The following is a 115343-nucleotide window of genomic DNA, read 5'->3' on the forward strand; positions in this document are numbered from 1 at the left end:
ATCCGGGAGCAGCTGGAGGAGCGGGTCCGGGTGCTGCTCCGCTGTGGATACGGGACGGTCAACGATCTCGCCGAGACGGCCGAGGACTACCTCGTGAAGGACGGTGTGCATCCGGTGACCCTGCCGCAGGCGCGGCAGCTGGTGGAGCGGCTGTGGCTGGAGCGGGTCGAGGAGCAGCGGCAGTGGTCGGATGTGACCGACGCGGACCGGCTGGAGAAGGCTTTCGCCGGGCTGGACGGGCGCGGGATCACGGCACGGGAGCATTTCGCCTGCTGCCGGTCGTGCGGGCTCAGCGAGATCCACGCCGCCGGGCAGGAGGATGCGCGCGGTTTCGTCTTCTTCCATCTGCAGTGCACGGAGAGCGCGGCGGCCGGGCACGGTCTGTCGCTGTACTACGGCGGGTTCGACGAGTCGGCACAGACGACCACCGCCGTGGGCCGGGAGGTCGCTGCGGCGCTGGGCGAGGCGGGGCTGACGGTGGAATGGGACGGTTCGCCGGACCAGGCGATCGAGCTGACCAACCTGGACTGGCGCAAGCGGCTCGTCGGTTGAGGCGGGCGGCGGCCCGTGGGCCGAGGCGGATGGCGGCTCATCGGTTACGGCAGCCCGGGGTGAGGAACGTAACGCAAAGCGTCCGTATCGACGAGTGAGAGAGGCCTGCTGCGCCGTCGCGTTCTCTGGTTCAATGGGGGCATGGCCAGCATCCAGTACACCTCGACAGGTCGCAGCGACCTCGAACCGTTCTGGCCGTCCCGTCAGCATCACGACTTCGACCGGGTGTGTTGCCGCGCGTTGAACGCGCGGGCCCTCTAACGCCGCTCACCCGGCCTTCGGTCCGCGCGCAAGCAAGTCCGTCCATCGACGACTCCTTCGCGCGAAAGAGCTGACCCTCATGGCGAACACTCGTACCTTCTCCGCCGCAGTCGCTGCCACCGCGGCGCCTTCGGCGACCGCTGCGGCCACCACCCCCGCCCGCTCCCTCTCCCCCAACCGCCACCGGCTGCGTGCCGTCGCCCCCGACGAGGTCGTCCAGCTGGCCGATGTGGCCGAGTTCCTGCCGCCGGGTGCCACCTGGCTGCCCGCACCCCAGCACACCGTTCCGGCGCTGCCGGGCCGGCCGCCGATGATCGGCTACCTGGTGCTCGTACCGGCCGATCAGCAGCCGGCCGTCACCGCGGCTGCCGCTGCGGCCGCCCAGTACATGGTGCCGTCGCCGGTGGAGGACCCGTCCGCGGGTCCGGTGCGCATCGACCCCGTACAGCGCACCGCTGCGGTGGACGGGAACACGCTCGACCTCACCTTCCTGGAGTTCGAGCTGCTCGCCCATCTGGTCGCGCACCCGCACCGGGTGCACACCCGCGACCAGTTGGTGACCACGGTCTGGGGCTACGGACATGTGGGCGACGGACGCACCGTGGACGTCCATGTCGCCCGGCTGCGCCGCAAGCTGGGCGCCGAGCACCGCCGGTCGATCCAGACGGTGCGGCGCGTCGGCTACAAGTACGCCCCCTGACGACACTGAAGGCGCATGAAAGCGGCCCTGGTCCGGTACGTACGGTGCCAGGGCCGCTTCGTGTGCCGGGTCCGGTCAGCCCCGTAGCCCCGACCCCACCGGGGCCTCGGCCGGCCCCGTCCCCCTGCCCGTCTCCGGCTCTCCGTGCTCCAGGCCCGGCAGTCGGGACAGCCCGCGCGGGGTCCGCCAGTTCCGCTCCCCCAGCAGCGCCATCACGGAGGGCAGCAGGATCATCCGTACGATCGTGGCGTCCAGCAGCACCGCGACGGCGAGGCCGACGCCCATCTGCTGCATGTCCTGCATCGACAGCGTCCCGAAGACCGCGAACACCGCGACCATGATCACGGCCGCACCGGTGACCGCGCCCGCCGTCCGCCGGATGCCCTCGTCGATCGCGGCCCGGGTGTGCAGACCGCGGTCGCGGGCCTCACGGATCCGGGAGACCACGAACACGTGGTAGTCCATGGAGAGTCCGAACAGGACGACCAGGACGAACAGCGGAATCCATGCCTCGATCGCGCCGACCCCCTCCGAGCCGATCAGCGAGGCCCCCCAGCCGTGCTGGAAGACGGCGACCATCACTCCGTACGCGGCGGCCACGGAGAACAGGTTGAGCAGGATCGCGGTCACGGCGATGACGTACGAGCGGAAGCAGAACAGCATCAGCAGGAAGGTCACCGCCGTGATGAAGGCGAAGACGGGGACGATGCCGCGCTTCAGCTGGTCGTTGAAGTCGACGGACCCGGCGATCTCCCCGGTGACGTACACCTGGGCCCCGGTCCCGTCGAACGCGGCGGGCAACCGCTCCTCGCGCAGCTCGGCAAGGCCGGCCTTGCCGTCGGGGAGCGGTACCTCGATCTCGGCGACGTTCTGCGCCTTGTGGACGGCCACCTTGTCGAAGCCGTCGAACGCCTTGCGCAGTGCGGGCGCCTCGATGTTGTCGGCCTTGACCACCACCCGCGCCGGAGCGGGGCCACCGGGGAAGCTCTCGTTGATGTGCCGGTAGGCGACCGACAGCTGCGAGTTGGAGCCGAACTGCTTCTCCAGGCCCAGCTGTTCGGTCTTCATGCCGAGGGCGGGCGCGGCCAGGGCGAGCAGTACGACGACCGAGGCGACCGCGAAGATCTTCGGCCTGGACAGGACGGGCTTCAGCACCGTGCCGGCGATCCCGCCGCTGGTGCGTGCGCGCCGGCTCCCTCGCCGGTTGAGGAAGGGCACGCGTCCCGCGTCGATCCGGTCGCCCAGCCAGGACAGCAGCGCGGGCAGCACCGTCACCGAGCCCAGCATCGCGATGAAGACCACGATGATCGTGGCGAGGGCGAAGCCCTTGAACAGCATCAGTCCGGACAGGAACATGCCGGCCATCGCGACCATGACCGTGAGCCCGGAGACGAGCACGGCCCGGCCGCTGGTCGCCGCCGCGATCCGCAGCGCCGTCTCGGCATCGCGTCCCGCCGCCCGCTCGTCGCGCTCGCGCCGCAGGTAGAAGAGGCAGTAGTCGACGCCGACGGCGAAGCCCATCAGGAACATCACGGAGTACGTGGTCTGGAACAGGTGCAGCTGGTGGCTGGCGAGCGACAGCAGTCCGAAGGCGGCCATGCACGCGGTCAGTGCCAGCCCGACCGGGAGCAGCGCCGCGACGACGGCGCCGAAGGCGACCAGCAGAATGCCCAGGGCCAGGGGCACGGCGGTGAACTCGGCCTTCTTGAAGTCCTCGGAGAGCAGGTCGCCGAGCCACTTCCCGGCGCTGGCCTCGCCGAACTGGTGGATGGTGACGTCGGGGTGGTGCGCGCGGACGGCGGACACGGCGTCGAGCACGGGCTGCACCCTGTCCGGCGCCGTCGCCGCGTCCCCCTTCATGTCAAAGGTGATCAGCGCGTCCTTGCCGTCCTCGGAAGGGATCGGCGCCGCGAGGTTCGCCACCTCGCCGGTCCTCCCGATGGCCGCGGAGACCTCGCGGGCGGCGCCCTGCCAGTCACCGGCCTTCGCGGTGGACACCATGACCAGCTCGCCGGCGGGCTGCCCCAGCCCGGCATCGTCCAGGATCTGCTCGGCCCGCGCCGAATCACCCGCGGCGTTCTCCGAGTCGGTCATCTCGACCAGACCGGATGCGCCGCCGATGCCCGTGGCGAGCACGACGAAGAGCAGCCAGCCGAGAATGGCGGTCTTGCGGTGGTGTGCGCTCCACACACCGATGCGTGCCGCGAGGTTGCGCCTCATGGCGTGTTCGCCCCCAGATGTCAGACAGAATTGGAAGGCAGTCGACGGCGAATGCGTCGCTGATGAATGCTGATGAATCTAGGAGCGGGGCGCCGCCCGCCCCAGCCGTCAGAACCCCCTCTCACGGAGCCGTAGGGCGAGGTCGGCGGGGTGGTGCTGGGTACACCCCTCCCGGGTGGCGAAACGGCTGACGCCCGGGGAGTCCGCCGGGTGAGACTGGCTGCGGACGGGCACTGCCACGAGGGCCCGGTGAGGGGAGACGGACCGAGATGAACGCGATACGGACCCGGGTACGGGGCGCACTGCTGGCCGCGGGGCGCGGACTCGTGCTGTCGATCGTCAGCCTGGCCGGGTCGATCACCCTCTTCGTGTGGGCGGTGCTCTCCATCGCCTTCATCCCGCTGGGCATCGGCCTGGTCACCACCCCCTACGTACTGGAGCTGGTCCGCAAGCACGCCAACCGGCGCCGGCTGCTCGCCGTCACCTGGTCCGACGTCCGCATTCCGGTCCCGTACCGGCCCTTCCCGAAGGATGTGCGCACCGGATTCACCGGACAGGTGGAGCGGACGACACTGATGCTGAAGGATCCGGCGACCTGGCGGGACATCCGGTGGCTGCTGGTCGACATGACGGCCGGCTATGCGGTGTCGATCGTGGCCGGCGCACTGCTGCTCTACCCGGTGGAGGGTTTCGTCCTGGCGGCGGGCCTGTGGCGGGTCTTCACCGACGACCGTTACTGGTACGCGTTCGTGCCGGTCGACAGCCAGGCGACGGGTCTTGCCGCCGCCGCGCTCGGTGTGGTGCTCTTCGCGACCGGCGTGCTGGTCAGCGAACGGCTGCTGCGGCTGCACTTCGTGATCGCCCGCGCGGTGCTGGCCCCCACCCAGGAGCAGGAGCTGGCCCGGCGCATCGACCGGCTGACCGAGACCCGGCACGAGGCCGTGGACACCGCCGCCTCCGAACTGCGGCGTATCGAGCGCGATCTGCACGACGGTGCGCAGGCCCGGCTGGTCGCCATGGGCATGAACCTGGGCACTGTGGAGGCACTCATCGAGAAGGACCCGGCGCGGGCGAAGAAGCTCCTGGCCATGGCCCGCGAGTCCTCCGCCGAGGCCCTCACGGAGCTGCGCGATCTGGTCCGGGGAATCCACCCGCCGGTCCTCGCCGAACGCGGACTCGGGGACGCGGTCAGGGCGTTGGCGCTGCGGCTGCCCTTCGAGTCGGAGGTCCAGGTGGAGCTGAGCGGCCGGGCTGACGCCGCGGTCGAGTCGGCCGCGTACTTCGCGGTGAGCGAGACGCTGACGAACGCCGCCAAGCACTCGGGGGCCGACCGTGTCTGGGTGGACATCCACCACGCGAACGCCATGCTGCGGGTCTCCGTCACGGACAACGGCAGGGGCGGTGCGGCGGTCGGATCCGGCTCGGGCCTGAGCGGAATCGAACGCCGACTCGGTACATTCGACGGCATCATGGCCGTCAGCAGCCCCGCGGGCGGTCCCACCATGGTGACCATGGAGATCCCTTGCGAGTTGTCCTAGCCGAAGATCTCTTCCTGCTGCGCGACGGCCTGGTCCGCCTGTTGGAGGCGTACGACTTCGAGATCGCGGCAGCCGTCGAGACCGGGCCCGAACTGACCCGGGCTCTAGCCGAGTTGGAGCCGGACGTCGCGGTCGTCGACGTCCGGCTTCCGCCGTCCCACACGGACGAGGGCCTGCAGTGCGCGCTGGCGGCCCGGCAGGCCAGGCCGGGGCTGCCGGTGCTCGTGCTCTCGCAGCATGTGGAGCAGCTGTACGCGCGCGAGCTGCTGGCGGACGGCATCGGCGGCATCGGCTATCTGCTCAAGGACCGGGTCTTCGACGCGGACCAGTTCATCGATGCGGTACGCAGGGTCGCCGCGGGCGGCACCGCGATGGACCCGCAGGTGATCTCGCAGTTGCTGTCGCGGCGCTCGCAGGACAAGCCGATGGGCGGGCTGACTCCGCGTGAGCTGGAGGTCATGGAGCTGATGGCGCAGGGCCGTTCGAACGCGGCGGTCGCCTCGCAGATGGTGATCACGGAGCGGGCGGTGGCCAAGCACACCTCGAACATCTTCGGGAAGCTCGGCCTGCCGCCGTCCGACGACGACAACCGCCGCGTTCTTGCGGTGCTCGCCTATCTGGACCGGGGCTAGCCGGCCGACGCGGCGCTCAGGTGCAGCGTCGTCGCCCCCAGATGCGGCGTGGCGCGGGACTCCAGCACCTTCACCCGTACCGCAGTGGCCGTGACCGGCGCGGCCAGGGACAGGATGCGGCGGTGGCCGATCGTCGTGCCCTCGGCAATCTGCTGCCAGGTCCCGCCGATCCGGGCCTCGACGGCGAACTTCTCCACCCGCTGCCCGTGCCGGATGTCCTCACGGACGGCGACCCGGTCGAAGGTGTACGGTGCCGGGCCCTGCTTGCGTACGTCGCTGCCGTAGATCCGGCGTACGTCGGAGCCGAAGGCGGTCAGTGACGCGACGTCGGCGTCGTCGATCCGGCCGTCCTTGTTGGGCGGGACGTTCAGCAGCAGGGAGGCGTTGCGGCCGACGCTCTTCTCGTACAGGTCCATCAACTGGGCCGGAGTCTTGGGCTGTTGGTCCGGGTGGTAGAACCAGCCGGGCCTGATGGAGACGTCCGCTTCGGCCGGGTACCACTGCAGATAGTTGACGGCCGGGTCGAGGATCTTGGCCCGGGAGCCGATGTCGGGGTCGGTCGAGTCGTTGGGGAGGCTGCCGAGCCCCGTCCACGGGTCGGTGATGTGCGGGGTGACGCTCCACTCGGTCTCGCGGGCGATGCCGCTTTCGTTGCCGACCCAGCGCACGCCCTGCGGGCCCTGGAAGACGACGGTGTTCGGCGACAGCGCCTTGACCATGTCGAACCACTGCTTGACGTTGTACTTCTGGGTGATGCCGGAGCCGGACCAGGGGTTGGCGCCGTCCAGCCAGAGTTCCTCGATCGGTCCGTACTGGGTGAAGAGTTCGTAGAGCTGGTTGAGGTAGTACGCGTCGTAGTCGTCGGCCATCACCTTGAAGGTGGGCAGCTTCCCGCGCTTGACGGCGGCGGCACGGTCGTCGCCGGGGACGAGGGTGGGGATGGTGCGTTCGGTGACCGCGCTTTCGTTGCCGAAGCGGCCCTCACCGGCCGGGGCGCGGTCGCCGTCCTCCAGGGCCATGCGCTCGGGCAGGCTGAGCGGCTTGCCCTCGGCCTGCTTCTTGCGGATCGTGTCGACCCACTGCGCATGCCAGGCGTGCGGGAGTTCGGCGCCGTCGGACGGCGAGAGATACAGCCCGACCTTCAGGCCTGCCTTGCGGGCGGCCTTCACATAGGCGGCCACGACATCGGGGCTGCCGGGGCTGAGCGCGACCGAGTGGTCGGTGTAGCGGCTCGGGTAGAGAACGAAGCCGTCGTGGTGCTTGGCGGTGAGCATGACCTGTTCGACACCGGCCGCCTTGTAGGCGCGCATCCACTGGTCGGCGTCGATGGCCTTGGGGGCGAAGAGCTTCTCGTCCTCCGTGCCGGATCCCCACTCACGGCCGGTGAACGTATTCATCCCGAAGTGCGTGAAGGCGGTGACCTCCCGCTGCTGCCAGGCGAGTTGGCCGGGCGTGGGGACGATGTTCGCGGCCTTCTCGATGATCCGGTCCGGGCCGTCGCAGGACTCGACGGTCATCTGCGAGGCGGGCTTCACGGGCCCGGTGCACGCGGCTCCCGGTGGCGCCGACTGCTGGTTCGCGGGCTGCTGCGCAATGGCCTGTACGGGGACGAGCGCGGCGGCCGCCGCCAGTGCGAGCGCACTGAGCACACGGGTACGTCGTGCCATGGTTCCCTCCCATTCCCGACCACCATTGGTCGGATCTCTTGGGTACCGACGTGCGCATGTTGCCGCACAGGAGGGCCCACGGGAAGAGTGCGACAACATACGTCCTATCTCTCGCCCCCAAAGTCCAAGCGCTGTCCACCCCGGCCGCGATCACGGCAGCCGGCGCCGTCGACGACGGGACATTCCAGAAATGGCGGCCTTCGCCTGAGAGCTGGTCATTCCATCCGGTTTACGGATGGAGCTTCCCACGAATTCCTCGACCGACTGAACGGACCGCGCGCCGGGGCCGTATGGAACATCACGCTTCTCCCTCGAAACAGAGGAGTTCAGGATTTCCATGGGACGCACATCGCGCAAGAAACGTTCGACGCCGGCCAACCGGGCGATTGTCGCCTCGGCCGCACTGATTCTGGGCGGGGGCGGTCTGGTCGCGCTCAATGTCCACGCATCGGCGGGAGAGGGATCTTCCGGCTCGCCTCCCGACCGGTCCTGGAATACGGGCCGCCAGATGTCCACCATCGACTGCCCCGACGTGGGAAACGAGCTTCCCGACGTGCCCGATCAGGCACGTGGTGAAGTCGACCGCGAACTCGCGGCGATGGACACCCAGATCACCGACGCCTATCAGCAATTCGCGGACCGCAAGGACGAGATCGCCAGAGATCCGGATCTCGCCGAGAATGCCGTGCTCGGTCCGCTGATGGACAAACGGACGGCAAGCATCGACCGCATCGCCACCGCCATCGAGCGCAACGCGGACCGCCCGGAGGAATTGGACGGGCTGGCCCCGTGCAGCCTGCGCGCCGACGACGGGAACCAGGACAGCCAGAACCAGGACGCATATGGCCAGGACGGCGGAGACCAAGCCGGCCAGGACCAGACAGGTCAGGATCAGACGGGCCAGGATCAGGCAGGTCAGCCCCCGGCCGGCAACGGCCCCGACGACTCCGACTTCGTCGACATCCGGTCCGTCCAACCCCATGCCGACACCCCCCGTCAACGCCGTGGCGCCTCGCGCGGCACGTTCATCACGGAATGCGGACGCAACGAGAACGGCAAATTCAACCCTGACAATGTCATCGTCGCGCCCGGAGTGAGCAATGGCGCTCACCATATGCACGATTACGTCGGCAATCAGGCAAACGACGCCTTTGCGGGCGACGACGACCTGGCCAAGGGCGACACCAGCTGCCGGAACCAGGGCGACAGATCCACGTACTACTGGCCCGTGCTGCGTCTGCAGAACGGGCAGGCCGAGAACGACGCGGACGCGGACGGCGGCGGCAAGGACCAGAACGTCGGGGAGATTCAGACCCCGTCGCAGGTCACACTGAAATTCATCGGCAGTCCCACCGGGAAGGTGACGGCCATGCCGCGCTTTCTTCGGATCATCACCGGTGACGCCAAGGCATTCACCAACGGGGACGCCAACGCCAATGCCTCATGGAGCTGCACCGGATTCGAGGACCGGCAGCTGAAGGACAAATATCCGATCTGCCCCAAAGGCAGCCAGGTGGTCCGTTCCTTCGCATTCCAGAGCTGCTGGGACGGCCGGAACATCGACAGCGCGAACCACCGCACCCATGTCTCCTTCGCGCAGGACGACGGCAGGTGCCCGAACGGCTTCCGGGCCATTCCCCAGCTGGTCCAGCGCATCGTGTACGCCGTTCCGCCGGGCCCCGGCTTCGCCGTCGACTCGTTCCCGGAGCAGCTGCACAAGCCCGTCACCGATCACGGCGACTTCATCAATGTCTTCGACGACAACCTGATGCAGAGGGTGGTCCGCTGCATCAACGGCGGCAGCAAGTGCCGCTGAGGCGGCTCCGGCAGCAGAAACCCGCCCTTCCCGGACCTGCGCGGTCAGCTCCCGTGGTGACCGGAGTGCCCTGTCTCGCTCCCTCCACCGGCATCGCTCCCCGACGAGTGGTGCGGCGAGGCGGTCTCCACCGTCCCCCCGAGCCGGCCGCGCAGCGCCGCGACCACCTGCGGCTCTCCGACGGCCACCCACTTCCGGCCGACCAGGTACGAGCCGCCGTAGTCGTTGGCCTCGTTGATCCACTCACGCTGCCCGCGATCGGTCGCGAAGGTGGCGAGCACATAACGCCCGTCGTCCGTCGAGCAGTTGGCCTGCCGCAGCTCCTCGGCGTCGGTCCCGATGCTCGGCTCGCAGTGTGCTTTCGAGGCCAGCTGCTCCAGGGTGCCCGTCGCGGTCGGTGGAACATCCTCTGCCCCTCCGCACCCGCTGAGCAGGACCATGCCGGCCACGCATACCGCCAGGGCGGCCGACACCCCGGATCCATGCCCGCGTCGCGTCTCCCGCTGCGTCACCATCCGGCCATCGTGCCCCTTCCCACCCGGTTGAGGCGGCCGAACGGCTGGATCGGAACAAACCGCCGTACGCCCCATTGCCCGCCCCCTCTCCCGTCATTAACGTGCGCACCGCACACCTGTTGTCACATGCACGACCATGAACAACACCGAGGAGTGCGGACCATGACGGAACCTTCCCTGCCCTTCAGCTTCTCCCGACTTTCGCGACGTACGCTGCTGGGCACCGCCGGAGCCATCGGCGCCGCCGCCGCAGTCGGCGTCGCCGCAGTCGGCGTCGCCGCACCGGCGCAGGCCACCCCCGTACCGCCCGCTCCTCCCCGCCCGCTCCAGGACCTCACCCCCGCACGCGAGGCACTGCGCCGTCTGCTGCCGGACCACGCGGACCAGTTCCGTATCCGCGCCCTGTCCCGAGACGGCCGCAGCGACGGCGCAGATGCCCCCGACCGCTTCCGCGTCACCGGCACCACCGGCCGGATCGAGATCGCCGCCACCACCCCGGCCGCCGCCCTGACCGGAGCGCACTGGTACCTCAAGTACACCTGCCACAGGGTCATTTCATGGTCCGGCAGCCGCACCGACCTCCCTCACCGGCTGCCCGCACCCCGCGCCCCCGTCGAGCAGACCGCGACCGTCGCGCACCGGTTCGCCTTCAACGACACCCACGACGGCTACACAGCCCCGTACGCCGACTGGCCGCGCTGGGAGCGGATGCTCGACGTCCTCGCCCTGCACGGCTGCAACGAGGTCCTGGTCACCGCCGGACAGGAGGCCGTCTACCACCGGCTGCTCCAGGACTTCGGCTACACCGATACCGAGGCCCGCACCTGGCTGCCCGCCCCCTCCCACCAGCCGTGGTGGCTGCTCCAGAACATGAGCGGATACGGCGGTCCGCTGGGCCCCGAGCTGATCGCCCGGCGCGCCGAGCTGGGCCGGCGCATCGCCGACCGGATGCGGGAGCTGGGCATGGCGCCGGTGTTCCCCGGCTACTTCGGTACGGTCCCGGACGGCTTCGTCGCTCGTAATCCGGGGGCGCGGGTCGTCCCGCAGGGCACCTGGAACGGGCTGCGCCGTCCCGACTGGCTCGACCCGCGCACCCCCGTCTTCGCCGAGGTGGCCGCCGCCTTCTACCGGCATCAGGAGGAGCTGTTCGGTCCGGCGGCCCACTTCAAGATGGATCTGCTGCACGAGGGAGGCACCGCCGGTGACGTCCCCGTGCCGGATGCCGCCCGTGCCGTCGAGTCCACCCTGCATGCCGCGCACCCTGACGCGACCTGGGTGATCCTCGGCTGGCAGGCCAATCCGCGGCCGGCCCTGCTGGAGGCGATCGACACCGACCAGATCCTGATCGTCGACGGCCTCTCCGATCTGGACACGGTCACCGACCGGGAGAAGGACTGGGGCGGAGCTCCGTACGCCTTCGGCACCATCCCGAACTTCGGCGGCCGTACGACGATCGGCGCCAACACCGACCGCTGGACGGACAAGTTCACGTCCTGGCGCGACAAGCCGGGCAGCGCCCTGGCGGGCACGGCGTACATGCCGGAGGCGGCGGAGCGCGATCCGGCCGCGTTCGAGCTGTTCGGCGAGCTGGCCTGGCGGACCGAGAAGATCGACCGGGATGCCTGGTTCCGGGAGTACCCGCAGTTCCGTTACGGCGGCCGCGACCGTTCGGCCGAGGCGGCCTTCGCCGCGCTGGCCGCCACCGCGTACCGGCTGACGAGCACGGACGGCCGCCCCGTCGACTCCCTCTTCTCCCGTCGCCCCGGCATCACCTCGTCGGTCAACTTCGCCTTCGACCCGGCCGGGTTCGACCGGGCGTTCGCGGCGCTCCTCGACGTACGCCCGTCCCTGCGCGATGCGGACACCTACCGCCACGACCTCACCGACCTGGCCCGGCAGGCGCTCGCCAACCGGTCCCGGATTCTTCAGCCACAGCTCCGGGCCGCCTACGCCGACAAGGACGGGGACAGATTCCGTACGCTCGCCGCTCTCTGGCTGAAGCTGATGCGGCTGACGGAGGCGATGTCGGGCTGTCATCGGGCCTTCCTGCTGGGGCCGTGGCTGGAGGATGCCAAACGGCTGGCGACGAGCCCGGCGGAGGCGGTGCGACTGGAGTGGACGGCGCGCACCCTGATCACCACCTGGGCGGACCGGACGGCCGCCGACAACCTCAGCAACTACGCCAACCGCGACTGGCAGGGGCTGATGGGCGAGGTCCATCTCCCGCAGTGGCAGGCGTACTTGGACGAGCTGACCGACGCGCTCGACACCGGCAGGGCCGCGAAGCCGTTCGACTGGTACGTGGGCGAGGAGGAGTGGACCCGGCGGACCACGGGCTTCCCGGTACGCGCGACGGGCGATGCCCACCGCACGGCGCAGCGCGTGTTCGAGGCCCTGTCCACCGCCCCGTACCAGGGCACCGTCACGGTCATTGCCGATCCGGTGGCGTTCACCCCCGGCAGCACCGGCACGGTGACGGCCTCCTTCCGCAATCTGAACGGTCTGCGGTCCACCGGACGGGTCGACTTCGCGCTCACGGGTCTCGACGCCGCCGCGACGGGCGACACCTTCATCGAGGAGGTCGCGGCCGGCGGTTCGGACTCGGTGGGCTGGCGGGTCACGGCCCCGTCCGAGCCGCTGACCGCTCCGCTGCGGCCGATGCCGTACGAGCTGCGCACCGCGTACGGGCCGCGCGGCGAGGACCGGGTGACCGATCTCCAGCGCGGCGCGGTGTACATGGCGGCGCCGCCGGAGCCCGGCTGGCGTACGTACACGAGCAACGCGGCGGTCTTCGGGCAGCTCGGCGAGCGGTACGCGGTCAACGGGGCGGGCCAGGACCTGTGGAAGGGCACCGCCCAGTTCGGCACGGTGTACCGGGAGGGGGCGTGGGCCGACGGGACGAGCGCGACGGTGCGGGTCGACGCGCAGGAGAACACCGGGGGCTGGGCGCGGTCGGGCATCGTGGTGCGCAACAGCCTCGCGACACCGGGCTCCGCCGGGTTCCTGAACCTTGCGGTGACGCCGTCCAACGGTGTGGTGCTGTCGTACGACACGAATGGCGACGGCACGCTGGACACTTACCAACGGATCACCGGGATCAAGGCCCCGGTACTGCTCCGGCTGACCCGGACCGGGAGTACCTGCACCGGTTCCTGCTCCACCGACGGCGGGGCGACCTGGCGGGTGGTGGCCACGGTCTCCGTGCCGGGGGCGGCCGCGGCCGGGGACGTGGGGATCTTCATGAGCGCGACGAACGGCGGGAGCGGGCTGCGCGGCACGGTCGAGTTCAGCGGATGGCAGCTGTCGTGAGGGGGTGCCCCGGTGCATCGCACATGAGCGCACCGGGGTGACCATCGCACGATTCGCTCGTTCTGTTGAACGTGCGCCCACTGCCAGAGGTACCTTCCGCAGCCGCCCCGGCCGATGTGGAGCAGGCCGGGGCCGCGCTCGTCGAGCACTATCCGCGACTGGTCCGGCTCGGCTATCTCGTACTGCCGCCGTCCCTCGGCAGCCATCGCCGTGTTCTGAAGGCGCACGCCCTGGCCCAGCGGTACCTGCTGCCGGGGCGCCGGGGAGGGTGTGCGGCCGAGGGCAGCGTCCCGCCACCGCGCAGGTCCGCCGGTGGGGTGGTGGTGGACCCGTCCTATGCGTACGTCCGAGGGAGGGTGCTGCGTGCGGCGCTGGAGGCGGGCCGTCCACTGCGCCGCGCCCAGGTGGCACCCTTCCTTCCGCTGGTGTGGGGACTGCGACTGTTCCCGCATCCCGGCGGTTCGGATGAACTCGCCCTAGAACAGGCCCTGTCGGCCCTCTCCGCTGCCGCCCGCGCCGCCTACGTGCTGCGCGGGCTGGAGCGGCTGCCCGACGCGGAGGTGCGGCGGGTACTCGCCGCCGCCGGAGTGGCGGACCCGCATGCGGCGCTCGCGGAGGCGCAGGACGTTTCGGCGCCGTACGCGCTGCTCGAATCCGCGGAGTTCGACCCCTGTTCGCTCCAGGCCCGCCCACCGGATCTGCTGCGTCGCCGCCAGCACGCGAAGGCGGCGATGGCGGCCGTGGCGGCGCTGCTGGTGTGCGGGGCACTGCTGGGGCTGCCGGGCAACGGCTGGGCGGGCAACGGCTGGGGGCGCGGCACGCCGCCCGTATCGGCGTACGCCCGTAACGCGGTCGCCGAACAGGCCCTGGATCCGGGTGCGTTGCGCCGGGTGCCGGCGGCGTTCTGGCGGCGCTCGCCCCGTACCGACTTCACCTCCTGGCCCACCCGTGGCGACCGCGCCGGGGACACCCGGCTGCTGCGCCGCGCGCTCACCGTATGGGCGCACCCGGACGGTGCGGTGCGCATGTCGGCGACTCCGAGAACCCCTGTCGGGCCGCCGATGGGTGCGCCGCAGCTGCTGTACGCGGGCGGGGTGGACCGGGCGACGGTGGTGCTGTTCTACGACGGGCTGCGCATCGTGCGGTACGCGGAGCCGCGTGAAGCCGCTCCGGCCGAGGGCGTGGCGCTCGACTTCGCCCGGGTCGACAGCGCGGACATGGCCTCGGCGGGCGCCCTGATCGCGGGCCGTACGCGCGACCGGGTCCGCTACCTCACCGCACCCTGGGTGCGTGCGGTCTCCGTACGGAATCTGCTCGCGCCGGGCAGCGCCCCGCGGCCGCTGCGCCGCACCCCCGACGGCGTGACCGCCGCGCTGACCAGCCCGGCGACGGCCAGGAGTTGCCGTGCCTGGGACGCGATCGAGCTGCGCGACGGCTCGGCGACCCGTCTGATGACGGACCTCGGCGAGCTGACCCCCGCCCGGCTGACGTCGGGCCCGCCGTCCGCACCGCACGACGTCTCCGGGCGGGCGGAGCGGGACAGCTGGGCGCGGACGGCCTGCCTGCTGCCCGCGGTCCGTTCGCACGGCGTACGGTCGGTGAACTCCTGGCAGTACGCCGAGCAGTCGCTGCCCGAGGACAACGGCTCGGCGCGCTGGCTCTGCACCAGGGCGGAGACCTGGCGGGGTCCCGGAAGCCGGGTCCTCGCCCAGTTCCAGGCCCCGTCGGCACCGTCCGTGGCGACAGGCGGCCCGCCCGGGGCGGTCGCGGCCCGTGCCGAGGACTCACCGGCCTGCGGGATGCGCGATCCACGGGTGCTGGCCGGGGTGCTGTGGAAGTCGCACGGTGGCCGCTGGTACGTACTGGCGGCGGGCAGCGAGCAGTTCGCCTCGCTGACCACGTCGGGCGGGGTGGAGGGGCGGTCGGACAGCCGTCTCCTCGCCGTCCCGGCCAGGGCGGGCGACCGGGCACGGCTGAACGGGACGCTGACGGACGGCAGTCGGGTGGGCGCCCTGCGCTGACCTTGCTTCCGTGTCGCCGTGCCGTTTCCCGTAATTTCTTGTCGGGTGGCTGTCTCGACCGGTGTGGTCCGACGTCGGTGTCGGCAGCGGCGCAATCAGCCTGCCGATCCACGTTCCGCCCGGGCACGAGGCTCGTCCGGGCGTCCGGGCAGCAGCGGCAGCTCGGTCGTCATCACCGAGATCTGCACCTTCTCGTTCAGGTCGTCCAGTGCGCATCGGTGCGCGCCGTGATCCCCCACTCGGCCCCTTCATGTTCATGGCGCCCAGCGAGCCGGCCTTCCGGCGCGTGCTCGTGGATCCGGACGCGGAGTCGCTGCCGGACACGCGTGCCCCGGTACCTCGGTGGAGGACTGGCAGGTGGGGCGGGGCGCCGAGGGGCGGGTGGCGACAGTCGCGGGATGGAACGGAGGGCTGGGCGAGGTCCACGGTCTGCCTACAAGGGTTGGTTCCACGATCAACGACATTCCAGCAGATCGGGTGTCTTGGCGAGCGTGGCGCAGTCATCGGCGGTGGTCGGGGGGCGACGGTTGCCGTGACCAATCCGAGCAGGCGCTTCGGCGCCTGCTGCGACAGGAGATCGTTATGCATGTTTCCCGCTTGGCTGCCGCAGTCTGTGTGGCCGCCGTCGTCGCGCTGGGCGGTGCCGGCGTGGCCCAGGCCGCCGCCCCCGGCGCCGCTGCCGGTACCCACTCCGTGCAGGTCCATGACGGCCGGCACGGGGATGGCGACCACCGCGACCACCGCGACCACGGACGCTGGGGCCACGACGAGGGCCGGTACCGCGACCACGGACGCCGGAACCACCACGAGGACCGGTACCGCGACCACGGACACCGGAACCACCACGAGGACCGGTACCGCGACCACGGACACCGGAACCACGACAATGACCGGTACCGGGAGCACCGCTCCCACTGATCCGGTCCGAACCGCTGTATGACCCGGGCCCGTGGCGCCCCCCACCGAGGGGGACTGCCACGGGCCCGACGCGTGCGCCCCGGATCGGCCGGGCCGGGAATCCGACACGGCAGACGGGAACCCGACCACCGATCAGCGGCTGCAGGAATTCGCCGCACGCCCCTGTTCCCCCTGCGTACCCATCAGTACATTGACAACATGTCTAACACGCAGCCAGCGCCGGTCGCGTCGGAGCGGACGCAGCTCAAGGCCCGCAAGGTCTCCTTCGCCTGGGAGAAGACGCCCCTGCACTGGGTACCGGGCGACCCGTTCGCGACGCACACCATCAACGTGCTCCATCTGCTGCTGCCCGCCGGGGAACGCTGGTTCATCCATGTGTACCGACAGGTGCTGCCGTACATCCACGACGAGCAGCTGCGCCAGGACGTCATCGGGTTCATCGGCCAGGAGGCCGTGCACTCCCAGGCCCACGACGACGTCCTGCCCCATCTGAAGCAGCTCGGTCTCGATCCGACGCCGTACACCGCGCAGGTCGACTGGTTCTTCGAGAAGCTCCTCGGCGACCGGACGCTGCCGCCGGGCCGGGCCCGGAAGTGGTGGCTGATGGAGCGGGTGGCGACGATCGCGGCGATCGAGCACTACACCGCGTTCCTCGGCGACTGGGTGCTGAACGCCGACGAGCTGGACCGGCGCGGCGCCGATCCGACGATGCTGGATCTGCTGCGCTGGCACGGTGCGGAGGAGGTCGAGCACCGCTCGGTCGCGTTCGATGTGTTCATGCATGTCGACGGCGGCTACCGGCGGCGGGTACGGACCTGGGCCGCGGCCTTCGCCGCGCTGCTCTTCCTCTGGCAGCGCGGCACGCGTTTCTTCATGGAGAACGACCCGAGCCTGTTGCACGGCAAGGCGTCGTTCAAGGAGTTCTACACCAGCGGCAGGCGCGGCACCCTGCCCGCGACCGGCGATCTGCTGCGCTCCATCCCCCGCTATCTGAGCCACGCCTACCACCCCTCGCAGGAAGGCAGTACGGCCCAGGCGGTCGACTATCTCGCCCACTCGCCCGCGGCCACGGCCGCCGAGGCCCGTACGACGGGAACCAGCTGACCATGCCGCTCCCCCTGCCCCGTCTGCGCACCGTCGTCCTCGTCGCCGGCGCCGCGCTGCTCGCCAAGCGGGCCATGCGCCACCGCATCGAGAACTCCCCGCTCTGGCCGCTGCCGGCCCTGGAGCACCCGGTCTCGGGCCACTCCGACCGTCGCTCCACCACCACCCGCCGCCTGCTGATCACCGAGCGGACCGCCCCCGCCGACGGCGTGGTCCAACTCCGTCTGGAGGGCCCCGGTCTGCCCGCCTGGCAGCCCGGCGCGCACCTCGATCTCCTCCTTCCCTCCGGCCTGGTCCGCCAGTACTCCCTCTGCGGGGACCCGGCCGACCCCGACACGTACACCATCGCGACCCGCCTGGTCGAGGACGGCCGGGGCGGCTCCCGCGAGGTCCACGACCGGCTCCGCGAGGGCGAGGAGGTCGAGGTCCGCGCGCCCCGCAACCGTTTCCCCCTCGCCGAAGCCCCCGCGTACCTCTTCATCGCGGGCGGCATCGGCATCACCCCGATCCTGCCGATGCTGCGGTCCGTCGCCGCCTCGGGCGCCGACTGGCGGCTGCTGTACGGCGGCCGGTCCCGCGCCTCGATGCCGTTCCTGGACGAGATCGAGAAGCTGGGCGCGGAGGGCGGCCGGGTGACGGTCGTCCCCGGGGACGAGGCGGGCCGCCCGGACACGGCCGCGGCCCTGGCGGACACGGCGGAGGGCACAGCCGTCCACTGCTGCGGCCCCGAACCCCTGATGGACGCGGTCACCGCCGCCCTCCCGCCCGGCCGCACCCTGCACCTGGAACGCTTCACCGCAGCGACCACGGCATCGGCCGACTCCGGCCCCTTCGAGGTCGAACTGCACCGCTCCGGCCGCACGGTCCAGGTGGCGGCGGGCCAGTCGGTGCTGGCCGCGGTGCGCGAAGAGCTGCCGTACGTCTCGTACTCCTGCGAACAGGGCTTCTGCGGAACGTGCCAACAGCGCGTCCTGGAGGGCGAGATCGACCATCGCGACGAACTCCTGACGGACTCGGAACGCGGCGACTCGATGCTGATCTGCGTGTCGCGGTGCCGGGGGGAGCGGCTGGTGCTGGATCTCTAGGCGTGGGGTCAGGCTGTCACTCCGCATCCTGGGCGGCCCGGCCCACCACCCCTCTCCCACCGCCCCACTCGGTACCCTGTCCACCATGACGACCGGGGTGCGGCGCAGGATGGGCGTCGAGGAGCGCAGGCAGCAGCTGATCGGTGTCGCGCTGGAGTTGTTCAGTCACCGCTCCCCGGACGAGGTGTCGATCGATGAGATCGCGGCCGCTGCGGGGATCTCGCGACCGTTGGTCTATCACTACTTCCCGGGGAAGCAGAGCCTGTACGAGGCGGCACTGCGGCGGGCGGCCGACGAGTTGGCGGCGCGGTTCGTGGAGCCGCGCGAAGGGCCGCTCGGGGCACGGCTGTTGAGGGTGATGGGGCGGTTCTTCGACTTTGTCGACGAGCACGGACCGGGGTTCTCGGCGCTGATGCGGGGCGGGCCCGCGGTCGGGTCGTCGACGGCGAACGCGATGATCGACGGGGTGCGGCAGGCCGCGTACGAGCAGATCCTGGCCCATCTGGGGGTCGAAGATCCGTCGGCACGGCTGGAGTTGGTCGTGCGGTCGTGGGTGTCGCTGGCCGAGTCGACGGCGCTGATCTGGCTGGACGGACGGCAGATTCCGCGCGAGGAGCTGGAGATGCAACTGGTGCACGACTTCGCGGCGCTGGCCGCGGTGAGTGCCGCGTACAGCACGGAGATGGCGGGCATCGTGTTACGGGTCCTCGCGCAGGAGCCGGCGGACGGGCCGTTCGGGGAGCTGTTGAACCGGCTCTCCGCATTGGCGCCCGCCGTGCCGGCCGTTCCCGTGCAGCGGCTGCCGTAACGGCTCAGCTCTTGCGGTAGGACGGGTCCAGATCGCGGATCTCCGCCTCCCTGAGGACGGTGAGGCCGTCGACGGGCTTGAGGTAGGCGGTCAGCAGCTCCAGTACGGACTCGGTCAGTTGCGCCTTGAGCTCGTCGGTACGGCCGGGCAGCACGGCGATCGAAACGTTCAGGACCGCGTTGCCGGTGGCCGCGTCGCCCGCCACGAATTCCTCGATGCGGTAGAAGCGGGTCTTGCAGGCGGCGCTCTTCGTGGTGATCGTCTCGGCGATCAGCGGGTGCAGGGCGAGTGCGAAGCCGCGGCGGTCGAAGCTGTCGTCGAGCTCGGCGGAGTAGTCGACGGTGATCTGCGGCATCATGCGCTCCTGGGTGCGGGTCCAGCGGGTACGGCCGGTTGTCGGAGCACACACTTGCGCTGATCGGGATGACCGCACAAGAGGATTCCGCTACATGAGCAGTTCGCCCTGGAGCGCGGCCGCGAGGCCCACCTCCGCGTTCTCCGCCCGGCCCCGTTCGAAGGCGCGCTGGTAGGCGGCGTCGCCGACGGCCGCGCGGGCCCGGCGTTCGCAGGCCTCGCGCAGGGGCGCCAGTTCCGGGGTGCCCCGTTGCGGGTGGCCGACCATGCGCCAGTAGACCTGTCCCGTGCCGTACACCCGGGCGGCGCGGGCGCCCGCGCCCTGGGCGGCGATCGCCGCGGCCAGGATGTCCAGGCCGAGCGCGATGCCGAAGCTGTCCCGGAGGCGTTGCTTGCCCGCGAGCATCGAGCGGGCGTGGGCGGCGGAGGCGTCGGCGTCGCCCTGCAGCAGGGCGATCAGGGCGAGTTGGTAGTCGACGTAACTGCGGGTCCAGCACTCGTCCTGGGCCTCGCAGGCCGCGCGCAGGACCATGGCCGCCTCCGCCGCCTCGTCCAGCCGTCCCAGGCTGGTCAGGGCGAAGACGGTGATGAGGTGGCAGCGCAGCCGGTACGCCGATTCGAGCGGGGTGGCGGCGCCGGTGGTGCGCAGTACCCGGTCGACGTGGCGGAGGCTCGCCTCGGGGCGGCCGGTCATCACATGGGTGAGGCCGCACAGATAGGCGGCGGCGAGGATGCCCTCGTCGGCCCCGTCGCGGGCCGCCGCCCTGACGCACTCCCTGCCCAGGCGCCGGGCGGCCGGGTAGTCGCCCTGGAGCATGACGGTGATGCCCAGCACCCACAGGGCGCGGGTGCGGTGGGGGCCCTCGGCCGGTCCGGCGTCCAGGGCGCGCTGGGCGTATTCGCGGGTCTGCGGCAGATGGCCGCAGCAGCACCAGAAGAAGCCGATCCGGCCCGCCAGCTCCTGGGCGGCTTCGGTGTCATGGGCCAGCAGGTGGTCGAGGGCGGCACACAGGTCGGCGTGCGACTCGGCGATGCGGTGGTACCAGATGATCTGGTCGTCGCCGGTCCAGCCCGCGTGGGCATGGCGGGCCAGGCTGAGGAAGCAGGCGGCGTGCCGGTCGGCGGCGGCCCGTTCCTCGCCGAGCTCGGCGAGCCACATCCGGCCGTACTCGCGGATGGTGTCGAGCATGCGGTGCCGTACGCCGTCGCGTCCGACGACGGACTTGGCGACCAGTCCGTTCAGTGCCTCGGTCACACCGTCCGCGGTGAGCGGCCCTTCTGTGCAGACCTCACGGGCCGCGGCCTCGTCGAAATCGCCGCGCAGGACGGTCAGCCGAGCCCAGAGCAGCCGTTCCAGCGGTGTGCACAGCTCGTGGCTCCAGCCGATGGCGGTGCGCAGGGTGCGGTGGCGCGGCAGCCGGAGTGATTCGTCGGTCGGTACGTCGAAGCGGGAGCCGATCCGTACGGCGACCTGCTCGACGGTGTCCCGGCCGAGGGCTCCCGCCGCGAGTTCGATGGCGAGCGGAATGCCTTCGAGGCGGCGGCAGATCTCGGCGGCGGCCTCGGCGTTGCCCGGCGCGTCGAGGGCGAGCCCCGGGGCCGCCGCGGCGGCCCTGTCCCGGAACAGGGTCAGTGCGTCGGCCGCGCCCTCGACGGGCAGCGGTTCCACCTCGACGAGCTGCTCGCCCTTGATGCCCAGGGGCTGCCGGCTGGTGGCGAGCACGGTGAGGCCGGAGGACGTGGTGAGGATTTCGCCGAGCAGATGCGCGCACGCGGAGCGCAGATGCTCGCACGAGTCGAGGACCAGCAGCAGTTCCTTGTCGACGAGCCACTCGCACAGCGCGTCGATGGGCATGCGCAGGGTGTGGTCGGAGAGCCCGACCGCGTCGGAGACGGTCGCGATGAGCAGTCCGTCGTCGTGGAACGGTGAGAGATCGGCCCACCAGGCGCCGTCGCGGTGTCCGGCCGCCGTGTGCCGGGCCGCGCGGACCGCGAGCCTGGTCTTGCCGACACCGCCGCTGCCCGTGAGTGTGGTCAGCCGGTGCTCGGCGAGGCTGTGTTCGAGCCTGACAAGTTCCGCTTTCCGTCCGACAAAGCTCGTTGTCTCCTCGGGAATGTTGCTCGCCATGGTCACCGTCGCTGAAACAGGTGGACCGGCCGGTCCCGGCCCCTGATTCCCGTACTGCACAGGCATGGGAGGACGCCTGGCGTACCGGAAAGGGGCCGGGACCGGCCGGGGGGTAGGAAGGCACGCCCGGGAGCGCGGTGCTGCGGCACTCCCCGGCGGCTGCTGCCTCTCAACGTAGTCCCGTAGGGCTCAGCTCAGGGAAAACACCGCCACCGTGCGCCCCGGGACGGTGAAGCTTCCCGAACTCCTCTCGTACGTCGACTTCTTGACGGTAGAATCCGCGCCCGCAACCTGGACAGGATGCAGGGCGTACTGCTGCCCCGCCAGGCCGGCGATCTTCTGGGTCTCGGTGCCGGGAGTCGCGTTGAGGACGACCACCAGCTTGCCGAGCCTCATGGTGATCACACCCGGTGTCTCATCCCTCCCGGAGAGCGGGAAGGACAGGGCGGACTGGACCTGCTCGGTGGAGGAGAGGTCGAAGTCCTTCTCCGTGGAGCGGATGGTGAGCAGGTCCTGGTACGCGGCGGACGCGCCGTTGATCTGTGCGCAGCCGGGGCTGAGCGCGGCCCCGGTCAGCAGCGGCCTGGCATAGGACCACTTGGACTCGTTGTCGGCGGCCGGGGGCAGTCCGCGGCCGAAGCCGTTGCCGTCGCGGCAGTCCCAGTGCAGGGCGTTGAACCAGTCGCCGCTGTCGTACGAGTTGCGGTCCAGGGACTTGGAGCGCAGCAGATCGGTGCCCGCCTGGGAGAGCGAGGGCCCCTGCGAGAGGGTGGCCGTCGCCATCGCCAGGACCTGCATACGGGCCCGGTCCGCCGCCGATGTGCCCGCCGGGAGCTTGAACGCGAGTGCGTCGTACAGCGACTCGTTGTCGTGGGCGTCCGCGTAGGCGAGGGCGTCACCGGGGGCCGCGGCGTATCCGGCCGGGGCGCCGTTGTAGTCGACGCCGGACCCCTTGACCGTGTTGCCGGAGGAGTCGGTGAAGGTGTAGCCGGCGAGGTTGCCGGTGAGGCCGACCTTGATCAGGTCCTGGTAGTGGAGCAGCCGGGCCTTCTGTTCGGCCTTCGTGCCGTTGGCGGCCGAGCTGTTGGGGTCGGTGTAGAGGCCGGTGGCGAAGCCCTGCACGCCCGGGTCCTCGTCGAAGGGGCTGCCGCCGCGGACGGCGTCGCGGGACCGGTCGGAGAAGGTGGCGATGCCGGTGCCGGCCATGTTCTTCTGAGTGGCCTGGACGAAGCGGGCGTCGTCGGCGATCTCGCCGAAGTTCCAGCCCTCCCCGTACAGGATGATCTTCTTGCCGTCGACGCCGTCCTTGGCCACGGTCAGCGCGTCGAGCGCCTTGCGGACGGCAAGGATGTTGGCCTTGGGATGGTGGCCCATCAGGTCGAAGCGGAAGCCGTCGACCTTGTACTCCTTGGCCCAGGTGACGATCGAGTCCACGACGAGCTTGCCCATCATGGTGTTCTCGGGTGCGGTGTTGGCGCAGCAGGTGGAGGTGGCGACGGTGCCGTCCTCCAACAGCCGCTGGTAGTAGCCGGGCACGATCCGGTCGAGCACGGACTTGTCGTCCTGGCCGGAGGCGACGGTGTGGTTGTAGACGACGTCCATGACGGTACGCAGACCCGCGCCGTTCAGCCCCTGCACCATCTGCCGGAACTCGACGGTGCGCCGGGTGCCGTTCGGGTCGGAGGCGTACGAACCCTCCGGGACGGTGTAGTGCAGCGGGTCGTAGCCCCAGTTGAACCCGTCCTGCGCCGCGGCCGTCGCCACGCAGGCCTGCTGCTCCTCGGAGTCGGGGGCGTACACGGACAGATCGCAGGCCGGCTTCTGCTGGGCGGACTTCTTCTCGGGGATGGTGCCGATGTCGAAGGCGGGCAGCAGATGGACGTAACTGGTGCCGGAATCCGCGAGCTGCCTGAGGTGCTTCATCCCGTCGGAGCCGGTGTCGGTGAAGGCGAGGTATTCGCCGGGGTGCTTCGAGGTGCGGTCCGCGATCGAGAAGTCGCGGATGTGCAGCTCCTGGATCTGTGCGTCACGCAGCGGGACGGCGGCGGGCTTCCTCAGCCCGGACCAGCCCTTCGGCGCGAGGCCCGGGTCGTCGAGGTCGACCACGAGGCTGCGCGCGGAGTCCGTGGTCAGGGCGGTGGAGTAGGGGTCCGTGACCTTGTTGGTGACGATCTTCTGGACGGTGGGTGCCCAGACGTCCACCACATAGCGGTAGGGCTTGCCCGTCCACTTCTTCGTGCCCGTGACGGACCAGACGCCCGTGCGGTCGTCGCGCCGCATCGGGACGCTCCGGCCGTCGAGTTCGAGGGCGACGGTACGGGCTGTGGGCGCCCAGACGGACAGCGTGGGGCGGCCGTGGTCGAAGACCGGGCCGAGCGAGGCGGTGGCCGCGTTCTTCCCGTACAGGTCGTCGAGCACGCCCGCGCTCTGTACGCCGGTGGCGGCGAGCAGCGCACCGTTGGCGGCGCGCTGGGTGGCGATCAGCTGGCCGCGAAGCGCCTCGCGCACCCTGTCCCGGTCGCGGATGTCGACGGTGAACGCCGGATAGTCCTTGAGGTGCGGGTACTTCGCCTTCTGCGCGTCGGTCAGCGCGGACGGTGTGAGCCGCAGCCACTGCCCCTCGTCGGAGAGCGCCCCGTCGACGACGGAGATCCCGCCGTTCCTCGCGTAGACGAGCTGCTGGCTGGTGGCTTCGGTGGCCTTCACCTTCCATACGACGGTGTCGGAGTCGATCCACTGCGCCTCGGCCTCGGTGAGGTCGGGCGTGGGTACGCCGCCGGTCTGCGGCAGCAGATAGCCGGGCGCGCCGCCGAGCATCCAGACCTCGTGCCCGTAGGTGGCGATGTCGAGCGACTGGTCGCTCGGCAGATCCTTCTCGTCACCCTTGTGCAGGATGTAGCTGAGCGAGGTGGCACCGTCGGTGAGCGGCACCTCGAAGGTGACGCCGGAGGCGTCCTTCTTCACCGGCTGGAGCGGCTCGGCCCAGTCGGTGGGGTCCTTGGCACCGGTCCAGGTGTGCAGCCCCCAGCCGTCGTAGTCGCCGTCGGCCCGGTAGTAGTGCAGTACGGCCTTGGTGGTGTCCTGCGGCGGGTAGGCGCCGTCGGGGGCCTCGTCGGCCTGGCCGTCCTTGCCCTGCTCGATCCAGACCTGTCCGGTCCTCGCGAGTTCGACGGTGCGCTGCGGCCCGTCGGCGGTACCGGACTTCTCCACGGTGTACGGGACGGAGGAGGTGCCCTCGGCGAGCTTGATCCAGGCGAAGGCGCCGTAGGCGTCCCGCCCGATGAAGTCGGCCGTCGTGTCGCCGGACTTGACCTGCCAGCCGTCGTAGTCGCCGTCCGCACGCTTGTAGTGGACGACGGCGTAGTCGCGCTCGACCGCGACGGGCTTCTCGGCGGCGGGTGCCTGGCCTGCGGTGGACGAGGCGAGGGCGCTCGCGGTGCGGCCTGTGCGGTCGACGACAACCGCCTTGTAGCGCAAGGGGGTTCCTGCCGGCACCGTGTCGCCCACGGTCTGGGTGACCTTGTACGGGGCGTGGTCGGCGGAGCCGAGGGTGACCCACTTCCCGTTGCCGGTCTGGGCGGCGAAGACGACCCGGTTCAGCTGTCCGCCGTCGGTGTCGGCGGTGATCTCCACGGTGCCGGTGGCTCCGGCGGCGGGCGCCTTCAGGGTGATCGAGGGCTTGGCGGCCGGGGCGGCCAGGGGCTTCTCGGCGCGCAGCACGATGCTGGAGAGGGCCGGCACGGTGACGGTGATCTTCTGGTCGGCACCACTGCGGGTCACACCCGAACCTCCGTACAGCGTACGGAAGTTCATACCGGCGGACGCGGTGGGCAGCTCGACGGTCTTCGGCCCGGTGCCGTTGTTGGTGGCGACGACGTACTCGTTCGACTTCTTGGGGTCCGTACGGGAGAAGGCGTACACGGACCCTTCCGCGTGGCGCTCGCTCTGGACGCCGTTGCGCAGAGCCGGGTTCTTCCTGGTCAGCTCGGAGAGCGCGGCGATGTTCCGGTAGAGCGGGTGCTTCGTGTCGTACGCGTCAGAGGCGTGGGTGCGGTCGGTGCCCAGCTCGTCGTCGTCGAGGTAGTCGGCGGTCTTCGAGGCGAACATGGTCTGGCGGGCGTCCTTGTCGCCGCCCGCGCCGGTGAAGCCCTGCTCGTCGCCGTAGTAGACGACGGGGTTGCCGCGGCTGAGGAACATCAGCTCGTTGGCGAGCCGGGCGCGCTTGACGAGTTCCGCGTCGTCGGCCTTCGGGTTGTCCTGCTCGATGAACGAGCCGATGCGTCCCATGTCGTGGTTGCCGAGGAAGGTGACCTGCTCGTAGGCGTTGGCCTTGTCGGTGGTGTACCGGTAGTCGTCACCGAAGACGGCGGCGAGTTTCGAGGCCGGGGCGCCCTGCGAGGCGTACTGCCTGGCCGCGTCCTGGAACGGGAAGTCGAGCGTCGCGTCGAGCCGCCCCTGGGTGACGTAGGGCGAGGTGATGGCGGTGTCGGCGGAGTAGACCTCGCCGAACATGAAGAAGTCCTTGCGCCCGTGCTTGGCCGCGTAGGCGTCCAGCGCCGTCGCCCACTGGGACCAGAAGTCCAGGTCGACGTGTTTGACGGTGTCGATCCGGAAGCCGTCGATATCGAAGTCCCGGACCCACTTCTCGTAGATCTTCTCCATGCCGGAGACGACCTCGGGCCGCTCGGTCCACAGGTCGTCGAGCCCGGAGAAGTCGCCGTACGTGGTGGACTCGCCGGCATAGGTCGAGTCGCCGCGGTTGTGGTACATCGTCGGGTCGTTGAGCCAGGCCGGGACCTTGCTCCCGGTGTTCTTCGGTGTGTACGGGAACGAGTCCGCGTCCACCTTCGCCAGGCCCTTGCCGTCGTCGAACGGGCGGCCGTCCTTGTCGAGGTACGGGTAGGCGCCCTTCGGCTTGTACCCGTACTGCTTCTCGGCGTAGTCGACGGTGTCCGCGGTGTGGTTGGTGATGACGTCGAAGAAGACCTTCATGCCCTTGCCGTGGGCCTTGTCGATCAGTTTCGACAGGTCGGCGTTGGTGCCGAAGTGCGGGTCGACCTGGGTGAAGTCGGTGATCCAGTAGCCGTGGTAGCCGGCCGATGCGTCCTTGCCGGTGCCCTGGACGGGGCGGTTCTTGAAGATCGGGGCGAGCCAGATGGCGGTGGTGCCGAGACCCTTGATGTAGTCGAGCCGCTCGGTCAGGCCCTTGAGGTCGCCGCCCTGGTAGAAGCCCTTGTCCGTGGGGTCGTAGCCGGTCTCCAGTCGCGAACCGGTGAGCCCGCCGCGGTCGTTGGAGGTGTCGCCGTCGGCGAACCGGTCGGGCATGACGAAGTAGAACTGTTCACGCGTCAGATCGTGGCGGGCGGGCTCGGCGGCCAGCCGGGCGTCCGAGGGCGGGCCCGGGGGCCTCGGCGCGGCGGACGCGGATGCCGCCGGGACGACGGGGAGGAGCGCCGCGCAGAGTGCGGCGACGGCTCCCCGTCTGAGGGTGGAACGGGACACGGGCGGGGTCTCCTTGTGTGCGGGGCGGTTCTCGGGGCGGGCGGGCTTGTTGGGTGGCGGGGCGGGGGCGGACCAGGGCGTCTCCTCGGACGACGCAGAACCGTCCTGCACCGCGGGCAAGCCGTCCTCTTCCTGCGTCGTCCTGCGGGGATCGTCCTGGAACGCCCCGCCCCCGGGCGCCCCTCTCCCGGCGCCGGACGCCCACGTGAAGGCGACGGTGTGCCGGGAGGGGACGTCTCGGGGTGATCCCCGCAGGGTGACGCAGCGATGGGGCGGTTCGCCCGCGGTGTCGGACGAGTCCGCGTCACCCGAGGGGACGCCCCGATGCGTCCCCGGACCGGGGTGATATCAGCTGCGCCAGACGTCGCTCGTCAGCGCCGCCGTGCCGGAGGACGGCACCGTCGCGGTGCGGTTCGCGCCGCTCTCCCAGGTGACGTTGCCGCTCGCGTCCTTGCGGAGGTACTTGTACTCGAACGCCGTACCGGCAGGCATGCTCACATCGAGCTTCCAGACCGGGTACGTGGCCGGGTCGAGCTTCAGCGCGCTGCCGGTGTTCCAGTTGCCGAGGGCGGACTGGTTGCCGGTGACGTAGATGTTCTGGCCGAGCTGTGTGATGGCGTCGACGCCGAACGAGGCGCCCGAGGTGCTGGTGCCCGGGTCCGTGATGCCACCGCCCGCGCAGGTACGGGCGTTCACCTGCAGCGCGACAGCGGTGTTCGCGCCGAGCGTCGCGGTGAACTGGCCTGAGCCGTTGACGGTGACGCCGTTGCCGGACTGGACGTCGCAGTAGTCACCGGCGGGCAGCGACGTCTGGAACGTACGGGTCAGCGAGGAGCCCTCGTGGTTGATCGCGACATACGCCTTGGAGCCGCGGCCGAACGCGATCTGGTCGCCGCCGTTGTCCCACCAGTCGGTGACGGGCTCGCCGCGTGCGGTGTTGCGGAAGCCGACCATGGAGGAGATCTCGCGCCAGGCGTGCTGGCACTTCCAGCCGTCGCTGTAACAGGCGTTCACCGTGCCGCCGTTGGGCGGACCGGCGTCCTTGTCGGACCACTCGTAGCCGGAGTGGACGTCGGGCGAGCCGTACGGCCAGGCCAGCATGAAGACACTGGCGAGGGTGTAGTTGGCACCGTCCTTGTAGTTCAGTGTGTCGCCGCCGCGCTCGGTGTCGTGGTTGTCGACGAAGACCGCGGCCTTCGACGACGGCATGAAGCCCCAGCCCTCGCCGAAGTTCTTCAGGTGGGCGAGGTTCTCGTTGTTGAAGACCTGCTTGAGGCTGCGGGCGTAGCGGAACTCCTGGACGTCCCCCGTGCCGGTGTACTCGTCGGGCGAGACGGCCTCGCCCGCCCCGTAGATCGCCTCCTGCTTCCAGTAGACGCCGGGGTTGCTCAGCCGCGACTTGATGTCGGCGAGGTCGGCGGCGGGCATGTGCTTGGCGGCGTCGATGCGGAAGCCGTCGACGCCGAGGGAGAGCAGGTCGTTCAGGTATGCGGCGATCCTGCCGCGGACGTAGTCCTCACCGGTGTCCAGGTCGGCGAGGCCGACGAGTTCGCAGTTCTGGACGTTGGCCCGGTCCTGGTAGTTGCTGATCTGCGCGGTGCAGTCGTCCATGTCGGCCGCGGAGTACACACCGGGGTAGTTGTACTTGGTGTACGAGGAACCGCCGGTGCCGGTGCCCGATCCCGCCGACATGTGGTTGATGACGGAGTCGGCGACGACCTTGACTCCCGCGCTGTGGCAGGTGCTGACCATGCCGGCGAAGGAGGCGCGGTCGCCGAGCCGTCCGGCGATCTTGTAGCTGACCGGCTGGTACGAGGTCCACCACTGGCCGCCCTGGATGTGTTCCTGGGGCGGCGAGACCTGTACGTAGCCGTAGCCGGCCGGGCCGAGGGAGTCCGTGCAGGCCTTGGCCACGGAGTCGAACTTCCACTCGAAGAGAACGGCGGTGACGTCCTTGTCGCCCGGCGTGGACGCCTGGGCGGTCGTGGTGGGGGCCACGAGGGCGGCGGCGCCTGCTATCAGGGCGAGCGCTGCAGACAGTGGTCTGCGTGCCATGTTTCCTCCTGCTGTGGGGGAAATGCGGGTGACGGTGCAGCCTCACGTGGCAACGCGCCCTGCCCTCAAGGCTCCTGAAGGTTCTTGCTGCAAGAATGCAAACCTTGCCGCGGTGGAGACCGTACGAGCCTGTCCGGCCTCGGTCAACCCTTTGGACACCGCCCGCTTACATCCACGAAACCCAGCAGTTTTCTTTCTGCAAGGTCTTACGCAAAACATTGCAGCGCTGTTAAGTTTCTCCCGACTCCGGTCCGGTCGGCCGGGGGTTCCGGTGACCCCGGACCCCACGCGCCCGGCCGGCCGGGCCGGTCACGGACAAGAGAGGCACCCGGAGTCACCCACTCCCCGCCGGCCCATTCAGGGCCGACTCCCGGTGCCTCTCCTGTACGCCCGGACACCTCCGGTCCGGGCGTCAGACGCCGCGGACCGCGGCGGTGGATCCCCGTACCACCAGCTCGGGCTGGAACACATACTCCGTACGCTGCACGGGGCTGCCGCCGATCTCCTCCAGCAGGGCGCTCACCGCGGCCGCGGCCATCGCCTGTACGGGCTGACGCACCGTCGTCAGCGGCGGATCGGTGAACGCGATCAGCTGCGAGTCGTCGAAGCCCACCACCGACACATCGCGCGGCACGTCGAGCCCGCGCTCCCGGGCCGCACGCACCACGCCCAGCGCCATCAGGTCGCTGCCGCAGACGATGCCCGTGCACCCCTGGTCGAGCAGCGCACCGGCCGCGACCTGGCCGCCCTCGACGCTGAACAGCGTGGAGCAGACGAGGAGTTCGGCCTCGGCGCGGCCCAGGCCCAGCAGGTTCACGGCGGCCTCGACGAAGCCCTCCCGTTTGCGGCGGGCCGGCACGTAGCGCTGCGGTCCGATGGCCAGGCCGACCCTGCGGTGGCCGAGATCGGCGAGGTGTCCGACGGCCATCCGTACGGCGGCGGAGTCGTCGGGCGAGACGGACGGGGCGCTGATCCGTTCGTTGTAGCCGTTGATCAGGACGAACGGCACGCCGCGGTCGGTGAGCGCGGCGTACCGGGCCGGGTCGGCCGACATGTCGGCGTGCAGCCCGGAGAGGAAGACGATCCCGCCGACACCCCGTTCGACGAGCTGCTCGACGAGTTCGTCCTCGGTGGCGCCGCCGGGCAGCTGGGTGCAGAGCACCGGGGTGTATCCGTGCCCGGCCAGTACCTGTTCGACGGACTGCGCGAACGCCGGGAAGATCGGGTTGGTGAGCTCGGGCGTCACCAGTCCGATCAGCCCGGCGCTGCGCCGGCGCAGCCGTACGGGGCGTTCGTAGCCGAGAATGTCCAGCGCGGCGAGCACCCGCTGACGCGTGGTGTCCGCGACGCCCGGTTTCCCGTTGAGTACCCGGCTGACGGTCGCCTCGCTGACCGCTGCCTGGCCGGCGATGTCCGAGAGCCTCGGCGCACCGCCGGTCCCCGGGCCTCTCTTTCGGATCTTGCCGGGCTCGTGGGGGCTGACACGCGCATCTGCGGCGCTGTCGTCAGTTGCCGACGCTCCGCGTGGGCTCCTTCCTCCGCCTTGCAGCTGCACGCGCCGGCCCCCGCTCCCTGATCCGGCCTGATCCGAAAGAGAGGCCCTGGGCAGGGGGACGGTCACACCGTCCACCACACCGTGGTGTCCGCGGGCAGCTCGATCTCGGCGCCGTCGGTGACGACCGGGGTGCTGGACAGCAGGACGGTGCCGCGTACGGGGATGCGTACCGGACGGCCCGTCGTGTTGACGGTGCAGACGAAGCCGGGGCGGGCGAAGATCAGCAGACCCTCGGGGGCCTGGAGCCACTCCACCGCGGTGCCGGCGCCGAGCCCCGGGTGCACCCGGCGGGCGGTGATCGCGGCCCGGTACAGCTCCAGCGTGGAGTGGGCGTCGCCGGTCTGCGCCTCGACACTCAGCGCGCCCCAGCTGTCGGGCTGGGGCAGCCAGCTGCCGCCGTCACCGAAGCCGTACGAGCTGCCGTCGCGGGTCCACGGGATCGGCACCCGGCAGCCGTCGCGGAAGCCGTCCTGGCCCTCCGCGCGGAAGAACGACGGGTCCTGGCGGGCCTCGTCGGGCAGGTCGGTGACGTCGGGCAGGCCGAGCTCCTCGCCCTGGTAGACGTAGGCGGAACCGGGCAGCGCCAGCATCAGCAGGGTGGCGGCACGGGCCCGGCGCAGGCCCAGCTCACGGTCGCCGGCCGTGCGGATCTGGGTGCCGAGGCCGGACGGGTTGGCGAACCGGGTGGTGTGCCGGGTCACGTCGTGGTTGGAGAGCACCCAGGTGGTGGGAGCGCCGACCGGGCGCATCGCGTCGAGCGAGGTGTCGATGACCTTGCGGAGCTCGGCGGCGTCCCAGGCGGTGGAGAGGTACTGGAAGTTGAACGCCTGGTGCATCTCGTCGGGGCGCACATAGTTGGCGGTGCGCTCGACGGTCGGGGTCCAGGCCTCGGCGACGGCGATGCGTTCACCGGGGTACTCGTCGAGGATGGTGCGCCAGGAGCGATAGATCTCGTGGACCCCGTCCTGGTCGAAGAACGGCATGACGTCGTTGCCGAGCAGCTTGAGCTGGTCGTGGGTGCCGAGGTCGGGCAGGCCCTCGGCCTTGACGAGGCCGTGGGCGACGTCGACCCGGAAGCCGTCGACGCCCATGTCGAGCCAGAAGCGCAGGATCGAGCGGAACTCGTCGGCGACGGCCGGGTGTTCCCAGTTGAAGTCGGGCTGCTCGGGCGCGAAGAGGTGGAGGTACCAGTCACCCGGGGTGCCGTCCGGGTCGGTGGTCCGGGTCCAGGCGGGGCCGCCGAAGATGGACTCCCAGTCGTTGGGCGGGAGTTCGCCGTCCGCGCCCTTGCCGGTGCGGAAGTGGTAGCGCTCGCGCAGCGCGGAGTCGGGGCCTTCGGCGAGGGCGCGCTTGAACCACTCGTGCTGGTCGGAGGAGTGGTTGGGCACCAGGTCCACGATGATCCGCAGACCCAGGTCGTGGGCGTCCCGGATCAGCGCGTCGGCGTCCAGCAACGTGCCGAACATCGGGTCGATGGCGCGGTAGTCGGCGACGTCGTAGCCCGCGTCGGCCTGCGGGGACGCGTAGAACGGGCTGAGCCAGACCGCGTCCACACCGAGGTCCTTGAGGTACGGGAGTCTGCCGCGTACGCCTGCGAGATCGCCCATGCCGTCGCCGTTGCCGTCGGCGAAGCTCCGTGGATAGACCTGGTAGATCACCGCGTCCTGCCACCAGCCGGTCTGGTGGGCCGGAGCGGCGCCGGACGTGCCGGTGGAGGGGGCAGCGAGGTGCTGGGTCATGTCGTCCCTGGGGTGTCTGGGTGGGGAGCGTCGCCGGGACCGGGTCGGGATTCCGGCGGCGCCGTGACTTGGTGCGTGCGGGTCGAACGGGGCGTGCTGCGTCAGCCCTTGACGGCTCCGGCGGACATGCCGGTGACCAGATGGCGCTGGGCGAAGAGGAAGACCAGGGCCGCGGGTATCGCGATGAGCACGGACGCGGCGGTCATCGGCCCCCACTGGGCTCCGTACTGGTTGACGAAGAGCTGCAGTCCGCCCGCGAGGGTGAGGTTGTCCTCGCCGACCATGAAGGCGGAGGCGTACGCCACTTCGCCCCACGCGGTGATGAAGGAGTAGAACGCGGTGACGGCGAGGCCGGGCTTGGCGAGCGGCAGGATGAGCCGCCAGAACGTGCCGAACGGGGTGAGGCCGTCGACCTGCCCCGACTCGTCGATCTCGCGCGGGATGGTGTCGAAGAAGCCCTTCATCATCCAGGCACAGAACGGCACCGAGATGGTGAGGTAGGTGATGACGAGGCCGGCGGGCTGATTCAGCAGCCCCATGCCGGCCATGATGTTGTAGATCGGCACGATGAGGACGGCGACCGGGAACATCTGGGTGATCAGCAGCGTCCACATCAGCCCGCGCTTGCCGGGGAAGCGGAAGCGGCTGACGGCGTAGCCGGTGGAGGCGGAGATGATGACGCCGATAAGCGTGGTGAGCCCCGCGACGAGCAGGGAGTTGCCGAACCAGGTGAGGAACTTCGTGTTCTGGATCAGGTTCGTGTAGTTCTCGAACGTGGTCTCTTTGAAGAAGTCCGTGGTGGTCGCGTACGCGGCGGGCTTCAGCGAGGTGAGCAGGACCCACAGCACGGGGAAGACGGCGATCACGGACGCGACGATGAGCGTGAGGTGCAGCGCGACGGAGGCGATCGGCGAACGCGCGCCGCGCAGCCGGACCTTGCGCGCGGAGTGCCGTGCGGAGGTCGCCGGGGCGGTGGTTGCGGGGGCGGTGGTCACCAGTCGTCTCCCTGTGTGCGCAGGACTCGCCGGTAGACGGCGGCGAAGATCATCAGGAGTACGAGGATCAGCACGCCCCAGGTGGAGGACTGCGCGAAGTCGCGCGGGCTGATCTCGAAGGAGAACTTGTACGCCTGGGTGACCAGGATCTGGGTGGCTTCACCGGGTCCGCCACGGGTCAGCAGGTAGATCACCGGGAACATGTTGAAGGTCCAGATGGTGGAGAGCAGGATCACCGTGGTGGAGACCGGCCGCAGTCCGGGCAGCGTGATGTGGCGGAACCGCTGCCAGGCGGTGGCGCCGTCCATCTCCGCGGCCTCGTACTGCTCGCTGGGGATCGACTGCAGTCCGCCGAGCAGGGCGACCATCATGAACGGCACACCGAGCCAGACGTTGACGGCGATGACGGAGAGCTTGGCCCAGGTGGGGTCGTTCAGCCACGGGATGCCGTCGATTCCGCCACCGGAGAGGATCTTGTTGAGCAGCCCGCGGTCCTCGTTGTAGAGGAAGCGCCAGGCGAAGACGGAGACGAAGCCGGGGATGGCCCAGGGCAGGATGAGCGCCATCCGGTACGCGGAGCGTCCGGCGATCCTGCGGTTGAGGATGTTGGCGAGGGCCATGCCGAGGCAGAAGGTGATGGCCACACAGGAGACCGTCCACACCAGGGTCCACCCGAGTGTGCCGAGGAACTGATTGCCGGTGAGGGCGTCGGTGTAGTTGTCCAGGCCCACGAACTTGTACGTGGCGGGCATGTGGTTGACACCGATGGACCGCTCGACGTTGCGCTCATTGGCATCGGTCATCGACAGGTAGATGCCGCGGACCAGTGGATAGCCGATGATCACGCCGATCACGACGACGACCGGGGCGACCATGGTCCAGGCGTACCAGTGGGTCGACAGAGCCCGCCGGAGCCTGCTCGGCGGCGGGGGGGTGCCAGTACCGCGGCTCCGGCCGCGGGCGACGTCGTCGCCCGCGGCCTTCGCCACCGACTGGCTGGTGTGGACAGCCATCAGTCGGCCTGCCTTCCTGTTACTTCCAGCCCTTGAGGAGCTTGCGGTAGGAGTCGCCGGTCGTCTTGACGGCCTTCTCCGGCGTGGTCTGGCCGGTCAGGACCTTGGTGTACTCGGTGACGAGCGGCGCGAAGAGGCTGCCGGTCTCCGGGATCCAGGGGCGCTCGACGGCGGTCTCGACGACGGGCTTGAAGAAGCCGACGATCTCGTTGTCGACGACGTCCTCCTTGGCGTAGGCGGAGGTACGGGTCGGCAGGAGGCTCAGCTCCTTGGTGACCTTGGCCTGGGTGTCCGTGGACGTCATGTAGTCGACGAACGCGTAGGAGGCGTCGAGGTTCTTCGAGCCCGCGTAGACGGCCAGGTTGTGACCGCCCTGCGGGGCGCCCTGCGCGGCGGAGCCGGCCGGGACCGGGGCGATGCCCAGGTTGGCCTTGTCCTTGAACTCCTTGCCGGCGAAGGTGTCGGCGACGGCCCACGGACCGTTGATCATCATGGCGACCTTGCCGTCCTTGAAGGACGCCTGCATGTTCTCCCAGCCGTCCGTGGCATCGGTCTTGGCCGCACCGGAGTCGACGAGGTCCTTGACGACCTTCATCGCCTTGACACCGGCGGGGTTGTCGATCGTGACGGACTTGGTGGAGGCGTCGACCATGTCGCCGCCCTCGCCGTACAGGAAGGAGAGGAACCAGTACGCGTCGTCGCCGCGCAGGTACATACCGGTCTTGCCGGTCTTGTCCTTGATCTTCTCGGAGACGGTCTTCAGCTCGTCGACGGTCGTGGGGACCTCGACGCCGGCCTCCTTGAAGATCTTCTTGTTGTAGAAGATGCCCATGGAGTCGATGACCTGCGGCACCGCGTACGTCTTGCCGTTGTACTTGGTGGACGCGGCGGCCTGCTTCAGGAAGTCGTCCGGCTTCTGCAGCGCGGAGGTGCCGTCGAGCGGCGCCAGGTAGCCGAGGTCCGCGAACTCGGGGGTCCAGGCGACCTCGGAGCGGATGACGTCGGGGGCGGCGGAGCCGGACTGGGCAGCGTTCTTGAACTTGTTCTGCGCGTCGCCGAAGGGCACGTTGACGTACTTGATGTGGACCTTCGGGTGCTGCTTGGTGAAGTCCTCAGCGATCTTCTTGAAGACCTTGTCCTCGCTGCCCGCGGTGGAGGTGTCCCACCACGTCACCGTGCCGGAGAGCTCGCCCGAGCTCTTGCTCGTGCCGTCGGACTCGCTGTCGCTGCCGCAGGCGGTCGCCGCAAGCGCCAGGGCCGCGACCAGGGCGGTGGCCGTTATGCCACGTCGCATCTGAACTCCTTCAACTGCCGTACCGCTCCGTCGCGGCGCCGGGTCGACGTGAACGTAACAAGGATGAAAGAACGCCGAAAGAGTTTGCGGAAGATTTCTGCAAGCTTCGGCGATCGTTACATTCGCGTGTCCGCACGGTTGCCGTCAAGCCTCTTGACGCGAGCCGCCGATCCCTGGCAATGGCAGGCCACAGGCCACGACCCCGTAGTGCGACGATCTGACCGCGGTCCGCAAACCGGGCTCGCAAGACCTTGCAAGATGTTGCCGCGACAGCGCGCCGGACCGGCCCACAGGTACGGTCGTCCGATTCCTGCGGATGGTGGGCAATCCGACATACGCCCGGTACAGTCCACTTCCATGACCGCACGGCTTGCCGATATCGCAACTCAGGCGGGGGTCAGCGAAGCGACGGTCAGCCGTGTACTGAACGGCAAGCCCGGTGTTGCAGCGGCCACCCGTGAATCCGTTCTCGCCGCGCTCGACGTTCTCGGCTACGAACGGCCCGTACGGCTGCGCAGGCGCAGCGCGGGACTGGTCGGTCTGATCACGCCCGAGCTGGAGAATCCCATCTTTCCGGCGCTGGCCCAGGTCATCGGCCAGGCACTGACCCGGCAGGGCTACACCCCGGTGCTGGCGACCCAGACCCCCGGCGGCTCCACCGAGGACGAGTTGACCGAGATGCTGGTCGACCGCGGTGTCTCGGGCATCATCTTCGTCTCCGGGCTGCATGCCGACACCTCGGCCGATATGCAGCGCTACGAGCAACTGCGCGCCCAGGGCGTCCCGTTCGTCCTGGTCAACGGCTTCTCGCCCAAGGTGCAGGCGCCGTTCATCTCGCCGGACGACCGGGCTGCGATGCGGCTCGCGGTGACGCATCTCGTGTCGCTGGGCCACCAGCGGATCGGTCTGGCGGTCGGGCCCAAGCGGTTCGTGCCGGTCCTGCGCAAGATCGAGGGCTTCCGTTCCACCGTGCAGGAGCAGTTGAACCTCGCTCCGGACGAGGTGGAGGAGCTGATCCAGCACTCGCTCTTCACCCTGGAGGGCGGGCAGGCCGCCGCGTCGGCGCTGATGGAGCGGGGTTGCACGGCGGTGGTGTGCGCGAGCGACATGATGGCGCTCGGCGCGATCAGGGCCGCCCGCCGGCTGTCGATGGAAGTACCGCGCGATCTGTCGGTGGTCGGCTACGACGACTCGCCGCTCATAGCGTTCACCGATCCGCCGCTGACCACGATCCGTCAGCCGGTCACGGCGATGGGCCAGGCCGCCGTGCGCACCCTCCTTGAGGAGATCGGCGGCACACCCGCTCCGCACAGCGAGTTCGTCTTCATGCCCGAACTGGTCGTTCGGGGTTCAACGGCCGCAGGTCCCGGGCCCGCTCCGGCCTCCGCCGCCGGAGCCGTTCCAGGATCGCACGCCCGCTCCTAGCACGCAGTCCCAGCAGGCAGATATGCAGCCCGAACCCGGTCCGAGGATCATCGGGCGGGGGGAACATTTCTGGCAGACTCTGTTCCTATGGGTGAATTGAGCGTGACGTCACAGGAAGGCCGGCCGGAGGCCACCCCGTCACCCATCGTGGACGAGGCGGCCCCCGCGGCGAACGCAAGGCAGAACGCCGGGCGGCTGGGCAACGGCCCGGCGAGACTGCGTTCCCTGCGATCCCCTCGCCGGCCGCGCATCCGGTTCGAAATCCTGCTGATCGCAGCCAGTTACTGGGTGTACTCGCTGGTGCGCAACGCCGTCCCCGAGCAGAAGGCCGAAGCCCTGCACAATGCCGACTGGATCTGGTCGGTCGAGACATACCTGGGCATCGCCGTGGAGCAGACGGTCAACCATGCGGTGAATTCCGTGACATGGCTGATCGTGTCGATGAACTACTACTACGCGACGCTGCACTTCATCGTCACCGCATGTGTGCTGGTGTGGCTGTTCCACCGCCACCCCGGCCGTTACGCGGCGGCCCGTCTGGCCCTGTTCGCGACCACTGCCGTGGCGCTGCTCGGTTACTACCTGTATCCACTGGCACCGCCGCGCCTGATGAACGGCGGCCACTTCATCGACACCGTCCTGGTCCATCAGACCTGGGGGTCGATGGCCTCGGGCAACTTCAAGAATATGTCGAACCAGTACGCGGCGATGCCCTCGATGCACATCGGCTGGTCGCTCTGGTGCGGCCTGACCATCTACGCGCTGGCCGCCGCCCCCTGGGCGCGCATCCTGGGCCTGCTCTACCCGACGGTCACCCTGCTCGTGATCGTGTCGACCGCCAACCACTTCTGGCTGGACGCGCTGGGTGGCATGGCGTGTCTGGCCTTCGGATACGCGGTCTCGTACGCCTGGTACGGCTCGCTGCCGCACCACCTCGCGAAGCGGGTGCCGCTGCCACGGGGGAGGTCGCGGCTGGCCGGCCTGTCCACGGGCACACAGCACCCGATAGCGGACGCAGCGGCGCGCAATTCAAGCCCGTCCGGCGTGTGAGGGCACCTTTCGGCCCGTCCGGCGCTTGAAGACGCTTTTCAGTCCGTCCGGCGCTTGAGGACCGGGGTCCGGGGCAGAGCCCCGGTTTCGGGAAGGGGGCGGGTAGGGGAAGGCCCGCCGCAGGCGTCCACCCGCACCCCGCACCGCACCGCCCCCACCCCCGCTCACCCCTTGTGCACCACACGCCCCCCCCACACACCGTGACCCGCACCGGCGCCTCCCCCACCTCGTCCGCCGGGGCCGCCACCGGGTCCACCCCGAGCGCCGTCAGATCGGCCCGGTATCCCACGGCGATCCGCCCCGCAACACGCTGCTCCCCGGCGGCGACCGCCGCGTGCGAGGTGCAGCCCTCCAGCGCCATCAGCCCCGTCAGCGCCTGCTCGGCGGTGACCGGCTCGGTGTCGTACGCCCCGGGCAGCCGCCTCAGCCGGGCCGTGGCCAGCACCTGCCGTACGTCGTAGTGGGCGATCGGCCAGTCCGAGCCCAGCGCCAGATACGCCCCGGCATCGCGCAGGTCCCGGCAGCGCCAGGCCCGGCCGGCCCGCTCGTCACCGAGCCGTTTCGACCACGCGTCGGTGTGGTCGGCACGGGTGTACGCGGTGTGCGTGGGCTGCATCGAGGCGATCACCCCGAGCGAGGCGAACCGGGCGGCCAGGCCCCGCGGCACGGTCTCGATGTGCTCGATGCGGTGGCGGAGCAGGCCGCTCTCCCCCAGCGCCTCCACCGTGTCCAGCACATGCCGCACGGCCGCGTCCCCGATGGCGTGCGTGGCGGTCCCCACCCCGGCGTGGTGCAGATGGTGAACGGCAGCGGTGTACGCCTCCGGGTCCGGCCAGAACGCCTCGGTGCCCTCCCCGTGGCAGTCGGCGTGTTCCAGCCATGCGGTGCCGCCCTCGACCGTGCCGTCCATGAAGAACTTCACGCCGCCGACCCGCCAGAGCCGGCCCGCCTCGCTCTGCACGCGTACCAGCTCGTCCAGGGCCTCCTTGTCGGCGCCGGGCATGCACCAGGGGGCCAGTCGGAGCCGTACCGGCAGATCCGTCTCCTCCTCCACGGCGGCCAGCAGCTCGGGCACGGAACCGTCGCCGAGGTCCATCACATGGGCCCCGGTCAGACCGGTGGCGGCCATGCCGGAGAGGAGTTCCACGAGGCGGGTGCGGCGCTCGGCGTACGAGGGCCTGGGCAGCCGTTCGGCGACCAGATCCATCGCGGCGTGCTCGATCAGATGGCCGGTGGGGCGCCCGTCGGGGTCGCAGACGACGGTGGAGCGCTGGGCGAAGGCGCGGGGGCCGGTGATCCCGGCGCGTTCCAGGGCCGCGCCGCTGACCAGGGCGGAGTGTCCGTCGTAGAGCCGGATGAAGGCGGGGGTGCCGCCGATGGTGTCCTCGATGAGGGCCCGGTCGACGGGCCGGGCGCCGAAGGCGTTGTGGTCCAGGCCTCAGGCGATGACCCAGCCCTCGGTCCGTTCGGCCCCGGCGAGTGCGGCGCGCAGCTGGTCGAGGTCACGGACGGCGGTGAGGTCCGTGCCGGTGGCCATCTCCAGGCCCCAGACGGGGTGGCTGTGCGCGTCGACCAGACCGGGCGTGAGGGTGGCCCCGGCCAGGTCGACCCTCTCCGTGCCCCTCCCTCGCCACTCGCGCAGCTCGGCCTCGTCGCCGACGGCGGTGATCACCCCGTCCTTGACCGCCACGGCGGTGGCTTCGGGCCGGGCCGGGTCGAGGGTGCGGACACGGGCCCCGGTGAGGAGGAGATCGGCTGCGGGCACGGTGGGACTCCTTAGACGGTGGAGGTGGGTGTGGCGAGGCCGGGGACGGTCGCGGCCCCGTTCCCCTCCGGTGGTGACGGCTCGGCCGCGAACCGGGCGTACACCTCGGGCTTGGTGCGCTTCAGCCGACGCGCGAGGCCGAGCCCGATGGCGATTGAGGACCGGGGCCCGCTGAGGCGCGGAGCCCCGAGAAAGGCCCCACACCTCAGCAGGCACCCCCTCACGCCCCGTAGAACCGCTCCTCCACCACCGCCCGCGCCCGCCGCGTCATCCGCCGGTAGTCGTCCAGCATGTCCCCGACATGCCCCGGCTCGTACCCCAAGTACCGCCCCACCGCGGTGAGTTCACGCGGCCCCGACGGAAACGTGTCGCCCGGCCGCCCCCGCACCAGCATCACCGCGTTGCGCACCCGCGTCGCCAGCACCCACGCCTCGTCCAGCGTCTGCGCGTCCTCGCCCGAGATCAGCTCCGCCGCGCACGCCGCGGCCAGCGCCTCGCGGGTACGGGCCGTCCGCAGCCCGGGTTCCGCCCAGCCGTGCTGCATCTGCATCAGCTGAACCGTCCACTCGACATCGCTCAGCCCACCGCGCCCCAACTTGGTGTGGAGCGTCGGGTCCGCGCCGCGCGGCAGCCGTTCGGACTCCATCCGGGCCTTCAGACGGCGGATCTCGCGGACCGCGTCCTCCCCGAGGCCCTCCATCGGGTAGCGCAGCGGATCGATCAACTCGATGAAGTCACGGCCGAGTTCCTCGTCGCCCGCCATCGGCTCGGCGCGCAGCAGCGCCTGGCTCTCCCAGACCAGCGACCAGCGCCGGTAGTAGGCCTTGTACGACCCCAGCGTACGCACCAGCGGCCCGCTCTTGCCCTCCGGCCGCAGATCCGCGTCGATGATCAACGGCGGGTCGGCGGTGGGCAGTTGCAGCAGTCTCCGCATCTCGGAGACCAGCTGGTTCGCGGCCCGGCCCGCCTCCTGCTCGTCGACGCCCTCGCGTGGTGAGTGGACGAACAGCACATCGGCGTCGGAGCCGTATCCGAGCTCGTGCCCGCCGAAGCGGCCCATGCCGATGACCGCGAACCGGGTGGGGAGAGTGTCCCCCCACTGTTCGCGCACGGCGGCGCGCAGGGCGCCCGCGATCGTGACGGCGTTCAGATCGGTGACCGCGTTGCCGACCCGGTCGACGAGGGCCCCGGGGTCCTCCTCGGCGGGGCTCTCCTCCGTACCGTACGAGCCGATGAGGTCCGCGGCCGTGGTCCGGAACAGCTCGCGCCGGCGCACCCCGCGGACCACGGCGACGGCGGATTCGGCACCCTCCGCACGCCCCACCGCGGCCAGTACCTCCTGCTCCAGGTGCTCCCGGCTGCGCGGCTTCAGCCCCTGCGGATCGCCGAGGATCGCCACCGCCTCGGGCGCACGGAGCAGCAGGTCAGGAGCGAGCCGGCCGGCCGAGAGCACCCGGGCGAGGTTCTCCGCGGCCGCGCCCTCGTCCCGCAGCAGCCGCAGGTACCACGGGGTCTTGCCGAGTGCGTCGGACACCTTGCGGAAGCCGAGCAGCCCGGCGTCCGGATCGGCGGAGTCCGCGAACCAGCCGAGCAGCACCGGAAGCAGGGTCCGCTGGATGGCGGCCTTGCGGGACACCCCGGACGACAGCGCCTCCAGGTGCCGGAGCGCGGCGGCCGGGTCGGCGTATCCGAGGGCTTCGAGCCGGTGCTTGGCCGCCTTCGCGCTGAGCCTGGACTCGGCGGGCGCGAGCTGGGCGACGGCGTCGAGCAGCGGCCGGTAGAACAGCTTCTCGTGCAGCCGCCGCACCACGGAGGCGTGCCGCTTCCACGCCTGGTTGAGCTCGGTGATCGGGTCCGTACGCATCCCGAGGGAGCGCCCGAGCCGCCGCAGATCCGGCTCGTCCTGCGGGACCAGATGGGTGCGGCGCAGCCGGTAGAGCTGGATGCGGTGTTCCATGGCGCGCAGGAAGCGGTACGCGTCGTCCAGCTGCGCGGCGTCCACCCGCCCCACGTAGCCGCCCGCGGCGAGCGCCCGCAGGGCCTCCAGGGTGGTGCCGCTGTGCAGGGAGGCGTCGCTGCGGCCGTGCACCAGCTGGAGGAGCTGTACGGCGAATTCGACGTCCCGCAGCCCGCCGGGACCGAGCTTGATCTCGCGGTCGACGCGGTCGGCGGGGATGTTGTCGACGACGCGGCGGCGCATCTTCTGTACGTCGGCGACGAAGTTCTCACGGTCCGCGGCCTGCCATACGAGTGGCGAGACGGCCTCGACGTACTCCGCGCCCAGTTCGGGGTCGCCGGCCACCGGCCGGGCCTTGAGGAGCGCCTGGAACTCCCAGGTCTTGGCCCAGCGCTGGTAGTACGCGAGGTGCGAGGACAGCGTCCGTACGAGGGGCCCGTTGCGGCCCTCGGGGCGGAGGTTGGCGTCGACGGGCCAGATGGTGCCCTCGACCGTCGTGTCGGAGCAGATCCGCATCATGTGCGCGGCCAGTCGGGTGGCGGCCTGTACGGCTGCGCTCTCCTCGTAGCCGTCGACCGGTTCCGCCACGAAGATGACGTCGACGTCCGAGACATAGTTCAGCTCGTGCCCACCGCACTTGCCCATCGCGATGACGGCGAGCCGGCACTGGGCGGCGTCGGAGGGTGCGGCCGTACGGGCGATGGCGAGCGCCGCCCGCAGGGTCGCCGTGGCCAGATCGGCCAGTTCGGCGGCGGCCTCGGCGACGTCCGTCGTACCGCACACATCGCGCGCCGCTATGGCCAGCAGGCACCGGCGGTAGGCGACGCGCAGCGAGTCGGGGTCGTCGGCCCCGGCGAGCCCCTGCTCGAATTCGGCCACTCCGGGGTGCAGATCGGTGGCCTCGTAGGTGACGAGCGCATGCCAGTCGCGGGGGTGGCGGGCGAGATGGTCACCGAGCGCCTCGGACGCCCCGAGCACCCCGAGGAGCCGGTCCCGCAGCGGTTTGGCGGTGACGAGGGTGTCCAGCAGGACCTGCCGCTCGTCCGGCTCCTCGGCCTCCACAAGCCGGACGACGCCGCGCAGTGCCAGATCGGGGTCGGCGGTGGCCCCGAGGGCGTCGAGAAGCACCGGATCGGAGCGTACGGACGACAGCTCGGGCAGGTCGAGGAGCCGCTCGGCGGCGGAGGGATCGGTGAAACCGTGCCGCAGCAGTCGGGTGAATGTACTGCTCCTGCGCCCCGGCACCGTCGTCATTCCGCGCTCTCCTGCTCGCCGCCCACACACAATCCAGCATTCCGAGCCTAGCTGCGCACCGATGAATTCGTAGCGGGTGCGCGGTCCGTACTTCGGAGGCACGATCGCTTCAAGGACCCGACCGGGAGGCCCGCATGTCCGGATTCGAACCCTTCGCCGAGCTGGATACCCGCTACAGCGCCAAGAGCGCGACGGCCAGCCCGTGGTCGGCGGCGAAGGAGCTGCTGACCAGGGCGGAGATGTACTGGCTGAGCACGGTCCGTCCGGACGGCCGCCCGCATGTCACCCCACTGATCGGGGTGTGGTCCCAGGGCGCGCTGCACTTCAGCACGGGTGCGTCGGAACGCAAGGGCCGGAATCTGGCCACCAACCCGGAAGTGGTACTGACCACCGGCAACAACACTCTGTCGGAGGGGATCGACGTGGTGGTCGAGGGCCGGGCCGAGCGGGTGACGGACGAGGACCGGCTGAACCGGCTGGCCGCGGCCTGGGAGTCGAAGTACGGCCCCGAATGGCACTTCGACGTCCAGGACGGCACGTTCCGGCACGCGGGCCATACGGCGTTGGTGTTCGAGGTGTCACCGCGTACGGTCTTCGGCTTCGGCAAGGGCACCTCGTACAGCCAGACGCGGTGGCGGTTCAGCTGATCGGTGGGCGTCGGCGGACCCAGCTCTCCATGCGGCGACGCTGCCCGAGCCCGACCGCGTCGAACTCGTCCGCTTCCCCGTCCACCACGGCTCCCGGCCGACGCAGCGCCTGTGAGACCGGGCTGCCGTCGGCGGGGCCCGGTTCGCCCTCATTCGGCGGGAGCGGCGGCGCGGCACCGGGCGTTGGGCGGGCATGGTGATGATGTCGAGCCTCTTGGTGACGGCCGTGCTGGTGACGGTGCCGTTCCTGCCGGCCGCGGCCCGCCACGGCGTCGTCCGCACCGGCCGGCCCGACTGGTTGCGACGTGTTCTCGCCGCCCGCACGCCCTGTCATGGGCTGGGTGTGGGGGCCTCGGTCGCCGATGAGCTGCAGGCGTTCCTCAACTCGGCGAAGCGCGTGGAGATCGAGCACCGGGTGGAGGAACAGGTTCTGAAGGATGACGCGCTGGACGGCGCGCCGCCCCGGATGGGGGTGGATCCGGATGCCGGGACGGCGGTGGTCCGTCGGCAGCCGGAACCCTGAGCACGGACCGGACCCGGCGGCTGGTCCACGCACGGTCCCCGGCAGCCGGTTCGCGCTCAGTCCCCGGACGGAGCCGAAGGGCCCGGCCGGGTCGCGATGACGACGGTCGCGTACAGCTCGTCGGAGGTGACCACGCGCGGGATCAGGCCGCTGCGTGCGACGGCCTCCTCGGCCCGTGCCGCCTGCCGTTCGCTCGTCTCGACCAGCAGATGTCCGCCCGGTGCCAGCCAGCGCGGAGCCTCGGCGGTGACCCGCCGCAGGACATCGAGGCCGTCCCGGCCCCCGTCGAGTGCGACGAGTGGCTCATGGATACGGGCCTCCGGGGGAAGCAGCTCGACGTCCTCCGTCGGTACGTACGGCACATTGGCGAGCAGAATCTCCACCCGGCCGCGCAACGAGCCGGGGAGCGGCTCGAAGAGGTCGCCCTCGTACACCCTGCCCGCGTCGCCGATGTTGCGGCGGGCGCACCGTACGGCTGCGGGTTCCACGTCGGCGGCGTGCAGTTCGATCCGTTCCAGCGTTGCGGCGAGCGCGGTACCGAGGGCTCCCGAACCGCAGCAGAGGTCGACGACGACCGCCCCGGGCCCGGCGAGGGCGGCGGCCTGCCGGACCAGGAACTCGGTGCGGCGACGGGGTACGAAGACGCCGGGGTCCACGGCGATCCGAAGCCCGCTGAACTCGGCCCAGCCGAGGACGTGTTCCAGGGGCAGACCGGCGACCCGCCGTTCGACCATGGCCGCGAGTTCGGCGTGGTCGGCGGCCGTGGAGACGATCAACTCCGCCTCGTCCTCGGCGAATACGCAGCCGGCGGCGCGGAGTGTGGTGACGATGGAGGAAACGGCGAGCGGTGAGGCGGAAACCGACATGAAGCGGAGCCTTTCGGGAAAGCCGATGGGCGCTCCGCGGTCGATTATGTCGGGTCGACCACGCGATCGTGAGAGATGAGCACCCAGCCTGATACAGCGGTAATGGGTCTCACCTCCTTGGTCGGTCCCCGTGTTGGGATGCGTCACACTACCCCAGTCGCGCGTCAGGTGGCCTTCCCGACCGGGAAGGCCACCTGACGCAGATGTCCGGGAAGGCGCCGGTACTGCCAGTCGCGTTTCGCCGCCGTGGCTGCGGTGGAGGCCGCCTTGCACGAGGAGGCGGCCCCGGGCTCTCCCGTGGCACGTGCGGCGTGGGTGGCGGCGGTCGCGGTGCAGGTGGCGGCGTGGCCCGGGACATGGGCGGTCGCCACCGCGTGTCCGGCCGCGCGGGCCGCGGCACGGGCGGCCGGTCCGTCGGCGTCGCGGGCCGCGCTGTGGGCCACGAATGCGGCGGCGCGAGCCTGAGTCATGGTCAGCGCTCCGCGCGCCCAGGCTCGCCCCGCTTCGACGGCCTTGCGCGGCCGGTCGTCACCCGGGTTCCGCTGCTCGAAGTGCGGGAGTACGTGCTCGGCGCGGTCCGCGGCCCGGAGCGCCGGCGCGGCGTGGTCCCGCGCACCGAGCCTGCCGGGGTCACCCAGCTCCTCGTACTCCCTCCCTGCCCACCCGACCGCACGGCCCCCACCGCAGCCGTGGCGCACGAACGGCCGGGTCGACCGGCGACAGGTCCACTACAAGTCCACGCTGTCGCGCAGCTTCGTCGGCGTCAGGAACAGGGTTGCGATCACGCCGATCACCGCGATGCCCGCCGAGATCAGGAAGATGGTGCCGGTCGCGTCACCGTACGCGGCGCGCACCACCTCCTGGATCTGCGGCGGCATCGCGTCGATGTTCAGGGTGGCACCGCCCGAGGACGAGGCCACCGGGTCGATGCCGAGCTTCGCCAGGCCGTGGGTGATTTTCGTGGCGACCTGGTTGGCGAGCACCGCCCCCAGCACCGAGACACCGATCGTGCCGCCGAGCGAGCGGAAGAAGGTGATCGCGCCGCTGGCCGCGCCGAGTTCGGCGAGCGGGACAGTGTTCTGGAGGACCAGGACCAGGTTCTGCATCGACATGCCGACACCGGCGCCGACGGCCAGCATGCCGATCGAGACGAGGATCAGTGAGGTCTCGTGGTCGATGGTGGACAGGCCGAGGAAACCCAGGGTGAGGACGACAACACCGGTGATGATGTACGGCTTCACCTTGCCGGTCCTGGAGACCAGACGTCCGGCAACGGTGGAGGAGACCAGCACGCCGAACATCAGCGGGATGGTGAGGAGTCCGGCCTCGGTCGGTGAGTAGCCGCGGCCGATCTGGAAGTACTGGCCGAGGAAGACCGCGCCACCGAACATCGCCATGCCGACCGCCAGGCTCGCGACGATGGCGAGCGCGGGGTCGCGGCGGCGTACGACGTGGAGCGGGACGACCGGCTCCTTGACCCGGCTCTCGACCACGACGGCCGCGACCAGGATCAGGGCGCTGGCGCCGACCATGACGAGGGTCTGCCAGGACAGCCAGTCGAAGTCGTTGCCGACGAAGGTCACCCAGAGCAGCAGCAGGCTGACGCCGCCGGCGATCAGCGAGGCGCCCAGGTAGTCGACCTTCGTATCGGGGCGGCGGACCTCGGCGAGGTGCAGGGTGCGGGTGAGCATCACGAAGGCGATCAGCGTGAACGGTACGGCGATGAAGAAGCACCAGCGCCAGCCGAGCCACGACGTGTCGGTGATGAATCCGCCCAGCAGCGGCCCGCCGACGGTGGCGACGGCCATGACGCCGCCCAGGTAACCGTTGTAGCGGCCGCGTTCCTTGGGGCTGATCATCGCGGCGATGATGACCTGGACGAGCACCTGGAGTGCACCCATACCGAGGCCCTGCACGGCGCGGAAGGTGATCAACTGCCCGGTGGACTGGGCGAATCCGCAGGCGATCGACGAGATGACGAAGATGCCGATGGATATCTGGAGCAGCAGCTTCTTGCTGAACAGGTCGGCGAGCTTGCCCCAGATCGGGGTGGAGGCCGTGGAGGCCAGCAGGGATGCGGTGACGACCCAGGTGTACTGCGACTGGGTGCCGTTCAGCGAGCCGATGATCTTCGGCAGCGCCACCGAGACCACCGTGCTGCTGATCATCGCCACGAACAGCACGATCAACAGCCCGCTCAGCGCCCGCAGCACATGACGGTGATCCATCGGCGCGACTTCGGTCGGGGCGGCCGTTTGTGCGCTCACGCGCAACCTCCGGAAGGGTTCGAACATGGGCAGGAAAGGCTTCACCATACATGCGCAGTGAGCAATTTTGCTCACTGCGCAATTATTCCCTGCACGGAGATAATGAACCCATGGAGAGCTCTGTGGGACTACGGGAACGCAAGAAGGAAGCCACCAGGCAGGCCGTGCACGAGGCGACACTGCGGCTGACCGTCGAGCACGGCTTCGACCACGTCACGGTGGAGGCCGTCGCGGACGCGGCCGGGATCTCCCGCAGAACGTTCTCCAACTACTTCACGGGCAAGGAGGACGCCCTCCTCTACGGGGAGGAGCAGCAGATCACGGACCTCGTCCGGGCCGTGCGCGACCGGCCCGCCGAGGAGACGGCATGGGCGGCGCTGCGGGCGGCCGTTGCGCAGTTCGCCGAACGGGTCGCACCGCCGGAGCGCGAGTGGGCCCTACGGACCAGGCTGGCGATGCGGCACCCCTCACTGCTGGCCCGGCAACTCGCCAACCACGCAGCCCTGGAACGGGACTTGGCCGAGGCCGTGGCGTCCCGCCAGAGCCCGTCGGAGAAGTCGGTCCGCCCCCTGGTCCTGGCCGCGGCGTTCCTCTCCTCGCTACGGATCGCCATGCGTATGTGGATCGAGGAGGACCTGGCCCGGGAGCCCGCCGAGGTGATCGACGAGATCCTGGACGAGATGGGCTGCCGGTTCGACTGAGGCGGGCGGGGACGCGCCGGAGGGCAGGCACCACGGCGGTGCCGGCCCTTCGCCGCCGACGAGGATGAAGAGCGCTGGGGGCAGACGGCGGGCGATGCACGGCGGAGATCGGAAAGGCTGGGCTGTGATGCCATGCCCGACCACCCCGCAGAAGCCCGCGGGACTCCCCGATTCGCGACGTACGCGCGTGGCCGCGGGCCGGGAGAAGCCGGCGTGGAGTGACACCTGCGCAAGGTGCTCGGCCGGACATGAGGACGTTGTGGCAAGCCCCGGGCCGCCGGCCTGGGACTTTCAAGTTCGGGCTGCGGAGCGGGGGACGAGAATCGAACTCGCGCCCTGCGCTTGGGAATCACCGCTCCCTCACCGGCTTTCACGGTCCCGGCATGCGGATTCGCGGGCAGGCCGGGCCAGGCAAGGCTTGATCTTTTGCGGGCCCCGGTGGCGTGCTGGTGAGCGCGCACGATCGTGGAGTCCACCGAGACGGCCCAGTTCGAAATGGCTGTCCCCCGCACCCTGGGTACGGGTGCGGGGGACAGCGTGCGTGCGAAGACTCCGTCGGACGGGCTAGCTGCCTGCGGCCCTGCGGCGTCGCATCCACCACGTCAGCGCGCCGCCTGCGACGGCGAGCGCCGCGGCCGCAGCGGCGATCTGGCCGACGGGGGTGCTGTTGCCGGTGTCGGCGAGGTCACCGTTCGGGTCCTTCGCCGGCGGAGTCGTCTTGCCACCGCCGTGCGTGGACGGGTCGGGTGCCGGCGTCGACGGGGTGCCGCTCGGCTTCGGGTCGTCCGGGCCGGTCGGGGTCGGCGTCGGCTTCGGGTCCTCCGGGCTGGTGGGCTGGTCGGAGGTGGTCCCGCCGAGGTAGGCGGTCTCGCTGTCCCGGTAGGTCACCTCGGCCTGGACGGATGTCCTGGTGGTCTTGTCCAAGCCGCGATGCTGCGTGTTGAACTGGGTGCGGCTGATGTTCTTCTTCGGCGCCTTGGAGAAGTCGACCCCGCCCATGGACAGGATCCACACCTTGCCGTCGTAGACGCGCTCGAACTTGTAGTCGCCGTTCTTGAACGAGTCGACGTACTTGTCGTAGACGGTCTTCTTGTCCCAGTCCTTGTTCTCGGCCCTGAGCGGCCACCGCTTGACGTCGTTGCTGTTGATGATCTTGCGGAAGTCGGTGGGGCCGACCGCGTCCTGGCGGCGGATGTACTCGGCTGCCACCCGCGAGGAGTAGACGCGGCGCAGGTCGGCGTAGGACTTGTCGTCGTTGACGCGACGCTCGAGCTCCGGCTGGATCATCGTGAGGATCAGGGTCTCGGCCTGCTTGGTCTGCGCCTCGGTGAGCTTGCAGGCGTTGGGCGGCACGTCCGGTCCGGTGGGGACCTCCATGTTGACCTTCAGCGGCGCGTCCAGGATGTAGATGCCGCCGTCCTGCTCTCGGATCTTCGCAGGCTTCGGGGTGATCCACTGGCGGATGATGGGCAGGCACGGCATGCCCTCGGGGGTACGGGGGGCCGCGCGCCAGAAGCGTTCCCCGCGCTCGTACTTGTCGGGGTTCATCGCATCCGCGTAGTCGTGCTTGAGGGTCAGATCGGACTCCAGCAGGACGCGCCCGGCGTCGGTCTTGGCGAACTCCTTGTCCATGATCATGTCGGGGCGGATCGGGTTGAGGTTGACCCAGAACTTGTCCGGGGTCAGGGCGAGCCAGGTGAAGAAGGCGTCCGAGGCGAGCTGGAGCTTGGCGTCACCGCCGTAGCCGGGGTTCTCGTCCGGGTCCTTGACGTAGTCGGCCCTCATCGAATAGTCGAGGCCCTTGCCCTTGACGGGGGTACCGACGTAGTTGATCTCCAAGGTGGAGAAGTCGATGCCGCCCGGCCCGCGGCCGAAGTAGCCGCCGCGGTTGTTCTGGTTGTACATCGCCTGAAGCCGGCGCGCTTCCTCGACCGTCTTCCCCGACCGCAGGGCCTGGTCGATGATCGGTCCCCGGCCGCCCTTGAGCGGATCGGGGTTGAACCGCTTGTCGTAGTTGGTGTAGACGTTCGGCTTCTGGGTGCGCTCGATGGCGTTCGACCGGCGTTCGTTGACCCCGGCCTGGGTGCGGTTGGTGCCCCGGTCCCGCTTGAGGTCGTCGTCGAACTGCTGGATCTTCTTCTTCGTCGAATCCTCGGTCCTGGCACCGGTCAGGTACCGGAACGTCGACTTCGGCTTCTCCTTGGCGATCTGCCGGTCGGCCTTGAGCTGGTCGTTTTCGATCTTGCCGTTGGACTTCATCTCAACCTTGCGCTCGGTGCGCCGGTTGTGTGCGTCCACGACGCGGGTGCGCTTCTCGCCGGTCTCGGGGTCGGTGTACTCGATCGGGTCCTGGCACCACCAGTCGGGGCCGACCATGTTGTACTTCTTGACCATGCGGGCCTCGAACGCTTCACCCCGGGGCGGGTTGCCGTGGTTTCCGATGTAGCGCACGTCGAGGTAGCGCTTGAAGTCCTGGTAGCCCTGGGGGTTGTTGTACTGGTTGTTGTAGCGGGCGTAGATCTCCATGACCTTGTCCGCCGGGTTCTTCGACTTGTTGTACTTGCGCTGCCACTTGCGGTAGTTCTTTCCCGCGGCCGTGCGCTGGGCGTCGGTCGGCGGCTGCACCCCGTCATACGCCTTGGCGGGGTTGTCGTACGTGTAGTTCTCGTCGTTCGGCCACGCGTCGTACGGAAGGCTGTCCGGCGGCCCGGAGTCGGCCGGGGTGGACGGGAGCTTCTGCTTGAGGAACTTCTCGTCGCACCGCACCGGCTTGACGTTGGGCGCCTTCGCGGCCTCCGCCTCGTCGAGCCCGGGCAGGCCGGTCAGGGTCACGGCTGCCGCGGCAGTGAGGGCGAGCGCGAGGCGCGCCCACACGCGCCGGCGGCGCGCAGGTTGATGTATCTGAATGCTCACTAACTTCTCCCCCTGGGAACGCGGCGCCATGGAGTCCGAGGTCAACTGGTCTGGTTGCGCCGCCTGTTGTCCACACTAGGGGTGAGCCGGCCGGGGGTTTCGGAGTTAAGGCGGCATGTCCCCGCCAACTCGCCGGTGTTTTCGGATCGTTACGGTCAGAACTCGTCGAACTCGCCGATCCAGGTGTCTTCCAGGTCGCCGGTGATCTCTTCGGTGTGCCGGACGCGGAACGCGGACAGGGTGCGGCCCTTGCGGAGCAGCGGGGTGACGCGCTGAAGGGCGAGCCGCGTAAGACCTTCCCAGGAGAAGGCCCCGGGGTCGGCGTCGAGGTCGATGTCCTGCCGTTCCAGGGCGTCGGGGCCGATACCGAAGGCGTTGATGACCTCTTGCGGGGTGCCTTCGCGGTCCCAGTCCCCCTCTCCGCTCCACCCTGCGGCGAACAGGCGCGCCCCGTCCGGGTGGTAGATCACGTGGGTGCCGTAGGTCACGTTGTAGTCGATCGTCGCCGAGCCGATGATGACCGCTCCGGGGAAGCGCTCGGCCAGCTCGTCCGCCTGCTCCGCGAGAGGGAAGGTCCCCCCGGTGAACACCAGGGCGGGATCGTTGATCTCGGTCACCGTTCCCCAGCATCCGACGCTGACCAGGTCGAGGTCCGCGCGGGTGGCGAAGGGAAGCCGCTCGGTCGCCTCGATCCGGTCGACCTCCTCCACCACCGTGTCGATGGTGCCGAAAGCATCGGCGAACTCCCGCGCCCGTGCCGGGTCATGAGCGGGCAGAGCCCTTCCTCCGGTGGGGAAGGGCCGCTCGATGAGGGTCAGCCTGAACTCCCCGTGCTGCGCGACGCCCTGCTCCGGCGGGCACTCCCAGAAGTCGTTGTCAGTCATCGGATTACCTCCGTGGCTATCAGGAAGGCTCACGGCGCGAGCCGTGAGAATCCCCTCCCCTGAGGGAGGAGAGCGTCAAGGGCACCACGATAGCGAGGGCCCTCGACAGTCACCAACGGGCCCTGACTTCCCGTTCCTTGGCTCAAGGCCGTGGGGCCGACCGCCCCAGCCACAGCGGGTTTCTCCCCACCACTGCCCTTGCTCCAGCCGCGCGACGGGCGCAGCCGGGGCCGGAGCGGAAGTTCTGGCGCTCCGGGATCAGGTGCTCGCCATCGTGGCTCCTGATGTGTGGGCCATCCCCGTCCAGGACATCAAGCATGCGGTTGCGTGCTCGGATATCCGCTGGGTGATCTCTTCCGGCGCGAGTCGGGGGGCGCTGGATTCTGCAGGGGTGCTCTCGGTAGCTCTGGAGGGCTTGCGCCGGATGGGGTGACGATGGTGTGGACTTGTCCGGTGAGGAGCGATGGGTTCGTTTCTCTGCGGCAGAGCAGTCAGCTGCGTCCGCCTTCAACTGACGGTGTGCCGTGCCCGTGCCCGTGCCGCAAGAGCGGGGATGACGGCGATCTTCTCCGCGGCGAGGTCGTCCCAGTGAATGCCGGCGGGCCGGCAGGGAGTCGGGCAGATGATGGACTCTTTCGGGGACGGCCTTGATGACCGTGGCTTGCTGCCAGGCCGGGGGTTCAGCGAGGCGGTCCGCCGCTTCCGCCCGCGAACTGCGCGCCTGGCCTGTCCCTCAGCTTCTCGGCCGCGCTGGTCAGCAGGGACTCGGCGCGTCGGTGGTCTCTCCGAGGGGGAGATAGCAGGAGCCCGCGAGACGGCCGAACTATGTCACGAACAGGACCCGCACCTCGCCGGCTCCGGACGACCCCGTCCGGAGCTCCTTCAGCGGTCGACCAGGCCATGCGCTTGGACCGCGTAACCGCCGGTGGGCGCCAGAAGGTATGTGCCGCCGACGGCGAGTACGTCTGCCGGCGGGCGGGTGAGACGGCTTCGGGCCGACGGCGCGAGACCGTCGGCCCGAAGCCGCGTACGTCACTGAAACAGGGCTGACCTGCACCTACAGCACCGGCAGCAGCGCCTTCAGCTCGAAGGCCGTGACCTCGCTGCGGTACTCCTCCCACTCCTGCTTCTTGTTGCGCAGGAAGAAGTCGAAGACGTGCTCGCCGAGCGTCTCGGCGACCAGTTCGCTCTTCTCCATCAGTGAGATCGCCTCGCCCAGGTTCTGCGGCAGCGGCTCGATGCCCATCGCGCGGCGTTCCGCGTCGGACAGTGCCCAGACGTCGTCGTCGGCGCCGGCCGGGAGTTCGTAGCCCTCCTCTATGCCCTTGAGGCCCGCGGCGAGCAGCACCGCGTAGGTCAGGTAGGGGTTGGCGCCGGAGTCGATGGAGCGGACCTCCACGCGGGCGGAGCCGGTCTTGCCGGGCTTGTACATCGGGACGCGGATGAGCGCGGAGCGGTTGTTGTGGCCCCAGCAGATGTACGAGGGGGCCTCGCCGCCGGCGCCCGCGGCGCGGGAGGAGCCGCCCCAGATGCGCTTGTAGGAGTTGACCCACTGGTTCGTCACGGCGGAGATCTCCGCGGCGTGGGTGAGCAGGCCGGCGATGAAGGAGCGGCCGACCTTGGACAGCTGGTACTCGGCGCCCGACTCGTAGAAGGCGTTGCGGTCGCCCTCGAAGAGGGAGAGGTGGGTGTGCATGCCTGAGCCGGGGTACTCGGAGAACGGCTTCGGCATGAACGTCGCCTGCACGCCCTGCTCCAGCGCGACCTGCTTCATCACCAGGCGGAAGGTCATGATGTTGTCGGCGGTGGAGAGCGCGTCCGCGTACCGCAGGTCGATCTCCTGCTGGCCGGGGGCGCCCTCGTGGTGGCTGAACTCGACCGAGATGCCCATGGATTCGAGCATGGTGATCGCCTGGCGGCGGAAGTCCATGCCGACGTTCTGCGGGGTGTGGTCGAAGTAGCCGGAGCTGTCGGCGGGGGTGGGGCGGCTGCCGTCGACCGGCTTGTCCTTCAGCAGGAAGAACTCGATCTCCGGGTGGGTGTAGAAGGTGAAGCCCAGGTCGGAGGTCTTGGCGAGGATGCGCTTGAGGACATAGCGCGGGTCCGCGAAGGACGGCGAGCCGTCGGGCATCAGGATGTCGCAGAACATCCGGGCCGTGCCGGGGGCCTCCGCGCGCCACGGCAGGATCTGGAACGTGCCCGGATCCGGCTTGGCGATCATGTCGGACTCGTACACCCGGGCGAAGCCCTCGATGGCCGAGCCGTCGAAGCCGATGCCCTCGTCAAACGCCTGCTCCAGCTCGGCAGGGGCCACGGCAACGGACTTGAGGTAGCCGAGAACATCGGTGAACCACAGCCGTACGAAGCGGATGTCGCGCTCCTCAAGCGTCCTGAGGACGAATTCCTGCTGCTTGTCCATAGCCACATCCTTGCAGTTCAGACGGTCCGTGCACCACCGCCCGGGGTAGGGGAGAAGCTCCAGTATCACGACCCGGGATTTCACCCAGATTACGCACACGACGTGAGATGGAGCACCCGGCCACCCACTACGATCGGCGCCCATGGTGCGCAAGGGGTGGAACGGCCTCGCAACTGCCCGGTGCGCACCGGTTTTCCCGACCCGCTCCTTGTCCCTCCCCGCCCCTTCGCAGAAGGACCTGACGACATGAGCTTCGACCGCAGGACCCGCATAGAGCAGATGCGCAACGCCGACCGCGCACGGGACCGCCGCAACCGTGTCCTGGCCATAAGCCTGAGCGTCCTCGTCGTCGCGGGCCTGGTCGGTTTCGGCTCGTACATGGTGCTGGACAAGTCCGAGGCATCGGAGAAGAAGAAGGCCGTCCAGGCGGATGACGCCAAGGCGTCCGCGGCCGAGCAGAAGAAGCCCGCCGCCGAGCCGATCGAGGGGCTGAAGACGTGGGACGCGAAGAAGCTGACCCGCAACCATGTCACCACGCCGGTCACGTACCCGATGAAGCCCCCGGTCGGCGGTGACCACAACCCCGTATGGATGAACTGCGACGGCGAGGTATACAAAAAAGCGATCCCCGACATGAACGCCGTGCACTCGCTGGAGCACGGATCGGTGTGGGTGACGTACACGGACAAGGCCTCGGACGCCGATGTGGCGAAGCTCGCCGAGCGGGTCGGCAGGACGCCGTACTCGCTGATGAGTCCGTACAAGGGCCAGGCCGGGACAATCATGCTGAGTGCCTGGGGCAATCAGGTGACGGTGGACAGCGCCGATGACCGGCGGGTCGACCAGTTCTTCGCCAACTTCGTCCAGGGGCCGCAGACGCCCGAGCCGGGCGCAGCGTGCACGGGCGGGGTGGGGGCTCAGTGACCGTGGTGAAACGCGACCGGCGCATCCAGTGGGTGGCGGGCTCCGCCGTCGTGCTCGCGCTGCTGTTCGCGGGGGTGGCGACGGTCGCGTCCGCGCGGGACGACGGTGCGGACCATGCCGCCGCCCCCGCCCCGCGCACACCCGCGGTGGACTCGGCGGACGCCGGTTTCGCCCGCGACATGGCGGTCCACCATCAGCAGGCCGTGGAGATGTCCTTCATCGTGCGTGACCGTACGCAGGACGAGGAGGTACGCCGTCTCGCGTACGACATCGCCAATACGCAGGCCAACCAGCGGGGCATGCTGCTCGGCTGGCTGGACCTGTGGGAGCTGCCGAAGGCGGCCGCCGGGCAGGAGCCGATGGCCTGGATGGCGGCGGGGCACGAGGGGCACTCGATGGAGGGCATGGGGAACGGATACCGGGCCCATGACGGCTCCCTCATGCCCGGCATGGCTACCAGGACCGAGCTGGACCGGCTCCGCGGGGCGAGCGGCAAGAAGGCCGAGGTCCTGTACCTCCAGCTGATGACCGACCACCACAAGGGCGGCATCGACATGGCCCGCGGCTGCGCCCGGCTGTGCACGGTGAAGGTGGAGAAGCGGCTGGCCCAGGGAATGGCCGAGGCCCAGCAGTCCGAGCTGGACACGATGGCCCGCATGCTGGCGGCGCGAGGGGCGAAGCCCCGGTCCTGAAAGATTCCCTCCGAGCCGCACAGGCACCCGAACGGGTGATAGCGGTCGCGTGCCCCGAACGGGCCCATGACGATGGGTTCGCTCGGGGTCGTACAGCATGCCCACCGGCACGCAGGAGGAATCCCTCATGACCACCGCCAAGGACATCATGCACACCGGGGCCACATGGATCCCCGCGCACGAGACACTCGACCGCGCCGCACAGCTGATGCGCGACCACAAAGTGGGCGCGCTGCCCATCTCTGCCGAAGGCGAACAGGACCGGATGATCGGCATCCTCACGGACCGCGACATCGTGGTCGGCTGTGTGGCGATGGGACACGATCCGTCGAAGATGACCGCGGGCGACCTCGCCCAGGGCACCCCTCGCTGGATCGACTCGGGGGCGGCCGTGGAGATGGTTCTGGAGGAGATGCAGACCCATCGGATCCGCCGGCTCCCGGTGGTCGAGAACAAGAAGCTGATCGGCATGATCAGCGAAGCCGATCTGGCACAGCACCTCACCGATGAGCAGATCGCCGGCTGGGTGGAGAAGGTCTACGCCCCCAGCTGACCGGCTCGCGAACACACAGCTCGACGGCCCGGTACCCCTCGCCCACGAGGGGTACCGGGTCGCTGTGCGTCCGCGCCGTCGGGCCCTGTGCCGTCAGGCCCTGTATTGCGGAGGCGATACGTTTCCGCGCGCGGTGTATACGGGGCGGGGGTAGGGTGCTCGACATGACCCTGAGTAGATGTGTGACATACGGACAGTTGTTGCTGTTCGTTGTGCTGCTCATCGGGATCGCTCACCTCCTCAGGGGTGTCGTGGCGCGGGTGTCGCCGGTCGCGGGGCCGGTCACCCGGCCGGGCCGGACCCATCTCGCTTCGTTGTCGGTGCTGTGCATATAGGAGGGGCTCCGCCCCCTCCCCCAGCAGACCGAAATACCGACAACACCCCGAGGTGCTCACCGTCATGCGCACTCCACCCACCCGACGCGCCGTGCTCGGCGCCGCTGTCGCCACTGCCGGTACCGCAGTTCTGGCCGCCTGCTCCGGCGAATCCGACAAGGGCCGCAGCGGCACGAAGTCCGGCAGCGCGAACGCCGGCGGTACGAGCCACGGCGGCGCGAACCACGGGACCGCCCCCCGCGGGAAGTCCGAGGGCGAGTACGTCTCCCCCGACGGGGAGGAGGTCGCCGCAGCCGAGGCGAAGCGGGTCTCCGGCCCCGTACGGAAGATCGACCTCACCGCCACTCCCTCCCGCCTCGATCTGGGCGGCGGGCTCGTCGTCGGCTCCTGGGCGTACGAAGCCCGGCTGCCCGGCAAGGAACTCCGGGTCACGGTCGGCGACACCCTGGCACTCACCCTCGCCAACCACCTTCCGGCGACGACCAGCCTGCACTGGCACGGGCTCAATGTGCGCAACAACATGGACGGCGTACCCGACCTGACCCAGCCGCCCATCAAGCCGGGCGCCGAATACGCGTACCGCTTCAAGGTGCCGCACCCGGGAACGTACTGGTTCCATCCGCACACGGGCGTCCAGCAGGACCGCGGGCTGTACGCGCCACTGATCGTCGAGGACCCGAAGGAGCCCCTCAAGTACGACAAGGAGTGGGTCGTCGTCCTCGACGACTGGGTCGACGGGGTGGACGGCTCCACGCCGGACGGGGTGCTCGACGAACTCAGCGGAGGCCGGGGCGGCATGGACCACGGCGGGACGGGCCATGACGGCATGGGCGACATGGATGGCATGGATGGCATGGATGACAAGAGCGATTCGGGCGACGGCGGGCACGGAGGTTCCCCCAAGTCCGCCAAGGGCCGCTCCGGCCCCTCTCGGATCATGGAGAATTCGTTCAGCGAACTGCTCGACAGCCACGGGGGCAATGTCGACTACCCGCACTACCTGATCAACGGCCGCATCCCGACGGCCCCCACCTCCTTCGCCGCCAAGCCCGGCGACCGGATCCGGATTCGCATCATCAACGCGGGCGGCGACACCGCTTTCCGTGTCGCGCTCGGCGGCCACCGGATGACGATCACCCACACCGACGGCTACCCGGTCCGGCACACCACGACGGACGCCCTGCTGCTGGGCATGGGCGAGCGGTACGACGTGGTGGTCACCGCCGGGGACGGGGTGTTCCCGCTGACCGCGCTCGCCGAGGGCAAGAGGGCGTCGGCGCTGGCCCTGCTCCGTACCGGACGGGGCGCGGCGCCCACCGCCTCCGTACGGCCGAAGGAGCTGGACGGAAAACTGGTGGAGGCGGGTGAGCTGTCGCCGGACGAATCCGTGGCGCTGTCCGTCCGCGAGCCCGACCGGACCATCCGGTTCAAGTTGACCGGCAACATGGCTGCGTACAACTGGGGCTTCGACCACAAGCCGTACGAGCCCGGGCAGCGCCATCCGGTCAAGGCGGGCGAGCGGGTCAGGATGGAGTTCTACAACATCACGGAGATGTGGCATCCCATCCATCTGCACGGACACTCGTTCGGGCTGGTGGGATCGGCAGGGCCGGAGCACCGGGCCTCCCGCCGGCGCGAGGGCGCATGGGCGCGCAAGGACACCACGATCGTCCGGCCGAGCAGCTCGGTCGCCGTGGAGTTCGACGCGGACAACCCGGGTCTGTGGATGCTCCACTGCCACAACATCTACCACTCGGACGTGGGCATGATGACGGTCCTCGGCTACCGCCGCTGACCCGTCCCGCACCTGTTCCCGACCCGTCCCGCATCCGTTCCCGACCCGCTCCCGAGCCGTTCCTGGCGGGCGGCTCCGCGATTTGGCGGCCCGCCAGGACATCGCGTCAGTCAGACGATTACACTGGGGCGCGTGCCTCAACTACGCCTCGCACTGAATCAGATCGACTCGACCGTCGGTGATCTCTCCGGCAACGCCGAGGCGATCGTCCACTGGACCCGGCACTCCGCCGAGCAGGGCGCCCATCTGGTGGCGTTCCCCGAGATGATGCTGACCGGCTACCCCGTCGAGGACCTGGCCCTGCGGTCGTCCTTCGTCGAGGCCTCGCGTCAGGCGCTGCGTGCGCTCGCCGCCCGTCTCGACGCGGAGGGTTTCGGGGAGCTTCCGGTCGTCGTCGGTTACCTCGACCGCTCCGAGACCGCCCAGCCGCGCTACGGCCAGCCCGCCGGCGCCCCGCAGAACGCCGCCGCCGTGCTGCACCGCGGGCAGGTCGCGCTGACCTTCGCCAAGCACCACCTCCCCAACTACGGCGTCTTCGACGAGTTCCGGTACTTCGTGCCGGGCGATTCGATGCCGGTCGTGCGGGTCCACGGCGTCGATGTGGCGCTCGCGATCTGCGAGGACCTCTGGCAGGACGGCGGCCGGGTGCCGGCCGCGCGGGCCGCCGGCGCCGGGCTGCTGCTGTCGGTCAACGCCTCGCCGTACGAGCGGGACAAGGACGACACCCGGCTGGAACTGGTCCGCAAGCGGGCCCAGGAGGCCGGCTGCACCACCGCTTACCTGGCGATGATCGGCGGCCAGGACGAGCTGGTCTTCGACGGCGACTCGATCGTCGTCGACCGGAACGGCGAAGTGATCGCCCGCGCCCCGCAGTTCGCCGAGGGCAGCGTCGTACTCGACCTGGACCTGCCGGCCGCCGCGGCCGAGGCGCCGTCCGGTGTCGTGAACGACGGGCTGCGGATCGACCGCGTGGTGCTCTCCGAGGAGCCCCTGGCGGCGTACGAGCCGGAGCTGGCCGGCGGTTACGCGGAGCGGCTGGACGACGACGAGGAGCTGTACTCGGCGCTGGTCGTGGGCCTGCGTGCGTACGCCGCCAAGAACGGCTTCAGCAGTGTGCTGATCGGGCTCTCCGGCGGGATCGACTCGGCGCTGGTCGCGGCCATCGCCTGCGACGCGCTGGGCGCACAGAACGTGTACGGCATCTCGATGCCGTCGAAGTACTCCTCGGACCACTCCAAGGGCGACGCGGCCGAGCTGGCCCGCCGTACCGGGCTGAACTTCCGCACCGTACCGATCGAGCCGATGTTCGACGCGTACATGGGCTCGCTGGGGCTCACCGGCCTCGCCGAGGAGAACCTCCAGTCCCGGCTGCGCGGCACGATGCTGATGGCCGTCTCCAACCAGGAGGGCCAGATCGTCCTCGCGCCGGGCAACAAGTCCGAGCTGGCGGTCGGCTACTCGACTCTGTACGGCGACTCGGTCGGCGCGTACGGCCCGATCAAGGACGTCTACAAGACGTCGGTCTTCCGCCTCGCGCAGTGGCGCAACCGCGCCGCCGAGGAGCGCGGGCAGACCCCGCCGATCCCGGAGGCGTCCATCACCAAGCCGCCCAGCGCCGAACTGCGCCCGGGACAGGTCGACACGGACTCGCTGCCCGACTACGACGTACTGGACCGGATCCTGGAGCTGTACGTCGACCGGGACCAGGGTCTGGACGAGATCGTCGCGGCCGGGTTCGACGAGGCGCTGGTGACGAAGACGCTGCGGATGGTGGACACGGCGGAGTACAAGCGGCGGCAGTACCCGCCGGGCACGAAGATCTCCCCGAAGGGCTTCGGCAAGGACCGGCGGCTGCCGATCACGAATCGGTGGCGCGAGTCGGGCTGAGCGGGGGTACCGGGGCCACCCGGTGACCGTTTTGTCCTCAATCGCCGGACGGGCTTGAAATCAAGCCCGTCCGGCGATTGAGGACAAGCGCGCCCGGAGGGTGCGCGGCCCCGGCGTCAGTGCACGTCCGCCCCGGCCTCGCTTCGCGCGGTCCGCGCATGCGCATCCGCGCTCGCGACGATCCGTGACACGCCCCCGCGCTCCCGGTCCAGCATGCCCGCCGTGGCCGCCACCGCCAGGCCCGCGACCGCGAGGGCGGCACCGACCAGGGCCGGGGACGTCCAGCCCCAGCCCGCCGCGATCGCCGCACCGCCCAGCCATGCGCCGCCCGCGTTGGCGAGGTTGAACGCGGAGTGGTTGGAGGCGGACGCCAGGGTCGGGGCGTCCTTGGCCTTGTTCATGACCAGCATCTGGAGCGGGGTGGTCGTCATGAAGCCGACCCCACCGAGCAGCACCACCATCACCAGCGCCGCCCACCGCACATGGACGGCGAACGGGAAGACGACCAGGACGACGGCGAGTGCGCCGAGCGATCCGTACAGCGTCGGGCGCAGCGCCCGGTCCGTGAGCGGGCCCGCCGCGAGAGCGCCGAGGGTCATGCCGATACCGAAGAGCGCGAGCACCAGCGTCACCGATGACTCGCCGAAGCCCATCACCTCGGTCGTCATGGCCGAGAGGTAGGAGTACACGGCGAAGACCCCGGCGAAGCCGAGTACGGCGGTGAGGAGGCCGAGCAGCACCTGCCGGTTGCCGAGGGCGCGCATCTCGCGGCCCAGGCTCTGGCGGGCGTCGACGGGTACGTACGGTATGAGCCGGGCGAGCGCCGCCATCGCGCAGAGTCCGATCGCCGAGACGACGAGGAACGTGGCCCGCCAGCCGAGGTGCTGGCCGAGCAGGGTGGCCGCCGGGACGCCGACGATGTTGGCGACGGTGAGGCCGAGGAACATGGTCGCCACGGCTCGCGCCCGGCGCCCCTCGGAGACCAGCTGCGCGGCGACGACCGCGCCGACGCCGAAGAACGCCCCGTGCGGCAGCCCGGCGAGGAACCGGCCGGCGAGCAGCCAGCCGAAGTCGGGGGCGAACGCGGAGGCGAGGTTGCCGACCGTGAAGAGGGCCATCAGCATCAGGAGCATCCGCTTACGAGGGATCCGGGAGCCGACGGCGGTGAGCAGCGGGGCGCCGAGGACGACGCCGATCGCGTACGCCGAGACGAGGTAGCCCGCGGTGGGTACGGAGGTACCCAGATCGTCCGCGACATTGGGCAGCAGGCCCATCATCACGAACTCCGTGGTACCGATGCCGAAGGCGCTCACAGCGAGTGCGAGCAGGGCCAGGGGCATGAGGAGAGACCTTTCCGCAGTGAAGCCGGCGTCCGCCCCGGCCGGGCATGGCTGACCGGCCGGGGCGTGAGCAAGGGGAGGGAACCGGGGCATGACAGCGCGCGGCCGGGCCGGCTCCATCGCCGGCCCCCTTGGTTCCCAATCGGAACAAATTCTCTCAGACGGTTTGTTCCGGCAGGTGAACGGACCGTTGCGGCAGTGTTGGACGCGGGCGGCGATACGGCTCACTGCGTCGCAGTTCCGCGCAACAGCGATACGGCTCAGCGCGTCGCTGTTCCGCGCGGACAGCGATACGCCTCAGCGCGTCACAGCTCGATCCGAGTCACAGTTCGGCCTGCGTCACAGTTCGGCCTGCGTCACAGCTCTACACGCGCGGCGATCGGAAGGTGATCGCTGTCCGTCGCCGGGAGCGTCCACGACGACATCGGCTCGACACCCTTCACCATGATCTGGTCGATCCGTGCCATCGGGAACGACGCCGGCCAGCTGAAGCCGAAGCCGTCGCCGGCCGCACCCTGGGTGGACCTCATCTGCGAGGTGACCGCGTTGAGCGAGCGGTCGTTCATCGTGCCGTTGAGGTCACCGAGCAGGACCACCTTGCCGAGCCGTTCGTCGGCGATGGCCTCGCCCAGGGCGTCCGCGCTGTCGTCGCGCTGGTTGGCGGTGAATCCGGCGTGCAGTTTGACCCGTACGGACGGCAGATGGGCCACGTAGACGGCGACCTCGCCCTTCGGTGTCGTCACCGTGGAGCGCATCGCCCGGGTCCAGCCCATCTTGATGTCGACCGGCCGGGTGCTGCTCATCGGGTACTTGCTCCACAGGCCGACGGTCCCCTGCACCGAGTGGTACGGGAAGCGGTCGGCGAGCGCCGCCTCGTACGCCGGGACCTGGTCGCCGGGCAGTTCCTGCAGGGCGATGATGTCGGCGCCGGAGCCCGCGACCTGCCGGGCGGTGCCCGCGGGGTCGGGGTTGTCGGCGTTGACGTTGTGGGTGGCCACGGTGAGGTCGCCGCCGCTGCCCGACTTGTCGGAGAGCATCAGCCCGCCGAAGAGATTGAGCCAGACCACGACCGGCAGCACCAGGGCGATCAGCGCGGTCGCCGAGCGGCGCACCAGGCCCAGGATCAGCAGCAGCGGGACGAACACGCCGATCCACGGCAGGAACGTCTCGGTGAGGCTGCCCAGGTTGCCGATGGTGTTCGGGATGTCGGCGTGGAAGACCATCACGAGGGTGAGAAGGACCGCGCAGACGGCGAGGACGATTCCGCGCCGCCACATGCCCTTGTCGCGGGTCCATCTGTCGCGCAGGTCCTGGAAACGGGATCCGGACCCGGTGCGCTGCGGTTCCGCACTGTCGTTCCCGGTGTCCGCTCCGTACGCCTGCACCATCGCGCTGTCCTCACTGCCTTGCCGTGCCTGTCGCCGCGCCCTCGACCCTAGGCGATGGGCGGCGTGTTTCCTGCCGTCCACGACGGCTGTACTGCCACGAGGACGAAAGGCGGGGTCCGATGGGTTCCGGCCAGGAGTGGTCTGCGGGGGCTTGTGACAGAACGATCACACTCGGGCGGGTCCGGGGGTGTCAGCCGTCGGCGGGCGGCCGGGGGCGAGGCCCTCGGTCAGGACCTGGATGATGCTGTCGGCGAGATCCTCGGGCAGCGGTGCGTCCGGCCGGTGAATGGTGCGTACGAGCATGGGCCCCAGGAACAGGTCGTTCATCAGTTCCACGTCCAGGTCCCGGCGGAGCTCGCCCGCGTCGACCGCCCGCTGCACGGCGGCCAGCATGGCGGCGTGGCGGGGCGCTATGACGGTGCAGTGGTATTCGGACCACAGCTTGGGGTGGCTCTTCATCTGCGCGAAGACGTTGTGGAGCAGGACGGAGGAGCGCTGGGCGAGGTCGCGCCTGCGCAGCGACTCCAGCAGCAGCCGCAGGTCGTCGAGTCCGGCGGTGCCGGAGACGGTGGGTTCCGGGGGCTCGATGTCGCGCAGAACGTCGACGAAGAGCTCTTCCTTGCCGCTCCATCGCCGGTAGATGGTCGCCTTGCCGACCCCGGCGGTCCGGGCTATCCGTTCGATGGACAGGCCGGCGAGGGGCTCTCCGGCCTCCAGTAGTTCGGCGACGGCGTCCAGGATCGCCCGCTCGGCCGCCGCACTGCGCGGCCGGCCCCTTCGCGGTTCCGGATCCTCCCGGACCGGGCGGTCTCGCCCCTGCGCCTGTGCCTCTGCCTGTGCCTGCACGTGAATCCACCTCTCGCCGCACCGTCCGCCGTTCCGATTCTCGCCGACGGCGGCGGTGCTTCCGTGAGCCGCCCTCGGGTTCCGGGGTCGCCCGGAAACCCGGGGCGGCATATTCAGCTCTCCGGGGCCATCGCCGTCACCGGCCCGCCCCGGCACGTACCGACCGCTCGCCCTCGCCGGACTCCTCTCCGGCGGACGTCTTCCCCGGCAGGAACATCGCGACCACGAGAGCGCCCACCAGGGCTATGGTCGCCGAACCGATGGCGGCTACATGCATCGCCTTCAGGAACGCGTCGTTGGCCGCGGCGATCAGCGGCGCGCCCGCCGGGCCCAGCTTGTCCGCGATGCCGAGCGTCGCCTCGATCGACTCCCCCGCCGCCTCCCTGGCACCGGCCGGGAGCGCACCGAGGTGCCCCTCGATGTCGCCGCGGTAGACGGTGGACAGCACCGAGCCGAGCACTGCTACGCCGAGCGCCCCGCCGACCTGCCGGAACGTGTTGTTGACGGCCGATCCGGAACCGGCCTTCTCCCTGGGCAGCGCCTGCATCACGGAGACCGTGACCGGCGTCATCACATGCGCCATGCCCGTGCCCTGGACGAAGAAGAGCACGCACAGCACCCAGACCGGCGTGGTGGCGTCGAACAGCGCGAACCCGGCGAGGCCGAGCGCGACCAGCAGCATGCCGACGGTGCAGACCACACGGGCGCCGAACCGGTCGACGACCAGCCGGGCGCGCGGCGCGAAGAACATCTGGGCGGCGGCCAGCGGCAGGATCAGCAGGCCGGCCTGCAACGCGCTCCAGCCGCGCACGCTCTGCATGTAGAAGGCGGAGAAGAAGGTCACGCCCATCAGCGCGAAGAAGACCAGCGCTATGGCGGCGACGGCCGCGGAGAACGACGGCTCCTTGAAGTACGAGATGTCGATGGCCGGGTGGGTGGTGCGCTTCTCGTGCCAGACGAACGCGATCAGGACGACCAGACCGCCGATGATCGGGAGGAGCACGGTGGGGTCGGCGAAGTCGGCGAGCTGGCCGCCGCGGATGATGCCGTACACCAGCAGGACCAGACCGACGATGGACAACAGGACACCGAGCGGGTCGGTCCGGCCCGGGTTCGGGTCCCTGGAGTCCGGCACCAGCACCGCCATCGCGATCAGCGCGACGATCACCACGGGCACATTGACCAGGAAGATCGAGCCCCACCAGAAGTGTTCGAGCAGCAGCCCGCCGGTGATCGGGCCGATCGCGATGGCGAGGCCGACGCTGCCGGCCCAGATACCGATGGCCTTGGGCTGCTCGTCGCGTTCGAAGACGTTCATCAGGACGGCGAGCGTGGCCGGCATGACGAACGCCGCGCCGAAGCCCATTACGGCACGCCAGGTGATCAGCTCGCCCGGCGAGCCGGACATGGCGGCGAAGGCGGAACCGACGCCGAAGAGGAGGATGCCGAAGAGCAGCACCTTCTTTCGGCCGATGCGGTCACCGAGCAGGCCCGCGGTGAAGAGGAGTCCGGCGAAGACGAGCGTGTAGGCGTTGATCGCCCACTCCAGCTCGCTCTGGGTGGCACCGAGGCCGGTGGGTGCGGGGCTGGCGATGGTCTTGACCGCGACGTTCAGGATCGAGTTGTCCAGCACCACGATGAGCAGGCTGAACATCAGAACGACGAGGATCGCCCAGCGGCGGCGGTGGACCGCCTCGGGGACCTGGGGCAGGGCGGCGCGAGCGCCCGACGGTATTGACATGCCAGGAGCTTATCTGATTTCGATACGATACCGTCTCGTATTATAAAGTCTTTACCGGGTGGACGCCTTTCGGGGACGTGTGCGGGCCCACTTCCCGTGGACGGCCGCGGGATGCCACCATGGAACCGGTCCGGGGACGCCGTCAGGGCGCCTCGAGATGACGAAGGAGCCGTTGGCAATGTCGCTTCAGGCTGCGCAGAACAAGTCCGCCGCATCCCCCTCGGGTGCCCCCACCGACAGCAGCAAGGCGCTGTACGGAGGTAAGAGCACCCGCCGTATCTCCATCCATGACATCGCCGCCGCCACCGAGCGCGGCGAGAAGTGGCCCATGCTCACCGCCTACGACGCGATGACCGCGTCCGTCTTCGACGAGGCCGGTATCCCGGTCATGCTCGTCGGCGACTCCATGGGCAACTGCCACCTCGGTTACGAGACCACCGTGCCCGTCACGATGGACGAGATCGCCATCCTTTCCGCCGCTGTCGTACGGGGCACCAAGCGCGCCCTGATCGTCGCCGACCTGCCCTTCGGGGCGTACCAGGAAGGGCCCGTCCAGGCCCTGCGCAACGCCACCCGGCTGATCAAGGAGGCCGGTGTCGGTGCGGTCAAGCTGGAGGGCGGTGAGCGCAGCCACGAGCAGATCCGGCTGCTGGTCGACGCCGGTATCCCGGTCATGGCCCACATCGGTCTGACCCCGCAGTCCGTCAACGCGATGGGCTACCGGGTGCAGGGCCGCGGCGAGGAGGCCGCCCAGCAGATGCTGCGCGACGCCAAGGCCGTGCAGGACGCGGGCGCGTTCGCCGTCGTCCTGGAACTCGTACCGGCCGAGCTGGCCGCCGAGGTCACCCGCACCCTGCACATCCCGACCGTGGGCATCGGCGCCGGTCCCGACACGGACGCCCAGGTGCTGGTCCACACCGACATGGTCGGGCTGACCGGCGGCAAGGTGCCGCGCTTCACCAAGCAGTACGCGAACCTGCGCAAGGTGCTCGGTGACGCGGCGAAGGAGTTCGCGGAGGAGGTCGTGGGAGGCAGCTTCCCGGCCCCTGAGCACACCTTCCACTAGTTCCACCGGTACGGACCACTGCCCGCACCACCGACAGCCCGCCGACATCCCCCATCGGCGGGCTGTCGGCCTGTTGTCGGTGGACTGTCGGTGGCGCCTGGTCCCATGGTGGACATGACGCGAATCGACAAGAACCCCAGGAGCGGCCCGAACGCCGTCGAGGTCCGGGGGCTGGTCAAGCACTACGGCTCGACCAAGGCTCTGGACGGCGTGGACCTCGATGTCCGCGAGGGCACCGTGCTCGGCGTGCTCGGCCCCAACGGCGCCGGCAAGACCACGCTCGTACGCTGCCTGTCCACCCTGATCATCCCCGATGCCGGACACGCCACCGTGGCGGGTTACGACGTGGTGAAGCAGCCCCGGCAGCTGCGCCGCACCATCGGTCTGACCGGGCAGTACGCCTCGGTCGACGAGAAGCTCTCCGGCTGGGAGAACCTCTACATGATCGGGCGGCTGCTCGATCTCCCGCGCAAGCAGGCGCGGTCCCGCGCCGACGAGCTCCTGGAACGGTTCTCGCTCACCGACGCGGCCAGGAAGGCCGCGATGGACTACTCCGGCGGCATGCGACGCCGTCTCGACCTGGCCGCCTCGATGATCGGCAGCCCGGCCGTCCTCTATCTGGACGAGCCGACGACGGGGCTCGACCCCCGGACCCGTAACGAGGTCTGGGACGAAGTGCAGCGGATGGTCGCGGAGGGGGCGACCGTTCTGCTCACCACCCAGTACATGGAAGAGGCCGAGCAGCTCGCCAGCGAGCTCACCGTCATCGACCAGGGCAAGATCATCGCCCGGGGCGGTGTCGACGAGCTGAAGGCCAAGGTCGGCGGCCGCACCCTGCAGATCCGGCCCTCGGACCCGGCGCAGCTGGCCGCCATGGCCCAGGCGCTCAGGGAGGCCGGACTGGACGGGGTCGCGGGCGCACAAGCCGTCCCGGACGAGGGACTGCTCTACGTGCCGATCCTCAGCGACGAGCAGCTGACCGCGGTCATCGGGCTGCTCGGCACCCGCGGCTTCTCGCTGGCCCATGTCGCCACCGCGCTGCCCAGCCTGGACGAGGTGTTCCTGGCCATCACGGGCGGCAAGTCCACCGCCGCCACCGACACGATTCCCCAGGAGGTCGCGGCATGAGCACGACGACTCTGACGCCCACTCCCACCGACGCGGCCACGTCCGCCCCGGCCACGAAGCTCCACGACGAGGGCCGGATCGGGCTGCGGAACAACCTGCGCCACATCGGGGCACTGGTGCGGCGCAATCTGCTCCAGATCAAGAAGGATCCGGAGTCGATGTTCGACGCGCTCCTGATGCCGATCATCTTCACGCTGTTGTTCGTGTACGTCTTCGGCGGCTCCGTCGGCGGCAGCATGGGCGGCGGTCGGCAGGAGTATCTGAACTACCTGATCCCCGGCCTGATGGCGATGATGGGCATGAACATCGCCATGGCCGTCGGAAGCGGTGTCAACGACGACTTCCGCAAGGGGGTCATGGACCGGTTCCGCACCATGCCGATCGCCCGCTCCTCGGTGCTCATCGCCAAGATCGTGGTCGAGCTCGGCCGGATGATGGTCGCCACGCTGATCCTGCTGGGCATGGGCTTCGCGCTCGGCATGGAGCTCCAGGCTTCGGTGTTCGGGCTGATCGAGGCCGTCGCCCTGTCCGCGGCGTTCGGCGCCGCCATCATGTGGATCTTCATCCTGCTCGGACTGACCATGAAGACGGCCCAGGCGGTCCAGGGAATGGGGATGCTCGTGCTGATGCCGCTCCAGTTCGGTTCCTCCATCTTCGCCCCGACCAAGACGATGCCCGGCTGGCTCCAGACGTTCACCGACTACAACCCGCTGTCCAACCTGGCCGACGCGGCCCGCGCCCTGATGATGGGCGGCCCGCTCGCCCACTCGGTCTGGGTGACACTCGGCTGGACCGTGCTCATCACCGCGGTGATGGCCCCGCTCGCGGTGTCCAAGTTCCGCAGCAAGTCCTGACGGACGAACTCAGTCCCGGTACGCGTCGACGAGGGCGGTGGCCTCCTCCAGGGAGAGGCCGCCGCCCTCGGCGTACGCGGCATCGTAGGCGGCCCGGCCGAGGACGGCGACGGCCAGTTCTTCCACCTGGGCGTAGTCGTGCCGCTCCATCGACGTCGGCACATACCCCTTGGGCAGCAGCCCCTTGCCGGCCCCCAGCAGCCGGGCCGCGAGCGCGGCCCGGCGCTCGCCGCCGAGTCCGCCCAACGCCCGTGCGAGGGTGACGAGATGGATGACGGACATCTGGGGCGCCACCATCTGCGACAGCGAGTCCTGGGACCGCGCCAGCGCCCCCAGGCCCCGGGGCAGGGCGTCGGCGTACAGCCCGTCCTGGTTGTCCAGCCAGGCCAGTGCGCCCAGCACGAACCCTTCGAAGATCGCCACCGTCTCGGAACGGAACTCCTCGCGCAGCTCCGCCAGTTGCTCGCGCGCCTCGCCCGTACGGCCGCTGCGGCCGAGCCACATGGCGAGATAGAGCCGGGCGAAGGGCATCGCCTCGTGCCCCGCCCGACGCCCCTCGGCGAGCAGCGCCCGCAGGATCGTCTCGCCCTCGTCGCCGCGGCCCAGTTCGATGAGCGCGGACGCGAATCTGGCGCGCAGGACCGACACCTGGGACTGGGCGCCGAGCTTCTCCGCGTAGCCGATGGCGGCCCGGAAGTCCTCGGCCGCGCGCGAGTACTCGCCCCGTTTCTCGTTGGCCTCGCCCCGGGAGGAGAGCGATTCGGCGAGGCCCCAGTCGTCGCCGAGCCTGCTGAAGATCTCCAGGCTCTCGTCGGCATCCGCCCGTGCGTCGCCCGCCCACTCGGACCGGTTGGCCAGCACATTGGCCCGCATCTGGAGGGCCGCGGCCAGCTCCCACTCGTAGCCGAACTCCCGGCTGGCGCGGACCGTTTCGTCCAGCAGCTCGCGCAGGTCGTGCAATTCCCCGGTGAGCATGACCGCGAAGAACCAGAGCGATGCCGGGGTGCGGCAGGTCTGCGGCTGGCCCGCCCGGTAGGTGCCCGCGATGACGCGCAGCCGGGCCATGCTCTTCTCGTCGGCCCACTCGTCCTTGGCGTGGTCCATGCAGGCCAGCTGGATCAGGGCCACCTGGCGCCGGGCCTCCTGGAGCAGCTCGGGCCCCATGGGCGGCGGCGCGTCGGTGCAGCGTTCGTGGAGGGAGGGCGCGGGCTCGACGGGCGGGGCGAAGGGGTCGGGTCCCAGTGCGGCGGCCGCGTCGGCCCACTGCAGGGCGTCGGTGCGCAGATCGCGCATCTGCCAGTACCAGGACAGCGAGAGCACCATGCACAGCGTCTCCTGCTCGTCGCGGGCGGCGACGGCGCGGCGCAGGGCGGTGCGGAGGTTCTCGTACTCGCGTTGGAGGAGATCGATGACGGACCGCTGTCCGGCGCCGCGGAGTCCGGGTTCCGCGGTACGGGCCAGCTCCCGGAAGTACACCAGGTGGCGCCGTTCCACGGTGTCCCGCTCCCCGGCCCCGTCGAGCCGTTCGGCGGCGTACTCGCCGACGGTCTCCAGCAGCCGGTAGCGCATCTCGCCGTCGTCGGCGGGCGCGGCGACGACGAGGGACTTGTCGACGAGCGAGCCGAGCAGCCCGGCGACCTCACGCGCGTCCTGCGGCCCGTCCGCGCAGACGGCCTCGGCCGCGCCGAGGGTGCAGCCGCCCGCGAAGACCGACAGACGGCGCAGGACGGCGTGTTCGGAGTGGTCGAGGAGGTCCCAGGACCAGTCGACGACGGCGCGCAGGGTCTGCTGACGGGGCAGCACGGTACGGGCCCCGCTGGTGAGCAGGCGGAACCGGTCGTCGAGCCGGTCGGCGAGCTGGCGCGGGGTGAGCATCCTCAGCCGGGCGGCGGCGAGTTCGATGGCGAGCGGCAGTCCGTCGAGGCGGCGGCAGATCTCGGCGGCGGCGGCCGCGGTCTCCTCGTCGGCGTCGATCCGGAAACCGGGCTGCGCGGCGGCGCCGCGGTCGGCGAGCAGCCGCAGCGCCATCGGGTCGGGCAGCGGGTCGACGGGGCGGATGAACTCGCCCGGTACCCCGAGGGGTTCACGGCTGGTCGCGAGCACGGTGACGTCCGGGCAGTGGGCGAGCAGATGGTCGGCGAGGGCGGCGGCGGCCCCGACGAGGTGCTCGCAGTTGTCCAGGAGCAGCAGCATGCGGCGCCGGGAGCAGTGCTCGGTGAGGCGCACGAGGGGGTCGCCCGCGTTCCCCTCGGCGACCCGGAGTTCCTCGGCGCCCGCCCCACGCAGCACGGTCTCGCGGGCGCCGAGCGCGGTCAGCACGGCCTCCGGTACGGCCTCGGGGTCGTCGACGGGGGCGAGTTCGGCCAGCCAGACGCCGTCCGGCCAGGCGGGTCCGACGGATTCGGCGGCCTCCTGGGAGAGCCGGGTCTTGCCCGCGCCGCCGGGGCCCAGGAGGGTGACAAGACGGGCGTGCGAGAGGTCCTCGCGCAGGGCGTCTATGTCGCCCTCGCGCCCGACGAAACTGGTGAGCCTGGCCCGGAGGTTTCCCTGCGGGGCGGTGGGGACGTGGGTACGGGAGGGCCGGTGCCGGCCGGCTGTCGGGGCCGCCGTGGCCTGCGCGGCTGCTGTGGCCTGCGTGGCCGCTGCGGCCGGGCTCGCCGGGCCCTGGCGGAGCAACTCGGCGTGCAGGGAGCGCAGTTCGGGTCCGGGGTCGGTGCCGAGGCGGTCGGCCAGTACGGTGCGCACCTCGTCGTACGCGGCCAGCGCCTGCGCCGTACGCCCGGCATCGCGCAGGGCCCGCAGCCGCAGCGCCTGGAGGGGTTCGTCGATCGGGTGCTCGGCGCAGAGGGCGACCAGTTCGGGCAGGGCCTCGTCCGCGCGGCCGAGCGCGAGGGCCGCGGCGAGCCTGCTGCGGCGGGCGTCCAGGCGCCGGGCCGCCCAGCGGGCCGCGAGGGCGCCGCGGTCGGGCAGATCGGCCAGGGCCGGTCCGCGCCACAGGGCGAGCGCGTCATCGAGCACGGTCACGGCCTTCGCCGCGTCGCCCTGCCCAAGCGCCCGCGCCCCCTCCCCCGCGAGCCGCTCGAAGCGGTACAGGTCGACCGCGTCCGGCTCGGCGGCGAGCCGGTAGCCGCTCTCCGCGGAGCCGATCGCCGCATGGCCGAGGGCCCGCCGGAGCCGGCCGACGAGTGCCTGCAGGGCGCCCACCGCGTCGGCCGGCGGGTCGCCGTCCCACACCTCGTCGACGAGCACGGCGGCCGGAACGGTGCGGCCGACGCGCAGTGCGAGGACGGTGAGCAGGGCGCGCAGCCGCGCCCCGCCGATGGCGACGGCCGTGCCGTCGTCGCGGAGTGCCTGGGTGGTCCCGAGGATGCAGTAGCGCACGCGCCTATTCTCCGTGACCGGGATCGGGAAGTGGACATACGTACGGCCGTACCCGTGTTCGCTGTGTGCCGGGATCGCTCGTCATGCCCCCACCCTTCACGGAACCACCGCCCCGACGCGAGACGTTTGTGACGTGTCGCCTGTACGGTCGGGCTCCCCGCCCGCCGCCCCGTCCCCTTCCGTCCAGCCACCTGGAGTTCGCCGATGACCACCGCAGCAGCCCGCAGCGACCGGCGGATCAGCCCGGTCTTCCTCGGAATCGTCGCCGTGACGGCGGTATCGGGCTGGGCGGTGTGGACGGACTTCGCGCAGCGGCCCGGAATCCCGCTCTTCCTCTTCGTGACGGCGGCCTGGGTGGTGTCGCTCTGTCTGCATGAGTACGCACACGCCCGTACCGCGCTGCACAGCGGGGACATCTCCATCGGGTCGAAGGGCTATCTGACCCTGAATCCGCTGAAGTACACCCATGCGCTGCTGAGCATCGTGCTGCCGGTGCTGTTCGTGATCATGGGCGGTATCGGTCTGCCCGGTGGTGCGGTCTTCATCGAGCGGGGCCGGATCAGCGGGCGCTGGAAGCACAGCCTGATCTCGGCGGCGGGCCCGCTGACGAATGTGCTGTTCGCGATTGTCTGCACGGCGCCGTTCTGGCTGCACGCGCTGGACGGCGTCCCGGTCGTCTTCCAGTACGCGCTGGGTTTCCTGGCACTGCTCCAGGTCACCGCGGCGATCCTGAACTTCGTCCCGGTCCCGGGGCTGGACGGTTACGGAGTGATCGAGCCCTGGCTCTCGTACCGGATCCGCCGGCAGGTCGAGCCGTTCGCCCCGTTCGGGCTGATCGCGGTCTTCGGCATCCTGTGGATCCCCGAGGTCAACCACGTGTTCTTCGACGCGATCCACGCCCTGCTGCGGGCCCTGGGCATCAGCGAGTTCACGACGTACTGCGGTTTCGACGCCTACCGCTTCTGGCAGACGGCCGATCCGGTCTGCGCGCTCAACCTCTGACCGGCGGTCTGCGCACGCTGCCGGCGCAGGTAGAACCACGCCATGTTGGACGAGAGCCCGGCCAGCAGCACCCAGACGATCCCGAACCAGGTGCCCTGGACGAACGAGATCACGGCCGCGACGACGGCCAGGACGCAGACGGCGATGGCGTAGAGAGCGAGGCGGGGCATGGGGGGCGGCTCCTGTCCGGGGTGGTGCACGGTCCCGTCCAGTGTCCCTCATGCCCCTTTCCGCTCGCCGCAGGGTGCAACCGGGAACGTGTCCGGTCAGACGTCGGTGGTACGCAGCCCCGCGTGCGCCTTGTAGCGACGGTTGACCGAGATCAGGTTGGCGACCAGCGACTCGACCTGGTGGGCGTTGCGCAGCCGCCCGGCGAAGATGCCGCGCATGCCGGGAATCCGGCCCGCCAGCGCCTGTACGAGGTCGGTGTCGGCGCGGGCCTCGCCGAGCACCAGCACATCGGTGTCGATCTCCTCGATGGCCTCGTCCTGCAGCAGTACCGCCGAGAGATGGTGGAAGGCTGCGGTGACCCGGGACTCCGGCAGCAGGGCGGCGGCCTGCTCGGCGGCGCTGCCCTCCTCGGGCTTCAGGGCGTAGGCGCCCTTCTTGTCGAAGCCGAGCGGGTTGACGCAGTCGATGACGAGCTTGCCCGCGAGCTCGTCGCGCAGCGACTCCAGGGTCTTGGCGTGGCCGTCCCACGGCACGGCGACGATCACGACGTCGCTGCGCCGGGCGCACTCCGCGTTGTCCGCGCCCTCGACGCCGTGGCCCAGCTCGTCGGCGGCGGACTGTGCGCGGTCGGCGGCACGGGAGCCGATGATCACCTTCTGCCCGGCGCGGGCGAACCGGTAGGCGAGCCCGCGGCCCTGCGGTCCGGTGCCGCCGAGCACACCGACGGTCAGCCCGGACACATCGGGAAGGTCCCACGGGTCCTTGGCGGGGGGCTTGGGTGCGCTGCCACTGTCATTCGTAGTCATGGCTTCGACACTACTGCCCGCGATGGAGAGGAACGTTCCGTCGTCGGCCGCGCGACAAGGATCACTCCGCAGGGCCCGTTCGAATGGTTCTGCCGTCGTTCACCGGTGGCGGGGCCCGGCCTTGGGGCATGATGCCGGGCCATGGATGCCGTACGCGTCGCCCTGCTGCGTGAAGTGCTCGCCGGGACCGAGTGGCCGGCGGCGGCCCGGCGGTTCGCCGGGGCACTCAGGTCGTCCGTCGTCCCGCACGGCGGCGGGCTGCTGCTGGTGGGGACGGCGGCGTACGAGCCGTGGCATCTGGCGGCCCATCTGGTCGACGAGTCCACCTGGTCCGGGCTGCCCGAGCTGACACCGACCCTGGTACGCCACCGGGTGGAGCCGGGCGATCCGGCACATCTGGCCGTCGGTCTGGGCCGGATCGAGGCGGCCGGGCGGGGCGAGACGCTGCTCCTGGTGGCCCCGGAACGGCCCGGTGCCGGGCTGCTGGAGCGGGTGCACGACGCCCGCCGGGCCGGAGCGACGGTGCTCTCGCTGGACGACGGCGACCCGGAGGTGCGGGGGCTCGCCCACGAGACGCTCGCGGTGACCGGCACCGACGATGTCGACCTGGACACCGTGCAGCATCTGGTGAGCGCGGCGGCGGGGGAGAACAGTGCTCCCTCGCCGCGCGGCCGCCGCCGCTTCCGGGACCGGCTGTCCCGGCTCGCCGACCAGCTGACGGCCCCACCGCCGGCCCGGTGGTGAGAGTCCGGGGTGCCGCGGCGGGAGCGGCCGGGCGCCCGGCCGCCCGGGCCGCAGCGAAAAGCCGGCCGCCGGTCGCCCCGGCCGCCGCGAAAATCTGTTGCAGAGGGCACCTACAGCCCCCGACCATGACCCCTCGTGACCTCAGCTCCCTCCCCGGCTCCCTCCCTGGCCACCCGGCTCTCCGTTCTGCTGCCCGACCTCTCGCCCCTGCGCCACTCGGCCGACTTCCGGCTGCTGTGGATCCAGGGCCTGGTGACCTACTTCGGCAGCTTCATGGCCCTGATCGCGCTGCCGCTCCAGATCAAGGAGCTGACGGGTTCACCGCTGGCCGTCGGTGCGATGGGTGCGGTCGAGCTGGTGCCACTGGTCGTCTTCGGCCTGTACGGCGGGGCGCTCGCGGACTCCGCGGACCGCCGCAAGGTGATCCTGGGCACCGAGGCGGGGCTGGGGTTGCTCGCCCTCGTACTCCTGGTGAACGCCGCGCTGCCCGACCCGATGCTCTGGCCGCTCTACCTGGTCGCGGGCGGGGTCTCCGCGCTCGCCGGGCTCCAGCGGCCCGCGCTGGACTCGCTGATGGCCCGGATCGTGCCGCACGACCAGCTGACCGCGGCCGCCGCGCTGAACTCGCTGCGCTGGCAGTTCGGCGCGATCACCGGCCCGGCGGTGGCAGGACTGGTGGTGGCCTACGCCGGGCACGCCACGGCATACACGGTCACGGTGGTCACGTTCACCGTCTCCGTGTTCCTGTGCCTGCGGCTGGCGCCCGCGCCGCCCGCCCGGGACAGCGGAAAGCCTTCGCTGCGCGGCATTGCCGAGGGGGCGAGGTACGCCTGGAGCCGGCCGGTGCTGCTGGGGACGTACGCGGTCGACCTGGCAGCGATGTTCTTCGCCTTCCCGAACACGATCTTCCCGTTCCTCGCGGACGAGCTGGACGCCGAGTGGTCGCTGGGCCTGATGTACGCGGCAGGGTCGGTCGGCTCCCTGTTGCTGGGCCTGACCAGCGGCTGGACGTCACGGGTGAGGCGGCACGGGCTGTTCGTGGTGTTCGGGGCGGCGGCCTGGGGGCTGGCGATCGCGGCGGCCGGGTGGTTCAGCAATGTGTGGCTGGTGCTGGTCTGCCTGGCGGTGGCGGGCGCGGGCGACATGCTCAGCGGTCTGGGCCGCTCCACGATCTGGAACCAGACCATCCCGGAGGAGCTGCGGGGCCGGCTGGCGGGCATCGAGGTGCTCTCGTACAGCGTCGGCCCGCAGCTGGGCCAGGTGCGGGCCGGCGCGATGGCGGGCTGGACGGGGACCCGCTCCGCGATCTGGAGCGGGGGCGTGGCGTGTGTGGCCTCGGTCGCGCTGCTCACGGCAGCGCTGCCGAAGCTGCTGACGTACGACTCCGGGACGGACGAGGACGCGGTACGCAGGCGGGAAGCCAGGGAATCCAGCCCCTCCGGCGTGTGAGGAGCGGGGGCTTCGCCCCCGGGCCCCCAGTCCTCAATCAGTCCTCAATCAGTCCTCAATCATCGGACGGGCCGGAATCTCCCCCGGTCGTGCCCCGGTCGTGCCACTTGGGATCCGTCTCCCACTCAAGATTCCGTTCCTGCGCCGTCTGCATCGCATGCTCCGCCTCCTCACGGGAGGCATACGGCCCGAAACGGTCCTTGGCCGGGCACTCGGGGCCCTCCTCGACCTTCTGATGCTGCAGGCAGTAGTACCACTCGCCCGGCTTGCCGACCGTGCGCTTCTTGAACAGGGCCATCATCGGCTCCTTCCCTCGGGGCCATGCTGCCCCAAGCACGCTGGTTAGACTCGCTGACATGTCTGGCCAGTCGCTGCTCGTACCCGGGGAGATCACTCCCATCCGTTCCGTTCCCGGAAACATCCGGCGCCCCGAATACGTGGGCAAGCCGGCCCCCACCCCGTACACCGGGCCGGAGATCCAGGACACCGACACCATCGAGCGCATGCGCATCGCGGGCCGGATCGCCGCGCAGGCGATGGCGGAGGCCGCGAAGCACATCGCCCCGGGCGTCACGACCGACGAACTCGACCGGGTCGCCCATGAGTTCATGTGCGACCACGGCGCCTACCCGTCGACGCTCGGCTACCGCGGATTCCCCAAGTCGCTCTGTTCCTCGCTCAACGAGGTGATCTGCCACGGCATCCCGGACTCCACGGTGCTGCGCGACGGCGACATCGTGAACCTCGACGTCACGGCGTACATCAACGGTGTGCACGGCGACAACAACGCCACGTACCTCTGCGGCGACGTGGACGAGGAGTCCCGGCTGCTCGTGGAGCGCACCGAGGAGTCGCTGAACCGCGCCATCAAGGCGGTCCGGCCGGGCCGGCAGGTCAATGTGATCGGGCGGGTCATCGAGTCGTACGCGAAGCGCTTCGGGTACGGGGTGGTGCGGGACTTCACCGGGCACGGGATCAATTCCTCGTTCCACTCCGGCCTGATCATTCCGCACTACGACAGCCCGCACGCGACCACCGTGATGCAGCCCGGTATGACGTTCACCATCGAGCCGATGCTGACGCTGGGCGGCCATGACTACGACATGTGGGACGACGGCTGGACCGTGGTGACGAAGGACCGCAGGCGCACCGCTCAGTTCGAGCACACGCTGGTGGTGACGGAGACGGGCGCCGAGATTCTGACGCTCCCGTAACCACGCAGACAGCTCCTTTCGAAAGCGGCCGCCCCCGGGCGGCCGCTTTTGCGTGCTCCCGCTGCTCCCGCGCGGAGGCGGAGCCGGGCGTATCGTTTTTACCGACAGACTGTCGGGAAGCTGTTGACTTAGGTAAGCCTAAGTAGGAAGATCGGGGATGTCGACAGCCGCTGCCGTACGCAGTCGCTGCCGATGTCTCTGCCCCTGTTCCTGTCCCTTTCCGGACTTCCCGTCCCCCTCGGTCCCCGGAGGCCCGCCTTGGACGCAACCGCCGCCACCACGCCCTTCTCGACGCTCATCCGCACCGCGTCGCACGAGCAGCACACCGAGGCAGAGACCTCGACCTTCATGAGCGACCTGCTGGGCGGGCGGCTCGGAGTGGACGCGTACACGCGCTACACCGAGCAGCTGTGGTTCGTGTACCGGGCGCTGGAGGAGGGGGCCGAGGCGCTGCGGAGCGACCCGGTCGCCGGTCCTTTCATACAGCCCGAGCTGATGCGCACCACCGAGCTGGAGCGCGATCTGGCCCACCTGCGGGGTGCCGGCTGGCGCGAGGACCTGGAGCCGCTGCCCGCGACGGCCGCGTACGCCGATCGGGTCGCCGAGTGCGCCCGTACCTGGCCCGCCGGTTACATCGCGCACCACTACACCCGCTATCTCGGCGACCTCTCGGGCGGCCAGATCATCCGCGACAAGGCGGAGAAGACCTGGGGCTTCACGCGCAAGGGTGACGGGGTGCGGTTCTATGTCTTCGAGGAGATCTCCAACCCCGCCTCGTTCAAGCGGGGTTACCGCGAGCTGCTGGACGCGGTGAACGCGGACGACCTGGAGAAGCAGCGCATCGTCGACGAGTGCAAGCGGGCGTTCGCGCTGAACACGGCGGTGTTCCGGGAGCTGGGCGAGGTGTTCCCGCTCAGCGCGTAGCGCCTTGGGCGGCGCGGCGTCGGCGGGTGACCGGGTCCGCCGGTCGGCCCGGTCCGCCGCGCCGTTTTGTCCTCAATCGCCGTACGGGCTTGATTTCCCGCCGGACGGGCTCAATTCACGCCGGACAGGCTTGATCGAGCAGCCAATGCGACGCGGCCCCCGATCTCCACCGTGCCGTCAGGTGCGGGTGCGGTGAGGATCTGGGAGCCGCGTCCTTGCGTGATGTTGAGGGCGCGGCCCAGCTCCGCGCTGAGCAGCAGTGCCGCCGCGCCCGTCGCCTCGTCCTCCACGATGCCGTCGTCGCGGCGCGGGAACGCCCGCGCCCTGACCCGGCCCGCCGCTTCGTCCTCCCAGGCCCATACGTACACCCAGCCCTCGCCCGGCGGCGGCCCGGTCAGCGCCTCGACCTCGGCGACGGATGCGTACCGCTCCAGCTTGCGCGGCGGCGCCCACTCGGGGCGGGCGGTGATCCAGGTGAACTCCCCGTCCTGACGGGCGAAGATCTCCCCGACCGGCAGCTCCAGGATCTCCAGATCGAGCAGCCATGCGGTGCCGACGAGCGGATGTCCGGCAAAGGGGAGGCGGAGTCCCGGGGTGTAGATGTCGACGTGCCCGCGCTCCGGGTCGTCGACGAACACGGTCTCACTGAAGCCGAGCCGGCGGGCCAGCTCCTGCCGTGACGCCTCGTCGGGGTACGTACGCCCGTCGCGTACGACCCCGAGGGCGTTGCCGTACCGGCCGTCGGGACCGCAGAACACGCGCAGTACGTCGATGCCTGCGGGTACGTCGAAGTCGCTGTCGCTCACGTGGGCATTCAAGCACCGCCGGGGTGACGGCCGTACAACTGGGCCGCCACCCCAGCCGTGTCGCCGGGCGGTGGTGTCCTGTGGTGCGGACGGATCAGGCGGTACGGCGACGGCGGGCGGCGATCACGGCTCCGGCGCCGGTCGCCACGACGAGCCCCGAGGCCGCGAACAGGGCGCCGGCCGGGAGGTCGGAGCCGGTGGCGGCGAGGGAGCCCGAACCGCCGGCCGAACCGCCGCCCACGCTGCCGCCGCCGGTGGCCGTGGAGCCTCCTGCCAAGCCGGTGGAGCCCGTGCCGCCCGGGAGTGCGGCGTCCTTGTCGAGGGCGACCGCGACGGTCAGCGCGTCGAGCTGCTCGCCCGCCTGGTACATGCCGCCGAAGGCCTTGGTGCCGTCGGCGGTGAGGGTCGCCGGGACGGCCGAGAGGGTCACCACGCCGTTCTTGGCCGTGAGTTCGCCCTTCGGCAGCTTCAGGTCGGCGACGGCCAGACCGGTGTAGGTGTTGACCTTCTTGGTCTCGCGGTCCTTGGTGGAGACGTCCGCGATCAGGGTCCCCTTCGTCCCGTTCACCTGGATCTCCATGTCGGTGAGGGAGAGGTCGAGGGTGTAGGCGCCGTTCTCCTCATGGCCCAGGAAGCGGACCCTGCCGTCGAAGTCCGCGTCGAGGGTCTGCTTGTCGGCGTCGAAGTGGCCGGTGGCGTCCGGGAATCGGTAGCCGTCGCCGGATGCGGTGGCGCCGGCCGTCGTCTCGACCTTGCCTTGGGCGATCGGGCCCGTGACGTACGTACGGAAGGACTTCTTGACGCCCCAGTCCAGGGTGCCGTCGACGATCGCTCCCGGGTCGGCGGCCGGCTTGCCGGTGGCCGGGGCGGAGGAGGACGGGGATGCGGTCGAGGTGGGCTTCCCGGTCGGCTCGGTGGTCGGCTTCTCGGTGGGCTTCGTGGTGGGCTTCACGGTCGGTTCGATGGTCGGCTTTTCCGTGGGCTTCCCGGTCGGGGCTGCGACCGCCTTCACCGAGAGCGTGGCCGGGTCGAGCGCATCGCCCTCCTTGTACTGGCCGTTGAACGCCTCCGAGCCCGCCTTCGTCAGCGTCGCCGGGATGTCCTTGAAGACCATCGCGCCACCCGCACCCTGGCCAGGCTTCACCGCCGACAGGTCGAGAGCCGCGAACGCCACATCGTTCCGGGTGCCTTCGGGCGTCGCCACGTCGACGGTGATCGCGCCGCCGGTGCCGGTCGTGGAGAGCTTCACGTCCGAGAGCGTGATGTCGAGAACGCCCCCGTGGGCGTAGAAGTTGACGCCGCCCCCGAAGGCGGTGTCGGTGCCGTGCGTGGCCGTGTCGTAGGTGCCCTTGCCGTTGACGAACGTGAACACACCGTTGTCGGGCGCCTGGGTGGCGCCGTCCTTGACGGTGATCTTCCCGCCGGAGAACGACGAGGCGAGGTACTTGCGGAAGGACTCCTTGACGCCCCATTCCAGCGTGCCGTCCTTCAGTTCCAGCTTCGGCGCCGTGGCGGCTGCCCCGTCGGGGGCGGCGCTGTCGGCGGCGAGCGCCGGAAGGGCGAACACGGTCGCGCCGAGGGCGGCTGCCGTGGCGACGGCGGCGGCAAGAGCTATGGGACGGCGGGTGGCTGCCATGGTCGGTGGTCTCCTCAGGAAATGAAGGGGGGTGGGGACGGGGGTCTAGTTGTTGTTCTGCTGGGTGCTGCGGCGGCGGGCGAGGTACAGCGCGCCTGCCGCGGCGGCGAGCACGCCCGCGCCGCCGATGACGAGATACAGCCCCGTGCGTGAGCCCGAGTCGGAGTCGGCCGGTGATGCCTCGGTAGCGGTGGTCTTCTCCGTCGGCGGGTCGGACGGGTCGGGAGCGCTGCCCAGGTCGGGCAGGGCAGGCAGTTCGGCCTTGGTGTCGACGGCGACGGCCAGCGAGACCGGGTCCATCGCGGTGCCCGCCCGGTAGAGCGAGCCGAACGCCTTGGCGCCGTCGGCGGTGAGGGTGGCGGGGGCTTCGGTGAGGACGGCGAGACCGTCCTTCGGTGCGAAGTCCTGCGCGGTGAAGGTGACGAGCGGGACGGCCTTCTGCCGGTCGCCGTCGCTCAGGACGTCGGCCGAGAGCGTGCCCTTGCCCGCCTTCACCCGGACCGCGACCGCTGACAGTTTCAGATCGAGCCCGTCGGCTCCTGTGAAGCTGACGCTGCCCGCGAAGCCGGCGTCCAGGGTCTGCTTCTTCGGGTCGTACGTGCCCTTGCCGCGCGGGAAGCGGAAGAGCGCCCCGCCGTCCTGGGCGCCGTCGGCGAGGGTCCACTTCCCCTTCCCGATGGAGCCCGTGACGTACTCGCGGAAGGTCCGGCGCACACCCCAGTCGACGGCGGCGTCCTCGAAGCGGCCCGCGGCCCGACCGGCCTTCTTCGGCTCCGCCGGCTTCTCGGGGGACCTGGACGCGGCCGGCTTCCCGGCCGGGGCGGAGGTGTCCACGGAGAGGCTGATCGGGTCGAGCGGTGTGCCGGCCGTGTAGTAACCGGCAAATGCCTTCGCGCCCTGTGAAGTCAGTGTCGCCGGGATGTTGTTGAGGGCGATGGGGGTGGAACCGCCCTTCATGTTGATCCCGGAGAGACCGAGCGTCGCGAGCGGCACCTGGGAGGCCGAGGTGATGCGGCCGCTCCCCCGGTCCTTGCTGACCATGTCGGCGTGGACGGTGCCGGTGCCGCCCGTGATGCGGACGGTGGGGCGGCTGATGGTGAGGTCCAGTTCGTAGCCGCCGTCGGACTTCTTGTGGCCGATGAAGCGGACCCCGCCCGAGAAGCCCGAGCTGAAGGCGCCGGTCGCCGGGTCGTAGGAACCGGTGGCGGAGTGGAAGCGGAACCGGCTGCCGCCGACCGTGGCGGCGCCACCGGTCAGGCTCCAACTGCCGTTCGCGATGGGGCCCGTGACGTAGCTCTGGAAGGAGGACTTGATGCCCCAGTCCAGTCTGCCGCCCTGCACCGTGCGGCTCGCCGCTTGCGCGGCGGTGGCCGGGAGCAGGGCTCCCAGCAGCACCGCGAGAAGCGCGACAGCGAGCGCGCGGGCAGGTCTGGACGGCAGCATGGGGACCCCTCCGAGGTCTAGCAAGTCAGGTAAGGCTAACCTAAGCTATGTGCGTTCTGTGGTGGTACCCCTTCCACCACATTGCTCGCAGACCATTGCCAACTGCTCGCCGCAGAACGACAGGACGGTGCCCCAGTGCGCTTCTCGCAGGACTTCGCCCCGCCGGTCCTGACCGCCCGGCGGCCAGGGCGCGGGCCGGTCAGGACCCGTGGACCGCTGGGCGCGCTGACGGCCGTCGTCGCCCTGGCCCTCGCCCTGACGGGCTGCGGCGGCGGTGCGGATACGGGGACTCCCGCCGCCGGATCCAAGAGCGCCCCGGCCGACCGGGTCCAGCCACTGGCCACCGTGCCGAAGCCGCAGTTGCCGGTCACGGTGAAGTCGGCGGACGGCGCCGAGGTCACCGTCTCCTCGACGGACCGCATCGTCCCGCTGACCGGCAGCCTGAGCGAGATCGTCTTCACGCTCGGCCTCGGCAGGCAGGTCGTGGCCCGTGACATCACCGCCACCTTCGAACAGGCGGCGAAACTCCCGGTGGTGACCCGCGCCCATGACGTCTCGGCGGAGAGCGTGCTGTCGCTGAAGCCGACCGTCGTCCTCGCGGACACCACGACCGGCCCCGCGGAGGCCATCGACCAGATCCGCGATGCCGGCATTCCGCTCGTCGTCGTCGAACCGGCCAAGGAACTCGCCGATGTCGGCCGCCGGATCGACACCGTGGCAGCGGCCCTGGGCGTGCCGGACTCGGGCACCGAACTGAATGCGCGCACCCGGACCCGTATCGACGCCGTACAGAAGTCCGTGCCCGCCCCGGCGGACGGGCAGAAGAAGCCCCGGGTCGCCTTCCTCTATCTGCGCGGCTCGGCCTCCGTCCATCTGCTGGGCGGCCGGGAGTCCGGCGCGAGTTCGCTCCTCGAAGCGGCGGGAGCCGTCGACGCGGGCAAGGCGTCCGGGCTGAAGAAGGACTTCACCGCCATCACCAGCGAGGCCCTCGCCAAGGCCGCCCCCGACGCCATCCTGGTGATGAGCAAGGGGCTCGAATCGGTGGGCGGCGTCGACGGTCTGGTGAAGATCCCGGGCGTCGCCGAGACCCCGGCCGGGATGGACCGGCGGATCGTCTCCATCGACGACGGCGTGCTGCTGAACTACGGGCCGCGCACGGACCGGGTGCTGAGCGAACTGGTCGCGCAGCTCTACCCGAAGGACGGGGCGGCCAAGTGACCGCCCCGTACGAGGAACGCACGCGGCCGAGCACCCCCAGGAAACCGGAGCCTCAGCCGCCGACGGCAGCGAAGCCCCGGCGCTCCGCCGGCTTCGTACTGACCGCAGGGCTGCTCGCCGCCCTCGTGGTGTGCTGTCTGCTCTCCGCCGGGCTCGGCGCGTACAGCATCCCGCTCGGCGATGTCCTCGGCTCCGTCCAGCACCGGCTCGGTCTCGGTGGGGCCGCGCTGGACCGGGTCGGTGAGAGCGTGCTGTGGAACGTACGGCTGCCGAGGGTCGTCCTCGCCCTGCTCGTCGGGGCTTCGCTGGGCTGCGCGGGCGCCCTGATGCAGGGCGTGTTCGGCAACCCGCTCGCCGAGCCCGGGGTGATCGGGATCTCCTCGGGTGCGGCGGTCGGCGCGGTCGCCTCGATCGCACTCGGGCTGAATTTCTTCGGCAACTGGACCATCACCGTCTGCGCGTTCGTCGCCGGGCTCGCGACCGTTCTGCTGGTGTACGCGCTGTCGCGGTCGGGCGGGCGGACCGAGGTCGTGACACTGATCCTCACCGGGATCGCGGTCAACGCCTTCGCGGGCGCGCTGATCGGGCTGTTCATCTTCTTCGCCGACAACGCGCAGATCTCGCAGATCACCTTCTGGCAGCTGGGCTCGCTGGCCCAGGCGACCTGGCCCAAGGTGCTCGCCGTGCTGCCGTGTGCGGCGCTCGGGCTGCTCGTCGCGCCGTTCTACGCCCAAAAGCTGGACCTCCTCGCACTGGGCGAGCGGCCCGCCCGGCATCTGGGGGTCGATGTCGAACGGCTGCGGATCGTGCTCGTCCTTGTCGTTGCACTGCTGACTGCGGCCGCGGTGGCGGTTGCCGGGATCATCTCGTTCGTGGGGCTGCTGGTTCCGCATCTGCTGCGGATGGCGAACGGTCCCGGGCATCGCTTTCTCGTCCCCGCCAGCGCGCTCGGCGGCGCCCTGGTGCTGGTGGCGGGCGATCTCGCGGCCCGTACCGTCGCTGCTCCCGCCGAGCTGCCGCTCGGTGTGCTGACCGCGCTCTTCGGCAGCCCGTTCTTCTTCTGGCTGCTGCGCAGGACCCGTCGTAAGCAAGGTGGTTGGGCATGAAGGCCTTGAGGAACCCGTTCCGGGTACGGGGCCGGCAGCTGCCCTCTCCCGTCTCCCCCGGCTCCCCCGTCGCCGAGGCGCGCGGGCTGCGGGTGCGGCTGGGGCAGCGGCCGGTGCTCGACTCCATCGAACTGACCGCGCATGCGGGCGAGGTGCTGGCGCTCGTCGGGCCCAACGGGGCCGGGAAGTCGACCCTGCTGGCGGCGCTGGCCGCCGATCTGCCCGCCGAGAGCGGTGAGATACGGATCGACGGGCGCCCGGTCACCGACTGGTCGGCTCCCGAACTGGCCCTGCGCCGGGCCGTGCTGCCGCAGTCCGCCGCGCTGTCGTTCCCGTTCCCGGTGGAGGACGTCGTACGGATGGGGCGGGCGCCGTGGGCCGGGACGGAGCGGGCGGACGAGGACGATCCGGCGGTCGCCGCCGCGATGGCGGCCACCGAGGTGACCGAGTTCGCCGGGCGCCCCTTCTCCGCGCTGTCCGGCGGCGAGCGGGCCCGGGTCGCGCTGGCCAGGGTGCTTGCGCAGCGCGCCCCGCTGCTGCTGCTGGACGAGCCGACCGCCGCGCTCGATCTGCGCCATCAGGAACTGGTGCTGCGGATCTGCCGGGAGCGGGCCGCCGCCGGTGACGCGGTCGTCGTCGTGCTGCACGATCTGGGGCTGGCCGCGGCGTACGCGGACCGGGCGGCCGTGCTGCACGACGGGCGGATCGCGGTGGCGGGCCCGCCCACCGAGGTGTTCACGGGCGAACTGCTCGGCGAGGTCTACCGGCAGCCGGTCGAGGTGTTCCCGCATCCGCGGACCGGGGCGCCCCTCGTCGTACCGACAAGGACCGCTTGACCATTGCTTGACCCTCCCATGGGCCGCCCATGAGCCGCCCGTGATCGTCTTGTTCCCGCATCACGCGGATGAGAGCTGAATCACTGCACGAGGGGGTATCGGTCAGGTAAGCCTCGGTTAAGTTAGGTTCGCCTCACCTGCCTTCGTCCGATCTTCTCCTTTCTTTCTCCTTCATCTTGTGGAGCCCGCATGCGAGCCGTTCGTTTCTCCGTCGTCACCGCTGCCGCGACCGTGGCCGCCCTGACCGCTGTCACGGGCTGTGCCGAGAAGAGTGACGGCAAGGGCGACGGCGCCGTACAGGTCGTCGCGAAGGACGACTCCTGCGAGGTGTCGAAGAAGAAGCTGCCGGCCGGCCACATCGAACTGGCCGTGCAGAACAAGGGCTCGAAGGTCACCGAGGTCTACGTCCTGTTCCCGGACGACCGCATCGTCGCCGAGCGCGAGAACATCGGCCCCGGCACCAAGGCCAACATCACGGCCGAGATCAAGGCCGGTTCGTACGAGATCGCCTGCAAGCCCGGCATGAAGGGCAACGGCATCCGGCAGAAGATCGAGGTCACCGGCGCCAACGCGGCCAAGCGCAGCCCCGAGATGGACAAGGCCGTCGTTGGCTACCGCACCTATGTGCAGGCCCAGGCCGACGAGACGCTGCCGAAGGCCAAGGCCTTCACGGACGCCGTCGCCGCGGGTGACATCGAGGCCGCGAAGAAGGCGTACGCCGACTCCCGCATCGGCTGGGAGCGCACCGAGCCGGTCGCCGAGTCCTTCGGCGACATCGACCCGAAGGTCGACATCCGCGAGGACGGCCTGGAGGACGGCCAGAAGTGGACCGGCTGGCACCGCCTGGAGAAGGCGCTGTGGCAGGACAAGAAGCTGGGCGCCGAGGAGAAGGCCCTCGCCCCGGTCCTCTACAAGGACCTGCTCGACTGGCAGAAGCGGGTCGGCACGGCGGAGATCACCCCGACCTCGATGGCCAACGGCGCCAAGGAACTCCTCGACGAGGTCGCGACCGGCAAGGTCACCGGCGAGGAAGAGCGCTACAGCCACACCGACCTGATCGACTTCAAGGGCAACGTCGAGGGCGCGGAGAAGTCCTACGAGCTGCTGAAGCCGATCGCCTCGAAGAACGACGCGGCACTGACGGCGTCCCTGGACAAGCAGTTCGCGGCGCTGAACACGCTGCTGGACAAGTACCGCAAGGACAAGACCTCCTACGAGTTCACCTCGTACGAGAAGGTCGGCAAGGCAGACCGCAAGGAACTGTCGGACGCGGTCAACGCGCTGGCAGAGCCGCTGTCCAAGCTCGCCGCCGCGGTGACGAAGTGACGAGCGGGGAGGCTCCGGCCATGTCCGAGGAGACGCAGAACACCGCCGTGGGCGACGCCGCCGAGGCAACTGCCGCCGAGACCGGTGGCCGTGCCCCGTCCCGCCGGGCGCTGCTCGGCTGGGGCGGCGCCGGTCTCGCGCTGGGCGCGGTCGCGGCCGGTGGCGCGGTCGCCGCGGTGCGTACGGAGAGCGACGCGGTGCCGGCCGCGGACAGCGGTGCGGCCGTGCCGTTCCACGGTGCGCACCAGGCCGGCATCGCCACCGCCGTACAGGACAGGCTGCACTTCGCCGCGTTCGACGTGACGACGAAGGACCGCGCCGAGCTGATCGCGCTGCTCAAGGAGTGGACGCGGGCGGCCGAGCGGATGACGGCCGGTCACGCGGTCGGCGACGGTGCGTACGGCGGTCTCGCCGAGGCCCCGCCGGACGACACGGGCGAGGCGCTGGGGCTCAAGCCGTCCCGGCTCACGCTCACCATCGGCTTCGGCCCCTCGCTCTTCGCCAAGAGCCGGTTCGGCCTGGAGGACAAGCGTCCCGAGGCGCTCGTCGATCTGCCGAAGTTCCCCGGCGACAACCTCGACGCGGCCCGCAGCAGCGGCGATCTCTGCGTCCAGGCGTGTGCGGACGACCCGCAGGTCGCGGTGCACGCCATCCGCAACCTCGCCAGGATCGGCATGGGCCGCACCGCGATCCGCTGGTCCCAGCTGGGCTTCGGCAAGACGTCCTCGACGACGCCCGACGCCCAGACGCCGCGCAACATGATGGGCTTCAAGGACGGCACCCGGAACATCGCCGGTACCGACACCGCCGCCCTGGACAAGCATGTCTGGGTCGGCGAGAAGGACAAGGCGGGCTGGATGACCGGGGGCTCGTACCTGGTGGCCCGGCGCATCCGGATGCACATCGAGACCTGGGACCGGACCGGACTCCAGGAGCAGGAGGACGTCTTCGGCCGGGACAAGGGCGAGGGCGCCCCGGTCGGCAAGTCCAAGGAGCGCGACGAGCCGTTCCTGAAGGCGATGCTGCCGACCGCCCATGTGCGGCTCGCCCACCCGGACAGCAACGACGGTGCGACGATTCTGCGCCGCGGCTACTCCTTCACCGACGGTACGGACGGCCTCGGCCGGCTCGACGCCGGGCTGTTCTTCCTCGCCTACCAGCGCGATGTCCGCAAGGCCTTCATCCCGCTGCAGCGCCGCCTCGCGGCGCACGACGCACTCAACGAGTACATCCAGCACGTGGGTTCGGCGCACTTCGCCGTCCCGCCGGGCGTCCGTGACAAGGACGACTGGTGGGGCCGGGCGCTGTTCTCGTAACGGGACTCGAAGCGGAAAAAGGAGAACCGAAACGTGTTCAGCAACTTCCTGATCGGCCTGCGCGAAGGGCTTGAGGCCAGCCTGGTCGTCTGCATCCTGATCGCCTACCTGGTGAAGACCGGCAACAAGAACAAGCTGGTGCCGATCTGGGTCGGTGTCGGGATCGCGATCGTCGTCAGCCTGGCGTTCGGTGCCGGCCTCGAATTCGGTTCGCAGGAGATGACGTTCAAGGCCCAGGAGGCGCTCGGCGGCTCGCTGTCGATCGTCTCGGTCGGTCTGGTCACCTGGATGGTCTTCTGGATGCGGCGCACCGCCCGGCATCTGAAGGCGGAGCTGCACGGCAAGCTCGATGCGGCACTCGCGATGGGCACCGGCGCACTGGTCGCCACGGCGCTCCTCGCGGTGGGCCGGGAGGGCCTGGAGACCTCGCTGTTCGTGTGGCGTGCGGTGCATGCGGCGGACGACGGCTGGCACCCGATGATCGGCGCGTTCCTCGGTATCGCGGCCGCCGTCGTACTGGGCTGGCTGTTCTACCGTGGTGCGCTGAAGATCAATCTGGCGAAGTTCTTCACCTGGACCGGCGGCATGCTGGTGGTCGTCGCCGCGGGCGTGCTCGCGTACGGCGTCCATGACCTGCAGGAAGCCGAGTTCCTGGGCGGTATCCACAACCAGGCGTTCGACATCAGCGCCACGATTCCGCCGGACAGCTGGTACGGCACGCTACTGAAGGGCACATTCAACTTCCAGCCCGACCCGACCGTTCTTCAGATCACGGTGTGGGCGCTGTATCTGATCCCCACTCTCGCACTGTTCCTCGCCCCGGTAGGGTTCGGACGGTCAGTGGGGGCGACGGATCAGAAGGCGCGGAAAGCAACGGATGAGAAGCCTGAGGCCGATTCGGCTGGCGACGGGGCTCGCGACGGCGACGGTGCTGTCCATGACGGCGAGCGGGTGCGTGACGGTGCACGGCGAGCTGGAAGTGGTGCCGGGAGCAACGAAGTCTGAGGCCGCACGGGCCCTTGCCGACTTCACCACCGCGTACAACGCGGCGGACAAGGCCTACGACCCGGCTCTGGACGCGGACCGGGTCACGGGCCCGCTCGGCGCGATCAACCAGGCCGGGCTGAAGGCGCGGCAGAAGAACAATCCGGACGGCAACACGAACCACACGCCGTTGGAGCTGACCGACGCCACGTATCTCATCCCGAAGAAGGCCGGCTGGCCCCGCTGGTTCCTCGCGGACACCGACTCCAACCGCGACGAGGACAGCGGAAAGCTGGACACCCGCTGGCTGCTCGTCTTCGTCAAGTCCGGGCCGGACGCGGGGTGGAAGGCCTCCTATCTGTCGGTCGTCACACCGTCCCGGCTGCCCGGCTTCGCGAAGGACAGCGACGGCCTGGCCGAGGCGGTGGCCGCGGACAGCACCGAACTGGCCGTGGCGCCGGAGGACTTGGGCACCCAGTACACGGGGTACCTGCAGAAGGGCGCCCCGGACGTCTTCGCCCCCGGCACCGCCACGTCGGGCTGGCGGGAGGCGCGCCGCACCACCCGGCGGGCGGGCTTCTCGTACCAGTACATCGACCAGCCGCTGGACAACGATACGTTCGCCCCGCTCGGCCTGAAGACGGACGACGGCGGGGCGCTGGTCTTCTTCAGCAGCAAGCACTTCGAACGGCAGACCGCGGCGAAGGGGCTGCGGCCGCCGCTCAACGCGGATGTGGAGGCGCTGCTGACCGGTGAGGTGAAGTCCACCCTCACCAAGGAGCGGGTCTCCAGCCAGCTGGTGTACGTCCCGAAGAAGGGCGCGGGGGACGGCAAGGTGGTCATGCTGAACCGGCTGCCGGGCCTGACGGCGGCGAAGGGGTCGTGACCGGATCAAGCCCGTCCGGTGTGTGAGGACAGAGCGGCCACCGGACGGCCCCGGTCATTCCGCTAGCGGCTCAGCGGCCACGCCACCGAGTCATGGTCCAGATCGCTCTGGTCCGCCGCGTCCGCGTACTGCGCACACGCATCGGTGAGCGTCTCCAGCAGCGTCAGCGGATCGGGCAGCGGGTTCTCCGGACCCCGCACCCACTGCACATCCACCTCACCGGGCAGCCTGGCCGGCGGCAGGAGCACGTAGCTGCCGCGGCAGTGCCACCGCAGTCCCGGATGCTCGTCCATGGTCTCGGGGTGGCAGTCCAGCTCGCACGGCCACCACTCGTCCTCGTCCTCGGGCGTACCGCGGGTGGCGGTGAAGAAGAGCATCCGGTCGTCGCCGGAGCGGGCGACGGGGCCGACGTCGATGCCTGCGGCGAGGAGCCGTTCCAGCGCCTGGCTGCCCGCGGACAGGGGCACGTCGAGAACGTCGTGGATCATGCCGGTCGCCGTGATGAAGTTGGCCTGCGGCTGACTGCCGGCCCAGCGCTCGATCTGGGCGCGGTCGGTGGTGGACTGCGTCTGCCAGGCGAAGGAGATGGGATGCCGGGCGGGGGTGGGGCAGCCGATGCGTTCGCACGAACATCGGTAGCCGACCGGATGGGCGGCGGGCGCGATCGGCATTCCGGCCTCGGCGACAGCGAGGAGCAGCGCCTCCCGGGCGGTGTCGTCGACCTCGTTCTGCTGCGGTTTGGGTCGGCGGCGAAGCCATTGGGAAAATTTGCTCTCTGAGCCGCGATAACGGCCGAAATCGGCGCCCATCTATCCCCTTACCTCAGCGTTGCCCCTGCCCATGGTCCCACCATCCTGCGCCTCGGGTGGCCAGAGTCCCGAAGCGGGGTACGGGGGACGATGCCATGAGCTGGGCACTATGCCATTTCTTGTCATGAAATGACGGGTGCGTCTCAAGGGTGCGACAGCCCGCGCAGGGTGCAGTCGACGATCGCGCCCGCGTACGCATGGGTGAGCGGGAGGGTACGCGGCAGCCAAAGGGCCCACGAGAAGCTCCAGGGCAATCCGCGGGTCGATGTCGGCGCGCGGCGGTCCGGTCACCGAGAGCGACGAAGATCTCCGGGAGGGCGGCCGCCCTGGAGAGCCACCACCGATAGATCGCCTGCTTCCCGACGCCGGCCCGCGCGGCGATGGCCTCGATGGTGGTCCTGGGGTAACCCACCTCACCGGCCGGGCCGAGCGCCGCGTCGTGGACCGCTCGGCGGGAGAGCTCGCTGCGACGGCTGGAATCGGGTGGCCGGTTCTCTACCATGCCGGTAAATCCAGCAGCCGCACGAGTCGATACGTGTCGTCTCATCACCGTGCGAAACCACCCGATCGGATCACTGCGCGCGGGCCCCGGAAAGTGGACCATGGGCTCACGCACACACCCGTGCGATGTCCCCCGGCAGGCGACCCCTGCTTTTCGTGAGGAGCCTTCATTGCCTCGTGAAGCCACACCCCGCCGTTACCTGATGTGCGCTCCGGCCCACTTCAGGGTGACGTACTCCATCAACCCCTGGATGGACCCCAGCAAGCCCGTGGATCTCCCCCTGGCCCAGACCCAGTGGGAGGACCTGCGCGACCGTTACCGCGCCCTCGGACACACCGTGGAGCTGCTCACCCCCCGCCCCGGGCTGCCCGACATGGTCTTCGCCGCCAATGGCGCCACCGTCGTCGACGGCCGGGTGCTCGGCGCCCGGTTCGCGTACCAGGAGCGGTACGAGGAGGCCGGGGCCCATCGCGAGTGGTTCCGGGACAACGGTTTCACCGAGATCCATGAACCGGACCACGTCAACGAGGGCGAGGGCGACTTCGCGGTCACCGCGTCGTACATCCTGGCCGGGCGGGGCTTCCGGTCCAGTCCGCTCTCGCACGACGAGGCGCAGGAGTTCTTCGGGCGCCCGGTGATCGGGCTCGATCTGGTCGACCCGCGCTACTACCACCTGGACACGGCCCTGTCCGTGCTCGACAGCGCGGGCGACGAGATCATGTACTACCCGGGCGCCTTCTCGCCGGGCAGCCGTTCGGTGCTGGCGCGGCTCTTCCCCGACGCGCTGATCGCCGAGCAGGCGGACGCGGCGGCGCTCGGCCTGAACGCGGTGAGCGACGGGCGCCATGTGCTGCTGCCGCAGGCCGCCACGGGGCTCTTCGATCCGTTGCGGGCGCGCGGCTTCGAGCCGGTGCCGATGGATCTGGGCGAGCTGCTGAAGGGCGGCGGCAGTGTGAAGTGCTGCACGCAGGAGCTGCGCGGGTAGCCCGGGGGGCCTCCGGCAGCCGCTCTGTCCTCAGTCTCCGGACGGGCTCGAAGTGTGGGGCGGCGGCCACTCGTCGCCCCACGCGGTGTCCCGGGCGGCCCGGTACAGCGCGCCGTGCCGCTTGGTGACCGTGGAGCGCTGCAGGGCCTCGTCACGGGTGCACAGGTCCAGCAGCACCTGCCCCTTGCGGATCTGCGGCTTGCGGGTGACGCGCGCCCGGACGGGTTCCGTCTCGAAGCGGGTCGCCACGACATAGCTGAACTTCTCGTCCTCGTACGGCAGCGAGCCGCCCTTGACCTGCCGGTGCAGCGAGGAGCGGCTGACCCTGGCCGAGAAGTGGCACCAGTCCGTGCCCGGCTCGATGGGGCAGGCGTCGTTGTGCGGGCAGGGCGCGGCGACCTTCAGCCCGGCGGCGATCAGCCGGTCGCGGGCCTCGATGATCCGGGCGTAGCCGTCGGGGGTGCCCGGCTCGACGACCACGACCGCCTGTGCGGCGGCGGCCGCGGTGTCGACGAGGCCGGCGCGGGCGTCCTCCGTCAGCTCCTTGAGTACGTAGGAGACGGTGATCAGGTCCGTGGGGGCGAGTTCGAGGCCCGCGCCGATCCGGGCCCGGCGCCACTCGGCGGCGCGCAGGGCGGGGATGCCGGAGATCGCGGCCAGCTCCCGGCCGAGGGCGAGTGCGGGCTCGGCCCAGTCCAGGACGATCGTCCTCGGCCCCTCCCAGGCCCCAGCCACGGCCCAGCTCGCCGCTCCGGTGCCGCCGCCGATGTCGGTGTGCGTGGCGGGCGCCCAGTCCGGGGCGGCCTCCTGGAGCGCGGCGATCGCGGACCGTACCGCTTCGAAAGTCGCGGGCATCCGGTAGGCGGCGTACGCGGCGACGTCGGAACGGTCGCGGAGCACCGGGGCATCCGTGGGGGTGGTCCCCCGGTAGTTGGCGATGAGCCGGTCGACGGCCTGGGCGGCCTGCTTGGGCGGCAGCCCGTCGAGCAGTCCGGCCAGCGCCGTGCGCAGGGCTTCCGCGGTGGGGAGGGTGGCGTTCACCGACAAATTGTAGGCGGAGGCGGCCGGCCCGCTTCCGGCCCGGTGCCGACACCGGCACCGGGCCGGCACCGGCAGCAAACAGCAGCGCATGCGAACTGCCGCGACACCTGCGCCAGTTGCTACGCTGACCGGCGCGAGGTCGGGATCGCCCATCGAGGGAAACCATGAGACAGAAGATCGTGCGCCTGGTTCTGGTCGGCGGAGTGCTCGTGCTGGCCATGCTTCTTCTGCTCGCCACCTGCGGCAGCGGCGAGAAGAGCTCCGACAAGCCGAAGAAGCAGGTCAAGGCGAGTACGGCCCCGGTGACACAGCTCACCGTCCCCTCCGTGTTCGCGACGGAGCACGGCTGGGAGCTCATCGGCACCTCGCCCGACTACGCGCTCTCCCGGACGACGGGCAGCCTCGCCTACCTCGTGCGGATCTCGGACACCAAGTACCAGCTGAGGACCATCGACTCGGAGACCGGGGAGGCCGGCTGGCACGGGGAGAGCTGGCGGCCCCCGTCCCCGCAGCACTTCCCGAGGCTCCTCCCGGTCACCGTGGACGACCACGAGTACTTCGTGACGTGGTCGTACGGGAAGGTCGGCGAGAACGCGCTGACCCCCGCCGACACGATCGTCTCGCTGGATGTCTACGACGTGCAGGACGGCTCCCGGCGGCGCATCGAGGTGCCGTGGAACTCCGTACCCACGGTCACCACCACCGGCCCCGGCATCCTCATCAGCGACGGCCGGACGAACAGCGCGGTGGTCGACCCGGTGACCGGCCGGGTGTCGGAGATCACCGCCCCCGCGCTCAAGTACCCGAAGGGCTGCACGACCTGCAAGCAGCTCACCGAGGTACGCGGGCTGACGAAGAAGGGCCTGCTGGTCAGCGGGGCCAAGGAATTCTGGGTGCAGGGCGGCTGGTTCAGCCGCAATGTCGCCCCCAAGGGCACCGACCGGCTCAGCGGAATCCCGACATCGGTGATCCCGGGCCTGGTACTGGCGAAGTGGCAGCTCGCGAAGGGGGCGAAGCGCGCCACCACCCATGACCTGTGGACGGTCCAGGACATGGAGACGGGCAAGCCCCTCGCCTCGGTGGAGTGCAGCAAGCCTGCGATCAAGCCGGGGCAGTACCCGCAGCTCATCGCCGCCCCCTCGGGCAACTTCCTGGTGGCCGGGCCGCTCGCCTTCGACCTGTTGACGAAGCGGGGGTTCTGCTTCGAGGGGACGGACGGCACGAAGCCGCTGACGCTCGCGTCCGTGAACGACGAGGGCATCGCGTACGGCGCGGCGAACGCACGCAACGCGGCGGACGTACTGGCCGGTGGCGGCACCCCCGTCGCGGTGGCGATCAGGAGCGGCACGACGGGCGCCCTGCCCTCGAACCAGCTGATTCCGGGCGCGGTGACGTCGGACGGCGTCGGCCTGTTCCGCTGGACGGACGAGAAGGACCGCCCGCATCTGATCGGCTATCCGAGCGCGAACTAGGCGTGCCACTCGGTCCGACCGGGCCTGCGGAAACACGCTCGCGCCGCACCGGACCCCGCTGTTACAACAGGGCATGGGAATCTGGACCGACGCCTTCATCGCGCCCGCGCAGCCGGCTCTGCTTCCGCCGGAGGCCTTCGGCCGCTTCGTGGTCGAGCTGGCGCGTGAGCGTCTGGTCCGGACGCCGTGGGCGCTCGTTGCGGGAAAGCTGTGCGTCAACGCCAGCCTCAACTGGGGAAGTGTCAGCGGGCAGGCGCGCTGGGACCGGCCTCCCGTCGGTACGGTGCTGTGCTCCGACGAACGTCCCGAAGACCTGCGGGACGACGACCCGCCGCCCTGGGGCGACTCCCACGAGGAGGCCCGGCTGCTCGCCGCCGGCGACGCGGTCCTCGACGTGCTGCCGGCCCTCCGGGCGGCTCCGTACGGCAGCGAGGACGTCGCCGTCGCGTTCGACTGCATGGACTTCGGCAACCGGGCGATCGCCGATCACTTCCGGTACGAGGACCACCGCACGATGCTGGTCTGCTTCGCCCTGGCACACCCCCAGGACCGGCCCCTGTCAGCCAACGACTGCGGATTCCCCGGCGGGCCGATGCACCCGGTGCAGACCTGTGTGGTCCACACCTTCAAGCACGCATCGGAGGAAGGCGCGGTACCGGCGCTCGCCTCCGTCGTCTCCCGCCACCTCGGGCCGGACCTGATCAGTGGCGAGACCTGGGGCTGAAACCGGTCCCCGTTACGAATTCCGCTGCCAGGGCCGGCACAACCCCAGGAAGCAGGCCATCGCGCCCACCGCGCACACCAGCTGCACGACAGCCATCGGAACGGCCGTCCCCTCGCCCGCGATCCCGACGAGCGGCGAGGCGACGGCACCGATCAGGAACGACGACGTGCCGAGCAGCGCGGAGGCGGACCCGGCGGCGTGCTTCGTACGCATCAGGGCCTGCGCGTTCGTGTTCGGCATCGCGAGCCCCATCGCCGACATCAGCACGAAGAGCCCGCTGGCCACCGGGACCAGCCCCACGTCCCCGAAGACCCCGGACGTCATCAGCAGCAGCGCGGCCGCGGCCAGCACGATGACCGACAGCCCGAAGCCGAGCGCCTTGTCCAGGCTGATCCGGCCGACCAGCACCTTGCCGTTGATCTGTCCCACGGCGATCAGGCCGACCGAGTTGATGCCGAAGAGCAGGCTGAACGTCTGCGGCGAGGCCCCGTAGATCTCCTGCACGACGAACGGCGAGGCGCTCACGTACGAGAAGAGGGCCGCGAAGGCGAGGCTGCCCGCGATCATGTAGCCGGTGAAGACCCGGTCGGCGAGCAGCCCGCGCATGGTGCGCAGCGCGTCGCCGATGCCGCCGGTGTGCCGGTCCTGCGGCGGCAGGGTCTCGTGCAGCCACTTCCAGACGACCAGGGTGAGCACCACGCCGACGACGGTGAGGACGGCGAAGATCCCCCGCCAGTCGGTGAACCGCAGCACCTGTCCGCCGATCAGCGGCGCGACGACCGGTGCGACGCCGGAGATCAGCATCAGGGTGGAGAAGAACCTGGCCATCTCGATGCCGTCGTACATGTCGCGCACCACGGCACGGGCGATGACGATCCCCGCCGCACCGGCCAGACCCTGCAGGAGGCGGAAGGCGATGAGGAGTTCCGTGGTGGGGGCGAAGACACAGATCGCGGTGGCGACGACATAGATGACCATGCCGAGGAGCAGCGGCCTGCGCCTCCCCCACCGGTCGCTCATCGGTCCGACGACGACCTGCCCGAGCGCCATGCCGGTGAGGCAGGCGGTGAGGGTGAGCTGGACGGTCGCGGCGGGGGCGTGCAGGGACTCGGTGACGGCGGGCAGGGCCGGGAGGTACATGTCCATGGAGAGCGGCGGCAGTGCCGTGAGGCCGCCGAGAACCAGGGTGACGAGGAGTCCGGTGCGCCGGGCCGCGTCGATGGCGGCCGGATCTCCGGGAGGTGTGCCGGTGGCTGTTCCGGGAGGTGTGCCGGTGGCCGCGGACTGTGCGGCCCGGGTCCCGGTGGTCGATATGTGTGTACGTTCCTGCTGGGCCCGGCTTGCGCCGCTCTCCGGCATTCTCATCTCCATGTCGTTGAATCCGCATCTATGCTCTCAGCTCAGCGGGGCTGGTCGAGACCTTTTTTGGGGAGCGGGCATGACAGGCATGAGCGGGACTGTGCGTTGGGGCGTCCTGGCGACCGGCGGTATCGCCGCGACGTTCACCGAGGACCTGCGGTCGATGCCGGACGCGGAGGTGGTGGCCGTCGCATCCCGTACGGACGCCTCGGCGAAGGCGTTCGCACAGCGGTTCGGGATACCCCGGGCGTACGGCAGCTGGGCCGATCTGGCCGCCGACGACGAGGTCGATGTGGTGTACGTCGCGACGCCGCACTCGGCGCACCGGGAGGCGGCCGCGCTCTGTCTGAAGGCCGGAAAGCACGTGCTGTGCGAGAAGGCGTTCACGCTCAACGCGCGGGAGGCGGACGAGCTGGTGAAGCTCGCCCGGGACCGCGGCCTCTTCCTGATGGAGGCCATGTGGACGTACTGCAACCCGGTCATCCGGCGCATGACGGAGCTGGTGCGCGACGGCGCCATCGGCGATATCCGCACCGTGCAGGCCGACTTCGGGCTCGCGGGTCCTTTCGGTCCCGGACACCGGCTGCGCGACCCGGCACTGGGCGGCGGCGCGCTGCTGGACCTCGGGGTCTATCCGGTGTCGTTCGCGCATCTGCTGCTGGGCGAGCCGGACCGGGTGCAGGCCGACGCGCTGCTCTCCCCCGAGGGCGTCGATCTGAACACCGCGATGCTGCTGAGCTGGTCCCAGGCGGGAGCCTCGGCGCTGCTGAACTGTTCGCTCGTCGCGGACACGCCGCTGACCGCCTCGGTCACGGGCACGAAGGGGCGGATCGACTTCCCGCGCGGCTTCTTCTACCCGGAGCGGTTCGTGCTGCACCGGGAGGGACACGAGCCGGAGGAGTTCACCGCGGGGGCGGCGGGCGAGGGGCTGAGCGGGATGCAGTTCGAGCAGGCCGAGGTGGCGCGGGCGCTGCGGGCGGGCGAGACGGAGTCGCCGCTGGTGCCGCTGGACGGTTCCCTCGCCGTGATGCGGACGCTCGACGCGGTACGTGACCGCATCGGCGTCCGCTACCCGGCCGACGGCCTCGGCTGACCGGGATCGTTCGCGAAGGGCCTTACGCGGGCGTGAGGCCCTGGTTCCCCACCTCCGTGACGAACGATCCGGCCGTCTTCACGGGTGCACCGGGCGTGGTGACGGCCGACACCGTGCGGAAGTCGGCGCGCGCCTGCTCCTGGCCCAGCGTGACGACCGCGTACCCGCGCCGTCCGTTGAAGAACTTCATGTGCGGGTTGGCCTGCATCTGGTTGTTCCAGCTGGCCGGCTTGTCGGAGCCGTCCTTGCCGCTGGTGATGGACGTGGCGACGATCTCCGTGCCGAGCGTGCGGGACGACGGGTCGGCGAAGTCCTTCTTCAGGTCGAAGCCGTAGCCGACGTGCACATCGCCGGTCAGCACCATCAGGTTGTCGATCCCGGCGGCCTCCGCGCCCTTCAGGATCCGGTCCCGGGAGGCCGGGTAGCCGTCCCACGCATCCATGGACAACTTGAAGGCGTCGGTCGGCACGTCGCGCCGCTGGGCGAAGGTGACCTGCTGCGGTACGACGTTCCAGGTGGCCTTCGAGGCGTGCCAGCCGTCGAGCAGCCAGCGTTCCTGGGTGGCGCCGGTCAGGGTGCGCGAGGGGTCCTCGGACTCCGGTCCGGGCTTCTGCCAGCCGTCCCCGTACGCCTGGTCGCTGCGGTACTGGCGGGTGTCGAGGATGTCGAACTGGGCGAGCCGGCCGAACTGCAGGCGCCGGTAGAGCTTCATGTCGGGTCCGGTCGGCCGCTGCGGGGTGCGCAGCGGCTGGTTCTCCCAGTACGCGCGGTACGCGGCGGCGCGCCGCAGCAGGAACTCCTCCGGCGGTACGTCGTTCTCGGGGGTGTCGCCCGCGTAGTTGTTCTCGGTCTCGTGGTCGTCCCAGGTGACGACGAAGGGGTGCGCGGCATGGGCGGCGCGCAGATCGGGGTCGGACTTGTAGAGGGCGTACCGCAGCCGGTAGTCCTCCAGCGTGACGGTCTCCCTGTTGAAGTGGGCGGGGAGCTTGCGGTCGGTGTAGTTACGGGCTCCGCCGGCCGCGTTGACGGCGTACTCGTAGAGGTAGTCGCCGAGGTGGAAGACGACATCGACGTCCTCCTGCGCGAGGTGGCTGTACGCGGTGAAGTAGCCGTCGTGGTAGGCCTGGCAGGAGACGGCGGCGAGGGTCATGGCGCTGTTGCGGGCGTGCCGGGCGGGGGCGGTGCGGGTCCGGCCGACCTGGCTGATCCACTTCCCGGCGCGGAAGCGGTAGTAGAAGACGTGGTCCGCTTCGAGGCCCTTGATCTCGACGTGGACGCTGTGGTTGAACTCCGGGTGGGCGGTGGCCGATCCGCGCCGGACGATGCGGGAGAAGCGCTCGTCGTGGGCGAGTTCCCAGCTCACCTCGACACGGGCCTGGGGCAGTCCGCTGCCGGTCTCGTACGGGCGGGGTGCGAGTCTCGTCCACAACAGGACCGAGTCGGGCTGCGGGTCGCCGGAGGCGACGCCGAGGGTGAACGGGTCCTCGCCGATCTTCCGGCCGCTCATCTCGGCGGCGCTCGCGGTGCCCGCGGCCGGCAGATTGACCGAGAAAGCGAGCGCGGCAGCGGCACCGGTGACGGTGAGGAAGCGGCGGCGTCCGACATGCCTGGCGGCGTCGCGCATCTCCTGCTGGTGCGATGAGTGCGTCATCTGTCCCTCCCCTGGCTGGTGGTGTACTCGATAAGTGCACCGGGCCGGCGCATCGAGCGGCTGTCGTGTTCGCGTCGCTCGGGCGTCGCGCGGATGAGGATTGCGGCAGGAATGGGTTCACGGGGGCAAAGTGCGCATACGCGACGGAGACCATGATCATCATTTTCGGCCGTCCGGAGGGCGAACCCGCCGTCCCGCACGCCTCCTTGACCCCATGTGGCCCCACGCGGCCCGCAGAACGGGAAGGCGTACGCTGCGGCGTCATGAGCAACAAACTGTTGAACTCCGGCCCGAAGACGGCGGTCGTGACGGGCGCGGGCTCCGGAATCGGCCGCGCGGTGGCTCTCGCCCTGACCGGCGCCGGCTGGTCGGTGGCGCTCGCGGGCCGGCGCCCGGAACCCCTCGCCGAGACCGCCGCGCTGGCCGGGGAGAACGCCCGGGTGATCACCGTCCCCACCGATGTGTCACGCCCCGAGGACGTGGACGCGCTCTTCTCCTCGGTACGGGAGCGCTTCGGCCGCCTCGATCTGCTCTTCAACAACGCGGGTACGTTCGGCCCGCGCTCCGTCCCGGTCGAGGAGCTCTCGGTGGAGGACTGGCGCTCGGTGGTGGACGTGAATGTGACGGGCGCGTTCCTGTGCGCGCAGGCGGCGTACCGGCTGATGAAGGCGCAGGACCCGCAGGGCGGCCGGATCATCAACAACGGCTCGATCTCCGCTCACGCACCGCGCCCGCACTCGGTCGCCTACACCGCGACCAAGCACGCCATGACGGGCCTGACGAAGTCGCTGTCGCTGGACGGCCGTCCGTACCGGATCGCCTGCGGGCAGATCGACATCGGCAACGCGTCCACGGACATGACGGAGCGGATGCAGACCGGCACCCTTCAGGCCAATGGTGAACTGGCGGTGGAGCCGGTGATGTCGGCGGCGGACGTGGCCCGGACGGTGCTCCATATGGCGGAGCTGCCCCTGGAGGCGAACATGCAGTTCGCGACGGTCCTGGCGACGGCGATGCCGTACGTGGGCCGCGGCTGACGGGCCGCCCGAACCGGCCGCCCGACGTGGGCGGTTGCCACCCGAATGACCACACCCTGGCCGGAATGCGCACCTCCTGTCCGGGTCGGCGTGCGCTGCCCTTATGCTCACAGCTCTTCACCAGAACTCCACGCAAGGATCACAGCATGCACATACGCACCGCCGCACCGCTCGCCCTGGCCGCCGCCACCGCCCTGGCCGGCTCACTGCTCGTCACGGCCCCGGCCTCGGCCGCCTCGCACCAGGGCGGGCTGCACCTCGGCAAGATCCAGTACGACAGCCCCGGCAAGGACACCCGCACCAAGGCGTCCCTCAACGCCGAGTGGGTGGACATCCACAACAACGGCAAGTCGAAGCTGCAGCTCAAGGGGTACAAGCTCAAGGACAACACCGGGTACACGTACACCTTCGGCAGCTACACCATCGGCGCGGGCAAGACCGTCAAGGTCCACACGGGCAAGGGCAAGAACGCCTCGGGCCACGTCTACTGGAACCGCGGTTCGTACGTCTGGAACAACACCGGCGACAAGGCCCGGCTGATCAAGCCGAGCGGCAAGCTCCAGGACTCCTGCTCCTGGACGAAGTCGAGCAAGGGCACCAAGAACTGCCACTGAGCCGGGCAACCGCGGCCCGGGGCGGCCATCCGGTCGGCCGGACCGGGAATGCCCCGGGCCGCGGCAGGGTTGACCTGCGGCATGAGCCAGAATTCAGGTACCGAGATCCTGCGCTACACCGCCTTCTCCGCCGACCCGGAGGGCGGCAATCCGGCAGGCGTCGTCCTTGATGCGTCCGGTCTCGACGACGCGGCGATGCTCGCCGTCGCGGCGGAGCTGGGTTACAGCGAATCGGCCTTTCTGACCGGGCGGGACGAGCCGGGCGACGAAAGGCCGGGCGACGACGGGCCGTCGGCCGCCCGGGGATACACGATCCGCTACTTCAGCCCGAAGGCCGAAGTCCCGTTCTGCGGCCACGCCACCGTGGCGACGGCCCTCGCACTCGCCGAGCGCGACGGCCCCGGCGATCTGGTGTTCAGCACCGCCGCGGGTACGGTCCCGGTCACCGTCACCCGGGAGGGCGGCGAACTCCGCGCCACGCTCACCAGCGTCGAACCGGACGTCATGGACATCGCCCCGGACGACCTGGCGGAGGCGCTCGCCGCCCTGGACTGGCCGGCCGCCGATCTCGACCCTGCTCTGCCGCCCCGGATCGCCTACGCGGGCGCCCGCCACCTGGTGCTGGCCGCCGCGACCCGTGAGCGGCTCGCCGATCTGTCGTACGACTTCGCGCGGCTCGAAGCCCTCATGCACCGGCTGGACCTGACGACCCTGCAGCTGGTCTGGCGCGCGGCGCCGGCCGTCTTCCATGTCCGTGACCCGTTCCCGGTCGGCGGCGTGGTCGAGGACCCCGCCACGGGCGCGGCGGCGGCCGCCTTCGGCGCCTATGTGCGCGCCCTGGGCCTCGTCCCGGACACCGCGGTCCTCACCCTCCACCAGGGCGAGGACATGGGCCGCCCCGGCACGCTCACGGTCGAACTGCGGGCGGGCGACACGCGGGTGCGGGTGAGCGGTACGGGTACCCGGATCAAGGCCTGACGAGGGGGCGCCGCGGCGCCGTCAGCCGCTGAGGTGCCGGCGGTACCACGGCGCGTGCCGGGCGAACGCGGCCGCGAACCCGTCGCCCGGCTCCCAGTCGAAGTCCTGGCCGACCCGTTCGTCGGTGAACCAGTGGTCCACGGCGAGCATGCCGAGGTGGTGCAGCGCGTACGGGACGCCGGCGAGCCGTTCACGGGCCGTGTCCACATCGATGCCCGCGGCTCCCCAGGGCAGCCGCAGCTCATCGACGACCGTGGACAGCAGCTGCGAACAGCTCACCGGTTCGGGATGGTTGACGTGGTAGACCCCGGCCGGCTCCTTCGGGGACAGCGCCGCGCCCAGCAGCGCCCGCCCCAGCGTCTGTACGTCGATCATCGAGTGCCGCGCCTCGCACCCGGTCAGTCCGGCCGAAAGCTGCCGGACCAGTCCGACCAGTCCGGGCACGGCCCATCGGTCCCCGGCCCCGTACACGATGTGCGGACGCACGACGACGCCGCCGGCCGCGAGGACGTGCTGCTCGGCGGCGGCGCGGGTCAGGCTGGTGGCCGAGGCCGGGTCCGGCTCGGCCTGTCCGGGCCGCAGTCGGGTGAACGGGCCCCGGCCGTAGACGGATGCCGTGCTCAGGTAGACGATCCGGGTGATCCCGCAGCGGGCCGCCTCTTCGGCCAGGGCGCGAGTTCCGTGATCATTTACGGACCGGGCGGCCGGTTCGTCGCCACCGATTTGGGAGGCGCAGTGGATCACCGCGTCGATGCCCTCACAGCTGCCGCGCAGCGTTGCCGGGTCGGCGAGATCCCCGTACACCGTCTCGACGCCGGGCCCGGCGCCTGCCGTTGCGGATGCGGTGAGTGCGGTCCGGTGGGTCATCAGACGCAGCCGGAGGCCGGGGGTGGTGCGGGCCGCGGCCACCACGTGGCTGCCGATGAAGCCGGTCGCGCCGGTGATGAGTATGCGCAGTGTCATGACTGTTCATTCTGCCGGTCGTCCGGCCGGCTCCCCTGATTCCCCGGGGAGCCGAGGACACAGGTGAAGACCGGCTCGCCGTCCTGTGTCGCCGAGACGTGCACCTCGGTCGTCGTGCGGTCGCCGGCCGGGACGGACCGGGCCTCGATCCAGCAGGGGCGGTCGAGTTCCACGTACCGGAGGAAGTCGGTCTTCACCGACGCCGGGAGGAAGTCATGGCCGGGGGTGACGGCGACGGCCGCCTGACGGGCCGCCTCCAGCAGCAGAATGCCCGGCACATGGTCGTTGGGCCGGGCGAACAGCGTCGGATGCCTGGTGTCGAGCCGCAGCTGCCAGACGTTCCGCCGCGGCCCCGGCGCCAGTACGACATCGCGTTCATCGGTCCTGCCCACCTCGGCCGGTGCGACGGCGGGCAGGAGGGGTATCGGGGCACCGATCACGTCCTGCCGGTCGCCCCGCATCCTGTCGTACACCTTGGCCGACGTGCAGCTGATACGTCCTCCGCCGCTGGCGAGGACGGTGCCGAGGCGGTGCAGGAGCAGCTCGACGTGCATGGAGCCGATGCTCCGGCCGCGCCGCCGGATCAGGGAGCAGGACACATCCACCGTGATGTCCCAGGGCGCCTCGCCCAGGAGCAGCTGATCGGGCTCGGAGACGTACGCCAGCTCCCACATCACGAACTGGTCCCCGACCGGGACGCCGAACGCCGCATGCCCCAGGAGCATCGTCGTCTGCCGCATGGTTTCCGCAATCAGCAGCGGATCCTGGTAACGGCCCGACACGGGGGCGAAGAAGCGGTGCTCCTGCGGCCAACGGGCCGATACCGAGAACTGGGTGTCGGTCTGCGGGGTCCAGCCGGTGGGAAAGACATCCTCGGCATCGGACCGGTGGACCAGGTGTCTCGGAAAGTCCGCCTCACCATGTCTGCCCCTCGGTGCCGCCTCGTCCGCTCCGGGGGTTTCGGTGAATTCGGCGGCGCCGGCGTCCTCGGCGGACACCGAAGCGCTGTGCGAGGTGAGCTGAACCATGAAATTTCCTCCCAGAGGATCCATACCGGGAGGGCGGCCGCCCTCGCAGTAAGATACTGACAGTCCGGTTTTCCTATCCAGCCTTATCCCAGTGGCGCTGACCACGCCACGACTGAGAGAGACTCGTAGCTGATGGCACAGCAGGCGCGCGCGATCCAGACTCGACGGTCAATCCTGGTGGCGGCCGCCGCCGTCTTCGACGAACGCGGCTACAGCAGCGCCACCATCAGCGAAATCCTCGCGCGGGCCGGAGTGACAAAGGGCGCCCTCTACTTCCATTTCACCTCGAAGGAAGACCTGGCACTCGGGGTGATGGACGTACAGCTGGACAGCGATCCACTTCCCGCCCAGCTGACGAAACTTCAGGAACTGGTCGATCAGGGCATGCTGCTCGCCCACCGGCTCCGGCATGAGCCACTGGTACGCGCCAGCGTCGGACTTGCCATGGACCAGGCGGTGGAAGGCCTCGACCGGGGCACCCCGTTCCGCGCCTGGATAGACCGGCTCGAACATCTGCTGACCGCCGCGAAGAACCAGGGCGAACTCCTGCCGCACGTCGACCCCTGCGAGACCGCCGAAATGCTGGCGGGCTCCTTCTCCGGCATTCAGGTGATGTCTCAAGCCCTGTGCAAGCGTGAGGACTTGGGGCGACGGATCTCGGTCCTTCTGCATTACGTACTGCCGAGCATCTCGACCCCGGCCGTGCTGGCCACACTCGACATGGCCGAGGACCGGGGCGAGCGCCTGATCAGCACCCTCGGATCGGTACCCAGCCAGGCCGGCGCGACCGGCTGACGGATGGGGTCCGGTCGGCCACGCCCGGCGCGAGCGCGGCGTGCGCCAGGTTGTCGATCGGCAGGCGGGCCACCGTGTCCACCGTGACCGTGACGACTGGCAGGGTGAGCGCCATGGACCGACACAGTGGCCACGACACCCATCACGACGCCCATCACGACACCTGGAAGACGATCGACGAGCTGCGCGGCTGGCTCGATGCGGAGACCGGCATTCCGCCCGAGCAGGATCTTCTGCTGCGGATGCTGAAACTGTCGGAGGAGGTCGGCGAGGTCGCCCAGGCCGTCATCGGGGCCACGGGCCAGAACCCGCGCAAGGGAGTCACCCACTCCTGGCAGGACGTGGAGGCCGAACTCTGCGACGTCATCGTGACGGCGATGGTCGCCCTGCGCACCCTCACCCCCGATGCGGCCGCCACCTTCGACGGGCATGTGCGGCGCATCGCGGCACGTTCGCACGGCCGGCCCGGCTCCGTACGGCACACCCCCGACACCTCACCCTGACGAACAACCACGGGGCATGGCACAGCAGCAACGGGACGCTGAACATCGGGCGACGACGGGTTGCGGCTACGATCACGGGCACCGCAGCGAGACCAGGAGTGCCGACCGTGTCCCAACCGCGCATCGCCGTATCCATCGTCACCATGGGCGATCGCCCGCAGCAGGTCGAGGCCCTGCTGGCCTCGGTCGCCGGACAGGACGTCCGGCCCGCCCGGCTCGTCGTCGTGGGTAACGGCTCACCGCTCCCGGACTTCACCGCGTTTCCGGGTCTGTCCGATCTGTCCGGCGGTGTGACCACGATCGAACTCGCCGAGAACCTGGGCTGCCCCGGTGGCCGTAACGTCGCCCTGCGCAAGCTGGCGGAGTTCGGCGATGTCGATGTCGTCATCGAGCTCGACGACGACGGACTCCTGGTCGACGACGGGGTGTTCCGCAAGGTCCAGGAGCTGTACGCCGCCGACCCGCGGCTCGGCATCGTCGGCTTCCGGATCGCCGACGAGCACGGCGAGACCCAGCGCCGCCACGTCCCGCGCCTGCGCGCCGCCGACCCGATGCGGGGCGGCCCGGTCACCGCGTTCCTGGGCGGCGGTCACGCCCTCTCCATGAAGATGCTCGCCCAGACAGGGCCCTGGCCGGCGGAGTTCTTCTTCACTCACGAGGAGACGGACCTGTCCTGGCGGGCGCTCGACGCGGGCTGGAAGATCCTGTACGAGCCCGATCTGCTGCTCCAGCACCCCAAGACCTCCCCGGCCAGGCACTCCGTCTACTACCGGATGACGGCGCGCAACCGGGTCTGGCTGGCCCGCCGCCATCTGCCCCTCCCCCTGGTCCCGGCCTACCTGGGCACCTGGACCCTCCTCACCGTGGCCCGCACCCGGTCGGCGACAGGGCTGCGCGCCTGGGCCGGTGGCTTCGCCGAGGGGGTCCGTACGCCGTGCGGGCGGCGACAGCCCATGCGGTGGAGCACGGTGTGGCGGATGACGAAACTGGGACGGCCACCGGTCATCTGATCCGCTGCTGCGCGTCGAGTCCGCCGAGGCCGACGCCACCACCGTCGTCGTACGGGAGGATTCGCCGCAGGAGCCCCTTGGGGTGGCCCCGCGCGCGCCATTCCCTGGGGTAACCGATGGAGACCTCCTCGAAGCGCACCCCGTCGTACCAGGTCGTACGGGGGATGTGCAGATGTCCGTAGACCACGGCCGCCACATTGAAGCGCCGGTGCCAGTCGGCGGTGAGTTCCGTGCCGCACCACTGGGCGAACTCGGGATACGTCAGGACGGCCATCGGTTCGCGGACCAGGGGCCAGTGGCCGGCGATGACCAGCGGAATCTCCGGATCGTGTGCGGCGAGACGCCGCTCCGTCTCCGCCACCCGCGCCCGGCACCAGGCGTCACGGCTCGGGTACGGGTCGGGGTGCAGCAGAAACTCGTCGGTGCAGACCACCCCCGTCTCGTGCGCGTACGCCAAGGACTCCTCCTTGGTCGTCGTGCCCGGCGCCCGGAAGCTGTAGTCGTACAGCAGGAACACGGGCGCGACGGCCACCGGCCCTTCGGGGCCGGGCCACAGCGGATACGGGTCCTCCGGAGTGGACACCCCGAGGCCCCGGCACAGCTCGACCAGATGCTCGTAGCGTTCCTGGCCCCGCAGTTGGACCGGATCGTGCTTGGTCGTCCACAGCTCATGGTTCCCGGGGGTCCAGATCACCCGCGAATACCGGCCCGCGAGCAGCCGCAGCGCCCACTCCACGTCCTCGGCCCGCTCCGCGACATCACCGGCGACGATGAGCCAGTCCTCGTCCGAATCCGGCCGCAGGGACTCGATGATGGGGCGGTTGTCCGCCATCCCGACGTGAAGGTCGCTCACCGCGAGCAGAGACCCACGGTTTCCGTAGGCGCGATCGGACATGGAGAACCTTTCCCGAGGAAGGACTGAAGGAAGGACTGAACGAGATCGTCTCCCATGATGTGGCCCGGCGCATCACACCCCGTTCGGCTGTCATGCGTGTGTCACAGGAGTTTGCCGCGATTGCATCGGTCATCCCGGAGTTGATAGGCCCGAAGCCACAGACGATCGATTGGCTTGGCAGGGGGACTTGATGAAGTTCGACATGGGGGCGCAGGTTCTGTCGACTCTGACGTCGAAGTCGCGTGGGTCGAGTACTGATCTGGGGACGTTGATTCGTCAGTTGGTGCAGGCCGCAGCGCCGTTGGAGGGGAAGTTCAACGGTGCGGGGCGTGCGGCGTTCGATTCGTTCAAGGGGCGGTCGGACGAGATCACAGCCGCGTTGAACGGTTCGCTGTCGGCGTTGAGACCCTGACGCGGAGGATTTCTTTGTCTGAGCAGTTCCCCGCTGTAGCCTCTTCCCTGCTTATCGGCGGCCAGGTAGTCAGTCACACCAGCTTGATCGGGGAAGGCGCCGCCAAGCTCCACCCGGCCATCTGGGCGTTCGTCAACTCACTGCCGACCGACGTACGCAAGCTCTTCACCGGACGCTGCGCCGAATCAGCTCTGTTGTCCGACCAGTTGTGGGCGCTCGACTCCGCACGAAGCGACGGTGGCACGACGACCCTCGGCGAAACGGCGCCCCACTTCGAGGAATCCGCCATCGTCTCCAAGATGATTCGCGGCCACGGGCACCCCGATCACGGCAAGGTCACCGAACCGTGCAGTGTCTGCCAACTCCTTCTTCAGGAGTTGGGCGTGCGTGTGATCTCCTGAAGCTGCAACGCCGCGTCCCGACGGCTTCTGGCCACGCCTTCCGACGCACGGATACCGCGCGACCTCAAGGGCTGCGCTCAGCCTGCTGCGTACGCGACAGACGCCCCTCGGCGCGCGCTCTCCTGCTGCTCGGCCCGGAGAACTGGATTCCCTCATGGAACTGCAGCGAATCGACATCGACGACCCCGAGGTCGACATGGATCAGGGACAGCGCCTGCTGTACCGGGGGGAACTCTTCACCGGCGAGGTCGAGGAGCACCTGGGGGATGCTGTTGTCAGCCTGGATTCCTACGTGGCCGGGGTGCAGCACGGTCCCAGCCGTGAGTGGTACAAGGACGGCACACTCCGGTCCGAGGCAACGGCCCGCGAGGGGCGTCCGGTAGGGGTGTCAAGGCAATGGCACCCGAACGGCACGCTCGCCGCCGAGGTGGTGTTCGCCGAAGACGGTCTGACCATGCCGGCGGACCGCCGATGGGACGAAGAGGGCCAGCCCACGAAGGACTGGCGCAAGAGCGAGGACTGAGTTCCCCGACGGCTTCGCAGGTGACGCCGACTGCGCGTCGAAGGGCTGCTGTGCACGGGCTCCAACCCAAGGTTGGCATCTTCTTGATGGCTTTCCTGCCGCAGTTCGTACCGTCCGGGATGGACCCGGCGGTCGGCGTTGTTCTCCCGGCCACCTGCTATCTCGCTACGGGGCTCATCTGGCTTCTGATCTGGATGCGGCTGGTACACCGGTTCGCCCGGCATATGCACTCCGCCGGGACGGCGCGCGTCGCTCATGGACTCACCGCCGTGATCTTCAGCGCCTTCGCGGTCCGCCTGGCACTCGGCGGATGACGCCCGGCCCGGGACGCGGCCCGCCGCCCTCCTGGAACGGCGTCACCGGGATGGCCCGCGATGTCACCTCGGAGGTGCACATATGGCGCACCTCTGAGCCTGAGAGCGGCAGACGAGTCGGGCTGTACGCCGGGTTCTGTCGCCCGGTCGCCTCGCGGCGGCCGGGGAGACGGCCATCCATCTAGGACCGGCATTGCTGCCGGCCTCGTGCGGTCTACCCGCGAACTCGGGCGGGCAGCCCTCGAACATTCGCGCAGGGCCGTCTTGCGACGGCCCCTCTTGACCTTGCTCCGGGTGGGGTTTACCTAGCCGCCTGAGTCACCTCAGGCGCTGGTGGTCTCTTACACCACCGTTTCACCCTTACCGAGGACCGAAGTCCCCGGCGGTCTGTTTTCTGTGGCACTGTCCCGCGGGTCACCCCGGGTGGCCGTTAGCCATCACCCTGCCCTGTGGAGCCCGGACGTTCCTCGGGGGGATCCGAGGATCCCCACGCGGCCGTCCGCCCGGCTCGTCTGCCGTGCCGACCATGCTACCCGCCTGGTGGGGGCCGCCGGACGGGGCGCTCAGATGAACGCCTCGGTCTCCAGGTCGAAGGCGAACGGAGCGGGAAGGGAAAGCGGCTTACCGAACGGAATCGTGCAGTGCTGACGGTAGTCGGCCCCCTCCGGGTCGCTGAACAGCGTGACCGAAGACTGCTCACGGTCGACCAGGAGGTGGAGGGGGACGGGTCCGCGGGCGTAGCAGTGACGCTTGTCCGTGCGGTCGGCCCGGGGCTTGGACGAGGTGACCTCGACGACGAGGGCCACCCCCTCGCACGGCATCCAGGGTTCGGCTCCCCGGTACAGACGTAGCTCGGTGGGGGCGAAGGTGCCGTCGGGAATGACGTGATTCTTGGGGCAGCGGCCGCCGCTCTTCAGCTTCAGTCCCTTGTTCCCGGAAAAGTCCATGTCGATCCGGGCGAGCCTGATCACCTGCTTCAGAATCAGGCTGATGTAGTCCTCGTGGTCCCCGTCCGGCGGCGGCGTCACGACAATCTCCCCCTCGATCAGCTCGGCCCGGAAGCCCTCCGGCGTATCCAGCGCCAGGAAGCCCTCCAGCAGGACGTCCGCCTGCGTGAGCGGTTCGTGCGGCATGGCAGTCATGTCACGCCCCTTCCTCGGTCGCTCGCCAGATTGGGACATCAGTGGATCAGCCGTCCGTGAGTTGGGAGTGCTTCCTTCGATCGTGGCACAGCAGGGTGCGGAGTTGTCAGATGCGGACGGGTGCGGGGAGTACTTGACCCTGTCGTTGCGTCAACGTTTCTACTGGACTCATGCGCATCGGAGAGATCGCCGCGCTCGTCGGGGTCACCTCGCGGGCGATCCGGCACTACCACCACATCGGACTGCTTCCCGAGCCCGGGCGCCGGGCCAACGGCTACCGCGCCTACAGCGTGCGCGACGCCGTGGTGCTGGCCCGGATCCGGCGGCTCACCGAGCTCGGGCTCGGTCTGGACGAGGTACGGGACGTCCTCGCCGATGACGCCGGGCGCGAACTCGTCGAAGTGCTCGTCGAGTTGGATGCGGATCTGGCCCGGCAGGAGAACGAGATCCGGGAGCGGCGGCGTCGGCTGGCCCGGTTGCTGGACGGCCCGGTGAGCGCCGAGGAGCTCGTATCGCCCGCGCTGGCCGAGCTGCTGGGCACGGCTCCGGCCACCGGCTCCCCGATGGCCGCCAAGGACCGCGAGCACCTGGTGCTGCTGGACACGCTGGGCGTCGGCAGTGAGGTCTACGCCGCGTTGCGGCCCATGGCCGAGGACCCTGCCGTGCACGCACTGTACGAGCGGCTGGACGCACTGGCTGCGGCGCCCGTGGACGATCCGCGGATCTCTCCGCTCGCCGCCGATCTGGCCGCCGCCGTGCCGGACGAGGTGCTGGCGGCGATCCCCTCCGGCGGCCCGGCGATGACGGGGTTCGGTCAGGCCCTGCTCGATGACTACGCGCCCGCGCAGGCCGAGGTGGTGCGCCGGGTGATGGCAGCCATGACGGCACGCGTGGCGGGGAGAGGAACAGGATGAGCGTGCGGATTGCACGGTATGCCGTGGGGGCTGTGCCGGCTGTCGAATTGGGTCTGGGCGGCTGCCTGCTGGCGGGGGTCCGGATACCGGGTGCGGTTCTGCTCGGTGCCGAGGCCCTGGTGGTCGCCGCGCTCGGGTTCGAGGGCGTGGTCCTGTGGCGGCTCTGGCTCGTGGGCCGGCGCGCGGGTGCCGGGCGGCGGGAGGCGGTGGGTGCGGCGCTCCGTACCGTCGTGCCCGAGAAGGTGCGCCGTCTCGTCGCCCACGAGGTGCGCGCCCTGCACAGTCTCGGGCTGTGGGTGCTGCGGCGGCGTCATGCCGTGCCGGAGGGCGCCCTTGCCGTCCCGTACACCGGGCCGCAGACCGCCATGGTGTACGGCCTGGTCTTCGTCGCCCTGGTCGAGACGGTGATGCTGGCGCTGCTGATCCCGTGGCCGGTCGTGCACAGGGTTCTGCTGGTGCTCGATGTGTACGGGGTGGTTCTGGTGCTCGGCTTCCATGCCGCGTGTGTGACCCGGCCGCATGTGGTGGACGTCGACGGGGCTTTGCGGATTCGGTACGGCGGGCTGTTCGACCTGCGCGTTCCCGCAGGCATGGTCGCCGGTGCGCGGGTCGAGCGGCGTTATCCCGAGGGCGGACCGGTGCGGCTGGGTGCGGACGGGGTTCTCGACCTCGTCGTGGGCGGTCAGACGACGGTGACCGTGGAGCTGGTCTCTGCGGTGGCGTTCGTGCGGCCGCTCGGGAAGCGCGGGTCGGCGCGGACGGTGCGGTTCCACGCGGATGATCCGGGTGCCGCCGTGGCCGCGCTCACGCGGGGGCGAAGAGGACCTTCGCCGAGCCAGGATCCGCCTGGGCGAGCCTGACCCGCAGCCGCTCCCCCAGCGGGAGCCTCGCCGTGCCGCCCTCGACCCGGGCGACGACGGCCGGGTCGTCGATGTGGACGGTGCCCGTGGTGGGCTCCTGTTCCTTCACGTCGACCACGTACGCGTCGAAGACCTCACCGATCCGGTCCTTGAGCAGCGCTGCCTCGACCACGTCGACGCACTCGCGCTCCACCGTGTTGGCGCGCCTGGTTCCGTCCGCCATCTCCTTCGGCAGGCCGGGCAGCGCGGCGAGGACCCACTCGGGCGGGTCCTGTTCCGCGACGGCGGCGAGGCACAGCTCGGCCGCGTACCGGTCGACGAGTCGGCGCAGCGGGGCGGTGCAGTGCGTGTAGAGGTCGGCGACGGCGGCGTGGACGGCGGGGGTGGGGAGTTCGCCGTGGTCGAAGACGGTGTAGCCGGCGCCGCGCAAAAGGGTGGTGCACTCCTGGAGGAACGCGGCGTGGTTGGTCCTCCTCGGGTCGAGGGAGCGGACGACCTGGGCGTACGGGACATGGTGCGGCCAGTCGATGTGCAGCGCCTCGGCCGAACGCCGGAGCCGGGCCACGGCGCCGTCGGGGGCGACCGGCAGGGTCCGCAGGATGCCGGTGCCGGTCTGAGTCATGAGGTGGGCGGCGGCCATGCCGGTGAGGAGGGAGATCTGGGCGTTCCAGCCGTCGGCGGGCAGCGGGGCGCGGTATTCGAGGCCGTACGTGCCGTCGCGCTCGACGATCTCCTGCTCGGGCACGTTGAGGGAGATGCCGCCGCGGGCGACCTCCTGCTCCTCGCGGAGCCGTCCGATGTCCTGGAGCAGCGCCAGGGGCTCTTCGGCGGTGCCCGTGTCGATCTGCCGCTGGACGCCCGCGTAGTCGAGCTTGGCGCGGCTGCGGACGAGGGCCCGGCGTACCGAGGTGGAGACGGCGCCGCCCTCGGAGTCCAGGTCGATCTGCCAGAGCAGGGCGGGGCGGGTCTGTCCGGGGAGGAGGCTGGCGGCGCCCTCGGAGAGCACGGTGGGGTGGAGCGGCACCTTGCCGTCGGGGAAGTAGAGGGTCGTCACCCGGCGATGGGCCTCGGTGTCGAGTGCGCCGCCGGGGCGTACGAAGGCGGCGACATCGGCGATGGCGTAGTGCACGCGGAAACCCTGGCGGCGGCGTTCGAGGTGCATGGCCTGGTCGAGGTCGGTCGACGTGGGCGGGTCGATGGTGAAGAACGGCAGGTCCGTCGCGTCCTTGTGGGCGGACACCGCCGGGTCCTTCACCGCCTGTGCCGCCTCGGCGAGGACGTCGGGCGGAAAGCCGTCGGGCAGTTCGAGCTCGGTGCGCAGCTTGCGCAGGGCCGCCCTCAGCGGAGTCTCGGCCGGCCCGGTCATATGGAGATGGCGGCGGGGCATGGACCGAGCGTATGGCGGGGCGGGCCGGGCGGCATCCCGGGTGCCGGACAGGCTCCGGTCCGCTGCCGGTGTCCCCTTACGCTGGTGCGCGGGCCTCCGCAGCCCGCTTGCCTGTGCGTACGTACGAAGGAGAACCGCCGTGCTCGTGCTGTTGCCGCCCTCCGAAGGAAAGGCCGCGTCGGGGCGCGGAGCACCCCTGAAGCCGGAGTCGCTGTCGCTGCCGGGCCTGGCCGCTGCGCGGGCCGCGGTCCTCGACGAGCTGGTCGAGCTGTGTGCGGCGGACGAGGAGAAGGCCCGTGAGGTGCTCGGGCTGAGCGAAGGGCTGCGCGGCGAGATCGCGAAGAACGTCGGGCTGCGGACGGCGGGGACGCGTCCGGCCGGGGAGATCTACACGGGGGTGCTGTACGACGCCCTGGATCTGGCCTCCCTGGACACGGCGGCCAGGCGGCGGGCCGGCAAGTCGTTGCTGGTGTTCTCCGGGCTGTGGGGCGCCGTGCGGGTGGGCGACCGGATTCCTTCGTACCGCTGCTCGATGGGCGTGAAGCTGCCGGGGCTGGGCGCGCTCGGGGCGTACTGGCGCGACCCGATGGCGGAGGTCATGCCGGAGGCGGCCGGGGACGGACTCGTCCTGGATCTGCGGTCCTCCGCGTACACCGCGGCCTGGAAGCCGACGGGTGCGGTGGCAGAGCGCACGGCGAGCGTGCGGGTGCTGCACTCCCAGATGGTGAACGGGGTCGAGAAGCGGTCCGTGGTCAGCCACTTCAACAAGGCGACGAAGGGGCGGATGGTCCGCGATCTGCTGCTGGCGGGCGCCCGGCCGAAGGGGCCCGCGGAGCTGGTGGAGACATTGCGGGAGCTCGGGTACGTGGTGGAGGCCGAGGCCCCCGCACGGGCCGGGCGGGCGTGGTCGATCGATGTCGTGGTGACCGAGATCCACTGAACCGGGAGTCCATTGCATTGCAGCATATGCAACGGTCGTTGCGTTCTGCGCTGTGGGCGCGGCAAGATGAGCGCATGACCTCCTCCGTGCTGGACCTTGCCGCCGTCGTCCCCGTTGTCGTCCTGGAGGACGCCACCGACGCGGTGCCGCTCGCCCGGGCCCTGGTCGCGGGCGGGCTCCCGGCCATCGAGGTGACGCTGCGCACCGCTGCGGCACTGGACGCGATCAAGGCCATCGCGGCCGAGGTGCCGGACGCGGTGGTGGGGGCCGGCACGGTGATATCCGTACGGAACGTCTCCGACACCGTCGCCGCGGGGGCCCGGTTCCTGGTCAGCCCCGGCTGGACGGACACGCTGCTGGATGCGATGAAGGCATCGGGGGTGCCGTTCCTGCCGGGCGTCTCGACGACGTCCGAGGTGGTCGCGCTGCTGGAGCGCGGGGTGACCGAGATGAAGTTCTTCCCGGCGGAGGCGGCGGGCGGTACGGCGTATCTGAAGTCGCTCTCCTCGCCGCTGCCGCAGGCCCGGTTCTGCCCCACGGGCGGCATCTCGCTCGCCTCCGCGCCGTCCTATCTGGCGCTGCCCAACGTCGGCTGCGTGGGCGGCAGTTGGATGGTGCCGGGAGATGCGGTGGCGGCGAAGGACTGGGCGCGGGTGGAGCGGCTGGCGAGCGAGGCGGCGGCGCTGCGCGGCTGATTTTCCCCTACCCGCCCCTTCCCGAAACCGGGGCTCCGCCCCGGACC

The 115343-nt window shown here is 70.3% G+C and carries 94 protein-coding genes, 1 other RNA gene and 3 pseudogenes (1 of these 98 cut by a window edge); 55 read left to right on the forward strand and 43 right to left on the reverse strand.

Annotated features, from left to right (window positions below; genetic code table 11):
• Together ACGFU7_RS02380 and ACGFU7_RS02385 are read left to right on the forward strand one after the other, a co-directional pair.
• Positions 1-552, forward strand: partial view of a DUF6891 domain-containing protein gene (locus ACGFU7_RS02380; RefSeq protein WP_393691457.1) — the 3' portion only. The gene continues 360 nt to the left of window position 1, outside the view; 552 of the gene's 912 nt are visible here — the last part of the coding sequence; the start codon falls outside the window, past its left edge; it ends in the stop codon at positions 550-552.
• Between the two features lie 340 nt (positions 553-892).
• Positions 893-1513 carry a winged helix-turn-helix domain-containing protein gene (locus ACGFU7_RS02385; protein ID WP_393691459.1) on the forward strand — a complete coding sequence of 207 codons (621 nt, stop codon included), beginning with the start codon at positions 893-895 and terminating at the stop codon, positions 1511-1513.
• A 75-nt stretch (positions 1514-1588) separates the two neighbouring features.
• Here ACGFU7_RS02385 and ACGFU7_RS02390 read toward each other — a convergent pair whose 3' ends face one another.
• Complete coding sequence (locus ACGFU7_RS02390) at positions 1589-3733, reverse strand: MMPL family transporter (RefSeq protein WP_393691461.1); 2145 nt, start codon at positions 3731-3733, stop codon at positions 1589-1591.
• Between the two features lie 269 nt (positions 3734-4002).
• Between ACGFU7_RS02390 and ACGFU7_RS02395 the strand changes: the two genes are divergently transcribed.
• Both ACGFU7_RS02395 and ACGFU7_RS02400 read left to right on the forward strand, forming a co-directional pair.
• On the forward strand, positions 4003-5271 hold the full coding sequence (locus ACGFU7_RS02395) for a sensor histidine kinase (RefSeq protein ID WP_393691463.1): 1269 nt from the start codon (positions 4003-4005) through the stop codon (positions 5269-5271).
• A complete protein-coding gene (locus ACGFU7_RS02400; RefSeq protein ID WP_393691465.1) occupies positions 5256-5903 on the forward strand; it encodes a LuxR C-terminal-related transcriptional regulator in 648 nt (215 codons plus the stop codon). Before ACGFU7_RS02395 ends, ACGFU7_RS02400 begins: the two co-directional genes overlap by 16 nt.
• Here ACGFU7_RS02400 and ACGFU7_RS02405 read toward each other — a convergent pair.
• Positions 5900-7570 carry an alpha-L-fucosidase gene (locus ACGFU7_RS02405; RefSeq protein ID WP_393691467.1) on the reverse strand — a complete coding sequence of 557 codons (1671 nt, stop codon included), beginning with the start codon at positions 7568-7570 and terminating at the stop codon, positions 5900-5902. The two genes, ACGFU7_RS02400 and ACGFU7_RS02405, sit on opposite strands and share 4 nt — an antisense overlap.
• Before the next feature lie 337 nt (positions 7571-7907).
• Between ACGFU7_RS02405 and ACGFU7_RS02410 the strand changes: the two genes are divergently transcribed.
• Positions 7908-9386: a DUF1996 domain-containing protein gene (locus ACGFU7_RS02410; RefSeq protein ID WP_393691469.1), complete on the forward strand. Its 1479-nt coding sequence runs from the start codon at positions 7908-7910 to the stop codon at positions 9384-9386.
• Between the two features lie 44 nt (positions 9387-9430).
• Here the strand turns inward: ACGFU7_RS02410 and ACGFU7_RS02415 are convergent, their stop codons facing one another.
• Complete coding sequence (locus tag ACGFU7_RS02415; RefSeq protein WP_393691471.1) at positions 9431-9901, reverse strand: hypothetical protein; 471 nt, start codon at positions 9899-9901, stop codon at positions 9431-9433.
• A 162-nt stretch (positions 9902-10063) separates the two neighbouring features.
• Between ACGFU7_RS02415 and ACGFU7_RS02420 the strand changes: the two genes are divergently transcribed.
• Both ACGFU7_RS02420 and ACGFU7_RS02425 read left to right on the forward strand, forming a co-directional pair.
• A complete protein-coding gene (locus ACGFU7_RS02420) occupies positions 10064-13210 on the forward strand; it encodes an alpha-N-acetylglucosaminidase TIM-barrel domain-containing protein (RefSeq protein ID WP_393691473.1) in 3147 nt (1048 codons plus the stop codon).
• 71 nt (positions 13211-13281) lie between these two features.
• The gene (locus ACGFU7_RS02425; RefSeq protein WP_393691475.1) at positions 13282-15231 is read left to right on the forward strand and encodes a hypothetical protein; all 1950 of its coding nucleotides are present in this window, start codon (positions 13282-13284) and stop codon (positions 15229-15231) included.
• A 95-nt stretch (positions 15232-15326) separates the two neighbouring features.
• Here ACGFU7_RS02425 and ACGFU7_RS02430 read toward each other — a convergent pair whose 3' ends face one another.
• The gene (locus ACGFU7_RS02430; protein ID WP_393691477.1) at positions 15327-15470 is read right to left on the reverse strand and encodes a hypothetical protein; all 144 of its coding nucleotides are present in this window, start codon (positions 15468-15470) and stop codon (positions 15327-15329) included.
• A 358-nt stretch (positions 15471-15828) separates the two neighbouring features.
• Here ACGFU7_RS02430 and ACGFU7_RS02435 point away from each other — a divergent pair, with 358 nt between their 5' ends.
• From ACGFU7_RS02435 to ACGFU7_RS02450, 4 genes are all read left to right on the forward strand, one after another.
• Entirely contained in the window at positions 15829-16149 is a 321-nt protein-coding gene (locus tag ACGFU7_RS02435; RefSeq protein WP_393691479.1) for a hypothetical protein, read from the forward strand.
• A 198-nt stretch (positions 16150-16347) separates the two neighbouring features.
• Positions 16348-17253, forward strand: coding sequence for a metal-dependent hydrolase (locus ACGFU7_RS02440; RefSeq protein WP_393691481.1), 906 nt, complete (start codon positions 16348-16350; stop codon positions 17251-17253).
• A gap of 2 nt (positions 17254-17255) precedes the next feature.
• Positions 17256-18338, forward strand: coding sequence for a PDR/VanB family oxidoreductase (locus ACGFU7_RS02445; RefSeq protein WP_393691483.1), 1083 nt, complete (start codon positions 17256-17258; stop codon positions 18336-18338).
• Positions 18339-18423: 85 nt separating this feature from the next.
• A complete protein-coding gene (locus ACGFU7_RS02450; RefSeq protein ID WP_393691485.1) occupies positions 18424-19146 on the forward strand; it encodes a TetR/AcrR family transcriptional regulator in 723 nt (240 codons plus the stop codon).
• Positions 19147-19150: 4 nt separating this feature from the next.
• On the opposite strand, the gene ACGFU7_RS02455 is transcribed toward ACGFU7_RS02450, so the two are convergent.
• The 9 genes from ACGFU7_RS02455 to ACGFU7_RS02495 all read right to left on the reverse strand — a co-directional run bounded on the left by ACGFU7_RS02455 (position 19151) and on the right by ACGFU7_RS02495 (position 35781).
• A complete protein-coding gene (locus ACGFU7_RS02455) occupies positions 19151-19501 on the reverse strand; it encodes a 5-carboxymethyl-2-hydroxymuconate Delta-isomerase (protein ID WP_393691836.1) in 351 nt (116 codons plus the stop codon).
• Positions 19502-19591: 90 nt separating this feature from the next.
• Entirely contained in the window at positions 19592-21628 is a 2037-nt protein-coding gene (locus ACGFU7_RS02460; protein WP_393691487.1) for an ATP-binding protein, read from the reverse strand.
• A 189-nt stretch (positions 21629-21817) separates the two neighbouring features.
• Complete coding sequence (gene pulA / locus ACGFU7_RS02465; protein ID WP_393691489.1) at positions 21818-27130, reverse strand: pullulanase-type alpha-1,6-glucosidase; 5313 nt, start codon at positions 27128-27130, stop codon at positions 21818-21820.
• A gap of 348 nt (positions 27131-27478) precedes the next feature.
• Positions 27479-29185 (reverse strand): carbohydrate-binding module family 20 domain-containing protein, encoded by a 1707-nt coding sequence (locus ACGFU7_RS02470; RefSeq protein ID WP_393691491.1) that lies wholly within the window; start codon positions 29183-29185, stop codon positions 27479-27481.
• A gap of 412 nt (positions 29186-29597) precedes the next feature.
• Positions 29598-30644 (reverse strand): LacI family DNA-binding transcriptional regulator, encoded by a 1047-nt coding sequence (locus ACGFU7_RS02475; protein ID WP_393691838.1) that lies wholly within the window; start codon positions 30642-30644, stop codon positions 29598-29600.
• Between the two features lie 158 nt (positions 30645-30802).
• Positions 30803-32479, reverse strand: a complete 1677-nt coding sequence (locus tag ACGFU7_RS02480) for a glycoside hydrolase family 13 protein (protein WP_393691493.1) — start codon at positions 32477-32479, stop codon at positions 30803-30805.
• Positions 32480-32580: 101 nt separating this feature from the next.
• The gene (locus tag ACGFU7_RS02485; protein WP_393691495.1) at positions 32581-33474 is read right to left on the reverse strand and encodes a sugar ABC transporter permease; all 894 of its coding nucleotides are present in this window, start codon (positions 33472-33474) and stop codon (positions 32581-32583) included.
• Entirely contained in the window at positions 33471-34487 is a 1017-nt protein-coding gene (locus ACGFU7_RS02490; protein WP_393691497.1) for a carbohydrate ABC transporter permease, read from the reverse strand. The genes ACGFU7_RS02485 and ACGFU7_RS02490 overlap by 4 nt, the downstream gene beginning before the upstream one ends.
• Positions 34488-34506: 19 nt before the next feature.
• A complete protein-coding gene (locus tag ACGFU7_RS02495; protein WP_393691499.1) occupies positions 34507-35781 on the reverse strand; it encodes an extracellular solute-binding protein in 1275 nt (424 codons plus the stop codon).
• 357 nt (positions 35782-36138) lie between these two features.
• Between ACGFU7_RS02495 and ACGFU7_RS02500 the strand changes: the two genes are divergently transcribed.
• Both ACGFU7_RS02500 and ACGFU7_RS02505 read left to right on the forward strand, forming a co-directional pair.
• Positions 36139-37206, forward strand: a complete 1068-nt coding sequence (locus ACGFU7_RS02500) for a LacI family DNA-binding transcriptional regulator (protein WP_382947706.1) — start codon at positions 36139-36141, stop codon at positions 37204-37206.
• 87 nt (positions 37207-37293) lie between these two features.
• Complete coding sequence (locus ACGFU7_RS02505) at positions 37294-38256, forward strand: phosphatase PAP2 family protein (RefSeq protein ID WP_393691501.1); 963 nt, start codon at positions 37294-37296, stop codon at positions 38254-38256.
• Positions 38257-38437: 181 nt separating this feature from the next.
• Here ACGFU7_RS02505 and ACGFU7_RS02510 read toward each other — a convergent pair.
• A pseudogene (locus ACGFU7_RS02510) lies at positions 38438-40021 on the reverse strand (amidohydrolase); the annotation flags it as partial.
• A gap of 220 nt (positions 40022-40241) precedes the next feature.
• The gene (locus ACGFU7_RS02515) at positions 40242-43232 is read right to left on the reverse strand and encodes a bifunctional [glutamine synthetase] adenylyltransferase/[glutamine synthetase]-adenylyl-L-tyrosine phosphorylase (RefSeq protein WP_393691503.1); all 2991 of its coding nucleotides are present in this window, start codon (positions 43230-43232) and stop codon (positions 40242-40244) included.
• Positions 43233-43366: 134 nt separating this feature from the next.
• Between ACGFU7_RS02515 and ACGFU7_RS02520 the strand changes: the two genes are divergently transcribed.
• Positions 43367-43879 (forward strand): pyridoxamine 5'-phosphate oxidase family protein, encoded by a 513-nt coding sequence (locus ACGFU7_RS02520; protein WP_393691505.1) that lies wholly within the window; start codon positions 43367-43369, stop codon positions 43877-43879.
• A 193-nt stretch (positions 43880-44072) separates the two neighbouring features.
• Positions 44073-44402 (forward strand): DUF6191 domain-containing protein, encoded by a 330-nt coding sequence (locus ACGFU7_RS02525; RefSeq protein ID WP_393691507.1) that lies wholly within the window; start codon positions 44073-44075, stop codon positions 44400-44402.
• Positions 44403-44458: 56 nt separating this feature from the next.
• Here the strand turns inward: ACGFU7_RS02525 and ACGFU7_RS02530 are convergent, their stop codons facing one another.
• The 3 genes from ACGFU7_RS02530 to ACGFU7_RS02540 form a co-directional block, all read right to left on the reverse strand.
• Positions 44459-45268 (reverse strand): putative protein N(5)-glutamine methyltransferase, encoded by an 810-nt coding sequence (locus ACGFU7_RS02530; RefSeq protein WP_393691509.1) that lies wholly within the window; start codon positions 45266-45268, stop codon positions 44459-44461.
• Between the two features lie 164 nt (positions 45269-45432).
• Positions 45433-45966: a putative immunity protein gene (locus ACGFU7_RS02535; RefSeq protein ID WP_393691510.1), complete on the reverse strand. Its 534-nt coding sequence runs from the start codon at positions 45964-45966 to the stop codon at positions 45433-45435.
• Positions 45967-45996: 30 nt separating this feature from the next.
• Positions 45997-47496 (reverse strand): MDR family MFS transporter, encoded by a 1500-nt coding sequence (locus ACGFU7_RS02540; protein ID WP_393691840.1) that lies wholly within the window; start codon positions 47494-47496, stop codon positions 45997-45999.
• A gap of 149 nt (positions 47497-47645) precedes the next feature.
• Here ACGFU7_RS02540 and ACGFU7_RS02545 point away from each other — a divergent pair, with 149 nt between their 5' ends.
• Positions 47646-48236 (forward strand): TetR family transcriptional regulator, encoded by a 591-nt coding sequence (locus tag ACGFU7_RS02545; protein ID WP_393691512.1) that lies wholly within the window; start codon positions 47646-47648, stop codon positions 48234-48236.
• A 564-nt stretch (positions 48237-48800) separates the two neighbouring features.
• Here ACGFU7_RS02545 and ACGFU7_RS02550 read toward each other — a convergent pair.
• The 3 genes from ACGFU7_RS02550 to glnA all read right to left on the reverse strand — a co-directional run bounded on the left by ACGFU7_RS02550 (position 48801) and on the right by glnA (position 54452).
• The gene (locus ACGFU7_RS02550) at positions 48801-51149 is read right to left on the reverse strand and encodes a hypothetical protein (protein ID WP_393691514.1); all 2349 of its coding nucleotides are present in this window, start codon (positions 51147-51149) and stop codon (positions 48801-48803) included.
• Positions 51150-51304: 155 nt separating this feature from the next.
• Entirely contained in the window at positions 51305-52033 is a 729-nt protein-coding gene (locus tag ACGFU7_RS02555) for a DUF6333 family protein (RefSeq protein ID WP_393691516.1), read from the reverse strand.
• 1057 nt (positions 52034-53090) lie between these two features.
• Entirely contained in the window at positions 53091-54452 is a 1362-nt protein-coding gene (glnA, locus tag ACGFU7_RS02560) for a type I glutamate--ammonia ligase (protein WP_093897617.1), read from the reverse strand.
• Positions 54453-54698: 246 nt separating this feature from the next.
• Here glnA and ACGFU7_RS02565 point away from each other — a divergent pair, with 246 nt between their 5' ends.
• From ACGFU7_RS02565 to ACGFU7_RS02590, 6 genes are all read left to right on the forward strand, one after another.
• Positions 54699-55376 (forward strand): DUF3105 domain-containing protein, encoded by a 678-nt coding sequence (locus ACGFU7_RS02565; RefSeq protein ID WP_393691518.1) that lies wholly within the window; start codon positions 54699-54701, stop codon positions 55374-55376.
• A 2-nt stretch (positions 55377-55378) separates the two neighbouring features.
• Positions 55379-56068, forward strand: coding sequence for a DUF305 domain-containing protein (locus ACGFU7_RS02570; protein ID WP_393691842.1), 690 nt, complete (start codon positions 55379-55381; stop codon positions 56066-56068).
• 127 nt (positions 56069-56195) lie between these two features.
• Positions 56196-56621, forward strand: coding sequence for a CBS domain-containing protein (locus ACGFU7_RS02575; RefSeq protein WP_393691520.1), 426 nt, complete (start codon positions 56196-56198; stop codon positions 56619-56621).
• A gap of 164 nt (positions 56622-56785) precedes the next feature.
• Positions 56786-56956, forward strand: coding sequence for a hypothetical protein (locus ACGFU7_RS02580; protein WP_393691522.1), 171 nt, complete (start codon positions 56786-56788; stop codon positions 56954-56956).
• Between the two features lie 64 nt (positions 56957-57020).
• Positions 57021-58751, forward strand: coding sequence for a multicopper oxidase family protein (locus ACGFU7_RS02585; RefSeq protein ID WP_393691524.1), 1731 nt, complete (start codon positions 57021-57023; stop codon positions 58749-58751).
• 132 nt (positions 58752-58883) lie between these two features.
• Positions 58884-60638, forward strand: coding sequence for an NAD+ synthase (locus ACGFU7_RS02590; protein WP_393691526.1), 1755 nt, complete (start codon positions 58884-58886; stop codon positions 60636-60638).
• A gap of 116 nt (positions 60639-60754) precedes the next feature.
• Here ACGFU7_RS02590 and ACGFU7_RS02595 read toward each other — a convergent pair whose 3' ends face one another.
• The 4 genes from ACGFU7_RS02595 to ACGFU7_RS02610 form a co-directional block, all read right to left on the reverse strand.
• A complete protein-coding gene (locus ACGFU7_RS02595; RefSeq protein ID WP_393691528.1) occupies positions 60755-61978 on the reverse strand; it encodes an MFS transporter in 1224 nt (407 codons plus the stop codon).
• A gap of 356 nt (positions 61979-62334) precedes the next feature.
• Positions 62335-63255, reverse strand: a complete 921-nt coding sequence (locus tag ACGFU7_RS02600) for an endonuclease/exonuclease/phosphatase family protein (protein WP_393691844.1) — start codon at positions 63253-63255, stop codon at positions 62335-62337.
• 276 nt (positions 63256-63531) lie between these two features.
• Complete coding sequence (locus ACGFU7_RS02605; protein ID WP_393691530.1) at positions 63532-64212, reverse strand: TetR/AcrR family transcriptional regulator; 681 nt, start codon at positions 64210-64212, stop codon at positions 63532-63534.
• A 136-nt stretch (positions 64213-64348) separates the two neighbouring features.
• Positions 64349-65953, reverse strand: a complete 1605-nt coding sequence (locus ACGFU7_RS02610) for a DHA2 family efflux MFS transporter permease subunit (protein WP_393691532.1) — start codon at positions 65951-65953, stop codon at positions 64349-64351.
• Positions 65954-66131: 178 nt separating this feature from the next.
• Here ACGFU7_RS02610 and panB point away from each other — a divergent pair, with 178 nt between their 5' ends.
• The 3 genes from panB (at position 66132) to ACGFU7_RS02625 (ending at position 69001) form a co-directional block, all read left to right on the forward strand.
• The gene (panB, locus tag ACGFU7_RS02615) at positions 66132-67019 is read left to right on the forward strand and encodes a 3-methyl-2-oxobutanoate hydroxymethyltransferase (RefSeq protein ID WP_393691534.1); all 888 of its coding nucleotides are present in this window, start codon (positions 66132-66134) and stop codon (positions 67017-67019) included.
• A 105-nt stretch (positions 67020-67124) separates the two neighbouring features.
• Positions 67125-68147 carry an ATP-binding cassette domain-containing protein gene (locus tag ACGFU7_RS02620; protein ID WP_393691536.1) on the forward strand — a complete coding sequence of 341 codons (1023 nt, stop codon included), beginning with the start codon at positions 67125-67127 and terminating at the stop codon, positions 68145-68147.
• Positions 68144-69001 (forward strand): ABC transporter permease, encoded by an 858-nt coding sequence (locus ACGFU7_RS02625; protein ID WP_393691537.1) that lies wholly within the window; start codon positions 68144-68146, stop codon positions 68999-69001. The genes ACGFU7_RS02620 and ACGFU7_RS02625 overlap by 4 nt, the downstream gene beginning before the upstream one ends.
• Positions 69002-69010: 9 nt before the next feature.
• Here the strand turns inward: ACGFU7_RS02625 and ACGFU7_RS02630 are convergent, their stop codons facing one another.
• Positions 69011-72382, reverse strand: coding sequence for a BTAD domain-containing putative transcriptional regulator (locus ACGFU7_RS02630; RefSeq protein ID WP_393691539.1), 3372 nt, complete (start codon positions 72380-72382; stop codon positions 69011-69013).
• Between the two features lie 204 nt (positions 72383-72586).
• On the opposite strand from ACGFU7_RS02630, the gene ACGFU7_RS02635 reads away from it, so the two are divergent.
• Positions 72587-73384 carry a site-2 protease family protein gene (locus ACGFU7_RS02635; protein WP_393691541.1) on the forward strand — a complete coding sequence of 266 codons (798 nt, stop codon included), beginning with the start codon at positions 72587-72589 and terminating at the stop codon, positions 73382-73384.
• Here the strand turns inward: ACGFU7_RS02635 and ACGFU7_RS02640 are convergent.
• Both ACGFU7_RS02640 and npdG read right to left on the reverse strand, forming a co-directional pair.
• Positions 73336-73554, reverse strand: a complete 219-nt coding sequence (locus tag ACGFU7_RS02640) for a hypothetical protein (RefSeq protein ID WP_393691543.1) — start codon at positions 73552-73554, stop codon at positions 73336-73338. The two genes, ACGFU7_RS02635 and ACGFU7_RS02640, sit on opposite strands and share 49 nt — an antisense overlap.
• Before the next feature lie 96 nt (positions 73555-73650).
• Positions 73651-74361 (reverse strand): NADPH-dependent F420 reductase, encoded by a 711-nt coding sequence (gene npdG, locus ACGFU7_RS02645; RefSeq protein ID WP_393691544.1) that lies wholly within the window; start codon positions 74359-74361, stop codon positions 73651-73653.
• A 141-nt stretch (positions 74362-74502) separates the two neighbouring features.
• On the opposite strand from npdG, the gene ACGFU7_RS02650 reads away from it, so the two are divergent.
• Together ACGFU7_RS02650 and ACGFU7_RS02655 are read left to right on the forward strand one after the other, a co-directional pair.
• Positions 74503-75105, forward strand: a complete 603-nt coding sequence (locus ACGFU7_RS02650; RefSeq protein WP_393691546.1) for a hypothetical protein — start codon at positions 74503-74505, stop codon at positions 75103-75105.
• 135 nt (positions 75106-75240) lie between these two features.
• Positions 75241-76554 carry an MFS transporter gene (locus ACGFU7_RS02655; RefSeq protein WP_393691548.1) on the forward strand — a complete coding sequence of 438 codons (1314 nt, stop codon included), beginning with the start codon at positions 75241-75243 and terminating at the stop codon, positions 76552-76554.
• Between the two features lie 55 nt (positions 76555-76609).
• Here the strand turns inward: ACGFU7_RS02655 and ACGFU7_RS02660 are convergent, their stop codons facing one another.
• The gene (locus tag ACGFU7_RS02660; RefSeq protein ID WP_393691846.1) at positions 76610-76852 is read right to left on the reverse strand and encodes a hypothetical protein; all 243 of its coding nucleotides are present in this window, start codon (positions 76850-76852) and stop codon (positions 76610-76612) included.
• A 58-nt stretch (positions 76853-76910) separates the two neighbouring features.
• Between ACGFU7_RS02660 and map the strand changes: the two genes are divergently transcribed.
• Both map and ACGFU7_RS02670 read left to right on the forward strand, forming a co-directional pair.
• Positions 76911-77768, forward strand: a complete 858-nt coding sequence (gene map, locus ACGFU7_RS02665; protein ID WP_393691550.1) for a type I methionyl aminopeptidase — start codon at positions 76911-76913, stop codon at positions 77766-77768.
• 258 nt (positions 77769-78026) lie between these two features.
• Entirely contained in the window at positions 78027-78692 is a 666-nt protein-coding gene (locus ACGFU7_RS02670) for a heme oxygenase (biliverdin-producing) (RefSeq protein ID WP_393691552.1), read from the forward strand.
• Positions 78693-78802: 110 nt separating this feature from the next.
• Here the strand turns inward: ACGFU7_RS02670 and ACGFU7_RS02675 are convergent, their stop codons facing one another.
• From ACGFU7_RS02675 to ACGFU7_RS02685, 3 genes are all read right to left on the reverse strand, one after another.
• On the reverse strand, positions 78803-79498 hold the full coding sequence (locus ACGFU7_RS02675; protein WP_393691554.1) for a PhzF family phenazine biosynthesis protein: 696 nt from the start codon (positions 79496-79498) through the stop codon (positions 78803-78805).
• 94 nt (positions 79499-79592) lie between these two features.
• On the reverse strand, positions 79593-81134 hold the full coding sequence (locus ACGFU7_RS02680) for an HtaA domain-containing protein (RefSeq protein WP_393691556.1): 1542 nt from the start codon (positions 81132-81134) through the stop codon (positions 79593-79595).
• Between the two features lie 45 nt (positions 81135-81179).
• Complete coding sequence (locus ACGFU7_RS02685) at positions 81180-82577, reverse strand: HtaA domain-containing protein (protein WP_393691558.1); 1398 nt, start codon at positions 82575-82577, stop codon at positions 81180-81182.
• Positions 82578-82712: 135 nt separating this feature from the next.
• Between ACGFU7_RS02685 and ACGFU7_RS02690 the strand changes: the two genes are divergently transcribed.
• The 7 genes from ACGFU7_RS02690 (at position 82713) to ACGFU7_RS02720 (ending at position 90249) form a co-directional block, all read left to right on the forward strand.
• Positions 82713-83795 carry a hemin ABC transporter substrate-binding protein gene (locus tag ACGFU7_RS02690; protein WP_393691560.1) on the forward strand — a complete coding sequence of 361 codons (1083 nt, stop codon included), beginning with the start codon at positions 82713-82715 and terminating at the stop codon, positions 83793-83795.
• On the forward strand, positions 83792-84901 hold the full coding sequence (locus ACGFU7_RS02695; RefSeq protein WP_393691562.1) for a FecCD family ABC transporter permease: 1110 nt from the start codon (positions 83792-83794) through the stop codon (positions 84899-84901). Before ACGFU7_RS02690 ends, ACGFU7_RS02695 begins: the two co-directional genes overlap by 4 nt.
• Entirely contained in the window at positions 84898-85737 is an 840-nt protein-coding gene (locus ACGFU7_RS02700; RefSeq protein WP_393691564.1) for a heme ABC transporter ATP-binding protein, read from the forward strand. The genes ACGFU7_RS02695 and ACGFU7_RS02700 overlap by 4 nt, the downstream gene beginning before the upstream one ends.
• 189 nt (positions 85738-85926) lie before the next feature.
• Positions 85927-87063 carry an iron uptake system protein EfeO gene (gene efeO, locus ACGFU7_RS02705; RefSeq protein WP_393691566.1) on the forward strand — a complete coding sequence of 379 codons (1137 nt, stop codon included), beginning with the start codon at positions 85927-85929 and terminating at the stop codon, positions 87061-87063.
• A 20-nt stretch (positions 87064-87083) separates the two neighbouring features.
• Positions 87084-88379 carry an iron uptake transporter deferrochelatase/peroxidase subunit gene (gene efeB, locus ACGFU7_RS02710; RefSeq protein WP_393691568.1) on the forward strand — a complete coding sequence of 432 codons (1296 nt, stop codon included), beginning with the start codon at positions 87084-87086 and terminating at the stop codon, positions 88377-88379.
• Between the two features lie 33 nt (positions 88380-88412).
• Positions 88413-89384: an iron uptake transporter permease EfeU gene (efeU, locus tag ACGFU7_RS02715; protein WP_393691570.1), complete on the forward strand. Its 972-nt coding sequence runs from the start codon at positions 88413-88415 to the stop codon at positions 89382-89384.
• Positions 89317-90249, forward strand: a complete 933-nt coding sequence (locus tag ACGFU7_RS02720) for a hypothetical protein (RefSeq protein ID WP_393691572.1) — start codon at positions 89317-89319, stop codon at positions 90247-90249. The genes efeU and ACGFU7_RS02720 overlap by 68 nt, the downstream gene beginning before the upstream one ends.
• Positions 90250-90311: 62 nt before the next feature.
• Here ACGFU7_RS02720 and ACGFU7_RS02725 read toward each other — a convergent pair whose 3' ends face one another.
• On the reverse strand, positions 90312-91058 hold the full coding sequence (locus tag ACGFU7_RS02725) for a bifunctional DNA primase/polymerase (protein ID WP_393691574.1): 747 nt from the start codon (positions 91056-91058) through the stop codon (positions 90312-90314).
• Between the two features lie 143 nt (positions 91059-91201).
• A pseudogene (locus ACGFU7_RS02730) lies at positions 91202-91560 on the reverse strand (helix-turn-helix domain-containing protein).
• A gap of 100 nt (positions 91561-91660) precedes the next feature.
• Between ACGFU7_RS02730 and ddaH the strand changes: the two are divergent.
• Positions 91661-92545, forward strand: coding sequence for a dimethylargininase (ddaH, locus tag ACGFU7_RS02735; protein ID WP_393691576.1), 885 nt, complete (start codon positions 91661-91663; stop codon positions 92543-92545).
• A gap of 30 nt (positions 92546-92575) precedes the next feature.
• On the opposite strand, the gene ACGFU7_RS02740 is transcribed toward ddaH, so the two are convergent.
• Positions 92576-93586, reverse strand: coding sequence for a small ribosomal subunit Rsm22 family protein (locus tag ACGFU7_RS02740; protein ID WP_393691578.1), 1011 nt, complete (start codon positions 93584-93586; stop codon positions 92576-92578).
• Positions 93587-93750: 164 nt separating this feature from the next.
• Here ACGFU7_RS02740 and ACGFU7_RS02745 point away from each other — a divergent pair, with 164 nt between their 5' ends.
• A complete protein-coding gene (locus tag ACGFU7_RS02745) occupies positions 93751-95058 on the forward strand; it encodes a hypothetical protein (RefSeq protein WP_393691580.1) in 1308 nt (435 codons plus the stop codon).
• A gap of 73 nt (positions 95059-95131) precedes the next feature.
• Entirely contained in the window at positions 95132-95782 is a 651-nt protein-coding gene (locus tag ACGFU7_RS02750) for a hypothetical protein (RefSeq protein ID WP_393691582.1), read from the forward strand.
• Between the two features lie 12 nt (positions 95783-95794).
• Here the strand turns inward: ACGFU7_RS02750 and ACGFU7_RS02755 are convergent, their stop codons facing one another.
• The gene (locus tag ACGFU7_RS02755) at positions 95795-97141 is read right to left on the reverse strand and encodes a multidrug effflux MFS transporter (protein WP_393691584.1); all 1347 of its coding nucleotides are present in this window, start codon (positions 97139-97141) and stop codon (positions 95795-95797) included.
• Between the two features lie 88 nt (positions 97142-97229).
• Here ACGFU7_RS02755 and ACGFU7_RS02760 point away from each other — a divergent pair, with 88 nt between their 5' ends.
• Complete coding sequence (locus ACGFU7_RS02760; RefSeq protein WP_393691586.1) at positions 97230-98234, forward strand: Gfo/Idh/MocA family protein; 1005 nt, start codon at positions 97230-97232, stop codon at positions 98232-98234.
• A gap of 22 nt (positions 98235-98256) precedes the next feature.
• Here ACGFU7_RS02760 and ACGFU7_RS02765 read toward each other — a convergent pair whose 3' ends face one another.
• Complete coding sequence (locus ACGFU7_RS02765) at positions 98257-99885, reverse strand: alkaline phosphatase D family protein (protein WP_393691588.1); 1629 nt, start codon at positions 99883-99885, stop codon at positions 98257-98259.
• Between the two features lie 263 nt (positions 99886-100148).
• On the opposite strand from ACGFU7_RS02765, the gene ACGFU7_RS02770 reads away from it, so the two are divergent.
• The 3 genes from ACGFU7_RS02770 to ACGFU7_RS02780 all read left to right on the forward strand — a co-directional run bounded on the left by ACGFU7_RS02770 (position 100149) and on the right by ACGFU7_RS02780 (position 102514).
• A complete protein-coding gene (locus ACGFU7_RS02770; protein ID WP_393691590.1) occupies positions 100149-100922 on the forward strand; it encodes an SDR family oxidoreductase in 774 nt (257 codons plus the stop codon).
• Positions 100923-101068: 146 nt separating this feature from the next.
• Positions 101069-101536, forward strand: coding sequence for a lamin tail domain-containing protein (locus tag ACGFU7_RS02775; RefSeq protein WP_393691592.1), 468 nt, complete (start codon positions 101069-101071; stop codon positions 101534-101536).
• Between the two features lie 81 nt (positions 101537-101617).
• Positions 101618-102514 (forward strand): PhzF family phenazine biosynthesis protein, encoded by an 897-nt coding sequence (locus tag ACGFU7_RS02780; protein WP_393691594.1) that lies wholly within the window; start codon positions 101618-101620, stop codon positions 102512-102514.
• Between the two features lie 21 nt (positions 102515-102535).
• Here ACGFU7_RS02780 and ACGFU7_RS02785 read toward each other — a convergent pair whose 3' ends face one another.
• Positions 102536-103477: an NAD-dependent epimerase/dehydratase family protein gene (locus ACGFU7_RS02785; RefSeq protein WP_393691596.1), complete on the reverse strand. Its 942-nt coding sequence runs from the start codon at positions 103475-103477 to the stop codon at positions 102536-102538.
• Positions 103474-104505 carry a ScbA/BarX family gamma-butyrolactone biosynthesis protein gene (locus ACGFU7_RS02790; RefSeq protein ID WP_393691598.1) on the reverse strand — a complete coding sequence of 344 codons (1032 nt, stop codon included), beginning with the start codon at positions 104503-104505 and terminating at the stop codon, positions 103474-103476. Before ACGFU7_RS02790 ends, ACGFU7_RS02785 begins: the two co-directional genes overlap by 4 nt.
• A gap of 132 nt (positions 104506-104637) precedes the next feature.
• Here ACGFU7_RS02790 and ACGFU7_RS02795 point away from each other — a divergent pair, with 132 nt between their 5' ends.
• The 3 genes from ACGFU7_RS02795 to ACGFU7_RS02805 all read left to right on the forward strand — a co-directional run bounded on the left by ACGFU7_RS02795 (position 104638) and on the right by ACGFU7_RS02805 (position 106813).
• Positions 104638-105300 carry a ScbR family autoregulator-binding transcription factor gene (locus ACGFU7_RS02795; protein ID WP_393691599.1) on the forward strand — a complete coding sequence of 221 codons (663 nt, stop codon included), beginning with the start codon at positions 104638-104640 and terminating at the stop codon, positions 105298-105300.
• A gap of 113 nt (positions 105301-105413) precedes the next feature.
• Positions 105414-105803 (forward strand): MazG-like family protein, encoded by a 390-nt coding sequence (locus ACGFU7_RS02800; protein WP_393691601.1) that lies wholly within the window; start codon positions 105414-105416, stop codon positions 105801-105803.
• Positions 105804-105910: 107 nt separating this feature from the next.
• A complete protein-coding gene (locus ACGFU7_RS02805; RefSeq protein WP_393691603.1) occupies positions 105911-106813 on the forward strand; it encodes a glycosyltransferase family 2 protein in 903 nt (300 codons plus the stop codon).
• Here ACGFU7_RS02805 and ACGFU7_RS02810 read toward each other — a convergent pair.
• Entirely contained in the window at positions 106806-107708 is a 903-nt protein-coding gene (locus ACGFU7_RS02810; RefSeq protein ID WP_393691605.1) for a metallophosphoesterase family protein, read from the reverse strand. The genes ACGFU7_RS02805 and ACGFU7_RS02810 overlap by 8 nt on opposite strands.
• Before the next feature lie 190 nt (positions 107709-107898).
• Here ACGFU7_RS02810 and ACGFU7_RS02815 point away from each other — a divergent pair.
• The 4 genes and pseudogenes from ACGFU7_RS02815 to ACGFU7_RS02830 all read left to right on the forward strand — a co-directional run.
• Positions 107899-108111: pseudogene (locus ACGFU7_RS02815) on the forward strand (hypothetical protein); the annotation flags it as partial.
• 23 nt (positions 108112-108134) lie between these two features.
• On the forward strand, positions 108135-108521 hold the full coding sequence (locus tag ACGFU7_RS02820) for a YwqJ-related putative deaminase (RefSeq protein ID WP_393691607.1): 387 nt from the start codon (positions 108135-108137) through the stop codon (positions 108519-108521).
• 154 nt (positions 108522-108675) lie between these two features.
• Positions 108676-109044 (forward strand): toxin-antitoxin system YwqK family antitoxin, encoded by a 369-nt coding sequence (locus ACGFU7_RS02825; protein WP_393691609.1) that lies wholly within the window; start codon positions 108676-108678, stop codon positions 109042-109044.
• Positions 108993-109358, forward strand: coding sequence for a LysE family translocator (locus ACGFU7_RS02830; RefSeq protein ID WP_393691611.1), 366 nt, complete (start codon positions 108993-108995; stop codon positions 109356-109358). The genes ACGFU7_RS02825 and ACGFU7_RS02830 overlap by 52 nt, the downstream gene beginning before the upstream one ends.
• 109 nt (positions 109359-109467) lie before the next feature.
• Here ACGFU7_RS02830 and rnpB read toward each other — a convergent pair.
• Together rnpB and ACGFU7_RS02840 are read right to left on the reverse strand one after the other, a co-directional pair.
• Positions 109468-109869: RNase P RNA component class A (gene rnpB / locus ACGFU7_RS02835), an RNA gene on the reverse strand.
• 52 nt (positions 109870-109921) lie between these two features.
• Positions 109922-110491: a Uma2 family endonuclease gene (locus ACGFU7_RS02840; protein ID WP_393691848.1), complete on the reverse strand. Its 570-nt coding sequence runs from the start codon at positions 110489-110491 to the stop codon at positions 109922-109924.
• 179 nt (positions 110492-110670) lie between these two features.
• Between ACGFU7_RS02840 and ACGFU7_RS02845 the strand changes: the two genes are divergently transcribed.
• Both ACGFU7_RS02845 and ACGFU7_RS02850 read left to right on the forward strand, forming a co-directional pair.
• Positions 110671-111414 (forward strand): MerR family transcriptional regulator, encoded by a 744-nt coding sequence (locus ACGFU7_RS02845; protein ID WP_393691613.1) that lies wholly within the window; start codon positions 110671-110673, stop codon positions 111412-111414.
• Positions 111411-112274: a hypothetical protein gene (locus ACGFU7_RS02850; protein WP_393691615.1), complete on the forward strand. Its 864-nt coding sequence runs from the start codon at positions 111411-111413 to the stop codon at positions 112272-112274. The genes ACGFU7_RS02845 and ACGFU7_RS02850 overlap by 4 nt, the downstream gene beginning before the upstream one ends.
• Here ACGFU7_RS02850 and ACGFU7_RS02855 read toward each other — a convergent pair.
• The gene (locus tag ACGFU7_RS02855; RefSeq protein ID WP_393691617.1) at positions 112219-113661 is read right to left on the reverse strand and encodes an RNB domain-containing ribonuclease; all 1443 of its coding nucleotides are present in this window, start codon (positions 113659-113661) and stop codon (positions 112219-112221) included. The two genes, ACGFU7_RS02850 and ACGFU7_RS02855, sit on opposite strands and share 56 nt — an antisense overlap.
• A 139-nt stretch (positions 113662-113800) precedes the next feature.
• Here ACGFU7_RS02855 and yaaA point away from each other — a divergent pair, with 139 nt between their 5' ends.
• Both yaaA and eda read left to right on the forward strand, forming a co-directional pair.
• Positions 113801-114601, forward strand: a complete 801-nt coding sequence (gene yaaA, locus ACGFU7_RS02860; protein ID WP_393691619.1) for a peroxide stress protein YaaA — start codon at positions 113801-113803, stop codon at positions 114599-114601.
• 74 nt (positions 114602-114675) lie between these two features.
• Positions 114676-115296, forward strand: a complete 621-nt coding sequence (eda, locus tag ACGFU7_RS02865; RefSeq protein ID WP_393691621.1) for a bifunctional 4-hydroxy-2-oxoglutarate aldolase/2-dehydro-3-deoxy-phosphogluconate aldolase — start codon at positions 114676-114678, stop codon at positions 115294-115296.
• Positions 115297-115343: the final 47 nt, after the last annotated feature.

Source organism: Streptomyces sp. NPDC048473, assembly GCF_043200155.1.
In the GTDB taxonomy this organism is placed as follows: Bacteria; Actinomycetota; Actinomycetes; order Streptomycetales; family Streptomycetaceae; genus Streptomyces.

Bases quoted from the DNA above. Each gene is read 5' to 3' on its own strand.
- ACGFU7_RS02385 (WP_393691459.1), top strand. From the start codon at position 893: ATGGCGAACACTCGTACCTTCTCCGCCGCAGTCGCTGCCACCGCGGCG.
- ACGFU7_RS02390 (WP_393691461.1), bottom strand. From the start codon at position 3,733: ATGAGGCGCAACCTCGCGGCACGCATCGGTGTGTGGAGCGCACACCAC.
- ACGFU7_RS02395 (WP_393691463.1), top strand. From the start codon at position 4,003: ATGAACGCGATACGGACCCGGGTACGGGGCGCACTGCTGGCCGCGGGG.
- ACGFU7_RS02405 (WP_393691467.1), bottom strand. From the start codon at position 7,570: ATGGCACGACGTACCCGTGTGCTCAGTGCGCTCGCACTGGCGGCGGCC.
- ACGFU7_RS02410 (WP_393691469.1), top strand. From the start codon at position 7,908: ATGGGACGCACATCGCGCAAGAAACGTTCGACGCCGGCCAACCGGGCG.
- ACGFU7_RS02415 (WP_393691471.1), bottom strand. From the start codon at position 9,901: ATGGTGACGCAGCGGGAGACGCGACGCGGGCATGGATCCGGGGTGTCG.
- ACGFU7_RS02420 (WP_393691473.1), top strand. From the start codon at position 10,064: ATGACGGAACCTTCCCTGCCCTTCAGCTTCTCCCGACTTTCGCGACGT.
- ACGFU7_RS02440 (WP_393691481.1), top strand. From the start codon at position 16,348: ATGTCTAACACGCAGCCAGCGCCGGTCGCGTCGGAGCGGACGCAGCTC.
- ACGFU7_RS02445 (WP_393691483.1), top strand. From the start codon at position 17,256: ATGCCGCTCCCCCTGCCCCGTCTGCGCACCGTCGTCCTCGTCGCCGGC.
- ACGFU7_RS02450 (WP_393691485.1), top strand. From the start codon at position 18,424: ATGACGACCGGGGTGCGGCGCAGGATGGGCGTCGAGGAGCGCAGGCAG.
- ACGFU7_RS02455 (WP_393691836.1), bottom strand. From the start codon at position 19,501: ATGCCGCAGATCACCGTCGACTACTCCGCCGAGCTCGACGACAGCTTC.
- ACGFU7_RS02460 (WP_393691487.1), bottom strand. From the start codon at position 21,628: ATGGCGAGCAACATTCCCGAGGAGACAACGAGCTTTGTCGGACGGAAA.
- ACGFU7_RS02470 (WP_393691491.1), bottom strand. From the start codon at position 29,185: ATGGCACGCAGACCACTGTCTGCAGCGCTCGCCCTGATAGCAGGCGCC.
- ACGFU7_RS02480 (WP_393691493.1), bottom strand. From the start codon at position 32,479: ATGACCCAGCACCTCGCTGCCCCCTCCACCGGCACGTCCGGCGCCGCT.
- ACGFU7_RS02490 (WP_393691497.1), bottom strand. From the start codon at position 34,487: ATGGCTGTCCACACCAGCCAGTCGGTGGCGAAGGCCGCGGGCGACGAC.
- ACGFU7_RS02495 (WP_393691499.1), bottom strand. From the start codon at position 35,781: ATGCGACGTGGCATAACGGCCACCGCCCTGGTCGCGGCCCTGGCGCTT.
- ACGFU7_RS02500 (WP_382947706.1), top strand. From the start codon at position 36,139: ATGACCGCACGGCTTGCCGATATCGCAACTCAGGCGGGGGTCAGCGAA.
- ACGFU7_RS02505 (WP_393691501.1), top strand. From the start codon at position 37,294: ATGGGTGAATTGAGCGTGACGTCACAGGAAGGCCGGCCGGAGGCCACC.
- ACGFU7_RS02515 (WP_393691503.1), bottom strand. From the start codon at position 43,232: ATGACGACGGTGCCGGGGCGCAGGAGCAGTACATTCACCCGACTGCTG.
- ACGFU7_RS02520 (WP_393691505.1), top strand. From the start codon at position 43,367: ATGTCCGGATTCGAACCCTTCGCCGAGCTGGATACCCGCTACAGCGCC.
- ACGFU7_RS02525 (WP_393691507.1), top strand. From the start codon at position 44,073: ATGGTGATGATGTCGAGCCTCTTGGTGACGGCCGTGCTGGTGACGGTG.
- ACGFU7_RS02530 (WP_393691509.1), bottom strand. From the start codon at position 45,268: ATGTCGGTTTCCGCCTCACCGCTCGCCGTTTCCTCCATCGTCACCACA.
- ACGFU7_RS02540 (WP_393691840.1), bottom strand. From the start codon at position 47,496: ATGGATCACCGTCATGTGCTGCGGGCGCTGAGCGGGCTGTTGATCGTG.
- ACGFU7_RS02545 (WP_393691512.1), top strand. From the start codon at position 47,646: ATGGAGAGCTCTGTGGGACTACGGGAACGCAAGAAGGAAGCCACCAGG.
- ACGFU7_RS02555 (WP_393691516.1), bottom strand. From the start codon at position 52,033: ATGACTGACAACGACTTCTGGGAGTGCCCGCCGGAGCAGGGCGTCGCG.
- glnA (WP_093897617.1), bottom strand. From the start codon at position 54,452: ATGGACAAGCAGCAGGAATTCGTCCTCAGGACGCTTGAGGAGCGCGAC.
- ACGFU7_RS02565 (WP_393691518.1), top strand. From the start codon at position 54,699: ATGAGCTTCGACCGCAGGACCCGCATAGAGCAGATGCGCAACGCCGAC.
- ACGFU7_RS02575 (WP_393691520.1), top strand. From the start codon at position 56,196: ATGACCACCGCCAAGGACATCATGCACACCGGGGCCACATGGATCCCC.
- ACGFU7_RS02580 (WP_393691522.1), top strand. From the start codon at position 56,786: ATGACCCTGAGTAGATGTGTGACATACGGACAGTTGTTGCTGTTCGTT.
- ACGFU7_RS02585 (WP_393691524.1), top strand. From the start codon at position 57,021: ATGCGCACTCCACCCACCCGACGCGCCGTGCTCGGCGCCGCTGTCGCC.
- ACGFU7_RS02595 (WP_393691528.1), bottom strand. From the start codon at position 61,978: ATGCCCCTGGCCCTGCTCGCACTCGCTGTGAGCGCCTTCGGCATCGGT.
- ACGFU7_RS02600 (WP_393691844.1), bottom strand. From the start codon at position 63,255: ATGTGGCGGCGCGGAATCGTCCTCGCCGTCTGCGCGGTCCTTCTCACC.
- ACGFU7_RS02610 (WP_393691532.1), bottom strand. From the start codon at position 65,953: ATGTCAATACCGTCGGGCGCTCGCGCCGCCCTGCCCCAGGTCCCCGAG.
- panB (WP_393691534.1), top strand. From the start codon at position 66,132: ATGTCGCTTCAGGCTGCGCAGAACAAGTCCGCCGCATCCCCCTCGGGT.
- ACGFU7_RS02620 (WP_393691536.1), top strand. From the start codon at position 67,125: ATGGTGGACATGACGCGAATCGACAAGAACCCCAGGAGCGGCCCGAAC.
- ACGFU7_RS02625 (WP_393691537.1), top strand. From the start codon at position 68,144: ATGAGCACGACGACTCTGACGCCCACTCCCACCGACGCGGCCACGTCC.
- ACGFU7_RS02635 (WP_393691541.1), top strand. From the start codon at position 72,587: ATGACCACCGCAGCAGCCCGCAGCGACCGGCGGATCAGCCCGGTCTTC.
- ACGFU7_RS02640 (WP_393691543.1), bottom strand. From the start codon at position 73,554: ATGCCCCGCCTCGCTCTCTACGCCATCGCCGTCTGCGTCCTGGCCGTC.
- npdG (WP_393691544.1), bottom strand. From the start codon at position 74,361: ATGACTACGAATGACAGTGGCAGCGCACCCAAGCCCCCCGCCAAGGAC.
- ACGFU7_RS02650 (WP_393691546.1), top strand. From the start codon at position 74,503: ATGGATGCCGTACGCGTCGCCCTGCTGCGTGAAGTGCTCGCCGGGACC.
- ACGFU7_RS02660 (WP_393691846.1), bottom strand. From the start codon at position 76,852: ATGGCCCTGTTCAAGAAGCGCACGGTCGGCAAGCCGGGCGAGTGGTAC.
- map (WP_393691550.1), top strand. From the start codon at position 76,911: ATGTCTGGCCAGTCGCTGCTCGTACCCGGGGAGATCACTCCCATCCGT.
- ACGFU7_RS02680 (WP_393691556.1), bottom strand. From the start codon at position 81,134: ATGGCAGCCACCCGCCGTCCCATAGCTCTTGCCGCCGCCGTCGCCACG.
- ACGFU7_RS02685 (WP_393691558.1), bottom strand. From the start codon at position 82,577: ATGCTGCCGTCCAGACCTGCCCGCGCGCTCGCTGTCGCGCTTCTCGCG.
- ACGFU7_RS02700 (WP_393691564.1), top strand. From the start codon at position 84,898: ATGAAGGCCTTGAGGAACCCGTTCCGGGTACGGGGCCGGCAGCTGCCC.
- efeO (WP_393691566.1), top strand. From the start codon at position 85,927: ATGCGAGCCGTTCGTTTCTCCGTCGTCACCGCTGCCGCGACCGTGGCC.
- efeB (WP_393691568.1), top strand. From the start codon at position 87,084: ATGTCCGAGGAGACGCAGAACACCGCCGTGGGCGACGCCGCCGAGGCA.
- ACGFU7_RS02720 (WP_393691572.1), top strand. From the start codon at position 89,317: ATGACGGCGAGCGGGTGCGTGACGGTGCACGGCGAGCTGGAAGTGGTG.
- ACGFU7_RS02725 (WP_393691574.1), bottom strand. From the start codon at position 91,058: ATGGGCGCCGATTTCGGCCGTTATCGCGGCTCAGAGAGCAAATTTTCC.
- ddaH (WP_393691576.1), top strand. From the start codon at position 91,661: ATGGGCTCACGCACACACCCGTGCGATGTCCCCCGGCAGGCGACCCCT.
- ACGFU7_RS02745 (WP_393691580.1), top strand. From the start codon at position 93,751: ATGAGACAGAAGATCGTGCGCCTGGTTCTGGTCGGCGGAGTGCTCGTG.
- ACGFU7_RS02750 (WP_393691582.1), top strand. From the start codon at position 95,132: ATGGGAATCTGGACCGACGCCTTCATCGCGCCCGCGCAGCCGGCTCTG.
- ACGFU7_RS02755 (WP_393691584.1), bottom strand. From the start codon at position 97,141: ATGCCGGAGAGCGGCGCAAGCCGGGCCCAGCAGGAACGTACACACATA.
- ACGFU7_RS02760 (WP_393691586.1), top strand. From the start codon at position 97,230: ATGAGCGGGACTGTGCGTTGGGGCGTCCTGGCGACCGGCGGTATCGCC.
- ACGFU7_RS02765 (WP_393691588.1), bottom strand. From the start codon at position 99,885: ATGACGCACTCATCGCACCAGCAGGAGATGCGCGACGCCGCCAGGCAT.
- ACGFU7_RS02770 (WP_393691590.1), top strand. From the start codon at position 100,149: ATGAGCAACAAACTGTTGAACTCCGGCCCGAAGACGGCGGTCGTGACG.
- ACGFU7_RS02775 (WP_393691592.1), top strand. From the start codon at position 101,069: ATGCACATACGCACCGCCGCACCGCTCGCCCTGGCCGCCGCCACCGCC.
- ACGFU7_RS02780 (WP_393691594.1), top strand. From the start codon at position 101,618: ATGAGCCAGAATTCAGGTACCGAGATCCTGCGCTACACCGCCTTCTCC.
- ACGFU7_RS02785 (WP_393691596.1), bottom strand. From the start codon at position 103,477: ATGACACTGCGCATACTCATCACCGGCGCGACCGGCTTCATCGGCAGC.
- ACGFU7_RS02790 (WP_393691598.1), bottom strand. From the start codon at position 104,505: ATGGTTCAGCTCACCTCGCACAGCGCTTCGGTGTCCGCCGAGGACGCC.
- ACGFU7_RS02795 (WP_393691599.1), top strand. From the start codon at position 104,638: ATGGCACAGCAGGCGCGCGCGATCCAGACTCGACGGTCAATCCTGGTG.
- ACGFU7_RS02800 (WP_393691601.1), top strand. From the start codon at position 105,414: ATGGACCGACACAGTGGCCACGACACCCATCACGACGCCCATCACGAC.
- ACGFU7_RS02810 (WP_393691605.1), bottom strand. From the start codon at position 107,708: ATGTCCGATCGCGCCTACGGAAACCGTGGGTCTCTGCTCGCGGTGAGC.
- ACGFU7_RS02825 (WP_393691609.1), top strand. From the start codon at position 108,676: ATGGAACTGCAGCGAATCGACATCGACGACCCCGAGGTCGACATGGAT.
- ACGFU7_RS02830 (WP_393691611.1), top strand. From the start codon at position 108,993: ATGGGACGAAGAGGGCCAGCCCACGAAGGACTGGCGCAAGAGCGAGGA.
- ACGFU7_RS02840 (WP_393691848.1), bottom strand. From the start codon at position 110,491: ATGCCGCACGAACCGCTCACGCAGGCGGACGTCCTGCTGGAGGGCTTC.
- ACGFU7_RS02845 (WP_393691613.1), top strand. From the start codon at position 110,671: ATGCGCATCGGAGAGATCGCCGCGCTCGTCGGGGTCACCTCGCGGGCG.
- ACGFU7_RS02850 (WP_393691615.1), top strand. From the start codon at position 111,411: ATGAGCGTGCGGATTGCACGGTATGCCGTGGGGGCTGTGCCGGCTGTC.
- ACGFU7_RS02855 (WP_393691617.1), bottom strand. From the start codon at position 113,661: ATGCCCCGCCGCCATCTCCATATGACCGGGCCGGCCGAGACTCCGCTG.
- eda (WP_393691621.1), top strand. From the start codon at position 114,676: ATGACCTCCTCCGTGCTGGACCTTGCCGCCGTCGTCCCCGTTGTCGTC.